Annotated in this window: 84 protein-coding genes (1 of these 84 running past the window's edge); 56 read left to right on the plus strand and 28 right to left on the minus strand. The window is 41.3% G+C overall.

Annotated elements, in window-relative coordinates; genetic code table 11:
• From BGP78_RS18260 to BGP78_RS18280, 5 genes are all read left to right on the plus strand, one after another.
• Positions 1-728, plus strand: partial view of a hypothetical protein gene (locus tag BGP78_RS18260; protein WP_119862726.1) — the 3' portion only. Its footprint begins 1,021 nt before the window's first position; only the last 728 of its 1,749 coding nucleotides appear in the window; its start codon lies off the left edge, out of view; its stop codon occupies positions 726-728.
• A 246-nt stretch (positions 729-974) separates the two neighbouring features.
• A complete protein-coding gene (locus BGP78_RS18265) occupies positions 975-1,682 on the plus strand; it encodes a hypothetical protein (protein ID WP_119862727.1) in 708 nt (235 codons plus the stop codon).
• On the plus strand, positions 1,679-2,401 hold the full coding sequence (locus tag BGP78_RS18270; RefSeq protein WP_119862728.1) for an SDR family NAD(P)-dependent oxidoreductase: 723 nt from the start codon (positions 1,679-1,681) through the stop codon (positions 2,399-2,401). Before BGP78_RS18265 ends, BGP78_RS18270 begins: the two co-directional genes overlap by 4 nt.
• 13 nt (positions 2,402-2,414) lie before the next feature.
• Positions 2,415-3,008 carry a hypothetical protein gene (locus tag BGP78_RS18275; protein WP_119862729.1) on the plus strand — a complete coding sequence of 198 codons (594 nt, stop codon included), beginning with the start codon at positions 2,415-2,417 and terminating at the stop codon, positions 3,006-3,008.
• 39 nt (positions 3,009-3,047) lie between these two features.
• The gene (locus BGP78_RS18280) at positions 3,048-4,103 is read left to right on the plus strand and encodes a helix-turn-helix transcriptional regulator (protein ID WP_182912324.1); all 1,056 of its coding nucleotides are present in this window, start codon (positions 3,048-3,050) and stop codon (positions 4,101-4,103) included.
• Between the two features lie 96 nt (positions 4,104-4,199).
• Here the strand turns inward: BGP78_RS18280 and BGP78_RS18285 are convergent, their stop codons facing one another.
• Positions 4,200-4,886, minus strand: a complete 687-nt coding sequence (locus BGP78_RS18285; protein WP_119862731.1) for a hypothetical protein — start codon at positions 4,884-4,886, stop codon at positions 4,200-4,202.
• Positions 4,887-5,085: 199 nt separating this feature from the next.
• Here BGP78_RS18285 and BGP78_RS18290 point away from each other — a divergent pair, with 199 nt between their 5' ends.
• The 3 genes from BGP78_RS18290 (at position 5,086) to BGP78_RS18300 (ending at position 7,101) form a co-directional block, all read left to right on the plus strand.
• Entirely contained in the window at positions 5,086-5,826 is a 741-nt protein-coding gene (locus BGP78_RS18290) for a dienelactone hydrolase family protein (protein WP_119862732.1), read from the plus strand.
• 99 nt (positions 5,827-5,925) lie between these two features.
• Positions 5,926-6,423: a GNAT family N-acetyltransferase gene (locus BGP78_RS18295; protein WP_119862733.1), complete on the plus strand. Its 498-nt coding sequence runs from the start codon at positions 5,926-5,928 to the stop codon at positions 6,421-6,423.
• Between the two features lie 147 nt (positions 6,424-6,570).
• Positions 6,571-7,101, plus strand: a complete 531-nt coding sequence (locus BGP78_RS18300; protein WP_182912325.1) for a GNAT family N-acetyltransferase — start codon at positions 6,571-6,573, stop codon at positions 7,099-7,101.
• 56 nt (positions 7,102-7,157) lie between these two features.
• Here the strand turns inward: BGP78_RS18300 and BGP78_RS18305 are convergent, their stop codons facing one another.
• From BGP78_RS18305 to BGP78_RS18315, 3 genes are read right to left on the minus strand one after another with little or no spacing between them, the layout of a single operon-like run.
• Positions 7,158-10,256 (minus strand): efflux RND transporter permease subunit, encoded by a 3,099-nt coding sequence (locus BGP78_RS18305; RefSeq protein ID WP_119862735.1) that lies wholly within the window; start codon positions 10,254-10,256, stop codon positions 7,158-7,160.
• Entirely contained in the window at positions 10,256-11,350 is a 1,095-nt protein-coding gene (locus BGP78_RS18310) for an efflux RND transporter periplasmic adaptor subunit (protein ID WP_119862736.1), read from the minus strand. Before BGP78_RS18310 ends, BGP78_RS18305 begins: the two co-directional genes overlap by 1 nt.
• Positions 11,351-11,364: 14 nt before the next feature.
• Positions 11,365-12,090: a TetR/AcrR family transcriptional regulator gene (locus BGP78_RS18315; RefSeq protein ID WP_119862737.1), complete on the minus strand. Its 726-nt coding sequence runs from the start codon at positions 12,088-12,090 to the stop codon at positions 11,365-11,367.
• Positions 12,091-12,295: 205 nt separating this feature from the next.
• Here BGP78_RS18315 and BGP78_RS18320 point away from each other — a divergent pair, with 205 nt between their 5' ends.
• A complete protein-coding gene (locus tag BGP78_RS18320; RefSeq protein WP_119862738.1) occupies positions 12,296-14,095 on the plus strand; it encodes an FAD-dependent oxidoreductase in 1,800 nt (599 codons plus the stop codon).
• Positions 14,096-14,162: 67 nt separating this feature from the next.
• Here BGP78_RS18320 and BGP78_RS18325 read toward each other — a convergent pair whose 3' ends face one another.
• A complete protein-coding gene (locus BGP78_RS18325) occupies positions 14,163-14,969 on the minus strand; it encodes a DUF2145 domain-containing protein (RefSeq protein WP_119862739.1) in 807 nt (268 codons plus the stop codon).
• A 26-nt stretch (positions 14,970-14,995) separates the two neighbouring features.
• Positions 14,996-15,346 (minus strand): hypothetical protein, encoded by a 351-nt coding sequence (locus BGP78_RS18330; protein ID WP_119862740.1) that lies wholly within the window; start codon positions 15,344-15,346, stop codon positions 14,996-14,998.
• A gap of 130 nt (positions 15,347-15,476) precedes the next feature.
• Between BGP78_RS18330 and BGP78_RS18335 the strand changes: the two genes are divergently transcribed.
• From BGP78_RS18335 to BGP78_RS18350, 4 genes are all read left to right on the plus strand, one after another.
• Positions 15,477-16,220, plus strand: coding sequence for a helix-turn-helix transcriptional regulator (locus tag BGP78_RS18335; protein WP_119862802.1), 744 nt, complete (start codon positions 15,477-15,479; stop codon positions 16,218-16,220).
• A complete protein-coding gene (locus BGP78_RS18340; protein WP_182912326.1) occupies positions 16,213-17,589 on the plus strand; it encodes a carboxylesterase in 1,377 nt (458 codons plus the stop codon). Before BGP78_RS18335 ends, BGP78_RS18340 begins: the two co-directional genes overlap by 8 nt.
• A gap of 133 nt (positions 17,590-17,722) precedes the next feature.
• A complete protein-coding gene (gene yiaA, locus BGP78_RS18345) occupies positions 17,723-18,145 on the plus strand; it encodes an inner membrane protein YiaA (RefSeq protein ID WP_119862742.1) in 423 nt (140 codons plus the stop codon).
• A 165-nt stretch (positions 18,146-18,310) separates the two neighbouring features.
• Positions 18,311-18,826, plus strand: a complete 516-nt coding sequence (locus BGP78_RS18350; protein WP_119862743.1) for a DUF2141 domain-containing protein — start codon at positions 18,311-18,313, stop codon at positions 18,824-18,826.
• A gap of 152 nt (positions 18,827-18,978) precedes the next feature.
• Here BGP78_RS18350 and BGP78_RS18355 read toward each other — a convergent pair whose 3' ends face one another.
• Both BGP78_RS18355 and BGP78_RS18360 read right to left on the minus strand, forming a co-directional pair.
• Positions 18,979-19,635: a hypothetical protein gene (locus tag BGP78_RS18355; protein WP_119862744.1), complete on the minus strand. Its 657-nt coding sequence runs from the start codon at positions 19,633-19,635 to the stop codon at positions 18,979-18,981.
• A 420-nt stretch (positions 19,636-20,055) separates the two neighbouring features.
• Positions 20,056-21,912, minus strand: coding sequence for a S8 family peptidase (locus BGP78_RS18360; RefSeq protein ID WP_119862745.1), 1,857 nt, complete (start codon positions 21,910-21,912; stop codon positions 20,056-20,058).
• 333 nt (positions 21,913-22,245) lie between these two features.
• Here BGP78_RS18360 and BGP78_RS18365 point away from each other — a divergent pair, with 333 nt between their 5' ends.
• Positions 22,246-24,525, plus strand: coding sequence for an aminotransferase class V-fold PLP-dependent enzyme (locus BGP78_RS18365; RefSeq protein ID WP_119862746.1), 2,280 nt, complete (start codon positions 22,246-22,248; stop codon positions 24,523-24,525).
• Between the two features lie 94 nt (positions 24,526-24,619).
• Here the strand turns inward: BGP78_RS18365 and BGP78_RS18370 are convergent, their stop codons facing one another.
• Complete coding sequence (locus BGP78_RS18370) at positions 24,620-25,030, minus strand: hypothetical protein (protein WP_119862747.1); 411 nt, start codon at positions 25,028-25,030, stop codon at positions 24,620-24,622.
• Between the two features lie 515 nt (positions 25,031-25,545).
• Between BGP78_RS18370 and BGP78_RS23060 the strand changes: the two genes are divergently transcribed.
• Positions 25,546-25,641, plus strand: a complete 96-nt coding sequence (locus BGP78_RS23060; protein WP_404936057.1) for a hypothetical protein — start codon at positions 25,546-25,548, stop codon at positions 25,639-25,641.
• Between the two features lie 66 nt (positions 25,642-25,707).
• Here the strand turns inward: BGP78_RS23060 and BGP78_RS18380 are convergent, their stop codons facing one another.
• Entirely contained in the window at positions 25,708-27,591 is a 1,884-nt protein-coding gene (locus tag BGP78_RS18380) for a methyl-accepting chemotaxis protein (RefSeq protein WP_119862749.1), read from the minus strand.
• 88 nt (positions 27,592-27,679) lie between these two features.
• On the opposite strand from BGP78_RS18380, the gene BGP78_RS18385 reads away from it, so the two are divergent.
• Entirely contained in the window at positions 27,680-28,837 is a 1,158-nt protein-coding gene (locus BGP78_RS18385; RefSeq protein WP_119862750.1) for a porin, read from the plus strand.
• 38 nt (positions 28,838-28,875) lie between these two features.
• Positions 28,876-29,643 carry an ABC transporter substrate-binding protein gene (locus tag BGP78_RS18390; protein ID WP_259386375.1) on the plus strand — a complete coding sequence of 256 codons (768 nt, stop codon included), beginning with the start codon at positions 28,876-28,878 and terminating at the stop codon, positions 29,641-29,643.
• 37 nt (positions 29,644-29,680) lie between these two features.
• Here BGP78_RS18390 and BGP78_RS18395 read toward each other — a convergent pair whose 3' ends face one another.
• Both BGP78_RS18395 and BGP78_RS18400 read right to left on the minus strand, forming a co-directional pair.
• The gene (locus BGP78_RS18395; RefSeq protein ID WP_259386377.1) at positions 29,681-30,127 is read right to left on the minus strand and encodes a winged helix-turn-helix domain-containing protein; all 447 of its coding nucleotides are present in this window, start codon (positions 30,125-30,127) and stop codon (positions 29,681-29,683) included.
• Positions 30,128-30,311: 184 nt separating this feature from the next.
• A complete protein-coding gene (locus BGP78_RS18400) occupies positions 30,312-30,587 on the minus strand; it encodes a SelT/SelW/SelH family protein (RefSeq protein ID WP_119862753.1) in 276 nt (91 codons plus the stop codon).
• 799 nt (positions 30,588-31,386) lie between these two features.
• Here BGP78_RS18400 and BGP78_RS22710 point away from each other — a divergent pair.
• Positions 31,387-31,557, plus strand: coding sequence for a hypothetical protein (locus BGP78_RS22710; protein ID WP_169727616.1), 171 nt, complete (start codon positions 31,387-31,389; stop codon positions 31,555-31,557).
• A gap of 148 nt (positions 31,558-31,705) precedes the next feature.
• Here the strand turns inward: BGP78_RS22710 and BGP78_RS18405 are convergent, their stop codons facing one another.
• On the minus strand, positions 31,706-32,332 hold the full coding sequence (locus BGP78_RS18405) for an arylesterase (RefSeq protein WP_119862754.1): 627 nt from the start codon (positions 32,330-32,332) through the stop codon (positions 31,706-31,708).
• Between BGP78_RS18405 and BGP78_RS18410 the strand changes: the two genes are divergently transcribed.
• The 9 genes from BGP78_RS18410 (at position 32,331) to BGP78_RS18450 (ending at position 43,655) form a co-directional block, all read left to right on the plus strand.
• Positions 32,331-33,044: an ABC transporter ATP-binding protein gene (locus BGP78_RS18410; RefSeq protein WP_119862755.1), complete on the plus strand. Its 714-nt coding sequence runs from the start codon at positions 32,331-32,333 to the stop codon at positions 33,042-33,044. The genes BGP78_RS18405 and BGP78_RS18410 overlap by 2 nt on opposite strands.
• Positions 33,034-35,535 (plus strand): ABC transporter permease, encoded by a 2,502-nt coding sequence (locus tag BGP78_RS18415; RefSeq protein WP_119862756.1) that lies wholly within the window; start codon positions 33,034-33,036, stop codon positions 35,533-35,535. The genes BGP78_RS18410 and BGP78_RS18415 overlap by 11 nt, the downstream gene beginning before the upstream one ends.
• A gap of 334 nt (positions 35,536-35,869) precedes the next feature.
• Entirely contained in the window at positions 35,870-37,060 is a 1,191-nt protein-coding gene (locus BGP78_RS18420; RefSeq protein WP_119862757.1) for a porin, read from the plus strand.
• Between the two features lie 10 nt (positions 37,061-37,070).
• Positions 37,071-37,475 carry a phosphate ABC transporter substrate-binding protein gene (locus BGP78_RS18425; protein ID WP_119862758.1) on the plus strand — a complete coding sequence of 135 codons (405 nt, stop codon included), beginning with the start codon at positions 37,071-37,073 and terminating at the stop codon, positions 37,473-37,475.
• A 126-nt stretch (positions 37,476-37,601) separates the two neighbouring features.
• Positions 37,602-38,057, plus strand: coding sequence for a GNAT family N-acetyltransferase (locus BGP78_RS18430; protein ID WP_119862759.1), 456 nt, complete (start codon positions 37,602-37,604; stop codon positions 38,055-38,057).
• A gap of 242 nt (positions 38,058-38,299) precedes the next feature.
• Positions 38,300-39,247, plus strand: a complete 948-nt coding sequence (locus BGP78_RS18435; protein ID WP_182912327.1) for a helix-turn-helix transcriptional regulator — start codon at positions 38,300-38,302, stop codon at positions 39,245-39,247.
• Positions 39,248-39,341: 94 nt separating this feature from the next.
• Entirely contained in the window at positions 39,342-40,961 is a 1,620-nt protein-coding gene (locus tag BGP78_RS18440; RefSeq protein WP_182912328.1) for an FAD-dependent oxidoreductase, read from the plus strand.
• 97 nt (positions 40,962-41,058) lie between these two features.
• Positions 41,059-42,102, plus strand: a complete 1,044-nt coding sequence (locus BGP78_RS18445) for a PLP-dependent cysteine synthase family protein (RefSeq protein WP_119862762.1) — start codon at positions 41,059-41,061, stop codon at positions 42,100-42,102.
• A 113-nt stretch (positions 42,103-42,215) separates the two neighbouring features.
• Positions 42,216-43,655, plus strand: a complete 1,440-nt coding sequence (locus BGP78_RS18450) for an EAL domain-containing protein (RefSeq protein ID WP_119862763.1) — start codon at positions 42,216-42,218, stop codon at positions 43,653-43,655.
• Between the two features lie 163 nt (positions 43,656-43,818).
• Here BGP78_RS18450 and BGP78_RS18460 read toward each other — a convergent pair whose 3' ends face one another.
• Positions 43,819-44,736 (minus strand): bile acid:sodium symporter family protein, encoded by a 918-nt coding sequence (locus BGP78_RS18460; protein WP_119862764.1) that lies wholly within the window; start codon positions 44,734-44,736, stop codon positions 43,819-43,821.
• A gap of 925 nt (positions 44,737-45,661) precedes the next feature.
• Between BGP78_RS18460 and BGP78_RS18465 the strand changes: the two genes are divergently transcribed.
• From BGP78_RS18465 to BGP78_RS23070, 4 genes are all read left to right on the plus strand, one after another.
• Positions 45,662-48,799 carry a M43 family zinc metalloprotease gene (locus BGP78_RS18465; RefSeq protein WP_259386379.1) on the plus strand — a complete coding sequence of 1,046 codons (3,138 nt, stop codon included), beginning with the start codon at positions 45,662-45,664 and terminating at the stop codon, positions 48,797-48,799.
• Between the two features lie 240 nt (positions 48,800-49,039).
• The gene (locus BGP78_RS18470) at positions 49,040-51,166 is read left to right on the plus strand and encodes a S8 family serine peptidase (protein ID WP_119862766.1); all 2,127 of its coding nucleotides are present in this window, start codon (positions 49,040-49,042) and stop codon (positions 51,164-51,166) included.
• A 404-nt stretch (positions 51,167-51,570) separates the two neighbouring features.
• Positions 51,571-51,798 (plus strand): ACT domain-containing protein, encoded by a 228-nt coding sequence (locus tag BGP78_RS23065; protein WP_404936056.1) that lies wholly within the window; start codon positions 51,571-51,573, stop codon positions 51,796-51,798.
• Positions 51,798-51,983 (plus strand): ACT domain-containing protein, encoded by a 186-nt coding sequence (locus BGP78_RS23070; RefSeq protein WP_404936058.1) that lies wholly within the window; start codon positions 51,798-51,800, stop codon positions 51,981-51,983. Before BGP78_RS23065 ends, BGP78_RS23070 begins: the two co-directional genes overlap by 1 nt.
• Before the next feature lie 2 nt (positions 51,984-51,985).
• Here the strand turns inward: BGP78_RS23070 and BGP78_RS18480 are convergent, their stop codons facing one another.
• On the minus strand, positions 51,986-52,657 hold the full coding sequence (locus BGP78_RS18480; RefSeq protein ID WP_119862767.1) for a helix-turn-helix transcriptional regulator: 672 nt from the start codon (positions 52,655-52,657) through the stop codon (positions 51,986-51,988).
• 177 nt (positions 52,658-52,834) lie between these two features.
• On the opposite strand from BGP78_RS18480, the gene BGP78_RS18485 reads away from it, so the two are divergent.
• On the plus strand, positions 52,835-53,479 hold the full coding sequence (locus tag BGP78_RS18485) for a DUF6058 family natural product biosynthesis protein (RefSeq protein ID WP_147386097.1): 645 nt from the start codon (positions 52,835-52,837) through the stop codon (positions 53,477-53,479).
• A gap of 88 nt (positions 53,480-53,567) precedes the next feature.
• Here BGP78_RS18485 and BGP78_RS18490 read toward each other — a convergent pair whose 3' ends face one another.
• On the minus strand, positions 53,568-54,338 hold the full coding sequence (locus BGP78_RS18490) for a hypothetical protein (RefSeq protein WP_119862769.1): 771 nt from the start codon (positions 54,336-54,338) through the stop codon (positions 53,568-53,570).
• A gap of 185 nt (positions 54,339-54,523) precedes the next feature.
• Between BGP78_RS18490 and BGP78_RS18495 the strand changes: the two genes are divergently transcribed.
• On the plus strand, positions 54,524-54,748 hold the full coding sequence (locus tag BGP78_RS18495; RefSeq protein ID WP_119862770.1) for a DUF6500 family protein: 225 nt from the start codon (positions 54,524-54,526) through the stop codon (positions 54,746-54,748).
• A 92-nt stretch (positions 54,749-54,840) separates the two neighbouring features.
• Here the strand turns inward: BGP78_RS18495 and BGP78_RS18500 are convergent, their stop codons facing one another.
• Positions 54,841-55,719 (minus strand): LysR family transcriptional regulator, encoded by an 879-nt coding sequence (locus BGP78_RS18500; RefSeq protein WP_119862771.1) that lies wholly within the window; start codon positions 55,717-55,719, stop codon positions 54,841-54,843.
• Positions 55,720-55,859: 140 nt separating this feature from the next.
• Here BGP78_RS18500 and BGP78_RS18505 point away from each other — a divergent pair, with 140 nt between their 5' ends.
• Positions 55,860-56,513: an FMN-dependent NADH-azoreductase gene (locus BGP78_RS18505; RefSeq protein WP_119862772.1), complete on the plus strand. Its 654-nt coding sequence runs from the start codon at positions 55,860-55,862 to the stop codon at positions 56,511-56,513.
• 69 nt (positions 56,514-56,582) lie between these two features.
• On the opposite strand, the gene BGP78_RS18510 is transcribed toward BGP78_RS18505, so the two are convergent.
• Positions 56,583-57,779 carry a cellulase family glycosylhydrolase gene (locus BGP78_RS18510; protein ID WP_119862773.1) on the minus strand — a complete coding sequence of 399 codons (1,197 nt, stop codon included), beginning with the start codon at positions 57,777-57,779 and terminating at the stop codon, positions 56,583-56,585.
• 624 nt (positions 57,780-58,403) lie between these two features.
• On the opposite strand from BGP78_RS18510, the gene BGP78_RS18515 reads away from it, so the two are divergent.
• The 3 genes from BGP78_RS18515 (at position 58,404) to BGP78_RS18525 (ending at position 61,975) form a co-directional block, all read left to right on the plus strand.
• Entirely contained in the window at positions 58,404-60,740 is a 2,337-nt protein-coding gene (locus BGP78_RS18515) for a TonB-dependent receptor (RefSeq protein WP_119862774.1), read from the plus strand.
• Positions 60,741-60,899: 159 nt separating this feature from the next.
• The gene (locus tag BGP78_RS18520) at positions 60,900-61,250 is read left to right on the plus strand and encodes a VOC family protein (RefSeq protein ID WP_119862775.1); all 351 of its coding nucleotides are present in this window, start codon (positions 60,900-60,902) and stop codon (positions 61,248-61,250) included.
• 53 nt (positions 61,251-61,303) lie between these two features.
• Positions 61,304-61,975, plus strand: coding sequence for an alpha/beta hydrolase (locus tag BGP78_RS18525; RefSeq protein ID WP_119862776.1), 672 nt, complete (start codon positions 61,304-61,306; stop codon positions 61,973-61,975).
• A 34-nt stretch (positions 61,976-62,009) separates the two neighbouring features.
• On the opposite strand, the gene BGP78_RS18530 is transcribed toward BGP78_RS18525, so the two are convergent.
• Together BGP78_RS18530 and BGP78_RS18535 are read right to left on the minus strand one after the other, a co-directional pair.
• On the minus strand, positions 62,010-62,738 hold the full coding sequence (locus BGP78_RS18530) for an MBL fold metallo-hydrolase (RefSeq protein ID WP_119862777.1): 729 nt from the start codon (positions 62,736-62,738) through the stop codon (positions 62,010-62,012).
• The gene (locus BGP78_RS18535) at positions 62,735-63,352 is read right to left on the minus strand and encodes a chemotaxis protein (protein ID WP_119862778.1); all 618 of its coding nucleotides are present in this window, start codon (positions 63,350-63,352) and stop codon (positions 62,735-62,737) included. Before BGP78_RS18535 ends, BGP78_RS18530 begins: the two co-directional genes overlap by 4 nt.
• Before the next feature lie 212 nt (positions 63,353-63,564).
• Here BGP78_RS18535 and BGP78_RS18540 point away from each other — a divergent pair, with 212 nt between their 5' ends.
• On the plus strand, positions 63,565-66,489 hold the full coding sequence (locus tag BGP78_RS18540; protein ID WP_119862779.1) for an EAL domain-containing protein: 2,925 nt from the start codon (positions 63,565-63,567) through the stop codon (positions 66,487-66,489).
• A gap of 61 nt (positions 66,490-66,550) precedes the next feature.
• On the opposite strand, the gene BGP78_RS18545 is transcribed toward BGP78_RS18540, so the two are convergent.
• A complete protein-coding gene (locus BGP78_RS18545) occupies positions 66,551-66,934 on the minus strand; it encodes a VOC family protein (RefSeq protein ID WP_119862780.1) in 384 nt (127 codons plus the stop codon).
• A 226-nt stretch (positions 66,935-67,160) separates the two neighbouring features.
• On the opposite strand from BGP78_RS18545, the gene yeiP reads away from it, so the two are divergent.
• From yeiP to BGP78_RS22715, 3 genes are all read left to right on the plus strand, one after another.
• The gene (gene yeiP, locus BGP78_RS18550; RefSeq protein WP_119862781.1) at positions 67,161-67,733 is read left to right on the plus strand and encodes an elongation factor P-like protein YeiP; all 573 of its coding nucleotides are present in this window, start codon (positions 67,161-67,163) and stop codon (positions 67,731-67,733) included.
• Positions 67,734-67,865: 132 nt separating this feature from the next.
• Positions 67,866-68,591 carry a thioesterase II family protein gene (locus BGP78_RS18555; RefSeq protein ID WP_182912329.1) on the plus strand — a complete coding sequence of 242 codons (726 nt, stop codon included), beginning with the start codon at positions 67,866-67,868 and terminating at the stop codon, positions 68,589-68,591.
• A 95-nt stretch (positions 68,592-68,686) separates the two neighbouring features.
• Positions 68,687-68,860 (plus strand): hypothetical protein, encoded by a 174-nt coding sequence (locus tag BGP78_RS22715; RefSeq protein WP_182912330.1) that lies wholly within the window; start codon positions 68,687-68,689, stop codon positions 68,858-68,860.
• A 107-nt stretch (positions 68,861-68,967) separates the two neighbouring features.
• Here BGP78_RS22715 and BGP78_RS18560 read toward each other — a convergent pair whose 3' ends face one another.
• From BGP78_RS18560 to BGP78_RS18570, 3 genes are read right to left on the minus strand one after another with little or no spacing between them, the layout of a single operon-like run.
• On the minus strand, positions 68,968-69,762 hold the full coding sequence (locus tag BGP78_RS18560) for a heme ABC transporter ATP-binding protein (protein WP_119862783.1): 795 nt from the start codon (positions 69,760-69,762) through the stop codon (positions 68,968-68,970).
• A gap of 1 nt (position 69,763) precedes the next feature.
• Entirely contained in the window at positions 69,764-70,819 is a 1,056-nt protein-coding gene (locus BGP78_RS18565; RefSeq protein ID WP_119862784.1) for an iron ABC transporter permease, read from the minus strand.
• Positions 70,819-71,742 carry a hemin ABC transporter substrate-binding protein gene (locus BGP78_RS18570; protein WP_119862785.1) on the minus strand — a complete coding sequence of 308 codons (924 nt, stop codon included), beginning with the start codon at positions 71,740-71,742 and terminating at the stop codon, positions 70,819-70,821. Before BGP78_RS18570 ends, BGP78_RS18565 begins: the two co-directional genes overlap by 1 nt.
• Positions 71,743-71,866: 124 nt before the next feature.
• On the opposite strand from BGP78_RS18570, the gene BGP78_RS18575 reads away from it, so the two are divergent.
• From BGP78_RS18575 to BGP78_RS18610, 8 genes are all read left to right on the plus strand, one after another.
• The gene (locus tag BGP78_RS18575) at positions 71,867-72,565 is read left to right on the plus strand and encodes an energy transducer TonB (protein ID WP_182912331.1); all 699 of its coding nucleotides are present in this window, start codon (positions 71,867-71,869) and stop codon (positions 72,563-72,565) included.
• A gap of 23 nt (positions 72,566-72,588) precedes the next feature.
• Positions 72,589-73,095, plus strand: coding sequence for a MotA/TolQ/ExbB proton channel family protein (locus BGP78_RS18580; protein ID WP_119862787.1), 507 nt, complete (start codon positions 72,589-72,591; stop codon positions 73,093-73,095).
• Entirely contained in the window at positions 73,088-73,501 is a 414-nt protein-coding gene (locus BGP78_RS18585; RefSeq protein WP_119862788.1) for a biopolymer transporter ExbD, read from the plus strand. The genes BGP78_RS18580 and BGP78_RS18585 overlap by 8 nt, the downstream gene beginning before the upstream one ends.
• Before the next feature lie 159 nt (positions 73,502-73,660).
• Positions 73,661-75,769, plus strand: coding sequence for a TonB-dependent receptor domain-containing protein (locus BGP78_RS18590; protein WP_119862789.1), 2,109 nt, complete (start codon positions 73,661-73,663; stop codon positions 75,767-75,769).
• Positions 75,770-75,778: 9 nt separating this feature from the next.
• Positions 75,779-76,846, plus strand: a complete 1,068-nt coding sequence (locus BGP78_RS18595) for a hemin-degrading factor (RefSeq protein ID WP_119862790.1) — start codon at positions 75,779-75,781, stop codon at positions 76,844-76,846.
• 477 nt (positions 76,847-77,323) lie between these two features.
• The gene (locus tag BGP78_RS18600) at positions 77,324-77,533 is read left to right on the plus strand and encodes a cold-shock protein (protein WP_119862803.1); all 210 of its coding nucleotides are present in this window, start codon (positions 77,324-77,326) and stop codon (positions 77,531-77,533) included.
• A 317-nt stretch (positions 77,534-77,850) separates the two neighbouring features.
• Positions 77,851-78,408 (plus strand): VOC family protein, encoded by a 558-nt coding sequence (locus BGP78_RS18605; RefSeq protein ID WP_119862791.1) that lies wholly within the window; start codon positions 77,851-77,853, stop codon positions 78,406-78,408.
• A complete protein-coding gene (locus BGP78_RS18610; RefSeq protein ID WP_119862792.1) occupies positions 78,366-78,860 on the plus strand; it encodes a hypothetical protein in 495 nt (164 codons plus the stop codon). Before BGP78_RS18605 ends, BGP78_RS18610 begins: the two co-directional genes overlap by 43 nt.
• Before the next feature lie 59 nt (positions 78,861-78,919).
• Here the strand turns inward: BGP78_RS18610 and BGP78_RS18615 are convergent, their stop codons facing one another.
• Entirely contained in the window at positions 78,920-79,639 is a 720-nt protein-coding gene (locus BGP78_RS18615) for an ABC transporter substrate-binding protein (RefSeq protein WP_119862793.1), read from the minus strand.
• Between the two features lie 212 nt (positions 79,640-79,851).
• Between BGP78_RS18615 and BGP78_RS18620 the strand changes: the two genes are divergently transcribed.
• The 6 genes from BGP78_RS18620 to BGP78_RS18645 all read left to right on the plus strand — a co-directional run bounded on the left by BGP78_RS18620 (position 79,852) and on the right by BGP78_RS18645 (position 87,320).
• Entirely contained in the window at positions 79,852-80,511 is a 660-nt protein-coding gene (locus tag BGP78_RS18620; RefSeq protein WP_119862794.1) for a GntR family transcriptional regulator, read from the plus strand.
• A gap of 22 nt (positions 80,512-80,533) precedes the next feature.
• A complete protein-coding gene (gene prpB / locus BGP78_RS18625; RefSeq protein ID WP_119862795.1) occupies positions 80,534-81,427 on the plus strand; it encodes a methylisocitrate lyase in 894 nt (297 codons plus the stop codon).
• Positions 81,428-81,534: 107 nt separating this feature from the next.
• The gene (prpC, locus tag BGP78_RS18630; RefSeq protein WP_010366059.1) at positions 81,535-82,656 is read left to right on the plus strand and encodes a 2-methylcitrate synthase; all 1,122 of its coding nucleotides are present in this window, start codon (positions 81,535-81,537) and stop codon (positions 82,654-82,656) included.
• A gap of 93 nt (positions 82,657-82,749) precedes the next feature.
• The gene (acnD, locus tag BGP78_RS18635) at positions 82,750-85,341 is read left to right on the plus strand and encodes a Fe/S-dependent 2-methylisocitrate dehydratase AcnD (RefSeq protein ID WP_119862796.1); all 2,592 of its coding nucleotides are present in this window, start codon (positions 82,750-82,752) and stop codon (positions 85,339-85,341) included.
• A 119-nt stretch (positions 85,342-85,460) separates the two neighbouring features.
• On the plus strand, positions 85,461-86,636 hold the full coding sequence (gene prpF / locus BGP78_RS18640) for a 2-methylaconitate cis-trans isomerase PrpF (RefSeq protein ID WP_182912332.1): 1,176 nt from the start codon (positions 85,461-85,463) through the stop codon (positions 86,634-86,636).
• Positions 86,637-86,729: 93 nt separating this feature from the next.
• Positions 86,730-87,320, plus strand: a complete 591-nt coding sequence (locus tag BGP78_RS18645; protein WP_119862797.1) for a LysE family translocator — start codon at positions 86,730-86,732, stop codon at positions 87,318-87,320.
• Between the two features lie 208 nt (positions 87,321-87,528).
• Here BGP78_RS18645 and BGP78_RS18650 read toward each other — a convergent pair whose 3' ends face one another.
• The 3 genes from BGP78_RS18650 to BGP78_RS18660 all read right to left on the minus strand — a co-directional run bounded on the left by BGP78_RS18650 (position 87,529) and on the right by BGP78_RS18660 (position 92,777).
• The gene (locus BGP78_RS18650; RefSeq protein WP_119862798.1) at positions 87,529-89,820 is read right to left on the minus strand and encodes an ATP-binding protein; all 2,292 of its coding nucleotides are present in this window, start codon (positions 89,818-89,820) and stop codon (positions 87,529-87,531) included.
• On the minus strand, positions 89,817-90,836 hold the full coding sequence (locus BGP78_RS18655) for a cytochrome-c peroxidase (RefSeq protein ID WP_119862799.1): 1,020 nt from the start codon (positions 90,834-90,836) through the stop codon (positions 89,817-89,819). The genes BGP78_RS18650 and BGP78_RS18655 overlap by 4 nt, the downstream gene beginning before the upstream one ends.
• A gap of 240 nt (positions 90,837-91,076) precedes the next feature.
• Positions 91,077-92,777, minus strand: coding sequence for an alkaline phosphatase D family protein (locus BGP78_RS18660; RefSeq protein ID WP_119862800.1), 1,701 nt, complete (start codon positions 92,775-92,777; stop codon positions 91,077-91,079).
• 295 nt (positions 92,778-93,072) lie between these two features.
• Here BGP78_RS18660 and BGP78_RS18665 point away from each other — a divergent pair, with 295 nt between their 5' ends.
• Positions 93,073-93,825, plus strand: a complete 753-nt coding sequence (locus BGP78_RS18665; protein WP_119862801.1) for a hypothetical protein — start codon at positions 93,073-93,075, stop codon at positions 93,823-93,825.
• The last annotated feature ends 231 nt before the right edge of the window (positions 93,826-94,056 follow it).

A 94,056-nucleotide genomic window follows, 5' to 3' on the forward strand; every position in this document is an offset into this window, starting at 1 on the left:
GCTCAGCTGACAAGCGACTTGTGCGAGAAACACATATCGCGCGGGCGATACAAAAAAAACAATTAACAGTAATCGGCATTGCGCTGAGAACGCTGCATTGTGTTTGTGAGCTTGATACTCTTCCCTCACAACAAACGCAGTTAACTCCCACGATTAACCAACACTACGCGGCGCTATCAAAAGATGAAAGAAACCCTGAATTGTGGCACAAGCAAAGTATCGGTGCTGCCTGCCTTGATGGTTTAAAGCGTGCTTTTAAATGGGTATATAAAACGGTTTCGCGCGTCTTTTGTGCAATATCTGGTTTTGTGCAACGTGTGATACGTGTTGTTAAATCTGTGGCAATCCAGGGGATGACATTGCTAAGCCAAGTATCGGATATTGTTGGGTCTGGCATTGAACTGCTGGTGAATAAAGTGTTTGTAGATAAGGACCATTTTAAAGTGGTCGGCGATCAAGACTTTGACTTAACTACCTTACATAGCGCGCAATGTAGCGAGTTGCAAATCCGTGAGGGAACTGTCGCGATGCTGCATCGCTCTATGTTATTTAAGATTGCATGTGGCATGTTCCGCATACTTTTATCCGTTTTCAAGGTAACAGCGGGTGTCGTCACAGGAAGGGCATGGGAAGTGATTGATGGCGTGCTACTGATGGCTAATTATTACCAGTCAATTAGTGAACAAGACAAAGCCAAATTTCAATTAGCGCTCGATGAGTATGCTTAAATCTGTTCGTTTGTTACCTGTTCCTAATGACCGTCTCGCTATTTACGCGTTTATCAAATAAGGGTGTCTGAATAGTCCTTTCTCATATTATTGATTTGATAGGTTGGGTTGCGTAGCTCGGTCGCTATTTTACTCCCCCATAGACTAGTTCAGCGATGATTTTTTAGACGTTGGCACATATATTCAATCATTACCTCGATGCTTTTATTATCGTAGGGCGATACATCAATTAATGTGATAGCCCTTATGAATAGTGATACAGCAATTAATTTTCAACAAGTGAAAGCGGTTGTAAAGAACAACAAGCACCAAAGTGACCGACCTGTTTTTGAGTATGATATGAACATAGCGTGCTTATCGCAGGGACAGCTTCATGCAACAAGACTGTGGCGAGGTACCGCGCAAACAATAGTCGCAAAAGAAGAAGTAACTTGGTGCCCAAACCAAGGGCTGTTATATGGCATGATGGCGCAGCCACACTTAAATGAAGAAGGTTCGCTCACCGTGGCAAATAACATGGCGACCTCGGTCTTGCAAAGTAAAAAATCGGCCCATAAAACAAAGCAAAAGTCACTGAAGTTTACGACGCGACCCTGTACTTTATTGAGTATACCATTTGAAATAGTCCATCATTGGTCGGCATTAAAACGGGGAGAAAAAGTATGTTTGGATTATATTGTACTTAAGGTACAAGCACATACAAAAGTCACGTTACAAAAAAGAGAGACCATCGACCATACAGTGGTTAGTGTGACACCGAACAACTGGTTTTGGCGAATGTTATTTGGGTCTACGGAGTATTATTATGATCGTAATACACTAAAACTGCGTAAAATCACTGGTTTATTAGAGCCGAGGGACCTAAACGTAAAAGGTAAATACATCGAATATTTGGGGCTTGCTCAATTTGAATCACCTGTTGATTACGGGCGTTTGAGGGAGTGCATAGTATGACAGAAACGGTGTTAATTACCGGAGGTACACGAGGGGTCGGAAAAGCATTGGTGGACCTGTATTTACGCCAAGGGTTTGATGTGGTCGCGACAGGGGCATCAGCGAACAGTGTTGAACGAGCGAAAGTGACTTGCCCCGATGCGCAGTGGTACAAATGTGATTTAACGCAGTTACAGGACATAAATCATTTGACCGAGCAGGTTGGCTCTCGTGCATTGACACTGGTTATTCATAATGCCGGTGTGCAGCAGAGCAGAGATTTTTTTCATCCTAAGAGTGAAGCATTGTCAATCGAAGATGAAACCACGATTAATTTTACCTCGGCCATTACGTTAACCAAGAAACTGTTTAGTAATATTGAGCAGCAATCAGGAACGTGGGTGTTTGTTACATCTGGACTTGGCATTGCACCAAAACAAAGTTCACCAGTTTATTGTGCAAATAAAGCAGGACTGAGGGCCTTTTGTAAGTCGTTAAATGGTCAAGTCAGGCGCCATGGGAGTCATGTGAAGGTGTGTGAAGCGATACTCCCCTTGGTTGATACCGATATGACACGAGGTCGAGGTACTGGAAAAATTTCAGCGATGCAGGCAGCAAAAGAGATTTATGACGGAGTAAATAACGCTAAGCAAGAAATACAGGTGGGTAAAGTACGTTTATTAATGAAAGCACGTGCTTTATTTCCTAACTTCATTGAAAACATCATGCTTAAATTATAGAAGGATATTGAGGATGGCCAAAATAACAGTGTCCAAACGTGTACTCAATTGGATCGCTCGTCACGGAAAACGACCAATGGCAATACCGGCTTTATCACTGCTGTCGGTGGGTGATTTTTTTATACCTGCTTTACCAACACAAACATCGGTGATGTTATTGGCGTGGTTACAGCCAAAAAAAGCTTGGCTTATTGCCTTCTTATTTGCCTTAGCTAGTGCGATTGGAACCAGCTTGTTAGTGGCTTTAGCACTGATGCTAGATAATTATCTCGTCAGTTTTGTGCCCAGCGAAGGCTCCAAGGGTTATGAACATTGGCAATGGCTGACAGGCTTAGTGCAAGAATATGGGTTAATTGCGTTGGCAACATTGTGCTTATTGCCAACGCCTCCACGTACATTGGTGGTATTAAGTATCTTATCCGGGCTGTCTATCAGTGCGGTGATTGCAATGGTTTTTATGGGTAAATTAGTGTGGTTTTTAGCGGTGGTTACGTTTGTTTGTATGGCACCGACATGGCTGAATAAGGTCCCATGGATAGGTCAATTTGTATCAAAACAGCGCCATCGTGCGTCAAGTGCGGTTACTACACGAAATATAAACACGTAAATTAGCATAATGACTATTTGTTTCAGGGAGAAAGTAGCAGTGCCAAATATAAAAGCGTCAACTATAAAAACGCAAGCACTACCAGAGTCGCCCGCATTTGCGAGCCGTATGATGTTGAATATTTTACGCTCAGGGCTTTCTACACTGGATTTAGATATGATTGCTGACGACACTAAAGAGGTATCTGCGCACATTCCGCTCACAACAAAACAAAATTGGGTGAATGATGTTGCCAAGCTGTACGATATTACAACACTATTACGACTCGGGGTGGGGGTCTCTGATTTTATTGGAACACCAATAGGCCGAGCACTATTAACCAATAGCTCAGTGCATACTTTGATAAAAAAATGGCAACGTTTAGAGCGCTATATTCATAGCCAACATTTCATTACTGCAGAGTTTACATCACGCTATGTGAAAGTCAGTCATTGCTCAAATACTGAACATCAGCCTACTGTAGAAGAAGATTTTGCTGTGTTGGGCGTCTTATGTGCGTTATTACAACACGTTTCAGGACAGCCCGTTTTATTATGTACATCTGCAAATAAGTGCTCTTGTGTGTTTGAACTGCCCTCGAATGTAATTTGCGCGCCATTTAAGGCCAAATCATATGAACAGATGAGTGCTCAACGTAATTGGTATATCCATTTTGAAACAAATGTCTCTGCTAAACAAAGTGATATGGCAGAAGGTAAAGGGCAATTTATAGATGACTTAAGAATTATGTCGCCGGCGCATATGACAGAGCCTAATTCAGCGATATTGACAAACTTAGCGCAAGTGATAATGTCGTTGGGATTGTTAGATATTGACTTACCAAAGGTTGCGCATTCATTGGCTCTGTCAGTCAGGACATTGCAGCGCCGACTCAGCCAATTGAATATGAAATTCTCCTCTGTTGTACAGGAAGTGCGAGTTAAGCATGCTGGCATATTATTATTGGAAGGACAGTTGGGGATCTCTGAGATTGGCTTTATATGTGGGTTTTCTGATCAAGCACATTTTTCGCGGGTGTTTAAAATGTGGACTGGGTTGTCTCCAAAGCAATATGGTGAGTTTAAAAAGCAAAAAAGCTCACAGCCAAGCTGTTAGAACTAAAGGTGTATCGTGAATCGTCTTATTGTTCTAAGTGCAAAAAGCGATGTGGGGGACGCGACCAGTAAAGTCGCGGTTCTTTAATTGTAATTATTACCATAGAATTGAATGAGTGGCGTGGTTGAGCAAGTTATAGTTATTGATTTTTCCCTCATATTCAAGATAAGCCATTTTACCTTCTAGCCCCTGTGGCGCTGGTGTGATGCCTTTGTAATACACCATTTTAGTGGCAGTTTTATTCAGGTGTACCTCTACTGTGCCCATAAAAAACCACATCCCGAATGATCCGGGTCCAATCTCAAAGACAAGTGTATCAGGTGTGTCTTTTATTAAAGCCACATTAAAGGGCGCGAGTTTTTTTGCTTTGAGAATAGGGCCATAGCAGGTGAGGGTTTTACCAGACTTTAAAGGGTCCAAGTGGGCGAGAATAAATTCACCAAACAGTGCAGGTAAACACATTTTGTCCTTTGGTTTTCGGCTTTCACGCCATGCGATTTTACCGTTACTGGAATGAGCGACGACCTCTTCATCATCAATTATAAGTTTACCAATTTGTGCAGGGTGACCTTGTGACACAGTGACAGTGACTTGGTTTGTTTGTACATCAATGTCAGCGCTATACAGGGTTGTGTTTTTTTGTTTTTGACTAAGGTGTACAGAATATATTTTACCTGTGTCAGTTAGCTTGTGACTCATGTGTATATCTGCTTGATCTACATCGGCAGCATTTACGGTAAAGTGTGCGCTAAAAAATAGGCTGGTGCATAATAATTTGTTCATTGTTTGACTTATTTGTGTGACTCGTTGGATCACTATGATGGCAAGGTGGTCGAGTGAAAGATTGAAAATATATGCCATAACATCAAGATAAAAACTAAATTGGCCACATTATGGTGCTTTGAAGGCAAGCGATGTTACTTTTTAGCACTAAATCTATTACCCTTATTGGTAACTTTCTCTATTAAAATTAATTTGCTCTATGATCATTAGTCATCAAACTCACGATATTACAACACCCACAGGCATTATGCGCACTTACCATTATTCCCCTGTTGAGGGTGGCAATTACCCATGTATCATTTTCTATTCAGAGATTTTTCAACAAACAGCCCCAATAGCACGCTCTGCAGCGATTTTGGCAAGTCATGGTTTTCACGTACTTGTGCCTGAAGTGTTTCATGAATTGAATCCAATTGGGACAGTACTTGCCTATGACGATGCAGGTAAAGACAAAGGCAATGAAGACAAATGGAGCAAGCAGTTAGAGCATCACGACAGTGATACGCAAGCATTACTTGAGTTTGCACAGCAGCTTAACGGGTGCAATGGTAATGTCGGCGCGATGGGGGTGTGTATTGGTGGACATTTAGCGTATAGAGCAGCCTTAAACCCTGCGATTAAAGCTGCGTTTTGTTTGTATGCAACCGATATTCATAGTGACTCGTTACCTGCGCAAATTGGTAATGGATCATTTGAAAGAATGAAAGACATACAAGGAGAAATCCATTTTGTATGGGGTAAGCAAGATCCACATGTACCTATGGAAGGGCGTTTGCGTATTTACACAGCCTGCCAACGTACAGGTATTAACTTCCATTGGCAGGAGGTAAATGCACAACATGCATTTATGCGTGATGAAGGTGACAGGTATGACGCAGCATTAGCTATTTCAATGTATCAGCAAGCAGTGGCGTTATTTGGTAGAACACTCGCTTCATAACATAGATATGAAGGTAAATGACTTATGTAATGTGGGTCATGCAAGAGGCTCACATTTTTTGATTACATATATAATGCGTTAGTGCAAAAGGAATTAAATGTGGGCAATATACGAGTGGCAACCTCGGAAGACTGTATTAATTTAGCTGCTTTGAGTGTGCTTGTATGGTTTGATACTTATGCGCTTGAGGGCGTTCGCTCTGAGTATTCGAAGTATGCATTATCAACATTTACTGAAGCATATTTTTTAGACTTGTTAGCACGGCCTAACTATCAGTGCCTTGTGTGTGAAAAAGGCACGACTCTACAAGGGTTTGTGTTGGTTAACTTAGAATCTCACTATGAAAGTGAGGCTAATGGCTATGAAGTTGAGAAGTTATATATCCATAGATTACATCAGGGCCAAGGTATAGGTAAAGCGCTGCTAAATGATGTTGCACACCGATTTGGTGATGTGTTTTGGTTATATACTTGGGAAGAAAATGATGCTAATTCATTTTATATACATATAGGGCTTTCGTTAATAGGGCAGTATCAGTTTACTTTTTCACAGAGTAAAATAGTGAATAATGTGTATGTTTCTTGTGCTAATAATTAATATGTTTTGTGGCCGTTTACTCAGCCATATCCATTGCAAATTAAATCTATGCATTGCGACTGTCGTCTAGAGCCTGAATATTTAGTTCATATGGCGTGGTCAGGATTCTACTGCCTTTTTAATATTACAGTGATAAGGATTATATTGATGAATGTAAAGATCAGGCCTTTTAAGAACAATGATAGTGAAGCTTTTTTCTCTTCAGTGACAGAATCTGTAGAACACCTTGGGACCTGGCTTCCCTGGTGCCATAAAGATTACAGTATCGAGGAAGCCCAAGAATGGGTGAGATATAGTATTGAACAATGGCAAAGCGGGGCTGAATATAATTTTGTCATTGAAGATCTTGATTCGCAAAAAATACTCGGTTCAGTGGCTATTAACCAAATGGTGCCAATGCATCGTTGTGGTAATTTAGGCTATTGGGTGAATCAATCTGTGTTGGGTCAAGGGGTGTGTGTCAAAGCAATTAAACAACTATTACATTATGCGTTTGCTGATCTTGGGCTGCAAAGAATCGAAATACATGTGCTTGAAGAGAACTATGCGAGCAATAGAGTGGCAGAAAAGTTAAACGCGACATTTGAAGGTGTACAAAGGCATAAGCTCTTTTTTAAAGATAGGCCTTATTCAGCAAAGTGTTATTCATTGATTCCTGCTGATATCGGTATTGAGTGATTTAAAAAAGGCGACAGGGTAATGTCGCCTTTTACTGTTAGTGACAAAGCATTAAATTACAAGGTATTAAGGACAGGATCAGCAGTAAGGTTTTGCTCTGCTTCGACTTCTCCTCGATGATCTTTTGCGATCAGTTCGTATAACAATGGCAAAATGATTAAAGTAAAAAATGTACCAATTACCATACCGGCGACCAAAATAATACCGATGCTATTTCGCGCTTCGGCACCTGCACCAGATACGAGCACTAAAGGGAAGTGACCCAATACAGTTGCACCCGTCGTCATCAGTATTGGACGTAATCTGGTGCTGGCGGCACCTTTAACGGCCTCTAATTTTGACTTACCTTCAAGCTGTAAATGGTTAGCAAACTCGACGATTAAAATGCCATTTTTAGCGATTAAACCGATGAGTGTGATCAGACCAATTTGGCTGTAAATATTGATGGTGGTTAATGCTAAAAATGGCAGCATTAATGCACCTGATAGTGCCAGCGGTGCACAGCCTAGTACGACCACTAAGGGGTCTCTAAAACTATTAAATTGAATAGTTAATACAAAATAGACAATGATCATTGAGACAAACAACACGCCTACCATGGTATTGCCTTCTTTACGAAGCTGGCGTGATTCACCTGCGTAATCAATAGAGTAGCCGGTTGGTAGTATGTCTGCTGCTATTTTTTCAACCGTTGCGAGCCCTTGCTCCTTGGTTATGTGAGGAAGCACGCCAGCAAAGATCCGAAACGATTCTTGTTGATTAAATGACCCTAAAACGCGTGGGCTGGTATATGTGTGTAAACTGGCAAAAGATGATACTGGAATAAGTTCACCATCTCCGGTACGAATTTTCATATCAAGGATGTTTTCAGGGTTATAGCGTTCGCTATCGCCCACAATGGGAATGACACGAAATGCTTTACCGTCTTTATTGAAATAATTAACAAAGTTATTCGACATTAAGACACTTAGCTGTTCATTTACGGATGCTAGGTTTAGTCCTAAATCAGCGACTAGTTCTTTGTCTACTTTGAGCTCTGCTTGCGGTAAGTCAATTTTCAAATCTGTGTTCACGAATAAGAAGTTACCACTGGCATTTGTCCTGGCTAATATTTCATCAGCATACTTTTTTAAAGTCTCAGGATCATCATTTGCACGTACAACCATTTCTACATCAAATTGCCCCGCTGTTGGCAGTGATGCAGGCAAAATTGGAAACAAACTCAGCCCTGTGACACTTCCTAAGCGCCCATATAAGTCAAAGAGTAAATCGTGTACAGAGTGCGAACGCTCTTCAAAGGGGGCAAGCTCTACACCACCAAATCCAGCAGCCGCGGTGATGATCTGCCAAGTAAACTGTGCTCCTTCCGTTGCATTCATTACCTCTGCAGTGTCGTTCATTTTATTTGAAGTATAGGCTTGAGATGACTCTGGGGGGGCTTCAACCACAACTTGCACCGTATTTTGATCTTCTATTGGGGCTAACTCTTGCTGTGACAACATATAAAATGGCACGCTTAGTAGTGACAATACAACAGCAATAAATATCAGCTGAGGGCGCATAGTGAACAGTGTGTCTAATAGCTTGAAATAACGTTTTTGTAGACGATCAAAATAGCCATTTACGGCTTGTGTTAACTTTCCTTCACGGCCTCCTTCAGGACTCACATAGGCACTCATGATTGGAGAGAGCGTCACTGCAACGATACCTGATATTAAAACAGCAATCGCTAACGTAAAAGCAAACTCTCTAAACAGAAACCCAGTTAGTCCTGTTAAAAAGCCGATTGGTGCATATACTGCTGCCAAAGTAAGCGTCATGGCAATCACCGGAACTAGCAATTGACGAGAGCTAATGAGTGCAGCTTGCAAGCGTGGTTTACCATCACGCATGTGACGTGCAACGTTTTCAACGACGACGATGGCATCGTCCACCACTAATCCGACTGACAATACAATCGCGAGAATAGTTAATAAGTTTAACGAAAAGCCCATTAGAGAGATCACTGCTACGGCACCAAGAATAGAAATAGGAATAGTGATTAACGGCACCAATGCGGTTCTAAAAGATCCCATCATAGCGACAACCACGATGCCTACCAGCAGCACAGTTTCAGCTAACGTAGTGAATATTTCTTTAATTGAATCGCGCATGTACAAGGTTCCATCATAGCCGATAGTGATTTGTATGCCGTGTGGAAGTTCTTGATTTAATTTGTCTAGTTTAGTGTAAAGTGCATCACCAATGTCAATTTCATTGGCGCCAGGCAATGGCCAGATCGCAAGGAATACGGTATCGGTAGCATCCAGCCGAGCGGTCACCATTCCCTCAGCTTCTCCAATTTCAATGTCAGCAACAGTGCCCAAACGTAGTTGACTACCGTTACTTTCCTTGATGACTAAATCTTCAAAATCAGACACCGTTTTTAATGTGGTATTCGCTAATAAATCGATACGTTGACGGTTATTTTCACTGTAGCCTAATGTGGCTATTGTATTATTACTTTGTAAGGCTGAAAAAATATCACTGGCACTTAAATCGTATATAGCCAGCTTGTCACTGTCGAGCCAAATTCGCATGGCAGGGTTACGCCCGCCTTCTAATGTGACTTTTTGTACCCCGTTGATATCGGTCAGGCCCGGTACTACGTTGCGCACCAAATAATCACTGACTTCCCCTCTAGGAAGTGTCTGTGACTCCACGTTCAAATAGAATACGGCGTAGGGGCTATCAGCGCGAATAATTTCTATGGCAGGGTCTTCTGCCCCTGTGGGGAGCTCAAACTTGATTTGACCGAGTCGTGTACTCATTTCAGCCAAAGCATCTGTGGTATTGTGATTAAGCTGCAACCATGCTGTCACTTTACTCAGCCCTGATGTAGTGACTGAATCAACATAGTCGACCCCAGGTACTGATGACACAACCCGTTCGATTGGCTCCGTGACATAGCCTTTCACGACATCGGCTGCTGCGCCGGTATAAACGGTATTAATGACTAAAGAGGCGCTTTCAATTTTTGGATATTGTTGTATCGAAATCTTATTTGCAGCATTGAGGCCTGCGAGTATTATCAAGAGTGATAATACGATGGAAAGGACCGGTCGCTGAACAAATATATCCATTATTGACGATTTGTTTTCATGCAATGCACTCATTACTCCTCCTCAAGCGTCAGGTTATCTGGTGTTTGAGTATAAACAAGCAGTTGATCTTTTAGTTTGAATGCGCCTTCTGTCGCAATAAACTCATCACCTTTTAGTCCATTCGTGATCAACTGCATGTCACCCTGACGCGCACCTAACTCCACTTGAATTGAACGAGCACGCCAATTGTTGCTGTCATCCTGGTCCAATGAAAAAACGAAAGCGCCAAGTTGGTTTCGAGCAATCGCATTGGTTGGTACTGCAAACATAGGGATACTTGGCGCCGATACTACGACAGAGACCATTTGATTGTGGTGCAATTGTAATTGGCTATTGTCTAGCTCTGCACGATAAGCAAGCTGGCGTGCAGCAATATCAATAGCGGAATTTTTTGCGATGATGGTCGCTGTTATGCGTTGGTTGCCTGCGATAAGATTCACAGAAACGTTGTCACCAACGGCTAATTGAGGCAGTGTTTGTGGTAGCTTAAAATCTACCCAAATTTTTTCATCTTGTGCAATTAAAGAAGTAAGTAGGGTATTTACATCAAGAAATTGGCCACTTTGATAGTTTGTAAGCCCTAACATACCAGAAAAGGGTGCTCTAATAATCTTCTTGTCTATTATCGCATTCAAGTTAGCGATTTGTGCTTTTGCTATGGCGACGTCAGCGTGTGCTTGATCAACTTGGTCTGGACTAACACGTTTTTGTGTGAGCAACTTAGACAAACGTGAAAAAGTAGATTCAGCCAACGTTAACTTGGCTTGTTCAGCCAGTAAATTGGCTTGCTCTATACGAGTATCTAACTCAAAGAGTACGTGGTTCTTTTCGACGAAATCGCCAGGTTGAAAATGCACTTTAACGATAAGTCCGGGATATTCGTTATGTATGTCAATGGCGCGCTTGGCTTGTAATTGACCAATGACTTTACTGGTCTCGCTATAATTGCGTTGTTCCACGTAACTTGATTTTACAGCAGCTGACGGTTCAGGAAATGACTCACCAAACGCGATTGCAGCTTGTATTTGATTGAACTTAATAAAGCCTAATGTAGAGATTATAATGACAATAATAAAAATAGAGATTATCCAGCGTTTAATATTCATGATTCGTCCATAAGTTAGCGTAGATTAATGTCGGTGAGAGTGTGTATAAGAGCTTTAACCGACTCTTCGGTAAGTGGTTTTTGCCATGGGTAACTATTTAGAAACCGTATAGAGCTGCGGATAATTGGATCACTTTCGATTAACGGGTCCATTAATGAATCAGTCCCTTCACCGATTTGTTTGATTTGCTTGACGCGCTGCACTTGGTCATAACCAACACACATTGCCCATGACCCCAAAATGATTTCTTCAATGGCATGAGATAAATTGAGCTCTCCGATTAATTCTCCTGAATTGATCCCTTCTGTTAATGCCAACTTAAAAGACTGTTCGCATGCATTGTTTGCAACAATCATTTTCTCTGTCCAGATGTTTGAAGCGCGGCTGATCACGGCTTCATTTACTGCGTATGAAAGAAGGTCATTATCGAAGACAAAATATTGTAATTTCCTTGGGGCAATGAGTGAAATAGCCAATACTTTTTCAGGGGTTGTAATCGGGAGTGCTAAAACTTGATCAAAGATTTTACTGACATGTAAAAACGAGCTATGCGCAAGCGCTAAAATAATGTCTTCTTTAGATTGCACATGTTTATAAACAGATCCCATTGAAAGGCCTGCTGTTCTTGCCACTTTTGCCATTGTAAAGTCCATTACAGACGATGTTTTGATACACTCTTCTGCCGCATCAAGGATCATTTCAAGTTGCTTTTGGTGACTGTATTTTGGAGCTGGCGCCATTTTTACCTCTATTCAAGTTTATCAATAACCACATTCGAATGATATTCGAATGTGGTTATTCTAAATTTTTACTCCCACTTGTCAAGCTTTCTTAATTGCACTTTAGCGGCTACTTTTAAGCAAAGAAATATAAGTTAGTGTGCGCGCCAGTTGTTATTCATGGTGTGGGTCATCTAGCTATTTTGCCTATGAAGGAATAAATAACATGCAAAGTGAAGAAAATAAGATCCAAAAATTAGTCAACACATTAAGCGAGCATTTAGAGCGCTCAGCCATACCTGAAAGCCCAGACCCACAGCAACAACGAAACCAAATACAAGCTGTGTTTGCCAATACAGTGAATAACTTCCAGTTGTTTTATCAGCAAGCCTTAGAGCGCGGGTTTAGTAAACAACGTTTGCTGAGCCAAACGCACAATGGGCTGAGTAATGTGGCAGGGCTCAATAATTATCAAACTGAGGCGATGGTGTTTAATACGCGTTTTCAAGCGCACCCATTTGCTATTGCATTATGTGAGTCAACCGAAGAGGTACAGTTAATTTATAAGCTTGCGATAAAACATAACTTACCAGTGAGAGTGCGCTCCGGTGGACATGACCATGAGGGAGAGTGTAGCGGCAGCAATACCATTTTGATTGATGTCAGTCGTATTAAGCAATTCAGTTATGATAACGACACTGAAGTCGCGACCATTGGTGCAGGGTATCGTTTTTATCAATTGACCCCCGCACTGGCTGATTTGGGTCGAATGATTGCCCACGGAACCTGTGCGACGGTCGGGCTCACAGGGTTTATTCAAGGAGGAGGTTGGGGCCCTTGGACTCGTAAGTATGGGATGTGTTGTGAATATTTAATGGGCGCAACGGTGGTGCTTGGCGATGGTGAAATTGCGCAGGTAAGTGAAAACAACCAGAGTGAAATACTGTGGGCCTTGCGCGGCGGTGGCGGTATGAGTTGGGGCATTGTCACCGAGCTGCAAGTGAAAACATTTGCCTTACCGGATGAAATACACCGCTTTGAAATCACTTGGAATAAACTGACGAAAAAAGACCCTAATACTGAAGAGTGTGTGCCTTTACAAGATTGCCCGACCATCGATATTTTAACTACTTGGGAGGAAGCCATAAAATCAACCGAAGCCCCTTATTTACTTGGTACCAATCTGAAAATAAATGCGATTGCAAAAATTCCCTATTCAGAGCTTGCGCAACTGTATCACCCTTGTACGATGTTTGGTTATTGGGAGGGTACCAAAGAGGCATTAGATAGTTATATTCACACCACGTTTGTGGATCCTATGCAGGGGAGACCATTAATTAGCTCTGCTAAAGTAGGTGGAAGAAGGTTGATCAGTAATCAAAGCAATGGCTCACAATACGAATACGATCATGCATTGCTCAGCCACTGGGCCCGAGAGAGCATTGCCGACCATAGCACATTGCTTCATTCTATTTTAGGACAACACGGGCAGGGGTTTGTACCTGACTATGATGCGCCAGCCCCACATAAAATAACCTCTAAGCTGGTTGAACCCACAGGGTTGAAAACGTCTGGTTATGAACAATTATTAGCAACGCTGACGTCTGATTTAATTCAAAGCGAAAATAATGGGCTCGGCTTATTTAGTTATGTCACTTTAGGTGCAATTACTGGCGACTATTATCAGCAACGAGATGAGAACACGGCATCGCTCGGCGTTGCATTTCCTTATCAAGATTGCTTATATACGATTCAATATCAAACTTGGTGGAATGAAGAACTTAAAGATAAGATTGAGCAACAAAATAATGCTGTGTATGTTGATACCAATCGCGCGATGGATTGGATCGCAGAGAGTCGTAGTACTGAAATAGAGGGGGCTTATGGCGCATTTATTAGCTTCAAAGATGCCTCTATTCCAACCCCTGTGTATTTTCAGCAAAATTATGAACGACTGGTGATGATTAAGAAAGAGTATATTCACGACCAATATAATCATTTACGCACGCGTAAAACGATTATTTAGTGCGAAGAATGCACCTCCCTTTCATAGTATAAATCTATCACTCTATGAAAGGGGTAGTTAAATGCTCTCATGATGATGGTAGTAAGGGTACTGTTTTTTTCTGCTCAAAAATCACGGCGCTGTCTAATAAATCGTATTCTTTTAAATAGTTAGCAATACTCGTGAAGCTAGCCGTGGCAACTTTTTTAGGATGGTCATCGGTACTGAGCCCATCAGCAAACCAATTTCCTAAAGCAAGTTTAAATCTGCTTACTGCCACCGGCTGTGCTTTGAAGTAGGCAGTGGTATTTACTTTGAGCTTTGCCATATTATCCGTTTGGTATATAGCTGCGTTTATTACGTTCAATGTGTGCTCTGTGCAATTTTGATATTGGTTGTTAAATGGGTTAGCGATGAGTGAGTAATTGGGGTTATGGACTGTTTTGTTTTGTCCATTGATAATCGCTCTGATTAGTTTTTGTTGTAACGCTGGTGTTGGGATCACAATACCCGCCTTTAGTGCATGGACTCCCCAGAAGAAATCGACGGGGTAATCGGTGACTAATTGACTTACATTGGCATTGTCGTCTTGTTGATATAAATTATGAATAGCATAACCATTTACCTTTTTGCCATCCTCTAGTTCTATTTGTGAGTAGATGGCAATGGCTGTATGGGTAAATTGAAAACCTTGTGGTAACTCACTCTTTGGTTGTCCTAAACGGCCAATTATAAAAGCACGAGCACCTTGCTCAGCAGCGTAGTGTTCAACACTTTTGGCAAATGAAGCTATTTTTTCAGTGGTAAATTGAGGTGCTCGATGTTGTTCACTCCCTGCTTGTGTAAAGAGAGAATAGCTAAGCATAGCGCATGAAATCGTGACTTTTTTATACATATAACCTCCAAAAATACAACGATAGATCATTCGTTTCTATCATTGATCATTTCATTCGGTGCCCTGTCTGCAGTGATAGTTATGTTCGTAATGTTCAGAGGCGTCTTTTGTTGAACTGTGCTTTGGTGAGTTTGGCCACTGGCAGCATCGAGCAAGACCTCAGCTGCAGCATACGATAATGATGCTGTGCTACCTACAATCAGTAGTGGCACCGCTACAACACCACTTGCTACTTGTGCAGATGCAACTGAACTATGCCCTAAAGCCAATGCCGAGTATTTACTGGCTTGACTGCCATGGTTTGATGCAGACTCTGCAACAACAGTTAGTGAAGAAAAAGTACACGCAAGGCCTAACATTTTTATTTGCTTGTTCATTTATATATCCCTTTAATTAAGTTGCCACTAACTTAAATGAGGGTATCAAAAAGATAAACCACTTTGCTTGATGTATTATAAAAAACAACTTAAGGTATACAAAAAATATACTTACATGGATAAGCATGGCATGAGTCAGATAGCTTTAGTCAGTGACACATTAAAGGCGGTACTCAAACAGCATAAGTTGACGTACAAAGATATTGCCGCGCATCTAGAGATGAGTGAAGCCAATATTAAGCGTATTTTTTCTAATCAAAGCTTCACGTTACAGCGCCTTGAACAGATCTGTAATTTGTTGCAAATGAGCTTATCTGACTTATTTGCCATTTCTGAGAAGCAACAAAATCAATTGACACAGCTTACATTAGAACAAGAGCAAGAGCTGATAGATAACCCAAAACTGCTTTTGGTCGCGGTATGCGCCCGAGATGCATGGGACTTTGACGACATTATAAAATATTACGACCTTGATCAATTTGAATTGATCAGACTTTTTGCGCGCTTAGATAAAATAAAGTTGATTCAATTGTTACCGAATAACCATTATAAATTGCTTATAGCGCAGGACTTTCGGTGGCTGAAGAATGGTCCACTGGAACGCTTTATGGAGCAAGAAGTACTGCATCGCTTTATGGCGAGCAAGTTTGATGAGCCTAATAGCTTTCGTTTTTATTTACGTGGTAGGTATTCACAGTCCTCTATTGAAATTATTCAACGCAAGCTTAATCAGCTCACCAAAGAGTCAGCTATTTTAAATCAGGAAGACGCAAATTTGCCTTTGCATGCGCGAAAGCATATGGGCTTGTTATTTGCGATGCGGCCATGGGAGCCGTCTTTATTTGAACAATTTAAAAGGAGTAGTGATGAATAGCCTATCTAGGGTCATGACTTTCATGGGATCTTTGCTTATGTCAGGGGGAAGTCTGGCACTTCCTCACAAAAATGTAGAAGATTGTGTATCAATTAACCAGCATGTTACGAAGGCTGAGGCTGTTGCAGAAAAAGGCCGTTATCGACAGGCTTTGACGATAACCGATGAATTTGACTTCTCAACACAAGGGGCTTTTTCAGAGTATATTGCGCATCAACGTAAAAAAATCTTAGCTGAGAACCCGAAAGCGCATTTACCGTGTCCAATAACCACGCCAATTAGCGATCAATTATACGGAGGTCGTGACCTCAAGGTGATTGATTTAATTGCACCATTTCAGGTTGAACCGCGTATGCAGGCCAAAAGTAATACGGAGAAAAAACACGATACACGCGGGGTACTATTGATCCATGGTTTAACTGATTCACCGTTCATATTTCATGATTTAGCCTCATCATTTTTAAAGCAAGGCATTACGGTACGTACTTTACTGTTACCAGGCCATGGTACTGCGCCCTCTGCTTTGGTTGATGTATCACACGCGCAGTGGCGAGCTGCCACTGAATACGGTGTGCAATCGATGCTGGAAGACTTTGACACGGTGTATTTAGGGGGCTTTTCAACAGGCGGTGCTTTATTAATTGACTATTTAAACCAGCAAAGCATTAGCTTAGAACAAAAAGCGCAGATAAAAGGCCTTATGTTATGGTCACCAGCGAGTCAAGCTAAGGCGAGTATGGCATGGGCAGCAGAATATGTGGCTTGGTTCAAAGATTATATGGATGAAAGTACAGACAGTGATTTTGCCAAATATGAATCTTTTCCATTTAATGCTGCTGCACAAATATACTCTTTGATGCAGCGTATTCAGCCTGCTAATTTAACTGATACGCCTGATATTCCTTTGTTCGTTGTAGCATCTGACGTTGATCAAACCATTGAGACAAAAAGTACCTTACGTTTGCTTGAACATTGGCATAACAAAAGCATGCGTAAAACACAGTATAAAGATACCCTGATTTACTATGCTGATAAGGCACAGCAACCGGTTTTACCTAGTTCAATCAATGTGATAAAACCTGGATTATGTACACATGGTGATTATTGTGATGCGCTTATAGGAATTGCACACACCGCGCTTACTAATGCACCAAATAATCAACACTATGGCTGGCAAGGGGTTTATCGAAACTGCGAACATGTATTTGGCACAGAGCATTATCGAACATGTAAAACGACGCAGAACCCAATGATAGGTGAAACGACAGCTCACGCATTGCAGGCTTATCCCGCAATTCAGCGTCTAACTTTCAATCCTTACTTTGATCATATGGTTGATGCGTTGGCGCGTTTTATCGCAAGTAAATAATAAAGTATAGTTTTACGATACTTTTAGGGAAGTATTATTACTCTTTTATGAGTGTGGTTGACTTATTTGTGCACAATTTTAATACTGCAGTTCTGATTTAACAGGATTTTAAATTAACAGCAGGAGTATTTTTATGAATATATATAAACCAACCAAAGCGTTTAAGTTTGCTGCAATTTTTGCTTTGTTAGTGGGTGTTTTGGGGTTTTTAGTCGGGTTAATGAATGCCACTATGCCATTAAATGAAAAAGGATATTACTTTTCAATCTTGCTATTTGGCTTGTTTTCATTTGTCTCTTTGCAAAAAACCGTGCGCGACAAAGTAGAGGGGCAAAGTATATCTAAACCATACCTAATCATGTGTTGGGTAGCCGTAATTGCTGCAATTGGGTTGCTGAGTGTGGGTTTGTATAATGCTGAACTTTTGTTAAGTGAAAAAGGTTTTTATGTAATGGCATTTCTCCTGAGCGGATTTGCCGCGATCACAGTACAAAAGAATGTTCGAGACTCAATGCTCACTGACAATGCTGAACCTACCTATATTGCTGATGAATAGTTGGGGGAGTGGTGCAACTAAGTTATTCGATTGTGTATACATCAGCTGAATTTTTAAATTGTTTTTACGCGTACAGTTTTTAACAAATTTGTTTGCTTAGAAAGCGTATTAACGTGTATTTGCTATGGTAATGTGTTTTGAGTGTAATAACGTAAAGGAAATACGATGTTTAAAATACTTGTTGCCACCTTAGCTGGGCTCACTTTATTAACGGGATGCCAGTCAACAAGCTATACCAGTGTGAATGATGAAGTGGGCCTCCCGACGCACCTTAGTGTTACTATTTCTAATGTGCAGAATACGGATGGGCAGTTAATTGTGTTGGTGCATGACAATAGCGGTGATTATCATGATGATTTGAATATTAATGATCCAAATGCCAAGTTTTACTTAAAAAAAGTGGTCACACCATCAGTACCAAACACATTGGTGGTGTTCGAAAATGTTCCCGCAGGGCGCTATGCAATTAATGTGATCCATGATGAAGACAGTGATGGAGGGTTAGATCGTATGATATTCCCATTTACTGGCATGCCGAGCGAGCCATATGCATTATCAAATAATATTTATGACCATTTTAGTAAAGGTGATTTTGATAATGCGTTAATTGATATAGCGGCACCAAACTCTCGAGTGGATTTGCGTTTAGCAACCCATTTGAAAAAAGTGGTTGGTATGTAACTGATTTAATAGGCTGGCATAGTGTTTTTTTACATGCTTGTATCTGCTCGTTACACTTAATCATATTTATTTTTTCGTTTTCAATTAAAGGTAACGTTTAATGGCGCTAAGTACTACACAGCGCCATACTTTTTTATGCCCTAGCTTTGTGCTTACTCTGTAATTATTTCTTCAATTTCTTGGTTATTGATCACTAACGTATACGAGTTATTAAATGAAGCATTACAAAATTCTACAGGTTGACCGTTAAGCTTGAGGTCGGAGGTACAATTTTGCAGGGAGTGCCAACTGCTAACCGCGCCTTTGGCCACACTTAGTGGCTTATTATTAACGGTGATAGTTTGATCCACATTAGAGAGAAAGCGAAGGGCAAAGTGATCATCTTTATTGTTAGTTTGCTGTTTTAGTAATGTGAGCATTAAACTTTTAGAATTATCTTGCCAAGCAATGACATGGTAATCTTGATCCTGCTTAACTTTATACTTAATCTGCCGATCATTCCCATTGTTATTGAGTGCTTGAGCATAGAAGCTAATCTGTCGATTCACATTATGTTCGTGCTCAATACGTTTTGGTTCCGCGTTCCTTGCAAGTGTTGCAATATAGTATTTGTCTTTAGTGGCATCTCGTTCATCACCATTTAACTCAGTGTTTGCAGTATGATATTTAACCTCATATTGTGTGGCATTAACGTAGTTATAATGGTTTTTGTTTAAATCAGAACCAAAGTTGGCTGTTTCTAAATCTTCAGATGAGCAAGCGATTAATACGCAGCTGAGTAATGGTGTTGCAAGGTGTGTGAGCTTCATATGGTTTATATCCGTTTAAATATGAATGAGCATGAGTGTCTATACCAATTGTATTAAAGGAGTAGTTGATTATTACCAGTGCTAAGCGGCTTGCTAACAAGTAGTAACGCCTATACGCGGGTATTCTGCGTCAGGTGTTGTAATACAGTTGATAGATGCGTTAGCACGGTCAAAATTTTAATCTCATTGGTGTGAATTAGTACGGTGGGCATTGTAAGGGTTTTGCGTGTAAATTCCGGTGATGAACTGTGTAAAATTGTAGCTTTATGAATAGTGAAGACAAAGATGCATGAGCGGTTAAGTCAGGTGAACTAGTCTGTTGTAGCTAGGACGCAAGATAGATTGCTTTACCTTGCAAAGCAATACAGTCAAAGGTCAGCACGGATGTGTGCTGACCTTATTTCTAAGGCATGGTACAGATTAATATTGACCCACTAAACTGACATTTGCGAAGGCTAAATAGCCTCTAAGCATAATATGATATGTACCGCCTTGACCCGAGTTTAGGCTACAGCTTTCACTGTTTCCATTTCTAAAAGGTCGACAATCATAATTGCTCGTTGTTGGTTTGGTACCTTTGCGAACGTATAAATCCGCATCACCACTACCACCTGATGTGGTAACGCTCAAATTCACATTTGCCGGTACTTCGATGGTATAAAATAGTTCTTGGTTTTGTGCGCCAGAGATATTGCTGATAGGTACACCATTATCTAAACAATTACTGCCACATCCACCTTGAGAGTCAAATGTTGCTTTTAATGAAGCACCTGAATATTGGCTATATCCATGTAACATTACATACCAATCGCCTGCGGCTGGGTTGGCAAAACTACAAGACTCAGTGTTCCCTGTTTTATAAGGGCGGCAGTTATAGCTGTTTAGGGTTGGCTGCTGACCAACTTGAACATATAAATCAGCATCACCTGTTCCACCACTTAAATCAATCGCAAGGGATGTACTGCCTGCTGGTACTGAGATTTTATACATGGTTTCTGAGCCATTTGCACCACTGGCACTGATTGCTTGGCCGTTAGTAAGCTCTGTAACAGGAGGCGGCGGCGGTGGTGGTTGAACTGTGCCTAGAGTGTAGAGTAACTCATTTGGCGATCCTGATTTGGCATCTGACACTTTATTCTTAGAGCTTCTTTGACTGAGTAGGCTGTCAATTTGCGAAGGACTTAGGCTTGGGTTTTGGTCAAGGTATAAAGCAACCGCGCCTGCAACGTGTGGAGATGCCATTGATGTACCACTGATGGTATTGGTTGCTGAGTTTGAGTTGTACCAAGCAGATTTTATACTTGAACCAGGTGCATAAATGTCAAGGCAGTTACCGTAGTTGGAGAAGCTTGAACGGCCATCACTGCTTGTGGTTGAACCAACCGTAATAGCATTGGCTGCGCGAGCAGGCGAGTAATTACAAGCGCTGCGGTTGTCATTACCCGCCGCTACAACAAAGCTAATGCCAGATGCAACGGCATTGTTTACTGCATCATCAGTGGCTTGTGATGCACCGCCGCCTAAGCTCATGTTAGCAACAGAAGGACCTGATGCGTTATTTTTAACCCAGTTTATGCCTGCAATTACGCCAGAGTTTGATCCTGAGCCGTTACAGCCAAGTACACGTACCCCAACAACATTCACGTTTTTTGCTACGCCGTAGCTGTTACCGCCCACCGTACCAGCTACGTGTGTGCCGTGACCATTACAGTCTGTGGCGTTGTTGTCATTATCGATAAAATCATAACCATGGCTCGCCCTATTACCAAATTCATTATGGCTGATCAGCACGCCAGTATCGATAACGTAGGCAGTGACTCCACTACCGTCATAATCATAATGGTAATTAGAGTTTAATGGTAAGTCCGTTTGGTCAACACGATCTAAACCCCAAATTGCATTACCTTGGTCAGCTTTGGTATCAATAAGCGGTGTCACTGACACGATTTGGTCTTGTTCTATATATTTGACATTTGGGTTTGAAAGTAAGGTGTGGATCTGCTTTTTAGATGCGTCAACTAACACGCCGTTAAGTGCAGTACCAAACTCCCTTTCGACAGTGACATTATACTGGTTACTCAGAATTTTGGTTTGTTGTGCAATATAAGCTGCCACCGCTTTTTTATCCGTTTTATCGATAATCTTTGGCGCATCAAAGACGACGATATATTTGTTATCGATGGCTTTAGCTTGGTCGACTTCTATCATTTGAGCGGCAAAAGCTTGGCTAGATAGCCCAGTTAATATTGCTAGCGTTAATGAACTTAATTTACGCATATTATTTCCTTTACATGTTGTCGTGGTTAAAAAGTAAACAAATTATTATCACGAATTGAGAATAAAACAAACACAAGGTTAACTTAAATGTAACTTTTATGGTGTTTTTTGTATTCTTATGTTTACACCTTTCCTCTTGTGCCTTTTTTAGCGGCGGTTTTTATGAATATACTCAAGCTAAAATTGGTGTGACATTTTTCTGAACTGATTAAATTTAAAACTTGAATATGATTCGGAAACTCCTTAATATTACATAAAGTAATTACTTATTCTTTTTTGTTATATAGGTCAGTGCCTATATAAATTTAGTGTTTTAAAAGTGAAGGCCTGATCATGGATAACCCTGCAGTATTGAAACAAATTTACTTAGATGCCAATGCAACGACACCTGTATTACCAAGCGCTGCAGCGGCTGCAGTGAAAATGATGGAAACAATGTTTGGTAATCCGAGCAGTAGCCATACTAGTGGGTTGCAAGCCAAACAGGTTATGGATCAGGCCAGATGCAAAGCTATGAAAGTGTTAGGCGCAGGTGCTGGGCAAGTTATTTTCACCAGTGGTGCCACCGAAGGCATTCAAACCGGTATTTTGTCTGCACTATATGCGGCCAAAGCAAGTATGAAAGCAGGACAAAGTTATTCAATTTTGTACGGCGCGACCGAGCACAAAGCGGTGCCTGAATCTCTCAAACATTGGAATCGTATTTTAGAAGTTAATGCGGCCATTAAAGCCATCCCGGTAGATGAACAGGGTAAACTTGATATGGAGTTCATTGCTAAAGAGGTCCCAGATGCACTCATGATTTGTACCATGGCTGTCAATAATGAGACGGGTGTTTACCAAGATTTATCACTCCTCGAACAGACTATTCGTACTCATAACCCTGACGTTTATTGGATGGTCGATTGTGTACAGGCATTAGGAAAAACTCACTTAGGATTAGCTGCTACGACGATAGACTATGCACCGTTTAGTGGTCACAAATTATATGGTCCTAAAGGTATTGGGTTTGTCTATATTAGAGAGGATGCCCCATTTACCCCGTTTATAGCGGGTGGTGGCCAGGAGGGGGGGTTACGCTCTGGCACTGAGAACTTGCCTGGGTTAGCCGCATTGAATGTAATTTTTGATGAGTTACTGGGACAAGGTGACGGCGCTTTTTCTTGTACTCAGGTGCTAAGTGAGTTCCGTTCTCAGTTGTCTGTAGCGCTGAAAAATGCTTTTCCTACGGTTGTATTCAATCATAACTTTGAGAATAGCGTACCCACGACATTAAACTTTGCGATCCCAGGCTTTACATCAAAAGAAATTATGGATTTATTTGATGCGGCAAATATGCGTGTAAGCTCTGGTTCTGCATGTAGCTCAAAGGTAACTCGAAGTTTTGTATTAGATGCAATGGGGTTAGCGCCTTGGCGCAGTGAATCAGCCATTAGAATGTCATTTGGCCCAGCGGTCACACAACAACAAATTGCAGATGCATGTGACAGAATACAGCATTGTGCGCAGGCCTTAGGGCATAGTTGCTTGGTCGATATTAATGGCGTCTCCCACGAAAGAGAAGAGTTAGATGGGTTATTACAACTCAAAGCAGGTGGCAGCTGTTGTTGGTTATATGCTGATCGGCAAAGTGGTAAAGCGATTGTTATTGACCCCCTAGTCGAGGTCCAGGAGCGATTATTGACGATACTTGAATGCCAAAAGTTGTCATTAGTCGCGGCTATAGACACACATGGCCACGCAGACCATGTTTCGGGTAGGGTTGGTTTAGCGCAAGCACACCTCAGTGAGCAGAATTGCGATCCTTTAGGGTGGCCAACACATTGCGCTGGTATCGCAATAAATGAAAAAGTGTTGAGTTATATCGAACTAGGTGAGCGATGTTTAGTAAAGTTGAGCACCCCTGGTCATACAGCGGATAGTATTTCGCTTGTACTATGTGATAAATCACAATTGCTCAAAGAAAAGGTGGTTCCAGAGTTTACATTTTGTGGTGATTTGATCTTAATGGGCAGCTTAGGTAGAACAAACTTCGCTACCAGTGATGCTTCAGCGATGTATTATAGCCTCAGAAACCTTGCTAAAATTACAGATAAACAAGGCTTGTTGTGCCCAAGTCATGACTATCACAATGAGTTTGTGACGACTTTTGACGCGGAGATGAGCCGTAATGCATTGCTACAGCAGGCTATTGAGGGCAATATATCATCCGCCAATTTCGTTAAAGCAAAGACATCGCTCGATTTACATATAGATGATGAACAGGGCGCTGAGATCATGTGTGGCGCCTTTGTAGAGTCTTGTCAAAAGGTGCGGGTGAGTGAATACGATAGTGTGGCGCTTGCAGAGCATATAGAGCAACATAGCGATGCCACTCTCATTGATATTCGAGAGCCGCATGAGTATGCGCTCAACCACGACCAATCCTTTTCAACAAATGTGCCTTTGACGCGTTTAGCCAACTTTATTGCGCAGCATCATACCAAGATGGACCAAGAGCTGATCTTAGTGTGTCGTAGCGGTAGTCGTTCACATGTTGCGGCGAATGCGTTAGCACGGCTGGGGTTTAAGCATGTCGGGCATCTAAAAGGTGGGTATGCGCTAAGCCATTAAGAAGTGTTTCATATTCAATGTCGAGCCAAAACGTGATGTGTTTGGGCTCGATAAGCTTTTTATAGAGACTGAAAATAAGCGGTAGGTTACTCCACTATTGGTTGGTTTCAGCCGCTTTTGAACGGTTTAGTAAGTGGTCCCAATGACTTGGGCTTAACTCAAATACTTTATCACTGCTAATATGTGTTGAGTTACAGACATCACCTTGGCCACTAACACGAACTGGCAATTGTTCCGTATATGAGCGCATTACCAAATTATATTGCTGTTGGAATACCACAGATTGAGGGTTTAGATGCCAAGTTACTGTGGTGCCTTCGCTCAGGCAATTAGCAAATGTAGAACGTTCATTATCAACTTTTAAGCGAAAATATATTGAGTGATCGCCGTCTGAGTTACCAGAACGGGTATGTACTTCACTCACAACCCCTGTTAAATCATTTTTGGCATTGGCAGCAAAAGTAGAAGTTGCTAACAATACCAGTGAACATAATTTAAGACGCATTCTTATTCCTTTATATTATTATTTTACCTTAGGCTATAGTCTACTTAATTTATACCGTGTTGTAGAGTCTCAGTATGTAATATCATCATTTCGGCTATTAAAAAAACTTTAATCGTATCGTTATGCGCGCTGTGTATCGATGATTAATACAGAGGCGCTTTTGCACTTATCCCGTTAGTAGGTGGGCTTGTGAAGGGGGGCTATACTGTCGTATTTTGTATTGCATATGTCGAAAGAGCAGTCGCTTTATGATAAACCTTGCGTGGTGCACTGATCATCTGAACTTCAGTTTAACGATTAAGCCAAGCCAAAACACAGCGTAGTGTTTAGGTATAGAATGTTGTAATGCGCATTGTTCTGGTCCATGCTTTATATACTTTAATTAAACCTTTCAGTTATATGAAATGGCTTTTTCAAAACAAAACCGGTCAGATATACTCACACCAACGATAGAACAACCTTGCATTCGTCATTGCTGTTTGGATAGTCATGAGCGATGTATAGGCTGCTTTAGAATGCTAGACGAAATATTGTCATGGCACACATACAGTGAACGAGAAAAAGAGGCCGTATTGGTAAAGTGTAGGAGCCGTCAAAAAGGTAACAAATGACGATGTGTTTATCAGCTATTATTAATAAACACATCGTGGTGCACTAACAGTGCTGGATGTTAGAGTTTATAAAGTGAACTTTGATAGCAGACCTTCCTGCTCGTGTGCATGATTTGCCAGTTGACCACTTGCGGTAAACTGTTTATCAGCAAAACTTCCTACCTCTACACTGATATCATTAATATGGCTGGTATTTTTGTTTATTTCTTCAATTACCACACTTTGCTCTTCAATTGCCGTGGCAATTTGAATATTTCGGTCCATTATCTCTTTTACAGATTCTGATATATCACTCAGCATAAGCGTAGCTTGTTCGGTTTGTTCAACACAAGACTGTGTTTTTTCTCTACTGGCTCCCATTGCATTTTGAACTTGGCTAGAAGAGACTTGAATTTGGCCAATCATAGACTTAATTTCTGTTGTCGATTCTTGGGTTTTTGATGCCAGAGATCGTACCTCATCAGCCACAACAGCAAAGCCTCGGCCTTGTTCCCCTGCACGGGCTGCTTCTATCGCAGCATTGAGCGCGAGTAAGTTAGTTTGCTCGGCAATACCATTAATAACAGAGAGAATATTTTCTATACTTTTGCTGTATTCAGCCAATTGTGTACTCAATTCATGTGACTTTGATATTTCATCAGCTAAGTCAGTAATATGTGAGCGGGCGAGATTGAATACATCTTGCCCCTGTTCCGTTTTTTCGTTTACTTGTGTAATTGATGTTGCAGCTTGCTGCGCACTGCTGGCGATTTCTGAAGACGTTGTGCTCATTTCGTGCATAGCCGTTGCTAGGCTTTCAATTAAACTGACTTGCTGATCTAATCTTTGTGTTGATTGTGTTGACAGCTCTTTGGCTTCATCACTACTACTTACAACCAAATCAGCACGATCTTTAACGCTTTTTACTAATAACTGTAAAGACTCCAAAAAGCGGTTAAATTGCCTTGCGACTGTTCCGCACTCATCTTTATTGATAATTTCTAAACGGCGTGTTAAATCTCCGCCCCCACTGGCCATGGTTGTGATTGTTTGTTCTAGATCTCGTAGTGGTTTGAGCAAATGAATAGCCAGACTTCTCATCAGTATCGCCCCGAATAAAATGGCGAGTACAGCGATCACCAAGGAGTTTATGGTGATATCGGTTAAGGTGCTGTACACGAGTGATTTGTCCATTAACACTGCAAGATACCAATTGGTGCCAAACGCGTTTTGTAACTCATGCAGGTAAAATATCTTCTTACCGTCTTGGGTATCAATTTCGATCAGTTCATCGATATTATTTGTGGTAAGGCCTGGGTATAAGCTGCTAACGTTTTTGCCATTGTAATCACTTTCTTGATGCGAAATGATAGTACCATTTCGGTCTACGATAAACGCATAGCCGGTGTTATCAAAGTTTACTGCATTCACGGTTTTCGCAATGGTATCTAAGCTTAAATCACCACCAATTACGCCAGAAAAACCTGCTGCCGTGTTAATTGGGGATACCACTGAAAGTAATAAATCTCCGGTTGCTGCATCTGTATAAGGACTAGTAAATACCGTTGTTTTTTTGTCTTTAGCTAGCTGATACCAAGGCCGCTGTTTAAAATCAACGCCTGGAGGGTTTTGTCGATTGGGGTTATTTGAACGCAAACCCATTTCCGTTTCTAAAGTACCAAATGCGAGTAAAAAAGAACTGCTGAAATAGGGGGTATTAAGTGCATTCTGAAACTTTAGAGTACTAAAATCCTGCTCTAGTTGGCTTTTAACCAAATCTATTTGATTTGCCTTAGAGGCTAACCAATTATCAATACTAATGGACAGTAAGGCGGCATTGTCAGTCACATAAGCACGCGTTTTATTTTTCATCGAATCACTCACGAACCAGTAAGTGGATAAGGTGGTCACGCAAATGATGATTAAAATGACGAGCGCAGAAGCAACGGAAAACTTAGTACGGATTTTCATTATAATTTCTACCGCTAGTTAAAAAACACTCAAGTGTCTAAAGTGTTGACTATAATTCTGTTATTCGCAACCCTAAACTGTGAACAATATGAAAACTTTCAAACGCTCATTTCTTACGTCTAGCCTACTCTCGGTGTTATTTTTTAGCACGTGCGGGTTGGCTTCTGAACCAGTAACAATGGCTGATATACGTGCATTAGAGGCGCAACTGACTGAACTGAAAGCCCGCCTTATGTCACAGCAGGCATCGGAAAAACTGGTAGACAGTCCGCCTCGACAACCAACTATCGTTGAGGGTACAGAAAATCAGGCAAAACCTACATTGCAAAAAGATGTACGTGTTTACGCAACAGTGCGTCCCACTCTTGGTATATTAGATGATCAGGGAACCAGTAATATTGATGTAAGAGATGCCTTATCACATGCAGGCATACAAGCGATGTATGAGTTCCAACATGGGTGGACGGCGGAATTACATGGTGAATGGAGTATCGATTTATCAAACGAAGGTAATTTTGGACGATCTCGGCGAGCTTACACTGCGCTATCTACGCCTTTTGGGCGTTTTGGTATTGGTAAGCAGCGGCCTGCTCAGTATTTATTTATTGCTGAGTACGTTGATATATTTAATCATGGCGCCAGTCCATTTGCATATGATCCTGAAAGCATTTTTTTCGTTGATAACCTTGTAACTTACCGATATGAAACAGGACCACTCACATTTATTGCTGTAGGGAAATTTGATGGTGAAGCGGGGGATAACCAAGCAGATCTAATTAATACAGGGCTAAGTTATGATAATAATGGCTTACATGCTGCTGTCACATACCAGCATCATACTGATTATGAAGAAGATCAACTACAGGGTGATAGTACACTATGGTCTGGTGCGCTCGCGTACCAATTTAACAATGGCTTTTACGCTGCCGTTGCATACCAAGGTAGGGAATATGATTATTTAAGTGGTGATCGCGATGGACATACTTTTGATTTATCAATGGCTTATAAGTTATCACAACACTATAAAGTTAAAACAGGGTATTTCAATTTTGATGACGGCCACACTCAATCGGATCCCAGGAACCAAAGTTTTGATGGATACAATCTGACCTTAGAATGGCTGCCTGTTGATTCTTTACGCTTGCATGTAGAGTATTTAATGAAATCATTTGAAAATAACAATGACTTTGACTCAATTTCTATAGGGTTTAGATATGACTTCAGCACTAAATGGCAGTATGAGTAATGATAGCTAGGGTTACGCTGTACATATGGATTTGTTTTTTGTGGTTGTTTAACACCCACAGTTTTGGCCAAGTTGAGAAAAGTCCAAAGCTGCAAAAGGTAACTATTTTAGTTGATGATAGTTACCCGCCTTATTCATATCTAAGTGATGGTAGCTTATATGGTATTTACGTTGATTTGGTCAAACAAGCGGCATATTTGCTTAGGGACACCTATAAAATTGACTTACAGCCAGTACCATGGAAAAGAGGGGTCGCGGCTTTAGAGCAAGGAGAGGCTTTTGCTTTGATGCCCCCCTACATACACATGAAGAAAAGGCCTTTCATTTGGCCTTACTCTGTTGCGTTACAAGAAGAAGTTGTTGTCGCATTTTGTAATAAAGGCTTTACTTTAATGGATGTTCTTTCAAGAGCTGTCACTGATCCCCCCGTAAATGTTGGCCTTAATACTGGATTTATGATTTTAGATGAGGCACTTATGGAAGCGCAGAAACGGGGTAAAATAAAGGTATGGGAAAATAAAAATACAAAAGCAAATATTTTGAAATTGGGGAAAAAGCGCATTGATTGTTATATTAATGATAGGCTATCGACGCTGATAGGAATAAACAATATGAAGCGCTCTCACCCTGACATTGACACTGGTAGCTTTGTAGAAGATAAAACAATATTACGGCGCACGGCACATATAGGATATTTAAAAGAGGGGAATGATAAATTTCCTTTCAAAAACGATTTTATTAATAAAATGGACGACGCACTGTCAACAATACTCGAAAGACAGGAAGATGGCGTGGGGTTAGAATGACAATAGGGGCGGCGTTATAGGTCAGTTTGGCCACCTATTAGTAACCAAACTTTTTTTGTATCTTACCTAGCGCACGTTTAAACCAAGGCGCATTTGGTGATGAGGTTTCGCTAGAGGCGGCGCTGTCTGCGTTTTGTACTATTGTTTTATTGGGTGATGCTACCGGTGTTGGGGTGTCACCTTGTTTGGCTACTTGCTCTAGCGGTAGTTGCCATTGGTACCCCTTTCTTGAGAAGGTTTTGACCGCATCATCACCAAACAATGCGCGTAAGTGCCCAATGCTTTGAAATACCATTTGATCAGATACTTTTTTTTCAGGCCATACTTTTTGCAGCAGCTCGGCTTTGTTATGAATTTTTTCTGTATCAAGCAGCAATATTGCGAGCATTTGTGCATGTTTTTCTTTTATTGAGAACTTCTTCCCTGAGTTAAAGAGAATGAGGTTGTCGCAATCAAACTCAAAGTCATTAAATTTATATATCATGAAAATTATCATACCCTGTTGGGCACGTACCCTTTTTTATTTTTTTTCAGCATAACATATTCATTACAAAATCGGGATGTAAACGTGAAAAGTAATTATATTAGCGCTTAACGATATTTTATATTGTTTTATAAATACAACTAAAACAATACTACATTAGTATTCAATTAATACTTTATACCTACTAACTATCAATATGTCCAAGCATTCTATTCGGGTCTAATTGGTCTCGAACTCGGCGCTTCAGTATTTTTGCTTCAGGGAATCCATCGTCTTGTTCGCGGCACCAAATCAAGGTTTCATTGTAATAGATCTTAAATGTCCCTTTAGTTGAAGGAGCCAAAGCTACCTCCGCTATGTCATCTGAGAAAGTTGAGAGTAGCTCTTGAGCGAGCCAAGCACTGCGAAGCAGCCATTGGCACAATACGCAATAGTGAATAGTTATTTTGGGTTTATGCATCAATAAATACCTATAGATTATTATGTTTTTATCAAAAGATTGACTGACGGTGAATATGCTTTTTTTAGTTAAATTAGCCAGATGAACGTACAATACCAGAAAAGGTATTATCTATGTGATTTCTTCACTAACTAGACGGTCGCCGCATATAGAAGATAAAGGCTGGTGGCCTTTTTTAAGTTTACCCTTGATTTAAGATAAACAGCTACAGCCTTATATTAATCTAATTCGTTATTCGCGAATTCAAATCCGAAGTACACCACTCGCTAAATTAGACAATTTTGCGTTGTCGCACAATCCATCGACTATGATCGTTAACATTGGATAAGTTATACGTAAGATTAGGCCTAGAATTTGGGCTGCGACGCGTGTAGATGCAGTTTTTATGTTAGCTAATGCTTTACTTTATTGTTTAATATTTGTTTTTTGATCTTGAAAAAGAGCGTAAGTGTTTCCATATCACATAGGTAAGCTGGTAAAAGGTAATTTGGGCGCTTAAATTGTGCTTTGGGGTTTTTGTATTTTTTAGTTGCGCTGGCGAATTAAGGGTGATAGTATTCTCCTCTTGGTTTTATAACCATGTGTAATGTCCTTTCTTACCCTGATCCAGTAAGCCAGCATTAAAAAAACGAAGCTGAATTATTGTACGGCGACCAAAAGCAAGACTCGAAATCTCGTTGCTAAAGTAAAGTCCTCTTAAACATGTTTAACATGTCGGAATATCGTCAAAACTGTAGTTAAGCTTATACTAAATTCGTTCAGCATATTGAGGCTGAACACATATTATTGTGAGTTTTCTATGTCATATGAATACAATGGATCGATGATCCAAATTGCACATCCGGTGCAGTCTATTTCTGTTAATAAAAGTACGGTTGTTTATGCGGACAAAACAGGAATGAAAAATACACGGTTTGCCTCAACGGGCGATGCACGTAGCTTTATTAAATGGCTAACAGCTAAAAGCTAATCAGCTTTTAGCGTGAGTAAGCGCAAAGCATTCAAACCATCTAACCTAGTTTGATAGGCTTTGCGTTTATAATACCCTACGTTAAAATCTCCCTGTCACCTTAACCTTCCTTATTACTTTAAATTTTCCTACAGCTTTACATTTCCCATCATTTTATACTTTTCAACCATTTATCTATTTCTATATCCATAAAATCTCGGATTATCGGCTGAGCCTTGGCATTAGGGTGTAAATTGTCGTTTTGCATGAGTGTTTTATCAACTGCCACCTCGGTCATAAAGTAAGGCATAAAGTAAGCCCCCGTCTGTTTAGCAACGCTATGATAGCTATTGGTGAACATTGAAGTATATCTAGGCCCTAAATTTGGTGGTATTTGGATTTCCATCAGTGCGACTGTCGCACCAGCTTGCGTACTTTTTTTGACGAGTTCAGTCAGGTGCTTTTTCAGCAGCTTGATAGGAAACCCGCGAATACCGTCGTTACCGCCCAGTTCGATTAATACATGGCTTGGCTGGTGAACTTGTAACCAAGTGTCAATTTTTAATAATGCATTGTCGGTTGTCTGTCCACTGATAGCGGTATTAATTATTTCGATCGGTTTTTTTTCTTCAACGTATTTATTTTGTAACAAATTAACCCATGATTGGTCTTGTTTAAGGCCATACCCAGCACTTAAGCTGTCACCAATGAGCATTATTCTGTCTTTCGCAGTGCTAGTAAATGGCAAAAGCAGTAAGATACTAATAACCAATAGATTTAGGAACAAACGAGTCATGTCAGTACTTTCTCAATTAAATGTAATTCAGGTCGAAGGATTAACCAAACGAGTGAGTACCCTCGAAGGGGACCTTACTATCCTTAGCGAAATTAATTTTTCTGTCAAGTCAGGAGAGTCGGTTGCTATTGTGGGTGCGTCAGGTTCGGGTAAGTCTACTTTACTGAGTCTACTGGCTGGGCTAGATGTTGCAACTGAGGGCGAGATCCACCTTGATGGCGACGCACTGAGTAAACTGGATGAAGAGCAGCGCGCGTGTATTCGAGCTGAAAAGGTGGGATTTGTATTTCAGTCATTTATGTTGGTGCAAAGTTTGACCGCACTGGAAAATGTAATGTTGCCTGCTGAATTGGCGGGCGATAAAAATGCGAAAGAGCAAGCTATTGGGCTTTTAGAGAAGGTTGGTTTGTCGCATCGGTTGGCGCATTATCCTTCTCAGCTATCTGGAGGGGAGCAGCAGCGAGTTGCTATCGCACGCGCTTTTATAGGGTCTCCTAAGATATTGTTTGCTGATGAGCCTTCTGCCAACTTAGACAGTAAAAATGGCCATTTAATAGAGCGTTTACTTTTTGACTTAAATAAACAAAATGGGACAACGCTGATTTTGGTGACACACGATGAACAGCTAGCGCAGCAATGTGAAAGAATCATTCATATTGAAGGTGGCAAACTAGAGCTGATCAGCGAAGGGAGTGCGATTAATGTGGGTTAAGTTAGCGTTTAGGTTGTTTGCACGCGAGTTTCGCCGTGGTGAGCTGACTATCATTTTTGCAGCGATAGCATTAGCGGTCTTAACGGTATTTAGTTTATCGTCTGTTACAGAGCGTATCGGACTGAATATTGAGAAAAAAACCAGTGATTTTATTGCTGCTGATAGGCGTTTATCGAGTAATCATGAATTTACAGAAAACTATCTTGATATTGCAAATCAGGAAGGGCTAGAAACGGCATCACTGTTGTTCTTTGACTCCATGTTATTTGCTAATGATGAATTGGTCTTGGGTTCAATTAAGGCGGTAAGTGAAAAGTACCCATTACGTGGCATGGTAACAATAAAGGACAATTTAGAAGGTTTACCTTATGAGGTACGAGGTGGGCCACAAGGGGGAGCAATATGGTTAAGCGAAGGGCTTTTTTATACCCTTAATGTCCAGGTCGGCGATACCGTTGAATTAGGTGCAGGGCAGTTTAAGGTGAGTAAAGTGCTTGTTAATGAGCCTGATGCACCTTTCTTTTCTCTTGCGGGTAACAAGCGGGTCTTACTTAATTACGCAGATGTCTCGAGTACACAGGCAGTGCAAGCCGGAAGCAGAGTATTTCACAGGCTCTTATTTGCAGGTACTGAGCAGCAACTTTCTGATTACTATACGTGGCTGAAACCGCAACTAAAAGAAAACCAAAACTGGGAAGGTATTAAAGATAGGCAGTCGCCACTAGGTGAAAATTTAGTACGGGCCGAGCGATTTTTGTTATTGGCTGGCTTGTTTGGCATTATGCTCGCGGCTGTCGCGATGGCAGTGTCGGCAAAACGCTACTGTGAACGACAGTATGATCCGGTTGCAATGATGAAAACGCTGGGTGGCAGTCGGCAAGTGATCCGTAATATTTTTCTTATGCACCTAGGCTTAGTGACTGGTGTGTCAATTGTTATCGGGCTAGGGCTTGGTTTTATATTACAGCATATCGGCGCTAGCTATCTGGCTCAGTTTATGGGCACTGAGTTACCTGAAGCGGGCGTGAAACCTTGGTTGTTGTCAGCATTCATTGGCGTCGTGTGTGCTCTGATGTTTTCATTAAAACCCCTTTTAGACTTGTTTGATATTCCTCCTTTGCGTGTGTTGCGCCGAAACTTAGGGGATAGATTGGCCGTAAGCAAAATACATATGGTATCTTCGTTGCTTACTATATTTGCGTTAATGTGGTTATTTAGTGGTCAAATAATACTGACGTTGATTTTATTTGGGTCAACTTTAGTTGTGATTGGGGTGTTATTTGCGGTTTCTCGTGCGCTTTTCTCATTCGGCCGTAAGTTAGGTTTAAGTCCCGGGTCTAGTTGGTCTTTGGCAATTGCTACATTACAAAAACGCGCGAATGCGAATGCAATTCAGCTGATAAGCTTTGCGTTGGCGATAAAGCTTATGTTGTTTTTGGTGGTACTTAAAAATGACATGATCTCTGACTGGGAAATGCAAGTGCCTGAAGATGCGCCTAATGCATTCTTTATTAATATTCCAGAGCAAGATATTAAACCTATCACCACATTTTTTGACGCTAACAATATCACACATGAAGCATTTTACCCGGTGTTTAATGCGCGCGTTAATGCCGTTAATGGTGAGGAGTTAGCGCGTCGTCTCTCTAAACAAGAAGGCGAGGAGCAGGATGAAAACGCCAGAGAAGGCGTTAATCGAGAACCAAATTTAACGTGGCTAGATGAAGTGCCTGAAGGCAATGCAATAGTAGATGGTCAATGGTTTAGTGGTGGTGACGAAATAGAGGTTTCAGTATTTGAAGGCTGGCAAGAGGTGCTTGATTTAGAATTGGGAGATACCATTTCATTTTTAGCGAACGAGCAGCGATTTGATGCCAAGGTAACGAGTTTTCGCAGCGTCGATTGGGGCACTTTAAAACCTAATTTTGTGATGATATTAAGCCCTAATATGGCAGGAAAGATCCCAGTTACGTATTTCAGCGCTGCGAAGTTAGAGCGTGAGCACAATAAAGGCATTAGTCAGTTATTGCAGCGTCACCCAACGGTGAGCATGATTGATATTAAAAGTAGATTGGAGCAAGCACAGTCAATTATTGCACAGGTGTCGCTCGCAATTGGTTTTGTGTTATCGATAGTCTTAGTAAGTGGTGCACTTGTGCTGATCTCACAAGTACAGGCAAGCCTTGCCGAACGAATGCAAGAAGTTGTCATCCTGCGTACACTCGGCGCTAAAGGACGGTTGATTAAACTTGCTACGCTCTATGAGTTTATTTTACTGGGTGCTATTGCTGGCTTTGTGGCTGCGCTTGTGAGTGATGTTGCTTTACTTGTTATTCAACAACAACTGTTTGATGTCGAGGGTAGGCTTCATTTATATGTGTGGATACTTGGACCTGTTAGCGGGGCTCTGTTTGTCGCCAGTATAGGTTATTTTATGGTGGCTAATACGATGAGACAAAACACCCAGGGGCTACTTAGAAAGTTGAGCTGATCATACTCACCTCATATTAATGCTTAAGGCCACACAATTGTGGCCTTTTTCATTAATTTAATTGGGCTTTTATACAGTCATTCATAGAGGCTCTGAACACAAACGTATCTTATGTCAGGACTAGTTTTACAGCATTACGCAGGCCTCTATATTGAGGTGTTACGGGAGTGTTAGCCATGCAAACCCATAATGTTAATGCCGCGGTATAGTCTGACGCCTTTAAAGTTCCTATATCGCTTACAAATCAAGTTGTTAAATAAACCGATGACACATATTTTTACGACTATACTCAGACTGGATCCGATATATAAAATATAACATATGGAATAATGCGATGAATAAAAAATTACTCTCTGTGGTCGTGGGATTAGCGTGTATGAGTTCCAGCGCACACGCTGAAATTAGGATCAACGGTTTTGCTTCGATCGTTGCCGGTCAAACGCTTGATGATAACACCAGTTTATATGGCTATGATGATGATATTTCGTATAAAAATGAAAGTATGTTTGCATTGCAATTGTCATCTGATTTACAGGATGGGCTCAGTGCCACGGCTCAAATTGTGGCTCGTGGTAATGAAGATTTTGATGCAGAGTTTGAATGGGCGTATGTGAGTTATCAAATCAATGATGACTTGAAAGTGAGTGGCGGAAAAATGCGTATACCCTTTTATCGTTATTCAGACTTTTTAGATGTTGGGTATGCATATCGTTGGGTACGTCCACCTCAATCGGTCTATAACTTTGCTTTTTCTACATATGAAGGGCTTAATTTATTACATAACACCACATTAGGCGATTGGGACTCTACGATGCAAGTCATTTATGGGTCGTTTTCAGGAAAAGTGCCGTCTGCTGCGGGAGCGACTCCAGAGCAAATTGAACTCAACGACCTCATGGGTGTTAATTGGACGGTCAGTCATGACTGGTTTAGTGCCCGAGCCGCTTACATTGTGGCTGATACGACAATAAATGCGTCAAGTATCGCAGGACTCACTGCCGCATTGAACGGATACGGGTTAACTCAACAGGCAAATAATTTATTGGTTGATGAGGATGACGGCTCTTTCTTTGGCGTTGGTTTTTCTGTTGATTACGATAATTTCTTATTTGATGCTGAATACACACAGATTGAAGTTACGGATAGTTTATTACCGGATCAAACCCAATATTATGCCTCTGTTGGTTATAGGTTAAATGACTGGACAGTACATCTAACCTATGAAAATAACGATGACGAGCATGATTCAAATCGGCTAAATACAGTACCAGTTTCTATTGCTGGCCCTAATAATACAGTCGTGCCAGTATCATTAGACCCGACAAACACAAATGCGCCTTTATTAAAAGATCTGACTAATCAAGTATATTTAGGGGCTAAACAAGAAAGTAGTACTGTCACAGTGGGGGCTCGGTATGATTTTCATCCGTCTGCAGCCTTTAAAATTGATCTTAGTCGGTTTAACGACGACATAACAGATCAAGATATTGATGTATTGGCAGTTGCAATTGACCTTGTCTTTTAAGGAGTTGATGATGAAAAAACTAGTTTCTATCTGTTTGTTGTGTGTCTCAGCTTACACCAGTGCTGAGGTTGCGGTAATTGTTAATCCAAATAATAATAATACGTTAGATAAAGGCATGATTTCAAAAATATATCTTGGAAAAACAAAATCATATGCTGATGGTGGCAAAATAAAAGCGGTTGGTCAAAAAGGCACTGCTGTGGCAAAGGCGTTTACGCAAAATGTCGTTGGCAAATCTAGCAGTCAGTTTAAAGCCTATTGGTCTAAGTTGATTTTTACAGGAAAAGGCACCCCGCCAGATCCGCTGAGTAGCGATCAAGCTGTGATAGACTTTGTTGCGAGTAACCCACTGGGTATTGGCTATATAGACAGCGCCAAAGTAACTGATGCCGTAAAAGTCATTGGTAAGTTTTAAAGACCATTGTCATCCTACATAATATAGATAAAAAAGCACCTTTAGGTGCTTTTTTTGTGAGGTGTATTCTTGGTTAAAAAATGGTACATTCGAATGTGTATTTAAATAGGAACAAATAGGTGTGGAATGATTGTCAGAGCTGCGAAAGAGGCTGATTTATTACGATTAGAAGAGCTAGAACAAGCTGTTATTACTGCTGAACGACCATTTAATAGCACGCTTAAAGTTGAGGGGGCCAAATATTATGATTTACCAACCTTAATTGCGAGCGATGAGAGTTTGTTGTTGGTTGTTGAGTTAGAAGGTGAATTAATCTCGACAGGTTATGTTCAGATACGAGCGTCAAAACAGTCTTTAAATCATGATAAACATGGATATTTAGGGTTTATGTATGTTGAACCTGAACATCGAGGCAAGGGAATAAATAAAGTGGTTATTGAGCACTTGATTGAGTGGGCAAAAGCTGAGGGTATTCATGACTTTTATTTAGATGTGTACGCGGAAAACGGTGCTGCCATGAGTGCTTATAAAAAATTGGGTTTTGAGAATACGTTGGTGGAAATGGCAGTTCACATAAATTGATAACGTCAAGTTAGCTAGAGTTTTAATGAGAAGCAGAGACTAAAGATGGATGTATTCAACTGCGATATAGATGTAGAGTAAATGTTACTTTTTAATGGAGTGAGACATTTATGCAAGGTGCTGGGACTGAGCTATTTAAAGCACTTTATATAGCATGTATTGCTATTGGGGCTTTTCTTTTTTTATTACTGTTATCTAAACAGCATAGGTCTAGGCCTGGTAACAAAATACTGGCTGTTTTTATGCTTTTTTTGCAAATCCCAACTCTTAGTGCATATTGTCAGTTGGCCTTAAAGGAAATCCCATTTTTATTATTAGCGGCGAGTCAGTGTTTGATTTTGGTTTATGGGCCAATTACATATTTGCTTTTATGCACAGTATTTAAGCCAGAGAAAATTAACCGTTTAATTTATCTACATTTTTTACCTTTTATTGTTATTTATGCGTTAAAGTTTTCTTTTAGTCCTGAGTATACGGTATATGCATGGTTTCCATTTGTGGGGTTAGTTCTTTTATACTTGTGTATTAATACTGTGATCTTAGTGCAAGAAAGGCAGCAATTGACAACGTTGCATCAGCAGTATGGAAACACCGCATTTTATTGGTTCATCTTTATTGTTGCGGGGATCGGTGCTCTGACATTATACGATATAGTCATTATTTCACTGTATTTGAAAGGCGTTTATTTATCGCCTGCATGGTGGTATTCAATGACTTTAGCGTTATGTGGTTACTTGTTGATGGCCAGTGCTTTCTCCATTTGGCGGCCAGAGATATTCTATAATATAAGATGCAAAAAGCATTTAAATAACAAAGTTAAAACGCTAAAATTACAGGCAAGTGTAGCATCTGAGTTAACACAAAAAATTCATGAGACTCTTCAAGAGTATGAACTCTTTAAAGATAATGAATTGACATTATTAAAGCTGGCTAAGGCGGTTGGCGTATCTAGTCATTTGCTATCTGAGGTGTTAAATGTACATATGAAAACGAGTTTTTATGAATTGTTGAATCATTATCGCCTTACATCTGCACTCGATATGCTAGAGAATAAGCCACAGAGCTTATCTATTATCGATATTGCTTTTTCAGCAGGATTCAACAATAAAAATACATTTTATCGGGTATTCAAAGAAAGAACGGGCGTAACTCCATCGACGTACCTGAGTAATACTCAAAGGGCAGTATAAATAAAATTAAATGTGTCATTTTTTATCTAAAATGACGCTTTTTCTGAATTTTGATCATATTTTTTACTTGTTTATCAAACAACAAGGAAAAATAATGACAAATAAAAACACACTCAATGCGCGCAGAGCATTTTTAAAATCATCTCTTGGGGCTGGGGCTTTAATAAGTACGGCCCCCTTGGGGCTTGCTTTTGCGAGTTCGTCAACACAGGAGGAGTTGGAAGGTTACACTCCCTCTTACGTATTGCCAAATGATCCCAGATACACCGCTTTTTTGACGGGGTCTAATTACCGTTTTACCTCTGCACCAGATTGGGTATCGGTGTGCTCTAGTGCTCATGAAGTCTATATTGCCGCAAGGAAAGCTGTGTCTGATAACAAGCGGATCACTGTGCGTGCTGGTGGTCATTGCTACGAAGGGTTTGTTGATAATGATCAGGGTAATATCATTGATTTAGGTAATATGGATAAAGTTTATAAGCAAGGAGCGCATTATGTTGTAGAGGCTGGCGCACGTTTAGGGAATACATATGAAACCCTCTTGAAAGAATGGGGGGTTACACTGCCTGGCGGATCTTGCTTTAATGTGGCTGTAGGTGGTCATATTAGTGGAGGCGGGTTTGGTGCATTATCACGAAAATATGGCTTAACCGTGGACTATTTAGTCGGGGTTGAAATTATTACCTTTGCTGAATATGGGGGGCAAGCAAACTACCCCCGAAGTTATTTTTTAGGGGAAAGTAAACAAGCTGACGATATTGTTTGGGCACACCAAGGAGGTGGAGGAGGAAACATGGGGATCGTCACCAAGTATTTCTTTAAAGATCTCCCGCCGGTGCCTGCTATGATGAGCATTCAGCAGCTGTCTGTACCGTGGTCAGTGTTAGATCATGCGAGCTTTACTTCATTGTTACAAAGATATTCACAATTCTTTGTCGATAATAATAATGTAAGTAGCCAGTACAATGGTTTACATGCATCGTTGACGTTGAACAATAAAACGGGACCTAGCAGCACATTGGATTTAACGGTGACGTACGCAGGTGACACACCTGCGCTAATTGATGACTTTATTAATGCCGTGTTTGATGCGCCTCAATTAGAAGCCGCAGAAATTAGTTTTTCTCCACAACGAGAAGCAGGGCCTAGTTTAGTTCCGAGTTCGGTAGAGCGCCCGCAGCCACTAGGCAGTTATTTAACGCTTCCTTGGTGGGTAGCAACAACCATCGGCGGTGGTGGAGCGGGGGGAGCAAGGGCTAAGTACAAATCAGCATATATGAATGATGTGTTTCCAGTCGCTCAAATTAATACCTTGTGGGAATTGTTGACTTCAGATGCATTTATAAACCCCGCAGCAGCTGTACAAGTTTCATCATATGGAGGGAGAATTAATGCAGTGGGTAAAAATGACACGGCAGTGTCACATCGTCAGTCGAGTTTAAAGTTACAATACCAAGCCTACTGGTTTTCACCGTTTCAAGATGCGTATAATATACAGTGGATGCAGCAGTTTTACACTAAGATGTATGGTCCCAATGGCCCTGAATCAGATGGTGTGATGGACGGCTGTTATGTTAACTACCCAGATGTTGATTTACCTAATTGGCAAACGCTGTATTATAAAGATAACTACCCAAGGTTACAGCGTATTAAAACCCAGCTTGATCCTCATAATCGCTTGTACCACGCTCAATCCATTGAGTTATTGAGCTAGTATTTTAAGGGATAATTCACGAAGAGTTTTTGCACTGGCATCAAAAAGATGCCAGTCTTGGTTTAAGTGCTACCATGAGCTAAACAGGAGCTAAGCGATGAACCGAGCGTGGATAAACTGGGCAATTAAAACGATTGAAGCGGATTATACACGGTCTGCCGACACACACCTTATTCGGTTAGACTTGAAAAGCCACCCGAATATTTTAGTGTATTTAAAAGATGAAAGTACACACCCTACAGGATCATTAAAACATCGTTTAGCGCGTTCGCTTTTTTTATATGCACTGTGTAATGGTAAAATTCACCAAAACACCCCCATCATCGAGTCTTCTTCTGGCAGCACCGCCGTGTCAGAAGCTTACTTCGCTAAATTACTCGGTTTACCTTTTATTGCTGTCGTGCCCAAATCGACCGCACAAGAAAAGATTAAACAAATTGAATTTTATAATGGCCAATGTCATTTAGTTGAGCAAACAGATCAAATTTATGCCGAGTCGAGAGCGTTAGCTGCAAAAGTGAATGGCTTTTATATGGATCAATTTACCTTTGCAGAACGCGCGACCGATTGGCGTGGCAATAACAACATTGCTGAAAGTATTTTTAAACAAATGGCCGATGAACCATTTACTGTGCCAAAGTGGATTGTAATGAGCCCGGGGACGGGTGGTACGTCAGCGACTTTAGGGCGATATATTCGTTTCCAGCAATATGACACACAGTTGCTGGTTGTTGATCCAGAGCATTCAGTATTTTATGACTATTATAAAAGCAAAAATACAGCGCTTACCCATCATTGCGGCAGTAAAATTGAGGGGATCGGTCGACCAAGAGTTGAGCCTTCTTTTATCCCCGGTGTTGTGGATGACATGTTGAAGGTACCAGATCAGGCGAGCATAGCTGCAATGCATTGGTTAAACGCACAATTAGGACGCAAGGTTGGTCCTTCATCGGGGACTAATATTTGGGGGGTGCTGAATCTCATTGACCGTATGCAGCAAGCAGGTGAAACAGGGGCTATTGTGTCTTTGATCTGTGATAGTGGCGAACGCTACTTGAATACGTATTATGATGAACAGTGGGTGGCAAGCTCAATTGGCGGTTTTAGTCACCATAATGCGTATTTAAAGCGGTTCTTTTAACATTACCGATACAGTATTGGGTAAACTCCTAGCGTGTTTCCCCAATGGCTACATATTTTATCCACTTTTATGGCGTCTAATAAGAAAAATTTTTTATGTAGATAGACACTATAATGGATAATCTTGTTTTAGCGCTTGCGGTGGGTGTGGCAGTGATCAGCATCATCGCTTTAGTGCGTGTCAATCAGTTGCGTAAAGGCGATTTAAAAACATTACGAGATATTAAAGAAGCGAAATCAGCGCTAAGTAAAAAAGTTTTTTATCATGGTGACAGTGATATTCCAAATTATCGCCAATTCATGCAAAAGTTATTAAAAGTCGAGCGTAAATTTACCCGTTACCATATATCACTGATTAAATTAGGAAAACAGCCGGTTTTTGATGATGTAGAAGAGCATTTAGACTCTTTATCTGAGCTGTTTAACACGATCAGCAAATCTTGTGAGCCGTTTGCCTTGGCCTTGTATGATTCTGAGTACATTTTAATGGCTTATGTAACCCAAGGTAGTGGCGCTAATGCACAAGAAGCTGCTGAAAAGCAATTGGAGATACTGGCAAAATTACCCGACCAAGTCTCAATTAGCAATACTCAAGTTCCGATTGATTATGCGATATCTTCATTGAGTTTAACCGGCTATTCAGCGATTTATGGTATGGATAAAGTACAGCGTCGATTAGCTTACTCAATGGAGCATGCTTTAGAAAGCGACAACGGGGTGTTTTTTCACAATGAACAACTTTATAAAGCTGAAATGTATAAAAAGCATGTGCTTCGTAAACTCACCAGCAGTATTTCGTTTAACCCAGATGATTTTTATTTGGTATTTCAGCCAATATACATCCCCCATGACCTAGATAGGCCAAAGCGTTATGAAGCACTGATCCGTTGGAAAAATAACCGAAATTTAGGACCAAAAACGTTTATTCCTATGCTTAAAAGTCAGCCAGGCTTGCAAGAAGGCATGACCGAAATTGTCTTGAATCAAGTGTTTTCATTACTCAAAGTGCAATTAGAAACAAAAAAACACCTAACACCAATTCATATTAATATTACAAAACAAGAGTTAAACACTGAACATTTATTTAGTCACCTTAAGCAACTACTTAAAGGCGCGCCGTCAATTGCGAGTTTTATTATTTTTGAAGTTGAGCAAAATGAAGCGTTAGCAGACAGTGAATACATAAAAAGTAATATGCGAAAAATTATTAACTTAGGATGTAAATTCTCTATTGATAACTTTGCTAATGATAAAAAAAGTTATCAGCTGTTGTCCAATGGGTATTATAAAACTATCAAGGTTGATAAGTCTTATATTGGGGAAATTCGCGATAGACGCGCCACGTCTGAGTCTCTTGAGCAAATAATGTCAACCGCCCTGCGTGCAAAATTAACCGTGGTGGTTGAGGGGGTTGAAAATCAATATCAATTGGAATACGTTAAAAACTTCGAAAATGCGATGTTGCAAGGCTATTATATAAGTGCACCGTTGAGTGCTCATGACTACTTATCATTAGAAGGTAAGCGGTCACTTTCAGTGAACGCATTACAATAGTTATTCTAGTGATCGGTTATGTGACGTTTATGCCGCACACGACTAGGTCGTTTTAATGATAACGGCGCTGTAAGTGTTTTTTGCGAAGTACTTTTGTATTGTAAGTCCTTCAAAAAAGTAAGACAGGATGCTGGCACATTGTCTTACTTTTGGTGACGTGGTCCTATTTGTCGTGAGTGGTCTTTGTTCTTTGCCAATAACTTGCCAATACAGAGCCACTTACGTTATGCCATATTGAAAAGAGTGAACCCGCTACAGCTGCGCTGGGCGTGAAAAACTTCATTGCCAGTGCCACTGCTAACCCTGAATTTTGCATGCCCACCTCAAAAGCAATAGTGCGGCAAACCTGCTCACTACACCCCAGTCGCTTAGGTATAAAATAGCCCAACAATAGGCCTATGCCATTATGCAGCATTACAGCGAGCATAATAATGAAACCAATCGTTTCTAGCTTAGCCTGATTGAGTGCCACTACAATTGCAATAATAAAAACAATGGCGAACATTGATAGTAAAGGTAATATGGTTAAGCTTTTTGTGATCAGCTTATTGCAGTACATGTTTAATAGTACACCCAAGGTGACGGGTAGCAATACAATTTTAAGTAGGCTCAAGAGCATGCTTGTGATAGGAATATCGACCAGCGCGCCAATGAGGAGTGACGTTAAGATAGGTGTGAGCGCAACTCCTATCAGTGTGCTAATTGCTGTCATAGTAATAGACAGAGCAACATCACCCTTGGCAAGATAGCATAAAACGTTACTGGCTGTGCCACCAGCCACAGTCCCTACCAATACCATGCCAATGAGTGACTGTGTATCAAAACTCATCCCTTTAGCCAATAAAAATGCCAAAAGAGGCATCACAGAGAACTGCAATAAAACACCAATAAAAATGGCTTTTTTGTTCTGTGCAGCACGAGCAAAGTCTTTAGGTGCTAATGTCAGTCCCATGGTGAGCATGATCACCATTAACAGGGGAACAATCATACTTTTTAGGTCAACAAAGTAAGTTGGAAAGACAAACGCGATTGTTGAAAATAAAAGTGCCCAGATAGGGAATAGTTGCACAGTAATAGCCATATAAATGTAAGTAGGTTTATAAGTGATGGTTGAATACTATCTTGAATGCTGGGGTTTTACTAATTGAACTATCACGTCAATGGTCAAGCCGGTGGATTGAATTGAGGGGTGGCGGTGCAAATATGAATACGACATTGACTGTCGAGTGAATATGGCACTCCAGAGAACAAGAAGCCATTACTAACATAGTTAACCTCAGCTCTGGATAAGCGAATTTGCCCAATAAAGCTATTTTTCTCACTCTCGGCGCTACTTTCATTTGTAATAGCCCGCTATTACTGCATAAAAGCGCCTTGATATTGAGCGAAATATCATCATTGGATTGTAGTTAAGTTTGTTTTCAAAACATTTTCTATTCCAAAACCCTTATCCAAACCTGAGGTTAGTTATGTAAAGCCATCTTTCCTCAGAGCTCAGTTCAGTTAAAGAGTGACGCCTTTTAATGGTAACTGAATGATTAAAATACTTTTGATATTAAAGACACCGTTAAATTCTTCTTGGCTTAAGAGTATTACTTGCCTGTGTCTGTATTGTCGCTTTTGTTATTTATTTTTGACTTTTAGCATGCCTATATTCTCGGTATAAATGTCAATAAAAGTTCATTTTAAAATAGATAGAATGTAAAAATATAAATTATATTGTATACAAATCGCACTTTGTGTTGTAGCTTAAAAAATAAGTAAGTGGCCATGTATGGTCGCTGCTTTGGTTGTTTTTTGTTTTTGAGATGTACTTTTTTTCGTCAGGGTTAGAAAGTAAAAACATAAGAATAAACTGTTGAAATAACAATATTGTTGCCAATAAAGGCACTCATACAACATGTAAAGTTACTCACAGGAGAAAAATGATGCTATTTAATTTTAAGGGTTTATGCAGCCTTAGTAGACAAAATATACATGGGCATAATTATAAAAAAAGCTACCTTATGATGTTACTAGCAGGCATGTCGTCGGCTTGCGCTTTTGCTGGTGAAGTCGCAGAGTCTAAGTCGTTTAAAAATCAAATGATGCCGTTACAAAGCAGTGTGTCAGCTGAATCTGGGTTATTCAATAAAGCGAGCTCAGGGCAGATCTGTGGTACCGACACGAATTTGCAAAACTGGGACTTATTGCAAAAAGAGAATGCACGTGAAGCATTACTCCCGAGCAGTCTGACAAGTCAAATACAGCAACGTATGGCACAAGTATCAGATGACGCTGCACTCAATGGTAATGGCGTAGCCGGACGTTACTACATTCCTGTTGTGGTGCATGTTTACGGCGATAGATACAATTGCGAGACTGGCACCTACTGTTTAACTGAGCAAAAAATCATTGAGGGTTTAAATAAAACCAATGAAGACTTTAGAGGGTTGATCACGGATGATGGCCCCATTTCAGCCCAGTTTCAGGCAATTCGTGAAAACCTAGATATTGAATTTGTATTAGCAAAAAAAGACCCCAGCGGCAATGTTACGAATGGTATCGTGCGTCATGCTGAAAAGGCAGGCTACGGTGATGGCGAGAAGGCCGATGCACAAATAGCCGCAGATGCATGGGATAACTTTAAATACATGAACATTTACATCCAGCATGACTTATATGCCGATGGTAAAACAAATAACTCAGGGGTTGCGTGGTACCCACAAGTGAGTATGTCTGATGCGGGTTTAGCGCGGGTGGTATATAACGGCGATTATGTAGGCGCAAATACCAATGAAAACTTCCGTTCAGTACTTACGCATGAATTTGGTCATTGGCTAAATTTACCGCATACATTCGATGGTGAGATCTGTACGGTCCATTCACAAGCTTTTTGCAGTGCAACGGGAGATGGCTCGTGCGACACACCACAAATGAGCAGCAGTATATTACAAAATAATGCACAAAACTGTTTAGGTGAAGCTACCAATACAGAGAACTTCATGCATTACTCCGATAATTATGCCATGTATACCCAAGATCAAGTTAAACGCATGACTGCGGCATTACACAGTGCAGCCCGTGCAACACTTTGGTCAAATAACAACTTGATTGCAGTTGGCTTAGAGGAACTAACAAGTAACGCTGATCACCCGTGGGATGGCATAGGCGGTAACCCAAAACCACAAGGTACAACGATTAAAACGTTTAATAATATATCAGCGCAAAAAGGTGAAGTAGATAACTTTGAAATGACCGTGCCTGCGGGGACTGAAGCGGTTGCATTTTACCTTGACGGATATGACGAAGATCCTGACATGTATGTCTCCAAAGGCACTGTGCCAACTAAAACTGGCGATAATTGGAATGCCGATTTTATCTCGTTTAGAAGTGCCGGTTCGCCTGAGTTAGTGACGGTTTCTTCTCCTTCAAGTACAGAGGTTTATCATGCAGCAGTCGATGCGTTTTCCTCTTATTCGAATGCCACATTAAGTGTCATTAGCGCCCAAGACAGCACATTATGTAATGGTTGTGAGCGAGTGTTTTTAACTGAGGTAAAAGATTTGGCATCGGCCAAAGGTGCACCGGTAAAAACTTATCAGTATCAAATCCCCACAAATGCAGTGCGCACGGTTGCCGTTATACCCGGCGGTTACCAAGGCGATCCCGATGCATACATGAGTATGAATGCGACACCAGATAAAACCACCTATGACTGTGGGCCGTTTAGTGCGCCGCGTTTAAGTGAATACTGTGAGTTTGGTGCAGGGGGCGGTACGCTTAATATTATGATTGACCCATTTTTAGAATATAGCGGTGCTTCATTGGTGGTCTACTACGAGCGCCAAGCTGGTTCGGGTTTGCCAGTTGCAAAAGCGAATGGCGATTACTCAGCGCTGATTGGTCAAGATATTTCGTTTAGCAGCGCAGGGTCAAATGATACTGATGGCTCAATCACGTCATACTTATGGGCGTTTGGTGATGGAGCAACATCGACGCTTGCGGATCCAACACATAACTACCAATCAGCGGGTAACTATAATGCGTCGCTACAGGTGACTGATAATGACGGCAACACTGCAACCGACTCTGCCAATGTGATGGTGAGTGCCAGCAATCAAGCGCCAGTGGCGAATGCCAATGGGCCTTACGCGGTGGAGCTTGGTGAAGCGATTACGTTCAGCAGTGCAGGCTCATCTGATCCTGATGGTACAATTACCGCCTATGCATGGGCGTTTGGTGATGGACAAACAAGCACCAGTGCAAACCCAATCCACACTTATACAGCAGCTGGCAACTATAGCACCACTTTGACTGTGACTGATAATTTAGGACTGACAAACGCCTCAACTGCACAAGTGACAGTGAGTGAGTCAAGTTATTGCGAAGCGTCTGGTAATACACGCTATGAGTGGATTGCCAATGTACAATCTGGCAGCTTTACGAACCCGTCCCAAGGGGTTGGTTACCAAGACTTTACCAGTAAAGTCATTGAGCTGACCGAAGGTAATAATACGCTGACATTAACGCCTGGTGGCACTTACACTGAGCATTGGACTGCATGGTTAGATAGTAACAATGATGGTACGTTCAGTGAGAATGAAAAAGTACTTACAGGCGCGTCTGGTAAAGGCGCTGTCAGCGGCCAATTGACGGTACCTGCTGGATTAGTCGGTCAATCTTTAAGACTACGCGTTGCAATGAAATATAGCAGCGCAGCAAACAGTGCGTGCGGCAATATTGGTGATGGTGAAGTGGAAGATTATACCGTATTGGTTAAAACTGGAGGTACAACTCCACCAGTGACAGTAGTACCAAACGCGTGTTTGACACAATCGCCTATCACGGGTGGGCGGTTAGAAGCGGGCACTGCTAGTTGTTTAGGTGGTAATGGTACGCTTTGGTTAAGCCTTGCTGACGTTTCGGCTGCACAGAGCGTTGCAATTACCACTGCACATGGCCAAGGTAACTTAGAAGTATTCTACAAAAATGGCGGTTGGCCAAGTGAGTCAGACTATGATGCGACATCAAACAGTGGCACACACACTGAGTGCATCTATGTTCCGGCAGGCACTCAGCACTGGTCATATTTAAAAATTAATGGCGATGCGACGAACACCAGTATTATCGTTGACTTTGATACTGCAAGTTGCCGCCAATAGGCATAAGTTTTATTTCCCCCGTGTTAAAGCAGCGCATTAAGCGCTGCTTTTTTGTTGCAATGAACCAACGTTATTAAATGTGATATTTTTTGTCTATCGCAGCCTTGTCAGGGTTTTATGTAATATTTTTATTGATGAGTGTTATTTTTGCGTGTTTCTTCTGTTTGATTTTATTAGCGAAGTATATGGCGAAAAAAGCCTAGTACTAAAATATAGATAAAATATGACGAAGGAAGTCTGATGAAAAATAAACTCGCCCTTTTAACGTGTGCAGTATCGGCTGCTCTTGTATTTCAAGCCAGCGCGACGACAGACCGCGACTATGACAATCGATGGATTGATTTAAAGTACGATCCGCTAGTGCAGTATCAATGGAATTTGTTGAATAATGGAACTCGAGCTGGAACCGTTGCTGGGGTAGACTTGAACTTATGGCAAACCCATATTTGGGGCCATTTAGGTCAAGATGTTAAAGTTGCGGTTATTGATAGCGGGGTTGAGTTATCTCACCCTGATTTAGCTGACAATGTGATCATTGACCCCAATACCAATGAAGATGTATCAGGGTCTCATGGCACTATGGTAGGCGGCATTATTGCGGCTGTTATGAATGATATAGGGGCTCGAGGCGTTGCACCAAGTGCGAAAATCATTTCATATTCAAATTTTGGCGGTGCAGTAGATAGCCACGCACAGTGGAAGGTCAGTCATGGTGATGATGGTGATATCAACGCACACACTATTACAGATGAAATTCGAGTATTTAACCAAAGTTACGGTGTAAGTCAGGCAATCAGTATTCCCTATGAATACGCTCAAACAATATCAACCGCTTCTGGTGAGCAAGTACTATTGATTGATCAAGCTGATCGTATGCGAGTTTTAGAGCAAGTTTCTACCAGTAATATTTTAGATCCACGAGAAGCCACATTTGTGAAATCTGCAGGGAATGGTTATACCGGCTCTCGTGTACATGCTTTAGGTGCTAACGGGCTTATTCAAAAGGGATATAGCACTCCGGGTGATAATAATTTTGGTTTACCGTGGCACAACTCTAATGTCGACTTTGAACAAGCTAACTACTGGAATCTGACTGTAAGTGCACTAAATGCAGATGGTAAGCTTTCTTCGTACTCTTCAGTGGGCAGCAATGTGTTTTTGACTGCACCAGGTGGAAATGATCAAGGGACACCGGGGCATGTTACGCCTACGTTAACTTGTGAGTTACTTGAGCTTAGAGGGGAGTTAGACACAAATACCTTTAATCGCATCGCGTGTGCCAATATTGATGCAATTGATACGTTATACGTCATATCAGAAAAATACCGAGCGCTCTACGGTAAAGACTTTATGTTGTTAGCGCATTTGCAGGAAAGTGATACTCAGGTTTCAGTGCAAGATAAGCAAGCAATTTCAGCTTCTTTTGGTGCCAATACGAACGACTTAGCTTTCTTAGTCTTTTTGCAAATTCGTAACCCAACAATTTCTATTGTGGGCTATATGGCAAGTCGTGCTGAGTATAGCTATAGCATGAATGGTACATCATCAGCTGCGCCGAATACGTCGGGTGCTATTGCGCTGATGCTTTCTGCAGCAGAGCAGCAAAATCATGACTTATCTGCCCGTGATATCCGCCATTTACTTGCAAGAACAGCGACTAAGATAGACCCAAATTATCAAGATATTTTAGTCGGTGATGTAGTAGGATTAGAAGGCTGGTCACAAAATAATGCGCAAGAAAGCGTGAGTTATTCTCCTTATTATGGGTTCGGTTTAGTTGACGTAGATAAAGCTGTGGAGCTTATTCGTCGTCACGCAATCACAGATTTACCGTCTGAATTAATCATGACGCCTTGGCATGGTATCGATAGTCAAAAAAATATTGCTATTTCAGATGATGCGCAAACGGTGACTGACACGGTATCAATTGATGAGGATTTATTTGTTGAAGCTGTTCAAGTTCGTCTAGATATTGACCACACGCGAATTTCAGATTTGAAGATTGAGCTTGAATCACCCAGTGGGACTCGCAGCATCTTAATGTCACCATATAATAATTTAGTTGGTCGAGCTATTTCCAAATATCAAGGTGTTGATGTGACAAAAGATGCTTTATATAACGGGTACAATGATCACTTGATGCTAAGTTATAAATTCTGGAATGAAAAATCTAACGCCATGAATGGTGAATGGAAGCTTCATATTACAGATATCAGTAATACAGATCGTAACTTCGTTTTGAACCAAACTAATGGTCCTACAGTGACAATTAACAATGAAAATAATGCCGATGCTGGCACATTGAAAGGGTGGTCGTTACGTGTAATTGGTCATAAAGAAAAGGTAACAAAAAAGAAATCTCAGTAAACGACTTTTTGGGTAATACCTGAAAAGAGATAAATATCTATTATGGGTCAACCAAAGACGTTGGCCCATTTTCGTTTAGTTATAAGCTTATTCCTGACTTTCGACTTTAAAGGTGTAACCATCTTCGTCATTGCTATTTTATGAATACTCGATTATGTGGTGTGTGATTTAAGAGGAGTGTTTGATATAGTCATTAAATCAGAATAAAAATGTGTTTAGCTTGAAGTGAGGACGACCTCACCGCTCTATTTTCGCAGGGAACGGCCCCAATATTGAATAGAGTGTTAATGTCGCCAGCGTGATAGTTTTTTCATACCTTCATTACCTCTCTATTTTTGGGTCTTTTAACGGCCTATGGCTTTAAGACTGTCTTAATATAAATAATAAACCTTTGAGGATAAATAATGTCTGGTGAAACTGATTTAGCGAAATTAATTGCTACAATGGAGCCTGTGTTAGCGAGTGAGCGCTATATATTTGCGACTTTAGAAAATTGGGATTATACACGTTTGGCTCAGTTAACGCCGTTGAGTACTTTTCAGGAAAATGAGGGCTTAACGGCGGTATTAACACAGGCAAAAGCCGATGAGTTTGGCATTGTGTATGCGGGGGTTTTAAGTGTATTACTTTGATGGTGCATTCAAGTCTCGATGCGGTTGGATTAACAGCGGCCGTGTCAGCAAAGCTTACGCAAGTTAATGTCAGTGCTAATGTGATTGCGGCGTATTATCATGACCATGTGTTTGTTGCTGAGCATGATGGCGAAAAAGCGTTAACGGCTTTACAAGCTTTGGTGCGAGAAGGCATTGCAAAGTGATGCTATACAATGGCATAGCAGTTAAAAAAAGCTCGCTTGCCACGAGGGCTAAAATGAATGGCTCGGGTAACGAGGTCGCGCTCAGCCCATCCTTTTTGTAGTGCATCATTGAGTATCCATTGGCCAAGTGTGCCAGCTAAGTGACTGCGCCGTTCACTCCAATCAAGGCAAGGCCTGCATATGGGCCTTGATTTGGTTGTTATTGTGGTCAGATCCGCGCCTAAGGAGATGAAAAAACGTTCGCCGGCTGGCGAGAGTGTGCAATGATCAATATTATCAAGAATAAATCCTTGTTTTAACAGTGAGTCATATAGTGCCACCGCAACTTCTCCTGCCATATGGTCATAACACACGCGTGACACTTTTAAACTGGGGTCGTTTGGTCCTGTTTTAATACTGCTCATGTTGTGGCTTAACACCATTAAGTTTTCTAGCAGTCGCGCAATGTGCTCTCCTGCAAGTTGAAAATACTTGTGTCTCCCTTGTTTGCGTACCACTAATAGCTCTTTCTCTAGTAGCTTAGCGAGGTGATTGCTGGCTGTTTGTGCTGTTATATCAGCTTCAAGGGCAAGCTCAGTGGCTGTGAGTGCTCTACCACCAAGTAATGCCGTGAGCATTTTTGCCCGTGAGGGGTCGGCTATCATGGCTGCTAAAGAGGCTATATCAGGTTCCATCGTTAACTCATGGTAATATTTTTCAGTACCTTAACCAAATACTCTCTTAAATCCTAGTGCTATTTTAACTTGGAGACGCAGCATCAAAATTGTGGCCGTTGCTTCGATGGTAAGCGAAGTGTGACGGGTGTATTACGTGTACGATGTTTGCATATTTTGTTATATACGGGTGCGAGTATGGAAAACACTATTGAAGAAATTGTGGCGCTGGGAAAGTATTTGCAAAGTAACTTTTTATCTCAAGCACAGCTGATTGAGCAATCGAATATATCAGAGACTGCCTTCGATAAGCTACTCGAACAAGGTGCGGTCCCTAAGCCCTCATACCTATTGGATTTTTCGTTAAGCTGCCACTCTTACTTTGGTGAGCATACGGTACCAAATACACAATGCACCTACTATGCGCAGGGCTGTGTACAGTGGATCACTGATATCCGAGCGCTCTCAAATGAACAAACGATTTACGCGCATTTTAAGGTATGCTTTTTGCGTGAGTATGAGGCGCTAAAAATACAGGGATATGTACGCAATGATGCAGGCAAAAACATGATGCTAGATAGCTATATTAACGAGCAGTTTCATTATTTTATAGCGGGAACATATGGCTTGTGCACACGAACTGGACGAGTAACCGAAATTGTAAGAAAAGAAGTCGCTATGCATACTATACAGTACTTATCTGGCATAGGTAAGTTAACCGAGGGTGAGATGATAACACTGCAACGCGCGATTGACTTACTGGATGAAGCAAGTGCTTACTTTGCGCCACATGAATATGCAGCAAGCTCAAGAGCTAAATATATTGATGCGTTACGCAGTTGAACTTACGCTACTTCTGTATGGCTAAAGAGGCTTTATTTTCAGATTCAGTGACTTTTAAGGGGCTATAGTGCACCGAATTAAACGCGGACTATACCTTGAATATATTTTTAACGTTGTGCAAAAAATGTGGCGCGATAGTTGTGAACGTCTTGCTCTGATTTATGGCGTGTTGGCTTAGGTTAAACGTTGACGATTTATGTGCACGGATCACAATATTTTTATAATGATGAAATTCGATGATATCAATGGCGCTAAAATGAGGGCGAATGGTCTTGAGTAACATGATCAACCCATGCTCAGAATATGGGTTGAAGTTAAAGAGGATTTGTCCATTGGGCACAAGCATTTGGGTGATCTTTTCCCAAAGTGGTGCTTGCTGTAAGAAATCATTCTCATACTGTGTGTGCACAATGTCTAACACAATAACATTGAACTGCGAGTGCGTGGTGTTGATATAATGCTTTGCGCATTCAGTGTGTAAGCTGTTGGCGCTGAAATTAAAGTGCTTCTTGGCACAATGGCTCACTGCGTCACTCAATTCAACGGTGACGCAATCTTGTATGGTTACTTTTTGTTTGTTGTTTAAATATTGTAGCCCCCGCTCAATGGCGGCAGTCCCCAAGCCTAAATTGAGCAAACTATAACCGGACTGCTCAGTCAATAAAAAGAGCATTAATGCTTGGCTTATGGGTGACACAACTTGCTCGGGGTGGGTTAAAGACATCACGCCTTGAATAATCTTGTCTGAAAAGGTCAACCATCGATAGTCGCTGTTTTCGTATACAAACAAAGTGTCATTTGGTGCGATTATTTCATCGATTAAATAGTCAGCGTGAGAATCTTTTTCTAAGTGGTGCATGGTTAGCTGGATAGTAATAACAATAAGGTCTGTAATGAGTATAAAAGTATTTGCGCTGTTTTAATACTGTGGGCATCAAGTTAAAAGGGAGGCGTGATCACATTCCCGCCTGTTAATAACAGCTGACAGTGATAATATACGGCTTATTTATCATCAGTAGTAATATATAAGGGGATCGAGTCAGTATGCGTGCGGTATTAAGACAAAAAATCATTCAAGTATGTAATAAAAAAATAGCACAGAAAGGCGAAGGGGTTGGCGTCTCATTTTATGCTTTTTTTGCCAATAAGAATGACGACCCTGACTCTTTAATGGAAGCGGCTACTTGGTGGATCCAAACCCATCGGCTTGACCATTTTGAAAAAGCTAAACGCATTATCGCATTAGTAAATTCAGAAAAAGCCCAGTGATATGCGCTCCGTTATATTGGCTGATTAAACTCAGCCTCAAGGTAACAGTCTTAACTTTGCAATGATTTTACTGAGCTTGTGTGATGCCACGCTCACGATGTGCTCTCAGATTGCATCGCCTTTTTCATCCATTCACTAAAATAGCGTGCAGCATGATTATTTTTTGCGTGGCGTGATAGTCGTAAAGAATAGCTATACCCTGTGACTTTGGGTAAATTTTCCATTGGGAGTAACCAGTGCTGCTGCACTGTGGTGCTACTTAAAATATTACTCAATAACCCTATGCCTTGACCTGCCAGTGTTGCCTGCAATACATAATGTTCTTGAGTAAAGCTGGTGATCTTAAAATCATTTTTATTAAAGTGAGCTTGCCACGGTATATTGGCAAGGCCTGGGGTCTCTTGCCACTGTGTTACAAACAGTGTTTGGTTTGTTTGCGAATGGGTATTTACAGCATTGGCCGCGCAATAAACTTGCAAGTATTCAGTGGCTAAGTAGATCTCGTCACTTTCAGCGCAGGGTCGATTACCATAGCGAATAGCCACATCGATTTGCCGCGTTTGAGTAATATCAATGAGTTGATCATTGGCACAGATCTCTATCTGAATATTAGGGTGTTGTTGATAAAATTCAGGTAAACGGGGTGCTAACCACAATGTGGCGAATGAGGTACAGCAAGACACTCTGACGAGGTTGTTGGGTGTTGTTAATTCGCTTAGCGTACTATGCAATTGTGCAAATATGCTCAATGCTGTTTTTGCTAACTTCTCTCCTTCTTCGGTTAACGTAATAGCCCTTACCTTTCTTTCAAATAACGTGACACCGAGGTGATCTTCTAGATTTTTTATCTGGTGTGATATTGCAGTTGGGGTGACATTTAAGGCTTCAGCGGCTTGTTTAAAGCTCCCGTACTGTGCTGCTGCGGCGAATGCTTTTAAATTATTTAAAGAAGGGAGTTGCCTAAACTGCATAATATTAAACACCTGTGTTTGTCTATTTTATAGATAAGTATATCTCATCTATTGGGTGGTTTTTATCGTTTGTGGAAAAAATTGATTAGAGAAATAATATAGGTCAAATAGTTAACCTCAAAGAGCAAAGGGATAAAATAATGACGTGCATTTTAAAAATCGATAGCAGCGTACGGACATACACAAGTGATACAGCGAAGCACCAGTCAGTTTCACGGCAATTAGCGCATAATTTTATGACTGAATACCTAGTGGAAAACCCTGATAGCATTATAATTAATAGAGACTTATCATTAACGCCACCTCCTTTTATTGATCAAGCATGGCTGGCAGCAAGTTTTGCTAAAGAAGACATCACAGAGAAGGAACACAGCGTATTACAGGTCTCAGATACTTTGATAGCTGAAGTAGTAAAGGCTGACCTTATTGTGATGTCTGCGCCGATGTATAATTATGGCATGCCGGCAGTTCTTAAAGCTTGGTTTGACCAAGTAATACGGGTGAATAAAACTTTTTCATTTGATGCCAGCTTAGGTGATAACGCACTACAACCATTATTATCTGGTAAGACGATGGTCTTGCTTACTTCTTGCGGTGAGCATAGCTTTGCAGCAGGACAAGCTCGCTCACATATGAATCATCTAGGCCCACATATAAAAATGTTAAGCCGCTATTTGGGCGTAGAGGATTTTTACGAAGTAGGATCAGAATATCAAGAGTTTACAGATGAACGTCACACAAACTCTGTGCAAGATGCACAACAAAAAATAGCGAGTCTTGTAGCAAAATTATAGGATGGAGCATCGCTTTAATTTTTAAAAGCCAATACGGGCACAGTGTGATCGCCCATATTGGCAGTATGGTTATCGACCTAATAGTATTTGTTGTTTGATCCAACTACCGGCTTCTTTGAGCTGGCTATCAGAAAAGTTACTGGTGCGACAGGTACCTTGCTGCCAAACAGCACCACTGCGCATGTCGTCTGAATAGTTCCAGTTAGTCCAGCTAATTTGTTTTTGTTTCATTAAATCAATATAGGCTTGTGTACTGATAAAGTCATTATCGCCATCGCCAGTGTATTTCTGAGAGCCCCATTCAGTGACAAAGACGGGCAGTGCATCTGAGGCGCTATCTAGCCTTGTGCGATAAAATTCTAAATGTGATGCTGCGTAAAAATGAAACGTGTACATAATATTGTCAAAGGGGATTGGATTATCTATTACCTCTTGGAGCGTTCCGCCATCTGACGCACCAAACGTAGCCCATCCATGCGTACCAACTAGTACAATTGCGTCGTTTTTAATGGCGCGGATCACCGGAATGATCTCTGATGCATAGTCACGAATACTCAGCCAAGCGACGTTATTTGGCTCATTAGCGATATCGTAAAGTACATTATCACGGTGTTTATTATGAGTAACGATGTCGGTAAAGAATTGCTTAGCCAATTCAGTATTATGGTTCGGATCACCCGGTGATAATTGATGCCAGTCTACTAACGCGTACATGCCTCTGTCACTTGCCATCGCGATAAGTGTATTTACATCTTTAGTAAAACCAACTGGGTTTGTTTCGTAGCCACCTTCTTGTACGTAGAGACTGATCCTTAAAATATCAGCTTGCCAATCATACGCTAATACATCCAGCGATTGCTCGGTTAAACATGTGTTAAGTCCATACCATTGTAAGCCATGGCTGCTCATTCCACGTAGTTGAATGGGTTGATTGTTTTTGTTGCATAGTTTGGTGCCACATACAGCCAGCTTCCCATGCTTATCGTATGCTCCTTTCTTGGGGGTTGTGGGATCTGAGCAGGTGCCTTGATATTGCCAAGATTGGTTCGAGCCGGGTATGGCTTTGGTCCACCAATTGGCTTTATAGAGCTTATTTTGGTAGTGCATCAAGTCCCCAGTGTTGGCATGATCAAATTGCCCCGACCAGTTTTTTGCTGTCCAATTTGGGTATTCGTTGACTGTACTACAATCTGCTGAGTAAGCCGCTTTGCTACTGATGAGACATGCGAGTGCACATGCTCCGATAGTGAGTTTTATTAAATTCATAGTATGACCTTTTTACATGTTGTGAGTTATTACTGTATTTACTGGTTAAATAATAGCCAGGTAGACTTTGGTCTATGTGTGTTTATAAACATAAGCCCTATTGAGAATGCGTTGCTATATATGAGATGGGTAAGGTAATCGATTGTGCGTTGCAGGTATAAAAAGCAAGCATGTGTCGGCGTGGCTTCCTTTAGCCTCATGCTAATTTTTAGGGGCTATGCTATTACAGGTAGTTTTACTTATGCTGAAAAATCATGCAAAAAAAAAGGGCCATCAAAGTATGACCCAACAATATATAACAAAATGTATAATACTAGACAGACTAGTCGTTAGGGGGACGCTAGCTCCTTGCATCACGAATAGTGTCGTCTTTTAATATGACAAGAGTGTGGCAGTGGTTCGTACTTACTCAATTTGTTTATACGCTTGATTGAGTATTAGCACACGGTTGCTTGGCACTTCATTTTATATCCTATGATAACTTTCGCCGTTCATGTGGCACTGTCTTATTAGTTTCAATTTTTATTAATTGAACGTTCAAATAACTTGTTCCTATTTGTCATGTAACTTTTCCATACTACTTCGCGTTCTACTATTAACCCTTAATCTAGAAGTTGGGAAACCATGAAAAATACTCTCTCGCTCAATCTTATTACCGCTGCACTTTTGGCAAGCTTTACAACCAGTGTTTCAGCTAACAACACACAATCAGATGAGGACACAATGGAAGAAGTGGCTGTTGTTGCGCAAAGTGTGTCGTTTGCAAACAATGCTACCAGCCAAGAAATGTCGAAACAACAAGCTGCCATGACTAGTGCCTTGGCCATTATCGATAATTTACCTGGGGTGTTAGTGAATGAAGGCGACACTTTCGGTTCAGATGATTGGTCTACGACGGTATCTATTCGTGGTTTTCAATTGAGTTTAGATGAACAGCAAATCGGTATTACGATTGATGGTATTGCTAATGGTAACTCAAACTATGGCGGAGGGGCTAAAGCCAATCGCTATATAGATACTGAGAACTTAGGGACAGTGCAGGTGTCGCAGGGTACAGCAGATATTGCGTCTCGTTCTAATGAAGCACTGGGCGGCACACTTAATTTTACGACCTTAGAGCCGACAGAGCAAGCGGGGCTCTCTTTGTCGATGACTAACGGTGACTTTGATGCAAAGAAATACTTTGCTCGTTACCAAACAGGGGAAGTGCTCGATAATACCTATGCATGGGTGAGTGTTTCAAGTTCGAGCAACTCCGATTGGGTACAACAAGTTGGAAATAGTGAGCGAGATCATTTAGCCGCAAAACTAATGCATGTTAATGGACCACTCACGGTTAAGGCGTATGCGTCCTATGACGATGTAACAGAAGCCAACTATCAGCGTATTAGTACAGAACAATTTGCCATTGACCCTACTTGGGATAGGTTAACAGACCAAATCACAGGCACGCCGTATGTCGATCAGGTGTTTCGTAATGGCTGGCAAACACATCGCGAAAACACTTTTGGGTATGTACAAGCGACTTATAAAGCACGCAACTGGGAGCTATCAGGGAATGTGTATTACCATCACAATGAAGGGCGCGGTGATTGGATCCCACCTTATTTAGAAGATATTTCTGCTGACGGGTTTAATCAACCTCATAGCGAAATTACGACAAATACCTCGTATACAGGTGGTAGTTCAAATGGCCGTATTTACTTTGTAGACAAAGAAGGTCGCCAACTGACTGCAATGGAGGGTTGTGCCTCAAGCATTACTTTCCCTTATGGCGGTGCGGGTGCTGAGTATGACCCCAAATGTTACGCTTCAGGTGCCATTCCGGTTGGTTCTTATCGCCATACACATTATGGCAAAGACCGTTTGGGCTTTAATGCCGACTTTACTTATTATGGCAAGATAGCTGATATGGATAATACCGTTCGTGCCGGTATTTGGTATGAAGATTATCAACGTGAAGAATGGCGTGATTGGCACAAAAGAATCGATGCCAGAGTCAGTGTGAATTTTGATAATACGCCTTATTGGGTGCAATATAATCGAGAGTTTAATGTTGATACGACGATGCTGTATATTGAAAATGAGCTGGATTTTTCGATTGCGAGAGTACGAGTGGGCGCGAAAAAGTTCTTAGTTGATTTAGAAGGTATTAACCAGTTCGATAGCAGCAAGAACACGTCGCTTACCTCCGATTCAGATACTTTGTTATCAGCCGGTATTGTGGCGCCGACAGCGATAGATGGCTTAGAGGTCTTTGCTGGGTACGCTGAAAACTTCGCGGCAATTAAAGATACCGTGTTAGAAAGAGATTCGTCAGCATTAGATGAAATTGAACCTGAAACGGCTGAGAATATTGATTTAGGACTACGTTATGTATCTGATAAATTGAATGCCAGTGTGACTTTTTATGATGTGACGTTTGACAATCGTCTTAACTTCATCGCGCCCGATTCACCGGACGGGATCAACTATTCTATTGGTAACAATGGCGCGTATGAAAATGTTGGCGGTATTGAATCTAATGGTATTGAGTTGTCAGCGACTTGGTATATTTCCAATGAATGGGGTATGTATACATCTTATACTCACAATGATTCAACATATACTGGCGGGTTAAGTACGTTCCCGCAAGGTAATACGGTATTTGGCTCAGCAGAAGACTTGGCGGTGGTATCGTTTGATTGGCAGAAGGGGAATTATTTTGCAGGCCTTTCGACCAAATGGGTCGGCGACCGTTGGATGGACGCAGCTAACACAAAACAGATTGATGCGTATGTTGTGTCAGATTTTTATGCCGGCGTTGCTGTTGAAGCGCCTATTTCGGGTATAAAAGCGATGGAGCTTCGTTTCACCATAAATAACATTACTGATAAAAGCTATTTAGGTGGCGTTGCGAACCAATCAGCGTGGATCGGTGCACCACGAACTGCAGCAATTAACTTTAAAGCTGAATTCTAAATGTAGTAAGCAATACATTTTAGCTTGATCAAAAGGCACTGTTTCAGTGCCTTTTTTTATTTAAGTGACCCTTATGTTTCGTAGCAATATAGGTAAAGCGTTGCTAAATTTTTCACGGAACTTTATGCTGACGAGAGTACATACTAAAGAGCGTAAGCTATGAGCCATCACCATATTAATTATATTGAGTTAGCAGCTCGAGATTTGGTTGCAACGGAAGCATTTTTTACTCAGGTGTTTAATTGGCAGTTTACACATTATGGGCCAGATTACAGTGCTTTTTCAGACTCAGGTCTAGCTGGCGGGTTTTACAAAGCAGACTTACATGCGCAAGCCAGTAAAGGCAGTGCATTAGTGGTTATTTACAGTACTCACTTGGAAAAAACTCAAGCCGCTGTTGAGCAAGCCGGTGGCAAAATCAGCACGGCGATTTTTGACTTTCCAGGTGGACGGCGATTTCATTTTATAGAACCCAGTGGTAACGAACTGGCCGTGTGGTCGCAGCAATAGCTTTCATATATACTTGGTATTAAGTAACCTATTTAGGAACATTTAACAACGATATGATAAGACTTATTACCAGCGCAGTATTGGCGTTATTTATTTCTGGTCATAGTATTGCGGGGCAAGTATATGCTGATTTACCTACCAATATTGACCGCAATGCCAAGTATGTCTTTTACTCTCATGGTTATATTGTGGAGGGGGATAATCCCAAACCTGTTGATACTCGTTTTGGTTGGGGCATGTATGATTTTCCTGCAATTAAGCAAGCGTTAGCTGATAGCCACTATCACTTAATTGCTCAGCATAGAGCAAAAGATACCGATCCCTTTGAGTATGCTTATACTTTAAATACGCAGGTTCGCACTTTAGTTGAGCAGGGGGTTAAGCCGACTAATATTACGATAATGGGTTTTTCTCGAGGGGCGTTTATTACGGGCCTCACCTCTGACAAGCTTTCTGATTTAGGCGTTAATACCATTATTTTGGCGGGGTGCGGACGGTTAGTTTGGAAAAAGCATACTGATGTAAAGGTGTATGGGCACGTTTTGTCTGTCTATGAAAAAACAGACAAATCGGGCAGCTGTGAAAAGCTTGCTAAGAAGAGCACTGAAACTCAGTCATTCCGTGAAATCGCCATTCATACTGGATTGAGCCATGGCGCTTTTTATCGGCCTTTGGCGGCTTGGGTTGACCCAGTTAAAGCGTGGATCAACGCAGCAAAAGAATGACGTCTTACAACAGACTTAATTCGTGGGTATTTGTTTAAGCAATGCCCACATCAAGCTTGGCAAACCACTCTAAAAACTCAGCAACCATTTCGCCTTTGAAAATACGACCATGCTGTGGTGCCATCATGTCGATGTCAAGCTCTCTGACACGGGCAACCCAGTTGTTTTTTGCCCTATTTGATGGCATCCAACGACGGTGAAAATACTCCATATATTGAATGTGCTCAGCAAAATTGTCGACAAATAAAGGCACATCACCATGCTCTAATGATGCGCCAATATCTCCGCTCATGAGTATTTTTGCACTGGGATCATACACGTTAAAATTACCTGATGAATGCAAGTAGTGAGCAGGAATGAATTTGAGGATTGCATGGCCGAGTTTAATTTCACCTCCTTCATCTTTTATGGGCATATATTGAATGTTTTCCATCCCAAAATGTCTGATGAAGCCTTCCCATAACCAAGGTGCGTAGAGCTTTGCATTGGGGACCGTTTTATCCCATAAGCCTAAAGACGAGATAATGTCAGGGTCTTGATGTGATGCAAATAGCGTCGTGATATTGTCAATTTGAACATGATGTAAAATACCAGCCAACATGGGAGAAAATAACTCAATCCCACCGGGATCGAGAATAATCGCTTCTTCGGCGCTCTTAATGAGATATTGGTTGGTGTCTATTATTTTCTCTGGTTTGGCAGGGTCTCTGCCCAGTACTATCCATTGATGAGATTCACTGTTAAATAATTCCGTCGCTTTCAACGTAAGGCTCCTCGCAATTCATAGATTTCTTGTAGATTTTCATTGACTGCAGTTTTAATTTTTCGGGCCGAATTGGTTATAAAGTCTGAAACAGACTCTAAGCTGTGGCTAAACTCCCCCGCATTTGATGCTTCTACTCGACTGGTCACTGCAATGTACTCCGCACTGCGCATTTGTTTTTGAATGTCTTCAAAATAACTTTCAAGGGAAAAGATTGCCTGCTCCAGTGCGCGTGTTTTTTGCTTTAAGTCACAGAGACTCTGTTGTTGCAACGTTACAATGCACTTATGTTGTTTAATTGAGTTTGCTTTATTTAATTGGTGTTGTAAGTCGGTGCACCTTACAACGGCCAACGCGAGCGAAAAAAGTTGATTTGATAGTTTTGATATTTCAGATGTTGTTTTGATAGTTTGCGTTGAAAACTCATCTATAAAGTTAGTAATGGGTTTAAAACCAAAAGCAGCGTCTCCGGCCCTTAATGCAACCACTCTGGCATTTTTAGCAGTCAAAGATAGATTCTTTGCTTGGCTTAATATCGTGTCTAAATTGGTAATAATATTGGCTACTCGAACAAAGTTATTGATTGCCATTGTGGCTTGGTGAGAGCTAATCATGGTCAGGCTCGTTTATTGCAGTTTTTACAGCATAGATAACTTTTATTTTATTTGCGTAATTTATTGGCACAAAGCTTAGGTAAAAGTGGCTTTATCTTGTTGGAAACTTGATTAATTTTACCCTGTCGCCAATAGTTTTAAAGATGGATTTAAGATTTTCTAGCTTGGTGTGTTTTTAGCCTCACCCTTAGACCACATAAAGGTCATATTGAATGAAACGCCACTTTTTTTGGGCATTAGGTTATGTAGCCATTGCCATACTATTTATCTCTTACTTACCGAGCCAACGTATTTGGACGGTATTGTGGGGCGCTGATCTGTGGTTAATCATGGGTCTAATGACCTTGAATTATTCTTGCTGGTGGAAAACCCTCATATTGACGCTGGCTTTGAGTCTGGGGGCGTTCATTTTATGGGATATGTTGAATTTAGAAGCGCTGTTGATCCTCGTGTTAAATGTGCTTGAGGCCTACCTTATTGCATTTTTCTTTAAGCAGCACTTTAACTTTGAGCGCACGTTATCGCAGCCAAGTTATTTGGTAAAGTGTTTATTGTTATTCGTTTTCTTCCCCTCTTTATTACTGGGCTTACTCGGTGCGCAATGGGTGTCTGTGGTATCTTCGTTAAGTTTTACTACCTTGCTGCTGGGATGGTTTGAAGGCTCATTGATCACATTACTCACGGGCTTACCTGTGGTACTACTGTGTACTCAAGGTGGAAAGTTAAACGTTCTGAAAACATATCATTATGATGATCTGTTATGGGCAGGGGGGGTTGGGTTACTCACTGTGTGCTCAGCGTTGTTTTCTTGGTTTGCTTTTGCCGTACTCACGGTTGTTTCTTTGGCGTTATGTGCTGTTTTTCGCGGTTTTAAGTCTTTAAGTGTGGCTGGTTTTATTCTAGCCGTAGGCGTTGCTTTTTTACTCAGTATAGACACAGGGCAAGAACAAAATGATGTGCAAACAACACTGTCTATACTTTTTGTTGTTATAGCTGGGTATTGTAACGCGCTCATTATTTGTATGTATGAGCTGATAAATAAGCGTTCGCTGGTTGAAATCCAGGCAGTTGATAATAATTACAAGCATACCTTTGAGTTAAGTCCTATTATGCTCGTTACTCTGAATGATCATGGGCGTATCTTACACATCAGCGATGGGTTTACAAAATGCCTCGGATATCGACGAGAGCACCTACTAAATAAGCCCATCACTAATTATATGACTGAGCATTCTGCCAGTTTAATCCATCATATGGGGTTATCTGGTGGGGCAAAGTTTACCATTGAAGAAATGGTGCTTTTGAGCAAAAGTAACAAGAAAATAACCTGCTTATTGCAAGCCGATGTGTTTAATGCCAATGAGTCGGGTGCACACACTTTGTGTTTTTTTCAAGATATTTCAGAAAGGCAACAACTGGCACAAGAGCTATCGAAAGAAAAAGAGTTATTAGAAGTGACTTTGAGCTCAATTGGGGACGGCGTAATTTGTACGGATGTAAATAGCCATGTTACCTATATGAATCCCGTGGCGGAAGCTATTTTAGCGAAGTTAACCAATGAGGTGGCTGGTTTACCGTTTCAGGAAGTCATGCCTTTATTTAATGAGGATACACTCCAGCCTATTGAGAATCTCACTGATTACTGTATGGGAAACCACCAAACGCTGGGTTTGCCAGAGCTCACATGCGTTAAAAATCATTTAGGCCTTACATTTGCAATTCAAGACTCTATTTCTCCGATATATGGTAAAGATGGGCAAATAATGGGATCTGTGATGGTGTTTCAAGATGTGACTGAGTCTAGAATGATGTCTCGTAAAATGAACCATTTAGCCCATCACGATGCTTTAACAGGGTTGCCAAATCGTTTATTGCTGCAAGATAGGTTAATTCAAGCATGTAAACGAGCGCGTCGTTGCAAACATCAGTTTGCCTTGGTATTTATTGACCTTGATAAATTTAAAAAGATAAACGATTCATTAGGCCATGATTATGGTGATCTGTTATTGAAACAAGTAGCTGAACGATTAGCAGGATGTGTGCGAGCCTGCGATACGGTGTCGCGGATGGGCGGTGATGAATTCGTCTTATTACTCGATGCCATAGAAGATAAACGGCATGTGCGAAAAGTCATTAAAAAGGTACTTATAAGTACCACGGGTGAGTATGAGCTTAAAGGCATTCAATTGGATGTGTCGTTAAGTGCGGGTATTGCGATATACCCAGATGATGGTGACAATGCTGAAACATTGATGAAACATGCCGATACGGCCATGTACCGGGCAAAAAAAGTGGCAAAAACCGATTTTCAATTTTATAGCGCACGGTTAGATCACGAGGCTGAATTACGGGTTGAGATAGAGAGTGCTATTAATAAAGGCATTGAAAATGAAGAGTTCCTGCCTTATTACCAGCCTATTGTTAACGCCTTGAGCTTTGAATTGGAAAAAGTAGAAATGTTAGCAAGGTGGCAGCAAAGTGACCAATTGGTAATGCCTGCACAGTTTATTTCGATTGCTGAAGATGCCAATAGCATCACTAAACTCAGTCAGCAGTTATTGCACCAAGCGTTACCACAGTTTGCCAAGTGGTTATTAGTAAAACCCAGTTTAATAATGAGTATTAATATATCGGTGTTGCAATTAAGTGAGGCCAACTTCACCAAACAGTTTGTTGAGTTGGTCGGCGAATTTGGTGTGCCTACAAAAAATATTGAAATAGAAGTGACCGAATCGTCGTTGGTATCAAATATTGAATCAATGCAGAAAACATTGTTACAGCTGCAAGAAATGGGCTTTGCAATTGCTATTGATGACTTTGGCACTGGTTTTTCAAGCTTAAATTATTTGAAGCATTTAGCATTTGATACGATCAAAGTCGATCAGTCTTTTGTCAGTGACATTAGCGGGGGTAAAAACAATGGGGATCTGGCTATTGTGATTGTTAATATGGCACAAAGTCTTCACGTTAATTGTGTTGCAGAGGGCGTTGAAAATGCCATGCAAGCTAAGGTACTTGCGGCATGTGGCTGTCAGCAGCTGCAAGGTTATTTTTTCTCTCAAGCACTGAGTGCACAAGCAACGACCGAGCTGATTGAACAAGGAAAAACAATTAACACGATTGCACGTATTAAATAGCGTTTTTATTTTCTAACGCATATAAATACGCTATTTTTAAGTCATAAAGCTTGGCTCGCGTTTAACACTGTTGAACATCATCGTTATTTTGCGCAACACGCCACAATACGCCACTCGGATCATATAAACAGAACTCACGCATCCCCCAAGGTTGTGTGATTATTTCGGTAAGTTTACACCTAAAACTATGCTCCAGCTCTAATGCCAATAAGTGCTGGTACCAAGCATTGAGATCAGAGACGTGCAAATGCATCATGTAGTTTTCACAATGTTTGGGTTCATAAAAGTCTTGTAATAAAAAAGAATAAGATTGATAACGAAAGGCGGCAATACCTGAGTGCTCAGAGACTAATTCAAACCCTAATGCTTGATAGAATTTTATAGATGACGAAAAACATTTTGCTGGTACAAATGGTTGTATAGCAATCACATTTAAATTATTCATAAGATATAAGCCTATATCATGGTGTATTTAGTATAAAGACGCGTGGAGCTGTTAAAAATTCAAATGTTTAAGCACTACGGGGTTTAATGTGTCGTTCTGAATTTAAGTTTAGTTCGGAGTAGTTTAAACTGCGGTTTCATTTTAAAGTCGACGTTTCTAGTTAAGATACTTGGCTAGCGCATCACTTCGTGATAGTTTTTCGCAAAAATAAATAAAGAGATATGTCATGCCAAAGGCCAGTGAAATAAAAAAACATGCAGCGGTTGAATACAATAATCGTGTGATGATTGTTAGAGATATTGAACGTTCAGTACCGCAAGGACGTTCAGGTGGTAGTTTATACCGTATGCGTATGTACGATGTGGTAAATGGTGGCAAAGTTGACGAGACATTCAAAGCCGATGAAATGTTAACGCTTGCAGATCTTATTCGTCGCCCGGTTGTGTTTTCGTACATTGATGGTGATGAATATGTATTTATGGATGAGGAAGATTACACACCGTATAACCTAAACAAATCGTCAATTGAAGAGCAGGTGTTATTTGTAAGTGAAGACACCAAAGGCTTACTTGCCGTAATCGTAGAGGGTAGCCCAGTTTCAATTGATTTACCGTCAAGTGTTGAGCTTGTCATAGAGGATACAGCCCCTTCAATCAAAGGCGCATCAGCAAGCGCACGCACAAAACCTGCCACTTTGTCTACAGGTCTGACAGTACAAGTACCAGAGCACATTTCTACTGGAGATAGAATCAAAATAAACACCGATGAGAAAAAGTTCATGGGTCGTGCTGATAATTAATCGTTAGCGAACTAAACGCGAGCAGCATAGTCATGCTGTTTGCATGTTCTAGAAAATTCATTACTGGCCTTTATAAATAGTTATGTAACTTTTTTACTTAAGGCCAGTATAAGATTTAGAAGGAGTTGTGGTGTGAGTAAATGGTTGAGTGTAAATAATGAAAACGCTACAAAAACACTGATCTGTTTTCCTTATGCAGGCGGCGGGATAAATATTTATTCAGGTTGGAAAAAACTACTCCCTGATGATGTTCGACTGGTCATGGTAGAACCACCAGGAAGAGGTCGTCACTTTGGTGAACCTGCCATTGATGATATGAACAAATTGGTGAGCGAGTTACAACAACATTTAGATCCTTTCATGCAAGGTGAATATGTTTTATATGGACATAGTTTAGGCAGTCGAGTCGCTTTTGAAGTGTTACGCCAAGCATTAGAGCGAGGGTTGCCCTGTGCCAAACATTTCTTTGCATCAGGCAGTGCCAGTCCGGCTTACTGTGGCTTGAGAAAATCAATTTATGATCTACCATCTGCTGAATTTCGTGTTGCATTGGGGGAGTTAAACGGTACGCCCAAAGAAATATTAGCGCATGATGAACTCATGGATTTATTTGAACCCATGCTTAGAGCCGACTTTAAGTTGGCAGATACGTATAAGTATGAGCGGCCGCTGACGTTCCCATGCAATGTGAGCGTGTTTGCAGGTAAAGACGATACAATTTTGGAAGAACATGCGCGCCATTGGTTAAGCTTTTTTGAGTCGGGTGAGTTTACTTGGTTTGAGGGCGGGCATTTCTTTATTAACGACTGTACTACCGAGATTGTTGACAAAGTAAGCACAAGATTAGCGCTGATATAGGCGTATGCATTAGGGTTTTTATCGAACTTTTTTATTGACTAGTGGCTGTCATTTGCTAACGTTGATTTGACTAAAAAATAAACGAAAGGACAGTCATGAAACTTAAGTTAGCAGTCAAAAAGAAACAGTTAAAAGCGTTGTCTGATAATAATTCTATCGCGTTAAAGCAAACTATACATGTCGCGGGCGGAAAAATGGATCCCCCTTCTTTTGCGTGTGATACCGGTTATTTAGTATGTGGTGGTGATTCCATAATCAAACTTAATTAGCCCGAGAATACAGTGTGGACGTTAATATATTTATATTAAAAAGCAGCATTTTATAATGCTGCTTTTTGTTGTTATAAGCGCTACGGTTAATTGTTGTGCGGGCTGAATTATTGTATCGCAGTATGCGCAATATTAAGGCTCGGTAAGTGTTCTGCTTGTTGCGATAGCTGCGCATCTATCTGATATGTTTTTTGTAGTTGCGCACGGTTAAGTATGTCTGCTGGTTTACCCATTGCGACGACTTTGCCCTGTTCGAGCATGGTAATTGCATCGGCAAAGCTTGCTGCTAGTGCCAAATCATGTACCACTGCAATAACAGCTGCGCCTTGATTTGCAATGTCGCGTGCTAACTTCATAACTTGGTATTGATGGTATAAATCAAGGCTAGCAGTGGGTTCATCTATAAGTAAATAGCAAGGTTTCTTTTGTGCCAGTGCTGGTAATAATTGACATAGCACTCGGGCAAACTGAACGCGCTGTTTTTCTCCTCCAGACAATAATGTAAATGATTTATTGGCCAGCTCTGTCACGTTTAACGTATCAAGTGCTTGCTTTGAGTATGACAGTAATTGCTCATAAGGCACGTGTTCACTATGAACAAAGTGCGACATATCGACAATCTCTTGTACTGTAAAAGGAAAGTCACAGTCATAGTTTTGCGTAAGTACTGCGCGACATTGGGCAAGTTCTGTCGGCTGGTAGTCATTCATGCATTTGCTCTGGTAGGTAATGTTACCCGAATGCAGTGGTACATCGGCACACAGTGCTTTTAGCAATGTTGACTTACCAGCACCATTTGGCCCAATCACCACATGTAATTGCCCGCATTCAACTGTGAGCTCCGCGTCATTAAGCAATGTATTACTGCCAACTTTCACACAAATGTTTTTTGCTTGTAACATTTTAAAAGCCTCGTGATTGATATGTTTTAAGTAACATAACTAAAAAGAACGGCCCGCCGATTGCGCTGGTGATCAACCCGATGGGCAGTTCTGAGGGGAGAATTAATGTGCGGGCAAGGATGTCTGCAAGGCTTAACAAAATCGCGCCGCCGAGTATCGATGCTGGCATTAGGTAGCGATGATCTGGGCCCATTAATAAACGCATGATATGCGGTACAATAAATCCAACGAAGCCAATCATACCGGTAAGTGAAACTGATGCCCCAATACACAGTGCGGTATAAATGAAAGCTTGCTTTTTTAAAGCGGTGACGTTAACGCCTAGATGCTTGGCTTGCTGTTCACCTAGCAAATAAATATTCAGAGGCTTCGCCATTTTGAAAAAGAAAATGCAACATACACTGATGATCACAAGCGAAGGGGTGATCATTTTAAAGCTATTTCCCGCGAGAGAACCCATTCCCCAAAACGTTAAATCACGTAACTCGGCATCACTACTAATAAGCGTTAATATACCGATAAATGCACTTACGATGGCATTAATAGCAATGCCAGCAAGCAATAAACTAATAATTGTAAATTGGTTTCCTTGGCTTGACAGTTTATAAATCAGAGCGCAAATGACTAAGCAGCCTAAAAAAGCACCCATTGGCACAGCGTAAATACCATAAGTTTCGCTGAAGGTACTGAGTAAGCTATTACCCAGTACAATGGTGGCGATTGCCCCCAATGCTGCGCCGCTGGTTATACCGATTAACCCGGGGTCCGCGAGTGGATTTCGAAATATGGCTTGCATTGCAGCCCCACTTGCCGCGAGTCCTGCACCGACAGCCATGGTAAGCAGCAACCGCGGTAAGCGAATTTCCCAGATGACAGCATGCTGTAGTGAATTAGCCTCTCCATAGCTCAAAATATCGACCAATTGACTTAAGTTGATATCTACACCGCCAATTGCTAAGGAAATTAACCCGATCATGAAACACACTACAAGCAGACCGGTAACTAGCATGCGCTTAGCAGATCCAACAGGGATAAATGACTGGCTAAGAGCAAGCATTATAACGCCTTTTTATCTGATGTTTGTGCCGCCCGCAAACGATAGTGATTAGGGTAGGAAACACCTGAGTGAATGGCTTTAGCAAGTTCGGTGACAGCTTGCGGAGTTCTTGGGCTCATACCAAGTAAGTAGGAACCATTGAAGGTGAGCACCTTGTTATTTTTAACTGCGTTAGAGTATTTAAAATGCGGTATCTTCGCGACATCAAGGCTTTGACTTTTACCGTGACGACCCATAGTAATAATAACGTCTGGGTTAATTGCTATTGCAGCCTCGGTTGAAAGGGGTTTCCACCCTGAAAAATGGGCGCTTGCAACATTATGACCACCTGCGGCTTTAATAACATCGTGTGCCGATGTGTCACTGCCAGCAACCAAAGGTTGACCTGCTTTTAAGCTTAATACAAACAATACATTTGGCTTTGTTGTTGCCTGAGATAAAATGTGCGCCAATGCTTTGCGATCGGTTTGGATATAGGCGTTTAAATCTCGTCCTTTTTGCTCGACATTAAGTAACTTAGCAACTTTAGAAATCTTCTTCTCAATGGCAAAAAAGTGATCATTTTCTGAAAATATATGTGTACTCAGGCCAATATTCTTGAGTTGCTGTATTACTTTATCAGGACCTGAATCCGCTTCTCCTAACAATAAGTCTGGGTTTAAAGACAATACGCCTTCTACATTAATATTACGTACATAGCCAACTTGGGCTTTTTCAGTGGCTTGTACCGGAAATACACTGGTGCTATCAACCCCAACGATCCGGCTTTGCTCGCCTAAGGCGTAAATGATTTCAGTGATTGACCCACCTGATACAACAATTCGCTCATAATTTGATTCCGCGTTAGCCGATGGGTTGAGTAAAAATACACATAGTAAAGATATAGATAAAACAAAATGACTAGACCAAGGTTTAACTTTCATAACAATTCCAAAGTTGCTATTATAATAATGAGAATAATAACAGTTATCATTATCACTAATCAATATGAAGATTTTAACCTGTACAAGTATTTCAATTTTGGCCCACAGTTTATTTTGGCTTGCTATGGAGCCAGAAATACCACACTTTAATGGTGGCAATGTTGCTGATGTTGTTGCTTTAAAAGTTAAAATACAGCAAGTTGCGATGAAACAAAGAGAAAGCACTCTGGTGCAGAATGTGCGACTTACAGCGCCTAACGAGACGTTATTTGATGGGAAAAAGCAGCAGTTAATTACAGTAAAAAAATCAAAAAAAGCTGAAGTATTAACTGATAAACACGTTGTTCAGCAAACAAAGGCTCTGCCTTTGCCTCAAAAAACACAAGATCCGATACCGCAGAAAAATGATAAGCCTATAGAACCTGACTTGTCAGACCCTGAACAACCACATGTCGCAGCTCTTGCGTCAGATACATCAGAAGCTGTGTCATCGAGTGCCCCCGTAGTCACTGAGCAACATAGCATGAGTGATGAGCTGGTTCACGTCAGCGCTCCCCCCTTATTCAAAGCACCTCGACCATTACTAAAATATCCATTGCGGGCTAAGCGCCGAGGCCAGCAAGGTGTCACAGTTGTCTCAATTGAGCTCAATAAACAAGGTGTCATAGTCGCTGTCGATATTGTGAAAAGCAGTGGTTTTGCTGCGTTGGATAAAGCGGCATTAAATAATGTAAAACAATGGCAGTTCTATGCTGTTGAGCAACATGGGCATGCGATTAACGCGAAGTTTACCGTGCCTGTTGAGTTTAGCCTTACAAGTTAATCACCTCTATTTGGAAAGTAATTATGAATGAAGTAATCACGCAACTGGGAATGATGAAATGGCCTTTTCTGTGCTTATCATCTTTAGCACTGGCATTGATTTTGGAAAGGGTTTGGGTGCTATCTGAGGGATTTATTAAGCTAAAAAACAGCAAAGTGTTGCTTGCTCAAATGCCTTTGGACCCCGAACCATTGCAGCTTTTTATCCAACGCTGCGTGGTGCAGTGGCGAAAACGACTCGCCTTGATCAGTTTAATTGGTATGTTAAGCCCTTTATTGGGGCTATTTGGTACGGTATGGGGGTTAGTGGTGATGTTTAGGGAAATAGCCCACTCTCAACAAGCGGTTACACCGGCTTTATTAGCTGATGGATTATGGGGGGCAATGTATTCTACGGTCGTGGGATTAGCGATTGCGATCCCTTGTATTTTTTCCCATGGTTTATGCCAAGCGCTGGCGGGGTATATGCAAACAGAGTTGACACTATTTGCAAATGAGCGCGTCTCAAATATGCAGGTACAACATGCTTGAACTGCCGCATAATACGAATGACTCGCTATTACCTGATCTGACCGCCTTACTTGATGTTCTATTTATTGTATTGGTATTTTTGTTATTAAGTGTGGCAGTACAAGTGAATGTGTTGGAAGTATCGTTACCCGATTCAGGCGAGCAAGGGGAGGTGGTTTCAGAGCAATCCCCTCAAGTATTGAGCCTTACGTATGATGGTACGACAGTGAGTTATGCGCTAGACGAGCAACCTTTTAGTACCCGTGAAACCTTAATGCAGGCTGTGTCACACATAGCAAAAGAAAAGCCGCTATTTATCGCCATTGATAAACAAGCCCCCAGTGAAGAACTGGTCAGGTTACTGGCAGATCTGAGCCAACAAAATCGCCAAATCGCAAATATATTGATTGAACACAAACAAAAATAGTTATCATTTGTGTTTGGTTTGTTGTATTATGCGCCACAAGTTAAAACCGCACATTTCAGTATGGAGTTAACACCATTATTTTTGGTGAAGGAACTGAGTTAAATGGGGCACTGAAAGTACGGTTTGTTTTTGCTATTAAATAATAATCTGGAGTACCCCATGCGTTTATCTAAAATTAGTTTGTGTCTTGCCACATTGTCTCTTCCTTTGCTTGCACAGGCTAATCCACAAAGCGCTGATAATAAATCAGTGATGGCGACCTCATTAGATGCGGTAACAGTGACAGCGACGCGAACAAAGAAAACGGTATTGCAATCGGCACAGGCTGTAAATGTGGTTTCAAGCGAACAAATTGAAAAACAGTTGGAAAGTAACCTTTTTAATGTGCTTGATATGATCCCCAATGTGAGTGCCAATGGCGGTCCACGAAGTGGTGGCCAAAAGTTTAATATTCGTGGTTTTAGCGATGCCGAGGACGTATTAGTCACTGTTGATGGTATGGTACAAACGTTTGAAAAGTATCGTATGGGGAGCTTGTTTACCGATCCTGAACTATACAGAACCGTGAGTATTAAACGAGGAACTAGTACGGTATTACATGGTGGTGGCGCATTAGGTGGGGTGGTGCAGTTAGAGCTTAAAGACGCGGCTGATTTTTTACGTGACGGCGAAACGGCAGGCGCAAAGGTTAAACTCGGTTTCGACAGCAATAATGACCAAAAAAATGGCTCTGTATTTGCCTTTGCTCGACCAATCGAAGAGCTAGATTTACTGGCCGCTGTCGTAAAGCGTGATAGCGACGACTTTGAACTATCAAATGGAGAAATGCTAGATAACTCAGGGATTGAAAATAGTTCGTTATTGCTAAAAGCTGAGTATTTTTTAACGGATGATTCTTTATTAGGTGCGACATTTAACACCACGCAAGATGACCAAAGAACGGAGTTTAACACCACTGATCCTGGCGCATGGGGAACGGTGTACCGTGAAGTTGAGCAAACAGTTGCCAATTTAAGTTATGAATTAACGCCATCGGATAATCAATATATTGATTTGACGCTTAAGCTCGGTTTTACCAGTAGTCAGGTCACAGAAACTGATGGCATAGGTATGCTTAAAGATTTTATCGGGATTAAATCTAACTATGAGTACAACATCACCACATTTGATGCGATGAATACCTCAAAGCTTGGTGAGCATACAGTCACGTATGGTGTGCAATACACAGATAAAGAAAGAGTCGGTGAAAAAACAGCTTTGCCGTGTGAACGAGTCAATTATGAAACATATGCGTGCGAGCAATATGGCACGGTGGCTGTCACTGGAGAAATGACCTCTCAACCTGGCGGTGATCAAGCGCGCACGGGTCTGTATATTCAAGATGAATTTAAGCTGCAAGATTTAACAATTGTTGCTGGTGTGCGTTATGAGCACTATGAAACGACTCCAACGGCTGAGTTTGCCTCACAGTTTAGTGCGTTAAATACGAAAGTAACGCACAGTGATTGGGCGCCTTCAATCAGTCTGAACTATCAAATTTCTCCTGAGTTTGCAGTCTTTGCCAATAGGCAGTCTGGATTTAGAGCACCGTTACTAGATGAACTTTATGACCAGTATGGTGGTCGTCAACCAGCCCTTGATTTAGAAATAGAGTATAGCGATAACAGTGAGTTAGGGTTTGTCTATACGGTTGATAATGTGCTCAGTGACACGGATTCATTAAATGTTCGTATGATGTATTTTGATATTAATGTGGATGATGAAATTACCTCATTGACCAGCGAAAGGCAAAATCCAATGCCTAACGCACGCTATGCAAACCGTGCCAGCAATGACCGTGATGGGTTTGAATTGGAACTGGAATACGCAAATCAATATATGTATTCAAACCTCACGTACAGCACGATTGATGGAGAAGATAATACAGGCAAAGAACTGTGGTATTTACCTGCTGATAAGTTAAGCCTTGATGCTGGTATGGCTTTGTTAGATAACACCGTGATGGTTGGCGCAAAGGTTGTACATACCTCAGACAGAGAAGTTGAAAGTTATAACCGTCGCACGCGCGAATATAGCGTGCAAGACCATCAGAGCCATACAATATGGGATATTTATGCAAGCTGGGACATAACAACAGACGTTAACCTGCGTTTGGCTATTGATAATGTGTTCGATAAAGAATACACCGTTGTCGCTGGCACTGGTGGCGGAATTGGTGATTATGGTGTTGGCCGTAACGTAAAGACTCAAGTTAGCTGGCGTTTCTAAGGAACTTTTATGACTCAACTATTGAAAGAATATGAACTACTTATCAACGCACAGCCGACGATGCGTGCCGTTGATGCTGCGCGTGCCTTAAAGGTGAGTGAAGCGGAACTGTTACATGCTCAAATTGGTCAAGGTGTCACTCGACTAGATGATGCACAGATCCCCACTATTTTGAAAGGCTTGAAGCGTCTTGGCTACATTATGGCATTGACGCGAAATGGTGCTGTAGTCAATGAAATTAAAGGCGTTTACGATAAGTTATATATTTCAGAGCATCAAGACAGAGTGATGGGCATTGCAATTAATCCCGGTGGAATTGATATGCGCTTGTTCTTACATAATTGGCGCAGTGTTTTTATTGTAGAAAGCGAGAAACATTCAAGCATCCAGTTTTTTGATGCTTATGGGCAAGCGGTTCACAAAGTCTTCACCACGAGTGATACTGATTTAAACGCATTTTTAAATTTACGCGAACGCTTTAAATTAACAGAAGGATTAGAGTTTACTGTTCAACATGATGCGCGTGAAACCGAAGCGGATAGGCAGCAGTGGCATAGTCCAAGCGAGCAACAAGTTGTTGCGTTTACACAGGCTTGGTCTGATTTGAATGATGTACATCATTTCCCTAATTTACTCAAAGAGTTTAAATTAGCACGAATACAAGCTCTTGAATTAGCTGGGGAACCTTGGAGTGCAGAAATAAGCGCTACTGCATTAGAGTCTGTATTAACACAGTCACGAGATAAGAAAATTGAAATTATGGCATTTGTGGGCAATGCAGGTGCGGTACAAATCTACTCGGGGCCGGTACTTAATCTTAAACAAGTTGGTCCTTGGTTTAATGTACTTGATGACGCATTTAATTTGCATGTTAATACGCAAGATGTGAGTCGAGCATTTGTGGTGCGAAAACCAACCGATAACGGCGATACCATTGTGTCATCTATCGAATTCTTCGATGATAAAAATAATACCGTGTTGACGTTGTTTGGCCGTCGCGTGGAAGGCAAAACACAAAGCACAGAGTGGCAAGCGCTATGTGATAAGTTGATCTCTAGCGACCGAGAAATTGCGTAAGCTTTAGCGCAAAGCGTTATATAAAGTAGATGACTGTTTTTAAAAACCAGTGATAACTCACTGGTTTTTTTCTGTGAGCTTCGTCGTGGATATACCGGTGATGGATGCAAAAGTTGGGGCTAATTAATACCTTGTAAAGCGCTAAAAACAATGATACTAGAGAGAGCATGTTAGTAAGAGCTGCGTTCTATTAATGAACGATTTTGTGCTTTTCTTGATGTTTTTTGTTTGTTTTTAGTTGTTTTTTCGTTAAATGTCATGGAAAGTTCATCTATCTTATGCGTTAAAATTATTGACTTAAAGGTGCATATCTATAGTATTGGATATAGACAAAAAATATGTCAGTGTTTATAAAATTCCATTACGTTGTTGTATAAGTCTAACTTGTCGTTCCGTCCTGAAGTTTTTAAGTACCGTCTAGTTTTTGCTCTATGCGCCCATATGGGCATAGTTATAATTTTTTCAGGATTTAAAGATATGTCTAATACAGTAACTGGCACAGTTAAGTGGTTCAACGAGTCTAAAGGTTTTGGTTTCATTGCACAGGAAAATGGCCCAGACGTTTTTGCTCATTTCAGCGCTATTAAAGGTGACGGATTCCGTACTCTAGCTGAAGGCCAACGTGTTGAGTTCACTTTAGCAAACGGCCAGAAAGGCCCACAAGCAGAGAATATCACTTTGCTATAAGCTCTAAAGCTTAGACAAAAAGCAAGCCGAGGCTTGCTTTTTTTGTGCCTGGTATTTATACGGTAGGTTGTAGTCACGCTCGATTGTTAGCAGTTAATGAATAGAAGGCTGCTACTTATCTAACCTCAGGTTTGGATAAGGGTTTTGGAATAGAAAGTGTTTTGAGATAAACCGAGTTCACATTGTGCTAGGCAATTCATGGCGGTGACAACTTTTATTACAAATTAACCATTAAATATTTTCATTATATGGGTACAATTAGAGCTGCGAGAGCTGCGATGCTTTGCTGTAAAATTACTCTAAAATGAGCTGTAAATATGGAAATAAATAAAAATAAAGAACTACCGAATATGTTGCTGAGTCATGTTGAATTGTATGTCAAAGATTTAAAAGAAATGACCGCGTTCTATACCGAAAAACTCGGGTTTGTGATCACAGATAGTGGTTCGGGAGACAATGGTATGGTTTTTTTGTCTCGTAGCCCAAATGAACACCATCAAATTGTTTTGAGCCCCTACCCATCTCGCAGCGCGACAGACAGCCCTGTTGATCACATTTCTTTTCGAGTTGACTCATTAGCACATCTAAAACGCTTTATTGAGTCGCTGTTGTGCAGCGATGAGATACCCCTGCAAACTGTATCTCATGGTTCTACTTGGTCAATATACTTTCGCGACCCTGAAGGGAATCGCTTTGAAATATTTACTGATACACCTTGGTATGTTCATCAGCCTTGTAAGTTTGAAGTCGACTTTAACCTGTCAGACGAGGCGTTAATGGCATCAACGCTACAGGTAATTAGGGAGCTTCCAGGGTTTGCAATGGCAAATGATTGGCAGCAGTCACATCAGCGCCAATTAAAGTCGAACAATTAACCGGCCCTTGGCTATTGATTTGGGAGCGAATGATGTGTGTTAATCGGCGTGATGTATTGTTTAGTGTGCTGCTGTTAATGCTCGTTGGGTGTACAACAGGTCAGCTGGAATACGTGACACCAGAAGGCACAACCAAAATAGCATGTAATACTGAGTATACTTGGCAACCAAGCGTGGATAAATATGCGGTTGAATATGTACTGAGTTATTGTGCTGAAAAAGCCACTGAACAAGGATATAAGGTGAAGGATATATCTTTATTAAGTATTAATCGCACGTTACCTGCATCGCCGAGAGGGTGCATTTGGACACATGAGCTCGCTAAAGAGTTCCATGTGACAGGTGCGCTCACTGATAAACAATACGGCTATATTATTGCTGCACTTGATTTGGGCCATATTACTGGCAAATCAGAATGCCGTGAGCCATTCATTGAGTCAAACATCGATTAAATGATCTATACCCTACAATAGATAGCAGTCTTTAATAATGGATTAAGCATGGCTCATTGCTAATGAGCCATGACGTTTTTATAAGCAGCCGATTTTTTGACTTTTTCATGCCCTTTACGTAATTCTTCCACCACTTCATGAGGTGTTGCTAAGCTCGCTGCTAAATACCCATTGAGCGTTAATTCAGGAACTTCATACACAAAGCGAAAGCTGTCATCTGCCAAGCCAAAAGAGTTGGCCAGTGGTGTGAGGTAGCGTGCATCATCAAGGATGATATCGACTTTTTTGGCGATAAGCAGTTGGTACGACTTTACAATGTCGGCTGTTAAAATATAGTCAAATCCACGGGATTTCAATATGTCTTCTGATATATCGCCGCGTTGTAGAGCCAGCCGATAGGGAATGGCATGAGACAGGTGGGTGATTTTTATATCAGGTCGTTCTTTGGTTGTGACAAAGCCAAGTTTAAATAATGCAACAGGGCCTATCCAATGAAAAAGCTTCTCTCTTTCGGCCGTTCTAACCATGCTATATATAAGTATATTTGGGTGTTTTTGTGCTTGTTGATAAGCCCTTGCCCATGGATACATTAAAAATTGTGCATCTAACTGCGCGTATTTAAGAATTTGCTTCACGACCTCAGTGCTGGTTCCCGTTACTTGATTATTCTCTAGCATTTGATTAGGGGGGGATAATTCCGTTACTACACGTAATTGCGCTTTGGCGCTTTGTAATGTGCATAGTAGCAGTATTACTGCGAGGGTGAGATGTTTGGTCATTTCCTTTTCCTCGTCAGTTGTCAGTCGTACCTTAGGCTCTATAAGAAGTGTAGCAAACATCACAGGGGTCGCGAATTTACCTATATTCACCGCGTTTATAGAGGTTATTCGTTATTTTGTCGACAATATGCTTTTTGTTGTGTTGACGTTAACGTTAACTACCTCTATATTACCAGACTATAAATAGTGTGAATAAGTTTGAATATACAGCAATGGCTATGTTTGAAGAGCAAGCAATAACAGCATCTGATAAGGCTTTTTTCAAGTTGAGAAAGGAAATTGTTGATGGGGTCATTTTATCTGGCTCTAAACTGAGCGAAACTGAATTGTCGACAAGGTATGCTGTGAGTCGGGCTGTCGTCCGCGAAGCAATAAATCGACTTGAAGCGTGCCACCTTGTTGAGCGTAAGGCGAATGTGGGTGCACGAGTAGTGTCTTTAACGCCTGAAGGATTAATTGAGTTATATCAAGTACGAGAATCGCTTGAAGGGATGGCTGCCAGGCTGGCTGCACAGAATATGTCAGAGGATGAGATCGCTGATTTAAACACGCTGTTAAATAGCCAATCAGAAGAGGTCAAAACAGCGGAGTTGTATTATCAAGAAGCGGGCGATTTAGACTTTCATTACCGTATTATTCAAGGCAGTAAGAACGCCTATTTAATTTCCATGCTAGTGAATGGTTTATACCATCTGGTGCGAATGTATCGGGTTCAGTTGGGGATGGCTGGTCCGAGGGTTACGAGCGCATTTGATGAACATAAAAACATTGTTCAGGCGATCAGTCTTCGAGACTCTGAATTGGCAGAAATGCTAATGCGCCGTCACATTATGTATTCAAAAAATAATATAAAAGCAAAACTTCAATCGTAAGAATAAGCTAAGAGAGAACATCATGAACACAGGATTTAAAAGCCCAGGAAAAACGTTTAGAGACGCACTGTTGGCCAACCAGCCACTACAAATTGTCGGTACTATTAATGCCTACAGTGCGATTATGGCAAAGCAAATTGGCCATCAAGCAATTTACTTATCAGGCGGTGGTGTTGCGAATGCCTCCTATGGTTTACCTGATTTAGGTATGACATCATTAAATGATGTGATTGTTGACGTGCAACGCATCACAGCGGCGTGTGATTTACCCTTAATGGTTGATATTGACACTGGCTGGGGTGGTGCATTCAACATTGCTAAAACCATTAAAGATATGGAAAAAGCCGGCGCAGCAGCAGTCCATATGGAAGATCAAGTAGCGCAAAAGCGCTGTGGGCATCGCCCGAATAAAGAGATTGTTTCAACTGAAGAAATGGTCGATAGAATTACAGCAGCAGTAGACGCGAGAACAGACCCTGATTTCTTTATTATGGCGCGTACAGATTCGTTCGCGCAAGAAGGCTTAGAGGCGGCAATCGATAGAGCAAAAGCGTATGTTGCAGCGGGTGCAGACGGTATTTTTGCAGAAGCGGTTAAAACAGAAGCCCATTATCGTGCTTTTAGCGAAGCATTAGATGTGCCTATTTTAGCGAATATCACCGAGTTTGGACAAACCGAACTTTGGAACAAAGAAGCGCTAGGTCAATGGGGCGTGGATATGGTGCTTTACCCTCTGAGTGCTTTTAGAGCAATGAATAAAGCAGCTGAGAACGTCTATCAGGCAATTTTATCGGATGGCGATCAAAAAGCTGTCATCGACACCATGCAAACTCGTATGGATTTATATGATTATCTTGGCTATCACGTGTACGAACAAAAGCTCGATTCATTGTTCGCTGAAGGTAAAAATAAATAATCGTCAACACAATATATAAGTGCCTGTTAATACGGGCGCTTACAATAGAAAATTATACAAAATAACTATCAATACACAGCAGGTTAAAAATTTCAGGAGATAATACCATGGCAAAAGTACTTAGTGGTGCGGGCCTTCGCGGTCAAGTCGCAGGGAAAACAGCATTATCAACAGTAGGCGTATCAGGGTCGGGTTTAACGTACCGAGGCTATGATGTAAAAGACTTAGCACAAAACTGTGACTTTGAAGAAGTGGCACACCTTATTTTAAAAGGTCATTTACCAACACAAGGTGAGTTAGACGCATATAAAAACACCTTACGTTCAATGCGAGGCCTACCGGTTGCGTTAAAAGAAGTGTTAGAACGTATCCCTGCTGATGCCCATCCAATGGACGTATTAAGAACAGGTTGTTCAATGCTTGGCAATTTAGAGGGTGAGTCGAGCTTTGATATTCAAGGCCAAGTAACAGATCGCATGTTGGCGTGTTTCCCGAGTATTATTTGTTATTGGTACCGTTTTAGCCATGATGGGGTACGTGTTGAGGTTGAAACTGACGACGACTCAATTGGTGGGCACTTCTTACATATGCTTCATGGTAAAAAGCCCAATGAATTACATGAGCGTGTAATGCATGTATCACTCATTTTATATGCTGAGCATGAGTTTAATGCGTCAACATTTACAGCGCGTGTTTGTGCATCAACGTTATCTGATATGCATTCATGTGTGACTGGGGCAATCGGTTCATTACGTGGTCCATTACATGGCGGTGCCAATGAAGCTGCAATGGAAATGATCGAAGGCTTTACGTCAGCAGATCATGCCGAAGAAGAAATGATGGGCAAATTAGCACGTAAAGAGAAAATTATGGGCTTTGGTCACGCGATTTACTCAGAGTCAGACCCACGCAACGAAATCATTAAGCAATGGTCAGAGAAGCTAGCTGATGAAGTAGGTGATACCGTGCTATACGCCGCCTCTGAGCGCTGTGAAGCCGTGATGTGGCGTGAGAAAAAGTTATTCTGTAACGCTGATTTTTTCCATGCGTCTGCTTACAACTTTATGGGTATTCCAACCAAACTGTTTACCCCTATTTTTGTGATGTCTCGTTTGACCGGCTGGGCTGCACACGTTATGGAACAACGTGCTGACAACCGTATTATTCGCCCTTCTGCAGATTACACAGGCGAAGATTTACGTCCAGTAACTCCGATTGCTGAACGTTAATTTTCACAATTGATACTTATGGCAAAACACGCAGTCATGTGTTTTGCCTCTTAGCTTTAGAACCGTCACCTTATTTTGCCTGTGGATGTAGTTATGAACACAAAATTCCGTAAACTGTTGCCTAATAGCCAGTTAAGCTTTTACGATACGCGCGAAGCCATTGAGTCGCTAAAACCTGGCGCATACGACACGCTGCCTTACACTTCTCGCGTATTGGCTGAAAACCTCGTACGTCGTTGTGAGCCTGAAAAACTGGATGCGAGCTTGACGCAAATTATAGAACGTCGCCGCGATTTAGATTTTCCTTGGTTTCCGGCGCGCGTGGTATGCCACGATATTTTAGGTCAAACAGCCTTGGTTGATTTAGCCGGTTTACGAGATGCAATTGCCGCCAAAGGGGGGGATCCTTCAAAGGTCAATCCAGTTGTCCCTACCCAGCTGATTGTTGATCATTCATTGGCGGTAGAGCATCCCGGTTTTGAAGAAGATGCATTTGAGAAAAACCGTGCAATCGAAGACCGCCGTAATGAAGACCGTTTTCACTTTATTAATTGGACAAAAACGGCATTTAAAAATGTCGATGTGATCCAGCCGGGTAACGGCATCATGCATCAGATCAATTTAGAGAAAATGTCGCCTGTAGTGCATGCGCGTGATGGCGTGGCGTTTCCTGATACGTTGGTTGGCACTGACAGCCATACGCCGCACGTTGATGCACTTGGTGTGATCGCCGTAGGTGTCGGTGGTTTAGAAGCAGAAAGTGTTATGCTGGGACGTGCTTCTTACATGCGTTTACCTGATATTGTGGGCGTTGAGCTCATGGGTAAAGCACAACCGGGGATCACAGCCACAGATATCGTACTGGCGATCACTGAGTTTTTGCGCGCTGAAAAAGTGGTGGGAGCTTATCTTGAATTTTACGGTGAAGGGGCTGCGAGTTTAACCCTTGGCGATCGAGCGACCATTTCTAATATGACACCTGAATATGGTGCAACCGCAGCGATGTTTTATATCGACCAGCAGACTATTGATTACTTAAAAATCACAGGGCGCGATGATGAACAAGTTCAGCTGGTAGAAAATTATGCGAAGCACACTGGTTTGTGGGCTGATAGTTTAGAAAGTGCTGAATATGAGCGGGTTTTAAAATTTGACTTGTCAGCGGTTGGGCGCAATATCGCCGGGCCTTCAAATCCGCATAAACGGGTAGCCACCGCTGATCTTGCTAAAACAGGAATTGCCGGTAAGGTTGAACAAGAAGAGGGTAAAATGCCCGATGGGGCAGTGATCATTGCTGCTATTACAAGCTGTACAAATACCAGTAACCCACGCAATGTTATTGCAGCTGGATTGTTAGCGCGTAATGCCAATGCGAAAGGTTTGGTACGTAAACCTTGGGTTAAGTCATCGTTGGCACCGGGCTCAAAAGCTGTAAAGTTGTATTTAGAAGACTCAGAGTTACTCCCTGAGCTTGAACAGCTTGGTTTTGGTATTGTCGCGTTTGCTTGTACCACATGTAATGGGATGAGTGGCGCACTTGACCCGAAGATTCAACAAGAAGTTATTGATCGAGATTTATATTCAACAGCTGTATTGTCGGGGAATCGTAACTTTGATGGCCGTATTCATCCCTATGCAAAACAAGCATTTTTAGCATCCCCTCCTTTGGTTGTGGCTTATGCCATTGCGGGTACGATCCGCTTTGATATTGAAAAAGATGCACTTGGACATGAGCAAGATGGCACGCCTATCACTTTGAAAGACTTGTGGCCAAGTGATGAAGAGATTGATGCAGTTATAGCGAAAAGTGTAAAGCCAGAGCATTTCCGTCAAGTGTATGAGCCGATGTTTGATTTAACAGTCGATTACGGTGAAGACAATGATCCATTGTATGACTGGCGAAAAATGAGTACTTACATTCGCCGCCCGCCTTATTGGGAAGGTGCCTTAGCTGCTGAGCGCACCATGAAAGGGATGCGTCCTCTTGCTGTATTAGGTGACAATATCACCACGGACCATTTATCTCCTTCAAATGCCATTATGGGAAGCAGTGCTGCGGGTGAATATTTGGCAAAAATGGGCTTACCAGAAGAAGACTTTAACTCATACGCAACACACCGTGGCGACCATTTAACGGCGCAGCGCGCTACGTTTGCGAATCCTAAGCTATTCAATGAAATGGTACGTGATGACAAGGGTGAAATAAAACAAGGTTCATTAGCGCGTATTGAACCGCAAGGGCAGCAAACACGCATGTGGGAAGCGATTGAAACCTACATGGAACGCAAACAGCCTTTAATCATTGTGGCGGGTGCTGATTATGGACAAGGTTCATCACGAGACTGGGCAGCCAAAGGGGTTCGCCTAGCGGGTGTGGAAGTGATTGCCGCTGAAGGGTTTGAGCGTATTCACCGTACCAACTTAATTGGTATGGGTGTATTACCCCTTGAGTTTGCTGCGGGTACAACCCGTAAAACGTTAGCCATTGACGGGACTGAGACATACGATGTTGAGGGAGATACCAGCCCTGGTGCAACGTTAACGCTTATCATACATCGCACAAATGGTGAACGTGTTGAAGTACCGATGCTATGTCGGTTAGATACGGCAGAAGAAGTGTCAATTTATGCAGCTGGTGGTGTATTACAGCGTTTTGCGAAAGATTTCTTAGAAGCAAATACGTAATTTCTTCCATCTGAACGACGGTCTAGGCTTGAAATACGATGATTTTTTCAGGCCTAACTTCTTTTAGTCATGATATGTAATGGGCTTTTATGCAACAAAAGCTCTACCAAGGAATTCTGATGTCTTATAAACCACAAATCAAAATACCCGCAACCTATATGCGTGGTGGGACAAGTAAAGGGGTATTTTTCAATTTAACTGATTTACCTGAAGCAGCCCAACACGCCGGGCCCGACAGAGATCAATTACTGTTGCGTGTGATTGGCAGCCCAGATCCTTATGCCAAACAAACAGACGGTATGGGGGGAGCAACATCCAGTACCAGTAAAACGGTGATTTTATCCAAAAGTAGTCAGCCAGATCATGACGTAGACTATCTGTTTGGTCAGGTTGCGATAGACAAACCTTTTATAGATTGGAGTGGTAACTGCGGTAACTTAACTGCTGCTGTAGGGTCATTCGCTATCAGCAATGGTTTAGTGGATGCACAGCGGATCCCTGAAAATGGCATTGCCATTGTGCGTATTTGGCAAGCAAATATTAAAAAAACCATCATTGCTCATGTGCCGATCACTAATAATGAGGTGCAAGAAACCGGAGACTTTGAACTCGATGGGGTAACCTTTCCTGCTGCAGAAGTAGTGGTGGAGTTTATGGATCCGGCGGCGGGTGACGGGGCGATGTTTCCGTCAGGTAACTTGGTGGACACCTTGGAGGTGCCAAATATTGGCCGCTTTAGTGTGACCATGATAAATGCAGGGATCCCGACTCTGTTCTTTAATGCGCAAGACTTAGGCTATGAAGGAACAGAATTACAAGAGGTCATTAATACGGATGATAAAGCGCTACAACGTTTTGAGGCCATTCGTGCTTATGGCGCTGTTAAAATGGGTTTAATTGACAATATTGAAGAGGCTGTCACTCGACAGCACACGCCAAAGATTGCATTTGTTAGCCCAGCCAAAAGTTATACCTCGTCAAGCGGTAAAGCAATTCACAGTCATGAGATTGACGTGTGTGTCCGTGCATTATCAATGGGTAAATTACATCATGCCATGATGGGGACTGCGGCAGTTGCGATTGCCACAGCGGCGGCGATACCCGGTACTTTGGTAAATAGCGCGGCAGGCGGTGTCCCACGAGATAGTGTGACGTTTGGCCATCCCTCAGGCACTTTAAAAGTAGGTGCCATTGCCAATGAAGTGGATGGTCAATGGCAAGCAAAAAGTGCTGTTATGAGCCGTAGTGCTCGGGTATTGATGGAAGGCAATGTTAGAGTGCCACCAGCCAGTTAATTTATTGTTTAAAATAAGAAAAATAGACTTTTATAAAGGCCCTTTAGGGCTTTTTTTTTCAACAAAAATGCATTGAGAAGTGAGGTAAGGTGTATGGAAGCTGTGATATCGCTGGTATTAACAACGGCATTGTTACTGGGCTCACCGGGCCCAGCACCGTTGGCGTTGGCTGGAGTGGGGGCTAGCTTTGGTTTTAAAGGAGGAATGAGGTTTTTAAGTGGTATTTTAGCTGGCTTGTTGGTCGTAATTTTTGCCGTTGCGACAGGGCTGGGTACGCTATTTACGACTTACCCAATGGCCAAGTCTGTCTGCCAATTTGTTGGGGTCGCTTACTTACTGTATGTGGCGTATAAAATTGCCTCGGCACAAGGGAGTATTGCTGAACGAGAGGGATCAGCACCGAGCTTTAAAGATGGCTTTATCCTAAATTTGATAAACCCCAAAGCCTATGCCGCCTTTTTAGCTATTTTTGCTAATAATTTACTGGTACTGGGGGATCCCTTACTAAGCGCGATAATGACAGGAGTGGTATGTTTTGCCGTCGCAGTAATAGTCGATGGCTTATGGATGGCGATTGGAGGAAGCTTACAGACGATTTTTGCGACACCAGCTCAAGCAAAAAAACTGCGCTTGGTTTGCTCTGCTGCATTGCTTGTCAGTGTTATCGGTGCGGTCACGTTATAATAGCTGCTTACTTAACCTCAGGTTTGGATAAGAGTTTTGGAATAGAAAATGTTTTGAAAACACACTTACGTACAATCCAATGATGATATTTTGCTCAATATCAAGGCGCTTTTATGCAGTAATAGCGAGCTATTACAAATGAAAGCAACGCCGAGAGTGAGAAAAATAGCTTTATTGGGCGAATTCGCTTATCCAGAGCTGAGGTTACTTAGTACATAGCCCGTTCGTTGCTATTGCTTAACTCATTGCTCAGCGCATTGTTTGGCTCGTTGTTTAAGTAATGATTTAGTATTTGCAGTAATGCTTGAGTGTCGATAGGTTTAGCTAAATGCGCGTTCATGCCTATCTCTAAGTAGGTGGTGATATCTGATTCCATCACATTGGCTGTCAATGCAATGATGGGGAGTTGTTTACCAGTGATATGCTGCCTGACTTCTTTTGTGGCTGTGATCCCATCCATAATGGGCATTTGAATATCCATCAAGACTAAATCAAAGTGTTGCGCTCGGATCATATCAACAGCTTGTTGCCCATTACTTGCAACCTGCGGGTTAATATCAAATTGTTCTAGCAATCGTTTACTAACGACTTGGTTGATTGGGTTATCTTCAACGAGCAGAATATTGTTTTTGCTAAACAAGGTTGAGACGGGCGTTTCTTTAGGTTGTTCAGGTGTTACCGGTTGCGCTGTATCGGGCTGTAAATCAGTATATAAAATCGGTAAGTTCAGCGTGTTTACGGTATTGTTAAGGCGCTGTGTATCGCCGTTCGCAATGCGATATACCTGGGTCGCAGGAGATAAGTGCAGACTATCAGTGTGTGGGAGTAAGTTGGCCTGTATAAAAGCGTCTGCTGGCGTGAGTTGCTCAATGAGCGCATGGAACTGTTCAAGGCTATGAGCAACTGTAACGTCATAACACCAATAGCTAAGTTGCTTTTGAAGTGCCTTTCGAACGGCTAATTCAGGATAAAACAGGACGCATACTTTCGTTTCATATACTCGAGAGGGACTGTGATCGGCGTGCGCTAAGGGGACTCGAAATTGAAATACACTGCCTACTGCGGGTTTACTGCGCATGTTAATATGGCCTCCCATAAGCGCTGCGAGTTGCTTTGAAATGGCCAGACCTAGACCTGTTCCTCCGAATTTACGTGAGGTTGACATTTGTGCCTGTGTAAAGCGTGTAAAAAGTTTATTTTGTTGCTCTGGCGTAATGCCAATTCCTGTATCAATGATGCTAAATGTAATAAACGTGTGCTCATGTTCTGACGGTACAACCCTTATATCAAGCTTAATAAACCCAGTCTCGGTAAACTTAATGGCATTATTTAACAAATTAAGGAGTACTTGATTGATACGACCTTCATCACCTTTGAAGTGCTGATAACCTTTATCATTGATGCAAAACAATAGATCTAGGCCTTTATCGTTAGCTGATTTTGATAGTGTGGCTTTTAAATGATTCACAATATCGGATAAATCAAAGTCCCTTAGTTCGATATCCAGCTTGTTCTCTTCTATTTTTGAGTAATCTAATATGTCATTAATGATCCTGAGCAGGTTTTTAGTCGAATAATCGAGCATACGTAAGTGAGATTTTACTTTACTGAACTGTGTTTCTTTTAAGCAAATTTCACTGAGCCCTAAAATCCCATTCATGGGGGTGCGGATCTCGTGCGACATGTTAGACAAAAACTGACTTTTTGCGATTGAAGCTTGTTCGGCTTGCGCTGAGCGGTATCTTAGTAGGTTATTTATTTTTCTAAATACGACACTTAACAGCAGCATGAACAACAGAGCAATAATGATGATGAAATAAATGATAATCAGGTTTTTATCATCAAGAGATTGATTAACGATGCTTTTTTGTATTGTTATCTGCTGAACCAACTCTTGCTGTGTTAGTTTCATAATCGCTTCGTCTACCACATGTTGATTGGTGATTAAAAATATAATGTGCTTTTTGAGTTGTTGTCGCTTACGCTCGTCAGTATATAGTGTGCCAAATAACGTTGGGTTTTTGTACAAGTACTGTTCAATATCGACCTTGTTTTGGTTATCTGGAGAACTATAAAAAGAGAGTAATTTTGAGAACAAGGCACTTTCTTTACTGTTGTTACTGGCTGTCGCATTGCTATCTCGCTGCGCTTGAGCAATTAATTTGCGCGATGTTTTTAAGACACTCACTATCTGTAGATATTGAGAGATGGTGTGGCTAAGCTGTTGCCAATTGCGGTCAATCTGAGCATCAATGTGGGGAGAAAGCATTAACTTATCAACGGTTAATTGCCGAGTTGCCTGTTTGTCAAAGTAGGTTACAGTGTCGTGACTTACCAGCAAAGTTTCAATAATGAGGGCGTTTACCGCAGGCTCTAACTCTGTATACAGCTCACGTTGTGCGTAATTTTTATTTTGTGTCACGATATTGTCAATGGTAGTGATTGAAAAGTAACAAACAAAAAGCAGTATGGTTATTTCTAATAGGTATTCCCGGATCATTTTTGCATAACCTCTGTGCTACTGAACGCATTAAGTAGTGCCACTAAATCTTGTTTAGTTTGCTCTGAAAGCTCAGTACCGAGCTGCATTTTAGCCATGAGTGTTACTGCCTCACCGAGCGTTGCGACTGAACCATTGTGAAAATATGGGGCTGTTAAAGCGACATTACGTAAGCTAGGCACTTTAAAAACATGCTTATCATTTGGGTTATTCGTGACTGTATAGCGGCCTAAGTCGTCTTTCAGTGAGCCTTGAATAAGGTCAATACGGCCCAGTTTTTGATACATATTGCCGCCAATATTTCTCCCTTGATGACAACTAATACAGCCTAGATTTTGAAATGCGCTCCAACCTCGCTGTTGTTGCAAAGTGAGGGCTGTTTTGTCACCTAGAAGATATCGGTCAATGGGTGAGTGAGGGGTAATTAAGCTCGACTGATACAATGTAATCGCTTTGCTGATATTGTTTTTTGTGATGCTACTTTCGTTAAGATCTACAAAGGCTTGCTTGATTGTCGGCTCATTATTGAGCTTATCAATGATTTGCGGCCAATTGCTATTCATCTCATTAGGGTTATGAATTGGCCCTGCAATTTGTTCAAATAAATCAGTGCTTCTTCCGTCCCAAAATTGCCTAAAGTTAAATACGGCATTGAGCACGGTGGGTGAATTACGCTCCCCTAATGCGTTATTAAAGCCAGTCGACAACGCAAATCCGTCATCACCACCATAATTTACAAGGTGACATGATGCACACGCAATGCTGTTATCTGCGGAGAGCAGTTTGCTGTTAAAGAGTGATTTACCTAATTGTACCCAACCTGGCTCGAAGTGAGCCTTCGCTGGTATGGGTTGAATTGGTCCTGCCACCGTAATGAATTCAAAGTGAACCTGCTCAGATAGGCGTGTTTGGTCTGGCTTATTTATACTGATAAATTGCACCCATGCGTACCCCGCAATCATGGTTAAAGCGGTTATAACCAGATAGGCGATGTGTTGAGCATAATTATCTTTCACGTTAAGCAAACCCTTTGCATGTGGCCGTTTGCTATAAAGTGTAGTCACGTTTTTATTTTTAAGAGTAAATAAAGTCGGGGGTTAATTAAATAGTACGATCCCTATTTAATTTAGAGCGTTATGAAAGTGTAAACCTCACCGCTTATTTTTGTTGTTGCCAAATAAAGCCGTTATTGTGCGCGATATATACGTTAGTGAATTTAATGGTCAGTGAGGCACATGACCTCACTTTTTACTGCTTTAGAAGCGAATAATCGTTGAAACAGCTTCTTCATCAGCTGTTTGAATTGAAAGTTTAATTTCTCTATTTTGCCAATCGATGTCTAACATGCCGTAGTTACTACCTGATTTATTTACCAAGTGACGATCGCTGGTGGATAACTGAGAGATGTTTTTGCTGACAACTCCGACTTTGCCGGTAGGAATGTCTGCGCCATTACCTGCGCAGTAGCCCCAGTGTGCTTCATTACCCTTGTTTTGTTCGTCTACTTGGGTATAACACCATGGCTTAGAGCGATCTTGTGTTAAACAACTTTTGTAACTTTTACCCTTGTGTTTAGCTGGAAAGTGGCACTGTTGTGTAAAGCGACCATCTCCTTGGGCATCAGCGTAAACAGGTAAGCGCAATGGGTTTTCTATGTGATATGGCCAGCTTTGGCCAAAGCCTGATGCCGTAATTTCGTAAACAGTTGTCGCTTTACCGTATTTGTCACTGGCTGGAATGTTCTTTTGTAGCAGTTCACCCCAGTGTTGATCGCCTGATAAGAAAACAACCGCTTTGGTATGACCGGCGTTTATTGACTTTTGTACTAGACGGAGTAGTTTTTCACGTTGGGCTGGCATTTCAGCCCAAGATTCATAACTGGTGCCAGACATAGAAGATTCATTCAAATTACTGATTGCTTGTTCAAACTCAACGCCGTCAGCGTAGGCGCAGTATTTATTTGTTGCACGGCCTTGATACAGTGGCGGCAGCACCTGAATACCACTGGCGATAAGTTTAATGTCAGAGGGCTTTGCGAGTTCTTTTTCTAGCCATTGCCATTGCGCCATACCTAAAATAGAACTGCTGGCCCCTTCACATTCGCCATAACTGCTAAAGGTTGGAGATCTAAAATAGCGAGCATCGAGCGTGATAACATGGGTTTGCTCACCAAGTTGCCCCAGCATTTTGGCTTCATATATGCCTTGCTGCGTTGTATGGCGTGGATCATCAGCAGGCACATCAAAATGGCGTAAGTAAGCTTGCTGTGACTGGGCGCGTTTTGGGTAATGCTTCCCATCGTTATTTTGGCCGAAATCATGATCATCCCACGTTGCCATAACAGGAATTTTTGCTTCTAGAAATTTTTGATAGTCGGGGTTGAGTTTTTTATCATCATATTTTTGGCGCATTCTGCTCATATCCGTGGTATCGGCGTAAATATTATCCCCCAGCCACAAGAATAGATCGGGCTTATGACCAATTAAACGTGACAAAGCATCGGGCATATCACCTTGCGTTTTAAAGCAAGAGCCAAGTGCGACACGATCTAAACGTTTACTTTGTTGTGGTTGAGTATGTGAGAGTAGCTCAGAAGGAGGAATTGGGTCGCACTCTTCCCAGCTATTCCCATCAATATAGCACCAAGGTGTTGTGTGATTGCGTGAAGAGCAACCATAAAACTGTTCACCCATATAGGATGATGGGGCCATACAAGTTTTACCTGATATTGTTTTGAATTTTGGTATGGTTTCTACTCGAACATTTCCCCAGCTAGACTCTTCAACAGGGCTTTTTAAGTAGCACCATTGGCTACCTGCATTATTTTTATTGGTGGTGCCTTGGTAGTCAGCACCTAGGTAATTAAAGCTTGATTTACATTCATTGTAATGTACTTCCGGTGCAGCCATAACCACTGTTGGTAATATGCTTAATAGTAAATAACGTGTTATTTTCATTGTAACCCCTAGATATAAAACACATTATCATAATATTATTTTGTGAATTACATCTTGCAAAACTGTTTCAATATTAATACATGAGAAGAAAAGGAATGAGTATTTACGTCACTTTCAATTTCTTTGTTTGTTGCCATTAATAAAATTAACTTTAACTTTTAAGACGCTGCTTTTACTCATTTTTTGGCATTAATATGTGCAAAATATAATAAGTAACTTTAATTGACTTATTGTTTTTTGCCTGATAATTTAATTTTAGAAAAACGAATGAGTGCCAATTGAAAAGGAAATTATTATGAAGTATCTATCAAGCGTATTTGTGGCCGCGTGTGTATCAAATAGCGCGTTAGCTGGCGTGATTTATGACCAAGACTCGCAAAGTAACCGCGTGAGTACCTATACTCATGGGCCTGTCAGTAAAGTGGAAGTGGTTACCTCAAACTCTCGCTATTTTCAGGGGTTTTATGAGACCCAAGGAGTGGGCGCTGAATGTTCTCATGTTGCTATATTTGATGACGTGGCAGGGTACAAAATAGGTGATTTAAACATCAGCGACGTTGCGTTTTATGGTGAGGTACCAGAAGGTAATATACATAATGCGAAATCTTTGCGTTTAACTTGCCAAGTGGATGGTGTTGATTATGTTGTTCACCATAAGGTACCAGGTGCGCCTAAAGTGACGCTGGAGTCAAATGTTGTCGCGAGCCAGTGGCAACCTATATTTGGTCGTACGCCAGGTCATTACAAAGATGTGCAATATAGCGCAAGTGTATTTATTGATAATCAAGCAGATGATGGCAAGTGTTATGTTGCTGATCAGGTTGGGAAAATGCCAAAGGCTTTGCCACTTCATCCTGAAGTGGTGCAGTTCAACACCAATCATTTTACAATGGACGGCGCTGCTTATTACGATGCGTATAGACCTTTTTTGGTTAAAATGATCTTCTGTAGTAATGCGGGAGGCACCACTATATTGGGTGATGAATGGACTTTTAGTCAGTCACAGGAAGGGAAAATAAGTCACGAGATTTGGTTTAATTACCGATAAAAGTGCTTTCTAGGGTTAATTTAGTTCTGATCAGAACGTAATTGTAGTGGCATAGTTAATTTGGCCACCCATTAAGAAAGAAATGTTATGCTATTGAGCATACAAATTTGGGTGAAAAAATGACGAAGTTAAAACGCGCAACCTATTCTGCGGCAATCAAATTAGAAACAGCTCAGCTTGTAGTAGACCAAGGTTACACGCAAGAAGAAGCAGCTAAAGCAATGGGTGTTG

Origin of the sequence: Pseudoalteromonas sp. MSK9-3 (genome assembly GCF_003590335.1) — a bacterium.
Classification (GTDB): domain Bacteria; phylum Pseudomonadota; class Gammaproteobacteria; order Enterobacterales; family Alteromonadaceae; genus Pseudoalteromonas.

Coding starts and splice junctions, on each gene's coding strand:
- BGP78_RS18665 (WP_119862801.1), top strand. CDS start 93,073: ATGAAGTATCTATCAAGCGTATTTGTGGCCGCGTGTGTATCAAATAGC.
- acnD (WP_119862796.1), top strand. CDS start 82,750: ATGAACACAAAATTCCGTAAACTGTTGCCTAATAGCCAGTTAAGCTTT.
- BGP78_RS18620 (WP_119862794.1), top strand. CDS start 79,852: ATGGCTATGTTTGAAGAGCAAGCAATAACAGCATCTGATAAGGCTTTT.
- BGP78_RS18265 (WP_119862727.1), top strand. CDS start 975: ATGAATAGTGATACAGCAATTAATTTTCAACAAGTGAAAGCGGTTGTA.
- BGP78_RS18430 (WP_119862759.1), top strand. CDS start 37,602: ATGATTGTCAGAGCTGCGAAAGAGGCTGATTTATTACGATTAGAAGAG.
- BGP78_RS18595 (WP_119862790.1), top strand. CDS start 75,779: ATGACTCAACTATTGAAAGAATATGAACTACTTATCAACGCACAGCCG.
- prpF (WP_182912332.1), top strand. CDS start 85,461: ATGTCTTATAAACCACAAATCAAAATACCCGCAACCTATATGCGTGGT.
- BGP78_RS18380 (WP_119862749.1), bottom strand. CDS start 27,591: ATGAAAATCCGTACTAAGTTTTCCGTTGCTTCTGCGCTCGTCATTTTA.
- BGP78_RS18470 (WP_119862766.1), top strand. CDS start 49,040: ATGAAAAATAAACTCGCCCTTTTAACGTGTGCAGTATCGGCTGCTCTT.
- BGP78_RS18545 (WP_119862780.1), bottom strand. CDS start 66,934: ATGAATAATTTAAATGTGATTGCTATACAACCATTTGTACCAGCAAAA.
- BGP78_RS18320 (WP_119862738.1), top strand. CDS start 12,296: ATGCAAAGTGAAGAAAATAAGATCCAAAAATTAGTCAACACATTAAGC.
- BGP78_RS18605 (WP_119862791.1), top strand. CDS start 77,851: ATGGAAATAAATAAAAATAAAGAACTACCGAATATGTTGCTGAGTCAT.
- BGP78_RS18600 (WP_119862803.1), top strand. CDS start 77,324: ATGTCTAATACAGTAACTGGCACAGTTAAGTGGTTCAACGAGTCTAAA.
- BGP78_RS18580 (WP_119862787.1), top strand. CDS start 72,589: ATGAATGAAGTAATCACGCAACTGGGAATGATGAAATGGCCTTTTCTG.
- BGP78_RS18650 (WP_119862798.1), bottom strand. CDS start 89,820: ATGATCCGGGAATACCTATTAGAAATAACCATACTGCTTTTTGTTTGT.
- BGP78_RS18300 (WP_182912325.1), top strand. CDS start 6,571: ATGAATGTAAAGATCAGGCCTTTTAAGAACAATGATAGTGAAGCTTTT.
- BGP78_RS22715 (WP_182912330.1), top strand. CDS start 68,687: ATGAAACTTAAGTTAGCAGTCAAAAAGAAACAGTTAAAAGCGTTGTCT.
- BGP78_RS18330 (WP_119862740.1), bottom strand. CDS start 15,346: ATGAACAAGCAAATAAAAATGTTAGGCCTTGCGTGTACTTTTTCTTCA.
- prpB (WP_119862795.1), top strand. CDS start 80,534: ATGAACACAGGATTTAAAAGCCCAGGAAAAACGTTTAGAGACGCACTG.
- BGP78_RS18510 (WP_119862773.1), bottom strand. CDS start 57,779: ATGAATTTAATAAAACTCACTATCGGAGCATGTGCACTCGCATGTCTC.
- BGP78_RS18485 (WP_147386097.1), top strand. CDS start 52,835: ATGGAAAACACTATTGAAGAAATTGTGGCGCTGGGAAAGTATTTGCAA.
- BGP78_RS18540 (WP_119862779.1), top strand. CDS start 63,565: ATGAAACGCCACTTTTTTTGGGCATTAGGTTATGTAGCCATTGCCATA.
- BGP78_RS18585 (WP_119862788.1), top strand. CDS start 73,088: ATGCTTGAACTGCCGCATAATACGAATGACTCGCTATTACCTGATCTG.
- BGP78_RS18395 (WP_259386377.1), bottom strand. CDS start 30,127: ATGATATATAAATTTAATGACTTTGAGTTTGATTGCGACAACCTCATT.
- BGP78_RS18645 (WP_119862797.1), top strand. CDS start 86,730: ATGGAAGCTGTGATATCGCTGGTATTAACAACGGCATTGTTACTGGGC.
- BGP78_RS18340 (WP_182912326.1), top strand. CDS start 16,213: ATGAATAGCCTATCTAGGGTCATGACTTTCATGGGATCTTTGCTTATG.
- BGP78_RS18515 (WP_119862774.1), top strand. CDS start 58,404: ATGAAAAATACTCTCTCGCTCAATCTTATTACCGCTGCACTTTTGGCA.
- BGP78_RS18335 (WP_119862802.1), top strand. CDS start 15,477: ATGAGTCAGATAGCTTTAGTCAGTGACACATTAAAGGCGGTACTCAAA.
- BGP78_RS23065 (WP_404936056.1), top strand. CDS start 51,571: ATGTCTGGTGAAACTGATTTAGCGAAATTAATTGCTACAATGGAGCCT.
- BGP78_RS18465 (WP_259386379.1), top strand. CDS start 45,662: ATGATGTTACTAGCAGGCATGTCGTCGGCTTGCGCTTTTGCTGGTGAA.
- BGP78_RS18350 (WP_119862743.1), top strand. CDS start 18,311: ATGTTTAAAATACTTGTTGCCACCTTAGCTGGGCTCACTTTATTAACG.
- BGP78_RS18420 (WP_119862757.1), top strand. CDS start 35,870: ATGAATAAAAAATTACTCTCTGTGGTCGTGGGATTAGCGTGTATGAGT.
- BGP78_RS18415 (WP_119862756.1), top strand. CDS start 33,034: ATGTGGGTTAAGTTAGCGTTTAGGTTGTTTGCACGCGAGTTTCGCCGT.
- yiaA (WP_119862742.1), top strand. CDS start 17,723: ATGAATATATATAAACCAACCAAAGCGTTTAAGTTTGCTGCAATTTTT.
- BGP78_RS18365 (WP_119862746.1), top strand. CDS start 22,246: ATGGATAACCCTGCAGTATTGAAACAAATTTACTTAGATGCCAATGCA.
- BGP78_RS18480 (WP_119862767.1), bottom strand. CDS start 52,657: ATGGAACCTGATATAGCCTCTTTAGCAGCCATGATAGCCGACCCCTCA.
- BGP78_RS18565 (WP_119862784.1), bottom strand. CDS start 70,819: ATGCTTGCTCTTAGCCAGTCATTTATCCCTGTTGGATCTGCTAAGCGC.
- BGP78_RS18660 (WP_119862800.1), bottom strand. CDS start 92,777: ATGAAAATAACACGTTATTTACTATTAAGCATATTACCAACAGTGGTT.
- BGP78_RS18360 (WP_119862745.1), bottom strand. CDS start 21,912: ATGCGTAAATTAAGTTCATTAACGCTAGCAATATTAACTGGGCTATCT.
- BGP78_RS18500 (WP_119862771.1), bottom strand. CDS start 55,719: ATGCAGTTTAGGCAACTCCCTTCTTTAAATAATTTAAAAGCATTCGCC.
- BGP78_RS18495 (WP_119862770.1), top strand. CDS start 54,524: ATGCGTGCGGTATTAAGACAAAAAATCATTCAAGTATGTAATAAAAAA.
- BGP78_RS18560 (WP_119862783.1), bottom strand. CDS start 69,762: ATGTTACAAGCAAAAAACATTTGTGTGAAAGTTGGCAGTAATACATTG.
- BGP78_RS18290 (WP_119862732.1), top strand. CDS start 5,086: ATGATCATTAGTCATCAAACTCACGATATTACAACACCCACAGGCATT.
- BGP78_RS18385 (WP_119862750.1), top strand. CDS start 27,680: ATGAAAACTTTCAAACGCTCATTTCTTACGTCTAGCCTACTCTCGGTG.
- BGP78_RS18275 (WP_119862729.1), top strand. CDS start 2,415: ATGGCCAAAATAACAGTGTCCAAACGTGTACTCAATTGGATCGCTCGT.
- BGP78_RS18410 (WP_119862755.1), top strand. CDS start 32,331: ATGTCAGTACTTTCTCAATTAAATGTAATTCAGGTCGAAGGATTAACC.
- BGP78_RS18355 (WP_119862744.1), bottom strand. CDS start 19,635: ATGAAGCTCACACACCTTGCAACACCATTACTCAGCTGCGTATTAATC.
- BGP78_RS18505 (WP_119862772.1), top strand. CDS start 55,860: ATGACGTGCATTTTAAAAATCGATAGCAGCGTACGGACATACACAAGT.
- BGP78_RS18400 (WP_119862753.1), bottom strand. CDS start 30,587: ATGCATAAACCCAAAATAACTATTCACTATTGCGTATTGTGCCAATGG.
- BGP78_RS18425 (WP_119862758.1), top strand. CDS start 37,071: ATGAAAAAACTAGTTTCTATCTGTTTGTTGTGTGTCTCAGCTTACACC.
- BGP78_RS18525 (WP_119862776.1), top strand. CDS start 61,304: ATGATAAGACTTATTACCAGCGCAGTATTGGCGTTATTTATTTCTGGT.
- BGP78_RS18285 (WP_119862731.1), bottom strand. CDS start 4,886: ATGAACAAATTATTATGCACCAGCCTATTTTTTAGCGCACACTTTACC.
- BGP78_RS18310 (WP_119862736.1), bottom strand. CDS start 11,350: ATGAATATTAAACGCTGGATAATCTCTATTTTTATTATTGTCATTATA.
- BGP78_RS18405 (WP_119862754.1), bottom strand. CDS start 32,332: ATGACTCGTTTGTTCCTAAATCTATTGGTTATTAGTATCTTACTGCTT.
- BGP78_RS18370 (WP_119862747.1), bottom strand. CDS start 25,030: ATGCGTCTTAAATTATGTTCACTGGTATTGTTAGCAACTTCTACTTTT.
- BGP78_RS18440 (WP_182912328.1), top strand. CDS start 39,342: ATGACAAATAAAAACACACTCAATGCGCGCAGAGCATTTTTAAAATCA.
- BGP78_RS18315 (WP_119862737.1), bottom strand. CDS start 12,090: ATGGCGCCAGCTCCAAAATACAGTCACCAAAAGCAACTTGAAATGATC.
- BGP78_RS18520 (WP_119862775.1), top strand. CDS start 60,900: ATGAGCCATCACCATATTAATTATATTGAGTTAGCAGCTCGAGATTTG.
- BGP78_RS22710 (WP_169727616.1), top strand. CDS start 31,387: ATGTCATATGAATACAATGGATCGATGATCCAAATTGCACATCCGGTG.
- BGP78_RS18445 (WP_119862762.1), top strand. CDS start 41,059: ATGAACCGAGCGTGGATAAACTGGGCAATTAAAACGATTGAAGCGGAT.
- BGP78_RS18615 (WP_119862793.1), bottom strand. CDS start 79,639: ATGACCAAACATCTCACCCTCGCAGTAATACTGCTACTATGCACATTA.
- BGP78_RS18570 (WP_119862785.1), bottom strand. CDS start 71,742: ATGAAAGTTAAACCTTGGTCTAGTCATTTTGTTTTATCTATATCTTTA.
- BGP78_RS18325 (WP_119862739.1), bottom strand. CDS start 14,969: ATGTATAAAAAAGTCACGATTTCATGCGCTATGCTTAGCTATTCTCTC.
- BGP78_RS18490 (WP_119862769.1), bottom strand. CDS start 54,338: ATGCACCACTTAGAAAAAGATTCTCACGCTGACTATTTAATCGATGAA.
- BGP78_RS18575 (WP_182912331.1), top strand. CDS start 71,867: ATGGAGCCAGAAATACCACACTTTAATGGTGGCAATGTTGCTGATGTT.
- BGP78_RS18270 (WP_119862728.1), top strand. CDS start 1,679: ATGACAGAAACGGTGTTAATTACCGGAGGTACACGAGGGGTCGGAAAA.
- yeiP (WP_119862781.1), top strand. CDS start 67,161: ATGCCAAAGGCCAGTGAAATAAAAAAACATGCAGCGGTTGAATACAAT.
- BGP78_RS18460 (WP_119862764.1), bottom strand. CDS start 44,736: ATGGCTATTACTGTGCAACTATTCCCTATCTGGGCACTTTTATTTTCA.
- BGP78_RS18590 (WP_119862789.1), top strand. CDS start 73,661: ATGCGTTTATCTAAAATTAGTTTGTGTCTTGCCACATTGTCTCTTCCT.
- prpC (WP_010366059.1), top strand. CDS start 81,535: ATGGCAAAAGTACTTAGTGGTGCGGGCCTTCGCGGTCAAGTCGCAGGG.
- BGP78_RS18435 (WP_182912327.1), top strand. CDS start 38,300: ATGCTTTTTTTGCAAATCCCAACTCTTAGTGCATATTGTCAGTTGGCC.
- BGP78_RS18305 (WP_119862735.1), bottom strand. CDS start 10,256: ATGAGTGCATTGCATGAAAACAAATCGTCAATAATGGATATATTTGTT.
- BGP78_RS23070 (WP_404936058.1), top strand. CDS start 51,798: ATGGTGCATTCAAGTCTCGATGCGGTTGGATTAACAGCGGCCGTGTCA.
- BGP78_RS18450 (WP_119862763.1), top strand. CDS start 42,216: ATGGATAATCTTGTTTTAGCGCTTGCGGTGGGTGTGGCAGTGATCAGC.
- BGP78_RS23060 (WP_404936057.1), top strand. CDS start 25,546: ATGCTAGACGAAATATTGTCATGGCACACATACAGTGAACGAGAAAAA.
- BGP78_RS18535 (WP_119862778.1), bottom strand. CDS start 63,352: ATGATTAGCTCTCACCAAGCCACAATGGCAATCAATAACTTTGTTCGA.